This is a genomic window from Herbaspirillum sp. 1130, assembly GCF_017833835.1.
Lineage (GTDB): Bacteria > Pseudomonadota > Gammaproteobacteria > Burkholderiales > Burkholderiaceae_D > Herbaspirillum > Herbaspirillum huttiense.
The window spans coordinates 507,021-622,363 of sequence record NZ_JAFICQ010000004.1; the positions used below are offsets into that span (position 1 = coordinate 507,021).

A 115,343-nucleotide genomic window follows, 5' to 3' on the forward strand; every position below is an offset into this window, starting at 1 on the left:
CGCAGGTGGCCAGGATGGCTTCGATGCCCCGCAACACGACCGGATAATCATCTGCGATCCCGACCCGTATCAATGTCCCCTTGGTCGCCATGTTGGCATTCCCTTTCCGCGCTGCTCAGTTGGTGGCCGCCTGGCCCCGGCGGCGCTGCATCTGCCGGAAGAACTCCGGCATCGCCAGCGGCCTGGCGAAATAATATCCCTGGAAGCGCCGCACCCCCATCCGGCGCAAGCGCTGCCACTGCCCCCGGGTCTCGATGCCTTCGGCGGTGACGGTCGCATCGAACTCGGCGGCCAGGCTGACGATGGTTTCGATGAGGCGACTGTACAGGGAATTGCCCTGCATGGCAGCAACAAACGATCGATCGAGCTTGAGGCAACTGACGCGGCCACAGGCCAGCTGGTGCAGGCGCGCGTCGCCGATGCCGAAATCATCCAGGGCGATGGCGATATCGGCCCGCTCGCACTGGGCGAACAGGCGGCGGCAGCGCTCCGGTCCGAGGTCGGCACCGCGCTCGGGCATCTCGATCATCAGCTGCAACTGCGGCCACGGCAGGCGGCGCAGCAGGGCCTGGCACTGGGCCACCAGCGACTCGCCCCGCAACTGCTCACCACAGGCATTGAAGGACAGCACGAAGGGCTGCCGCAGGCAGGCGGGTGCGCTGCCCCACGATGTGCGCACCTGCTGCAGCATCTGGCGCGTGGTGGCGGCCAGCAGGCCCTCCTCGGACAAGCGCTCCAGAAAAACCGATGGTGCCAGCACACCGGCGTGCGGATGCTGCCAGCGCATCAGGATCTCGGCCCCCTGCCAGTCGCCGTCCTCGCCGACGATAGGCTGCAGGAAGGGCTGGAACTGACGGCGACGCAAGGCCAGCAGCAAGTGCCTGCGATCCATGGGCGGGACGGCGGCAGAGTGGGCGCAATGAGCGGCGGCATGCATGGGAATTTCCTTCATGGCAGGTTGGGCGGCATCAGGGACCTTGCGTGCTCGCTGGATCGCCCGTCGTCATCGATGAGCTGGAAGCTCAGGCGCGGCTGCTGCCACGGCAGGGTGGCATCGTCCACGGGCAGCACGAAGACCTGTTCGCCATAGGGCGGTGCCATCTGGTCGGGAGCCGCGCGCGGCACCAGTTCGCGGCGACCGTCGCTGACCCGCAGGCTGGCAAGGGAAGCAAAATAAGGGCTGTCATTGCGGCAGACCAGGACCCATTGCCCGGCTTGCCATTGCAGCCGGAAGTGCAGCGCATCGCTCCACTGCGGCCCCGGATCGGCAAGGCCGGGGGGACGATGGAACACCTTGATCTGGGTGTTGAGCCCGAGCAGCAAGCGCGGCGCGCTTGCCTGCGGCGCATCCGCCAGCAGGGGGATCTCGTAGAGATTGAGCCAGAACACCGATTCGCGATCGGTCGGCAGCGGCTCGCCGGTGGTCAGCACCCGGACCTGGCCGATGGCCTGCGGCGACAGCCGCTGTACGGCAGGCAGGACGAACAGCGCAGACTGGACCGTGTCCGGTGCCTGGCTGCCCTCGCCCTGGTCCACCCAGCTCTGCAGCACCACCGCATGCGGATTGGTATTGGCCAGGCGCAGGCTGAGTTCGCGCGCTCCCTGGCTGAAGACCAGGCGCGTGCGCTCGGGCATGACCCCGGCCTCGGCACGCATGCAGCAGAGCAGCATGGACAGCAGCAGCCAGCGTGCCAGCCAACCGATCCGGCAGCGGCTCATTGCGGCGCTCCCGGTAGGCGCGGTTGTGCGGCCTCTGCCGGCAGGAACTCGGCACGGCGGGGTGCGGCCACACAGGCCGCTTCCAGCCGGATCAGCTCCTGCGCCAGATCCTGCCCCTGCAGATCGTAGCGCGCGGAACAACGCTCCTGCTGGCCGTCGCCCCAGCGCACCAGCAGCTCGCCCTGCAGCTGGTCGGTGCGCAGATAAGCCTGGCTGCCCTGCCCGACCATGCCGATCACGCCGCCTTGCGCATCGAGCACATCGGCTCCCATCGGCAAGGGCGAGGCGCCGTCGCGTTGCAGGCGAATCAGCAGGGCATGGCCGGTGCGCGTCCTGAAACTCAGCTTGAGCGTGGCACCGGCATACGGGATGACGGTACGCTGGCTTTCCAGCAATTCGGTCTTGTGGCGCTTGCCGCTGGCCGCCAGTTCGACCACGTTGCGATGATAGGGCGAGAGCGAGGGCAGCAAGGCGTAGCCGTGGCTGTCGATTACCGCCCCCTGGCCGTTGAAAAGGCGCGCACCTTCCGCCCCCTTGGCTTCGATCAGGGCAAAGGTATCGCCCAGATAGGGACCGAGGGTGATACCGCCGGCATGCACGGCGAGCGCACCGCGCACGTTGCCGGCCGCCTGCCAGTAGTCGCGCCCGTGCGTGAGATTGAGATTGAGGTTGGCCTTGGGAAAACGCGCGCCGAGGTTGCCGTTGACGCTGTCCTGCTGGCCGCCCGGCACATGGCTGGCCCCCACGCTGTAGCTGAGCTGGCGCTCGCCCGCCAGCATGCCGGACACCTGGGTCTGATAGAGGTCCTGGTCCGCCGCCCGGACCACCGACGTACTGGCGACAGGCCGCTCACCGCCCTCGCGCCCCAGCGGGATCGACAACGACAGCATCAACGAGGAGCCCGGTTGCGCCACCGCTGCCAGCCGCCCGTCCAGATCATTGGCGGTCCGGGCCACACTGCTGACCTGCTGCCGCTGGAAGGCGAGGTTCAGGCTCACGCCGTTGCGCCACAAGGTCGAATACCCGAACTGCAATTGCGTGATGCGGCTGCGGTCATGGTGGAAGGTCTGGGTCAGGCCGGAGAGATAGAGCGAGCCCAGGCTCCCCAGTTGCTGGCTGAGCGAGAGATCGATGCGCGAGTGCTGCTGATAGCTGGTGGAACTGGCCAGCGAAGAGAATCCGGTACGCCGCACCTGGCGCTCGCTGATCACGTCGGCCAGTTCGCGGTAACCGGACGTGGAGTAGCGATAGCTGGCGATGGAGAACTGCGTGCCGGTGACATCGAAGGCCCGTGAATAAGATACGCCCATCATCCAGCCGCCACGCGCACCGCCCCCCGTGTCGGCATGCGAATAGTTCAGCGACAGGCCCAGCGAACCGGCCGGCCCGGCCAGGGTGGTGCCCAGCACCGCCGACTGGTATGCCGGCGCCAGGCGTAGTCCGAGGCTGCCGGTCATGCTGTTGTTCAGCCCGCGCTGGTAGAGCGCATCCACGAACGGCAAGCTGCTGTCGGTATCGCGGGTCCGGCCCAGTGTGACGCTGTAACGCTCACTGCCAGGCCGCATCGATTCCGGCAGCGCCGAGTAAGGCACGCTGAAGCGGGATCGGGTGCCATCGGCCTCGACGACGGTCACATCGAGATCGCCGTTGTAGCTGGTCGGATACAGATCGTCGATCACGAAACTGCCCGGAGCGACGGTGGTGCGGTAGATATCGCGCCCCTTCTGGCTGACGATGACCTGAGCGTTGCTGCGCGCAGTGCCACGAATGACCGGCGCATAGCCGCGCTGCGAATCGGGCAGCATGCGCTCGTCCGAACTCAGTTCCAGTCCCTGGTAGGCCAATCCCGACAGCAGCTTGCCGGAGGTATAGCTCTGGCCCACGGTCAGTTCGCTGGTCCAGTCGGGCAAGGCGCGGCGGGCATAGGTGCGCACCGGATTCCAGCGCAGTCCGCTGCGGCTGTCATAGCCCAGGCTGCCTTGCTGGCGCAAACGCCACAGGCCCAGGTTCACGCCGCTGTTGGTAAAACCGTAGACCGAACTGCTACTGGCCTGGGCGGTATGGGCGTAATACTGGCTGATGCTGTAGTTGAGGAAACCCATGCTGTCACCGGCATCGTAGAGCGCGGGATCGATGTAGCCCCGTGCGACATGGTTGCGTTGCGCCTGCGGCAGGCTGACATCCAGCCGCAGGCGTGAGAGATCGAACACGGCCTGCGCCCCGGGCGCCAGCTCGTCGATGCGGGCGCACTCGCGCTGGCCCAGCTGCGCGACCAGATCCTGCCGCAGGTCGAGCAAGACGGCGTCCTCGGCCTTGAAGCAGGCCGCCGCGCCCATCCCTTCAACCAGGTAGAAGCGCAATGCGCGGCGGTGGCTGTAGCTGCCATTGACAAACACATCCACACTGTAGATGCCGGGCTCGACATTGCCCACGCGATTGAAACGTGACAGGCTGCCCTTGTTGATGGGCGAGGCCATCTCCAGCGATTCCAGAAATCGATAGCTGTTCTCCGCCGGGCCGGCCACGGCCACCGGCCAGGCCAGCAGCCCGGCTCCGAGCGACAGGACAGACCGGGCCACACGCCGCAGAGGCGAGGGATGCACACTCACCGTGATCACCTCACTGCACGGGATAGTCGCGCGGCACTTCCACACCCACATCGTTGAGCAGACGCAGACGCATGCGCATGCCTGCACGGTCGGCCGGCACATGGTCCAGCGGCCAGCGCAGTTCCTGGAAAGGCTGGATCACCGTGGTCCTGGCCAGCGCTTGCGCCTGGTCACCCAAGACCAGATCGGCCTGTTGCACCATCAGGTGATAGCCACTGCCGTTGCGCACCACCATGCTGGCCATCCCGTCGCTGCTGTCGATGGCGAAGGAAAGCGCGGCGGGTGCGCGCGCCGCATCGGCCTCGCTGGCCAGGGCGGGGGGACGATAGAAGACTTTCATGCGGCTGCGCACGGTCAGCACCAGCTGATTGTCGTTGACCGAATCGGCCTTGAGGGCCGGTACCTGCAGGAAATTCAGAAAGAACAGCGACTCGCGGTCCTGCGGCAGCGCTGCGCCGATGTAGGAGAGCCGCACCACCTGGCCGCCATGCGGCTCGATGCGGAATACCGGCGGAATCACCAGGAAGGGCGAGGCCTGCCCATCGGGCCGGCCGGCGTGTCCATCATCCAGCCACAACTGGACCAGATTGGGATGATCGTCAGGGTTGCTGAAGCGCAGCACCTGCTCGCCGGCGTCGGCCGGATAGATGACGCGCGTACCGAGCATGGTCACGCTGGCGCTGGCGTGCGCACTCAGCAGGAAGACCAGCAACATGAGGAGACCTGCGCGCAAGCTTGTTCTGTTCATGGCAAAAACGGGGATGCGCCGCCGGGAGCTATCCCGGCAGCGACAGGGGTGAGACCAACGGGGAAACGGAAGTCCGCGCCCGGACAGGCGCATCAGAAGTAGTCGAGGGCGTACTGCACCGAGCCAATCACGGAGCCCGCTTCGGCCGCGCCGCCTTCGGCGACGTAGCGTACTGCAAAGGTATGAGAAGCACTGGTACCGCCGGCGGCGATCTCCAGCCCCTCGACCGACACGCCGCTGCCCCCCACCAGGCTGATCGGATCGCCGCCGACGCTCTTGCGCAATTGCAGCGCCACGTTCTTGGCGCTGCCCAGGTTGGGAATGTTGTTGCCGCTGGTGGCGGCGCTGGCCAGGAATTGCGTCTTGATCTTCAGTTTATCGGTGGCCGATGCCGTGCAGCCACTGACACTGACCACGAAGGGCGTCTCGCCCGCCGAAGTGCCTGCCGCCGCGAGGTCGCCGGTGGCCACCGTGGGCAGCAGCACCACTGGATTGGCCGCGCCGTCAACCATCACCTGGCAGGTCTGGCTGTTGACCTGGCCACGGAAATTGATGGTACTGCCTGCCGCCAGCACCACCGACGGCGAGACCAGCAACAGAATTGCGAGATGCTTTTTCATTTTTACCCCCAAGGAGAATTCGGTCGATCCACGAAGAATGCCGACGCCAACCGATGCGTCCGGCACCAGACGAATCATAGGCAAGCAGGTGGCGCAGCAGAATCGGCGCTCCCCCAAGCAGCCGTTGGCAATCGCTGATTCAGCAATGGGCAAAATCCCAAACGCGGGCATCGCCGCACAATGGGATTTGGCCCATGAACATTGCAGAGCTGGCCCATGTCGCGCACAGGTGCGCTTGCGCGAACATGCAGGGCTTCCCATCCTTGCCGGAGTTTTCCCTTGTCTGCTCGCCCGCCCGATCACGCCAGGCCCGGCGTACCTTCCCCCCGGGTCCTGCCCTGCCCTTTGCACCTGCTGCTTGCCTTGCTGGCGCTATGCCTGCTGTCGGTCCCGGCAGAGGCCATCTGCAAGCGCAACAATCGCATCGCCTATCCCTTTACGCCCTTGAGCGATGGCGGCTCGGCCCAGTTCTGGTTCGGCCGCATCAATCTCGCCAGTACCGTCCTGCAGCCGGCCGGCACACTGCTGGGAAGTGCGGTGGCGACGGCCGCTGAGGCCTCCGGCATCAGCGGCGATACGCTGCTGTGGACCTGTGATCTGGCCGATGCCGGACAGATATCCGAAGTGTTTTCCACCAATGGCGATGACCGCGTGGGCGGATTTGCCGAGATCGGCACGCAGGATGGCTTGCCGGGCTTCTACCGCACCTGGTTTCCCGGTGTGGCGATCCGGCTCACGCATCTGCGCTCAGGGAAGGTGTTTTCGCGCTATTACCAATCGGCCCGTCTTGAGAACTACGACGTCGATGAAGCCAGCAAGAAGATCCTGATCCGCGCCAGGCATCTCAGTCCGGTCAAGGCAGAGATCGCCCGTGTCTCCGATCTCAGCCCCGGCACCGGCACCAGCAACTGGTGCGGCGATCGCCCGAACAACCGGCTGCAGACGGCCGTTCCCTACCGCTGTCTGCAGCCCAATGGATACCTGATGTTGCGGGGTCCGGGGTACAACCGCGCCAGCGGCGACATGGATGATGATGGTGAAGATCACGCGACGCGCTTCCTCTTCTTCGGTGCCGCCAACGGCATCGCCTTCGGCATGCGCCAGGCGGCCACCCTGAGCGTGCTGCCCTCGTGCGTGGTGCAGAACGTGACGCCGGAAGTGGTCTTTCCGACGATCTCGGAAGAGGAACTCAGACAAGGCGAGACACGGCAAGTGGAATTCACGCTGGCCTTTCGCTGTGACGAGGGCGTCAATACCCGACCGCCGAACACCGCCGGCACTGACGACAACCAGACTGCCTTTGGCATTCAGGTCTCACCGGGCGCACTGGCCGCAGCGCGGCAGCTGGGGTATGTCAATCAGGATCAGGGCGTGCGGTATCTGCTCTCGGACTACTACGGCCTGGATCCTTCTCTGGCCAAGGGTGTGGGCATCAGCCTGAGCGACAGCGACAGCCAGCAGCCGATGCAATTCCTCAGCTCGCCGCTGGCCGGACAAGGACTATCCAGACCGCTGCCAGCGGGTCGCAACGCCGGGTGGTATCGGCTCGACGCCAGCAATGCATCACGCTGCCTGCCGCCGGAACCTGCTGCCCCCGCGTATCAGTTCACGGTGGAAAAGCGGCTGACCGCTACGCTGCAAAGGCTGCCAGGGCAAGCCGTGGCAGCGGGACGGGTGTTTGCAACCGCCTATGTGATCGTCAAGGTGCAGTAAAGAAGGCGAGGAGACGATCTGGATGGACTCAATGCTGCCCCTCCGGACTGGCCGGGCCGCTTTTCTGATCAAGGCTGATGTGTTCGAGTCCCTCGCGTTCTTCATTGGCATTGCCCAGCCATTGCCACAGGAGGTCTTTCTCGCTGATGCCGGGACGCTGACGGATGACATCCGGGAAGGGCATGCCCTTTCTCAGATACACCTGGCGATCCCAGCGGTTGAAACTTTGATGTTTGGGATGATCTTCCGGTAGATAGGGTCGCCAGATGCCGCTGTGCGGACAAGGCGAATGGCTGCGGTAGCGGCGCTCGGTCTGGGGAATCTCTGCGTAACGCGCAACACGTCTTCGTACTCGGGGATCTTCGAGCACCGGCGGCGGCGCGGCGAGGTCGACCGGCATGCCAAGGTAATGAAACTGGATGCGGCCGTCCTCATCCTGCAAACCGGCGCGGCTGCGATCAAACAGTTCTCCCTGTTCATAACGCAAGGGCAGTTGTTCGGCGTTCCATGTGCGGTGGCGCTCCGTGATGGGGCGCATCAGGCGGGCCTGCCAGTACCCTGTTTCCGGAGCTGCGGTAGTTTCGAATTGCGGTGCATTCTGTCTCTGTGGCTGCGTCGGCAATTGCTGGCCATCCGGGATCCGTGCACGGCCGGTGCGCAGCCAAGCTGGATCGGGTATAGGGGGTGTAAGCCCTGCAGGCTTCTGCAAGATTGCCCTGGCAGCCTCAAGCAAAGTCTTGCGATCACCATTCCACATGGGCAGCTTGGCCGGAGGAAGGGGAAGTACCTTGTCGAGATTGGGGAAACGCAGGTCGGGGTTGCGCTGGAGTGCATCGGAGAAAATCCTGTAGCGGTCTTCACGGGCCTTGTCGATACCGATAGCGGACAAGGGTTTTCCATGACGGAAAGCACTAGCCAAAAAGATCGCTGACATATAGCTACCGAGCCTTATGCCTTCCTGAAGAACAATCCGGGCACGATCATTGTCCTGATCAAATTCCACGTTATCGCCAACACTCGCGCCACCAAGATTGAATGCTGCGTCGGCATTGCCTTGATTCAGTCCGCATTCCAGCATCCTGCGCGCGATGGTGCGGTTACCCCAGAATGCTGGCGGGCTGTCATAGAGCGCATCCAGTTTTCCTCCCAAATACGCGAGCGCGCTCGGACTGCCCATCTCTGCAGCCAATTGCCAAAACGCATAGGCACGGCTGGTGTCTTGCCTCACACCTATTCCCTGTTGGTGGTAGGTGCCCATGACATCAAAGGCAGAGGGAAACCCCATCAACATGGCCCGTTCTATCAACAGCACTGCCCGTTCAGTATCTCGTTTCACACCTTGTCCGTGTGTGTAGGCGCTGGCCAGATTCAGCATGGCTTTCCAATGGTTTCGATCAGCGGCCTTTTCCCATAGAACTGCCGCTCCAGCATAGTCACGCTGATTCGGCCACAGAGACGGACTGGTCAGGGCAAGTCCTTCTTGAAACCATTGCTCTGTTTCTTCGTCGATTTGTGGAAGAACGTCATCCTCATAGCGGCAGCTGAAATCGCTGCGGTGAGGATCAAATGCTTTTAAGGACATGTTACGCGGCAAATTTTTCATCGGATAAGCACTCGTGTTGAGAAGAAGCATGCTTAAAACCAGCGTCTTAAAAAGATAGTTCATCATGAAACTTAGGCCAATCGAGTTCTGCTCACGCGCTCATCCCTGAAGGGGAAAAGAAAGCCGATCGGTGGTCCGCCAACATTTCTGTCAAAGGCGTTCGCTTTCATCAGCTCCATCCAATCTTCAAACGTGTCGGCGATCTCCCTCGGACTTCCCCCACCTCCATCCAGCATCCCTGCCGTATGCCTCCCCCAAACATGCCTCCTGACCTCCGCACTCAACACCGGGTCATCACAAGCCACGTTCATCTCCGCATCCACTGCCATCGATCGCAAATTCAGATTCGCGCTGCCCACCGTCAACATCGCGTCGTCAATCACCATCAGCTTGCTGTGGATGTAGATCTCGCGGTACCGGTCCGCCATCGTCGGTGCCACGCCCTCCTTCAGCGGCGCTCGTCCTCGCCAATCATGGTCATAAGTCCATAAGGCGCCGACCAAGGTGCGTATGCCCAAACCATCCAGTTCCCGCGCCACGTCTTCTTTGCTGCCCACGGCAGCGGCACTTTGTCCAAGCGTGCCGCTCTTGTCCTCTTCCACCAGCTTGTCCTGATTCGGCATGGACTCCCCATGACCTAATGAGCGCACCGCGTCATACGTACGCGGCACCATCTGCGGCAGTTCCGGCGTCGGCATCACCACCATCACGTGAAGGTTGGGCAGATCGTCCACGCTCTGCCCCGCACGCTGCCACCATTCCATGAACTTGCGACGATCCTCCTTGATCTGCCGCACCCACGGCTCGTACTGGAAATACTGGTTTTCCACATACAGGTAATGACGTGCAAAGCTGCTGGCTTGCCGATACAGCCGTTGAATGCTCTTGTCATATTCTTCCGGTTGAGTGCGGATGATCTGCGCATTGACGCTGCGTTCACCCTTCAGTGCGGCACATAGTCCCGGCGGTGGCTGGTGTACGTCGTGCGTGCGCGTGAGCGGCTTTCCTTTACCTTTTGCCCGATTCCAGGCATCCGTAAAATTCTTGCTGATGCTGACCAGCGCCTCGCCTTCGATGCGGCAAGCGTAATCCTGATAGGGCTTCAATCCGGGACGGCCATCTTCCGTACGCCCTTCCCATCCTTCGCCACGACGCGGGTCGTGATACAGGTGTGCCTCCGTATCCCAATAATCGGTAACGGCATTGAGGCCCATCACATATCCCACGGCCTGCGCTCCGCCCTCGCATTCGTAATCGATCAGGATGCTCTTCTGATGATCGGTGGCCACCAGCACCATCCCCGCCGTCTCCAGAAAGCTGCGCTTGCCCGCCTCCTTCTCCAGGCTGCCCCAAACTGCACGCATGTCGCCATCGCGCACCCGCAGACTCAGATTCGGAATGGCGCCCGCTTCTGCCGCGCGATACCAGCTTGCGTTGAACACTTCACGCCGATCACGCACGGCCACAGGATCCGGCATGCCGCCCGCATCAGGCCGGATCACGCTGGCTTCGCCACGCATCGGCCCCTGCCTCTGTTCATAGTCGCTCGGCTGCTGATAGCCCGGCATGTTGTGCGCCAGTGCGCTACCGATCACGCCATACCACGACAGCAAGCGCACCTGCACCGGCTTGCCCTCGTTGTAGCGGCCCGCTGCCACATCGCGCAACAAATCACCCCAGGTCTCACCACGTGGCCAGGGTCCCGTGCCCCGTTCCAATTCCATGGCCGGATCGAAGCCCCAGCAGATGATCTCGACGCTGTCTTTTGCGCGGCGGATGTCGTCGCAAATCCGTGCAAACGCCTGCTCCCCGCAATACAGCATCTGCAGCCGGTTGCAGCGATGGATGGGACAGTCCTTGTCCTGTGCGCTTTCCAGCAACCATTGCGCGCTGCCACGGCTGCGAGGATGCGCCCGGCTGAGCGGTACGGTGCTGGCATATTGAGTAGTACTCATGAACTCTCTCTGGTGAAGTGCATCAAGATCGGGAAAGAGAAAACGCGCCGCTCACCCCTCACGCAACTCGCGGTTGCGCTCGCGGTCCCGGGCATCGCCCTCGCGGGCGCGATAACCTCGTGCTGCCAGTTGTGCGTCCATATCGTCCAGCCGCGCCCTGACCGGCAGCTCAAAGACATGGCCGTTGCTGAGCCTGACCTCATAGCTGGCCGTCTCCTCGTCCGTCACCGTAATCAGCACCTGGCCGTAGGCATCGGTCACACCCTCGGCGACCCGGTTGCCAGCTTTGAAGAGCTGATAGGGCTCATGCGCAAAGACCTTGCCCTGCACGGCGTGCGAGGTCAGCACCAAGGCCAGCCGCCGCTGCTGCTTCAATTCGTCCAGGGCGGGAGGATCCGGCAAGACCGGGACCGGCCCGTTGACCGGCCCGTCATGCGCATACCCGGCGGCATGGGCTCGCCATTGGCCCGACGTACTCTGTTCGATACCGCCGGCGTGCCAGCGCATGACGCTGCCGCCGCCATTGATGACGACCTCTTCCTTGGCCTCGATGCTGATGCGATTGGCCGTCTGCGTAATGTTCAGACGCGCAAGAATGTTGACGCTCGCGGCAAGCGCGGAAACGTCGATGTCGCAGGCTGCGGCGACCAGCTTCATGCCCGCCTTGCAAGCGAACAGGCGCACCGCCTCGCGCACGCTGACCAACAGGCTCTTGCCGGCACTCAGGCTGGCATGGCCACCGCTGCTGATGGCCGTGTGCTGCTGGCTCAACAGATGCGTCGACCCTGCGGTGGCGGTCTCGATGCCCGCCGGACTGGCCAGTACCAGATGCGGAGCCAGAAATGCCGGAACACCTTCTTCCAGCACCGCCCCCTTGGTCTGGCCCGCAATCGCAGCGCACTGCTGCTGCAGGATTTGTGCGACGTTCTCCTGCTCGCCCGCCATTTGTGCGCCAGCCTGCACGGCCGCCTGCCCCAGTTCGGCCTGCCATTGGCCGCCTCGTTGCAGATCGGCCGTGGTCTCCTCCATCGCGGTGATCTGCCCCTCCGTTTCTGCGCACGCATGCGTCGTGAGCAACAGACCGCGTTGCGCCCGCAGCGCGCCGTGGCCATCGCTGCGCAATTCAAAGCCCTCGCCACGCGCCTCCTTGCGCCCCGCATGTCCCTCGATGCGCGTCAGATGACCCAAACTGAGCTGGCTGGCCAGATGATCACTGCGGATCTGGACCTGCATGCGCTCGCAGCTGTCATCGAGAATCACGTGATTGCTGCGGCCACCGGCCGCATTGCCGCCCTCCGGCGTCAGCTCACGGCTGCGCAATCCGCTCAAGGCTCGCTGCTGCGGCAATTCCCATGGTGGCATGTTGTCCTGGTTGTGGACGCAGCCGGTGACCAGCGGATGATCCGGATTGCCATCCAGCCACTGCACCACCACCTCCGAGCCCACACGCGGATGCGAACTCCAGCCGCTGTGCGCACCCGCCCAATGGGTGGCCACACGGATCCAGCAACTGCCACTGCGTGCGCGATCCCAATGGAAGCGCACCTGGATGCGTCCATACGCATCGACGTGCAAACTCCCCTGCCCTTCCGGCCCGACCACGGTCGCCGTCTGCAATGCCAGCAGCGTAGTGGATTGGCTGTCAAAGCCCGGGCCCGGCCGCCAGGGCGTGTCCCACGGCAGGCAACGCAGACGGTTCGCGTAGCTCGCCGGCACATCCGCATCCTGCAGGTAATTGTTGCTGGCCTCATGGACCACCTCCAGGATCACGAACTGCGGATCGCCAGCCTTCGCGTGAAAATGCTCCAGCAGCCGAAATCGGCGCCCCGGCGCCACTTGCCGGTGCTTGCCCTGCGCCTCGAAAAGCAGGCTGCCGGCCTCGATCTCCTCCATGCGCCGGCGGGCCAGCCGGTCGCCCTCCAGGAAGGTGCGAAAGCCATCATGACCGGTGTACTGGTGGATCTCCTTGCGTGCGATCTCGCCCTGTTCCACCACCGTCATGATCTCCACATGACGCGGCGATGGCTGCTTGAAATCGAACCCGCTCACCGCCACTTGCGCAGTCGTCCCCTGCTGCACGACCTGCCATTGCGCGATGGCGTCTTCGTCCTCGGCACCCCCTTCGCTGTGGAAGCGAATGTCCGCAGAAGCCCCCTCGATCGCCTCCGCGCGGGTACTGTCATCGCAGATCACCAGCGTATGGCCCTGCGCCGTATGCTCGTACCAGTAGCAATAGCCTTCGGCCTCCCAACGCCGGGCGAGGTAGTTGTGGTCAGTCTCTTCCCACTGCGTGCAGAGTGCGCTCGGAACCTCCTCCTCGCTTACCTCCCAGCGCCAGTGCGCCAAGCCGGCATAGTCCCGCAAGATCGATTCGGTCTGCTGTTCAATGGTCTGGTCATGGAACAGCCGGCAGTTCCGCCGCAGATGCGCGTAATGCAACCATGGCACCAGCACCGCTTCATAGAAGGCAATCCCGCCATCGGTCCTCACGAAGCGAAACGACATGACATGCCCGGTGAAAGGACGCAGGCTCCCGTCGGCCGTCACCAAGGACACGCACAGCAGCTTGCCCAGCAGACAGGTCAACGGAATCGCGGCCTCGTCGCTGAGCAGCTCCAGCACGAAACGAAAATCGCGCGACATCGCCTCGCTGCCCTCGAAGCGGTTGATCACCAGCGCACAGGCAGGCGCATCGTCATGCGGAAAGGAAAGTCGCAGCAGGCGACGGGACTGCGGCTGCCGCAGCAGCGAATCGAAGAGGCTCATGAGCAGGCAGCACCAGCGAGATGAACGAGCGCGCCAGTATCGGCGTGTCGCCATTGGCCGACACGGATCGCCGCGATCTTTGCAGTGACTGCCGAAACTATTCGATGCCAATGACAAGCGCACCATAGGTCGCATGACATCCAGCACAACTGCCTTGCTGCCTGCGAATCAGTACATCGTCACCAGCATCGGCATTGGCCTCGGCTGCATATGCTTATGAGAAAACATTTCTTGGCACCGGATGCAGGCTCGCGCTAGCGTGGCGCTTGGGCTTCCCCCTGCTTTGCGCATTCCATCCAAGACAAAGAGAGACAACATGCCAGACAACCCACAATGGAAATTCGAAACCCTCTCCGTCCACGGCGGCTACGATCCTGACCCGACCACGCGCGCCGTGGCCGTGCCGATCTACCAGACCGTGGCCTTCGCCTTCGACGATACCCAGCACGGTGCCGACCTGTTCGACCTGAAGGTCCAGGGCAACATCTATTCGCGCATCATGAACCCGACCCAGGACGTGCTGGAAAAGCGCCTGGCCGCACTCGAAGGCGGCATCGCCGCGCTGGCCCTGGCCTCCGGGCAGGCCGCCGTGACCTACGCGATCCAGACCATTGCCGAAGCAGGCGACAATATCGTCTCGGCCTCCACCCTGTATGGCGGTACCTACAACCTCTTCGCCCACACGCTGCCGCAGTTCGGCATCCAGACGCGCTTCGCCGATCCGCGCCAGCCGGAGTCCTTTGCCCCGCTGATCGATGAGCGCACCAAGGCCATCTTCATCGAATCCATCGGCAACCCGCTGGGCAACGTCACCGACATCGCTGCCGTGGCCGAGATCGCGCATCGCCATGGCGTCCCGCTGATCGTGGACAACACCGTGGCCACGCCCTATCTGCTGCGTCCCTTCGAGCATGGGGCCGACATCGTGGTCCACTCATTGACCAAATATCTCGGCGGGCACGGCACTACGCTGGGCGGCGCCATCGTGGACTCGGGCAAGTTCCCGTGGGCCAAGCACAAGGAACGCTTCAAGCGCCTCAACGAACCCGACGTCAGCTATCACGGCGTGGTCTATACCGAGGCGCTGGGCGAGGCTGCCTACATCGGCCGTGCGCGCGTGGTCCCGTTGCGCAATACCGGCGCCGCGCTCTCCCCCTTCAACGCCTTCCAGATCCTGCAGGGCATCGAAACCCTGTCACTGCGGCTGGACCGTATCACCTCCAATGCGCTGGCCGTGGCGCAATACCTCAAGCGTCACCCGAAGGTACGCTGGGTCAACTATGCCGGGCTGGAAGATCATCCCGACCATGCGCTGGCGCAGAAGTATTTCAAGGGCCGCGCCTCGGGCGTGCTGACCTTCGGCGTGGCCAATGGCCGCGACGGCGGCGCGCGCTTCCAGGATGCGCTGCAACTGTTCACGCGGCTGGTCAACATCGGTGACGCCAAGTCACTGGCTACACATCCCGCTTCCACCACCCACCGCCAGCTGTCGCCCGCCGAACTGGAGAAGGCGGGCGTCACCGAAGACACGGTGCGCCTGTCCATCGGCATCGAGCATATCGACGATCTGCTGGCTGACCTGGAACAGGCCTTGCAGTCGGCGTGATCTGATCGGTCCTTCAACAAAAAATGGCTCCGCATGCGGAGCCATTTTCGTTTCAGGCAGTGGACAAATCAGGCGGCCTGCTTCTCCGCTGCCCGTTGCTGCAGACGCTGTGCCACCAGCTCACGCGTACGCGGGATCAGTTCACGGCCATAGTCGATGGCATCTTCCAGCGGGTCGAAGCCACGGATGAGGAACGTGGTCACGCCCAGATCGTAGTAATCCAGCAGCGCCTCGGCCACCTGCTCGGGCGTGCCGACCAGTGCGGTGGAGTTGTAGCGCGCACCGGTCTCCCTGGCAATGGCCGTCCACAGGCGCTTGTCGACCCGGTCGCCCTTCTCGGCGGCAGCCAGCAGACGGCGCGCGCCTTCGCTCTCTTGCGGTCCGGTGTAGGCCGGATGGCGCGTGCCATTGCCCGAGCGCAGGCGGCGCGTCTCATCGAGGATGCGTTCGGCACGTGCCCAGGCCTGCTCTTCGGTGGCCGCCAGGATGGGGCGGAAGGACACCGAGAAACTGATCTCGCGTCCATGCCGTGCTGCTTCTGCGCGCACGCGTCCGGTCAGGTCGCGCACCTGCTCCAGCGATTCGCCCCACAGCGCATAGACATCGGCATGGCGGCCGGCCACCGGAATGGCGGCCTCGGAGGCCCCGCCGAAGAAGATCGGGAGTTGCGGCTGCTGCAGCGGCTTGACTTCAGAGAACGCCTGCTCGAAACGATAGTGCGCACCCTGGTGATCGAAGGGCTTGTCGGCAGTCCACACCTGGCGCAGGATCTGCAGGTATTCATCGGTACGGGCATAGCGTTGGTCATGATCGAGGTAGTCGCCGTCACGGCGCTGTTCGATGTCGGAGCCGCCCGAGATGATGTGCACGCCCAGCCGTCCGCCGCTGAAATGGTCCAGTGTCGCCAGTTGGCGTGCCGCCAGCGTGGGCGCGACGAAACCGGGGCGATGCGCCAGCATCAGCTGGATGCGCCGGGTGGCGGCAGCTACTTGCGCGATGGTAAGGATGGCATCCGGGCCGTTGGAATGATACGGCACCAGCACCCGGTCAAAGCCGGCCTCTTCGTGGGCGCGCGCAAAGCGCAGCAGGTAGTCGGTATCGATGGCCGGCCCGACCGAGGGATGGATCTCGGAGTTCTTGTGGGTGGTGACCATGCCGATGAAATTGACGCTCATGTTGGACTCTCTTCAGTAAGGAATTCGGGATCGGATACTGCGGGCATCAGGCCGCAACCTTGTTCGCGCCGGCCTGCCAGCCGGGCTGGGCCGCCACCTCTTGCAGGCCGAAGTGGCCACGCAAGGTATGGGTCTCGTAGTCTTCGCGGAACAGTCCGCGCTGGCGCAGCAGCGGCACCACTTCGCGGGTGAACAATTCGAATTGCTGGCCGATGATGGGCGGCATGACGTTGAAGCCATCGGCCGCACCCGCGTTGAACCAGTCCTCGATCAGGTCCGCCACCTGTTCGGGCGTACCGGCCACGGCCAGGTGGCCACGCGCACCGGCCAGGCGCTTGAGCAGCTGGCGCAGGGTCAGTCCTTCGCGCAGCGTGGTCTCGACATAACCGACGGCGCGACTGCGCGAGGCCTGCACCAGACTTGGGTCGGGAAAGTCATCGGCGGTCAGCTTGCGGTCCAGCGGCAAGGCAGAAAAATCGTGGCCGCCAAAGCGCGCCGACAGACGCGCCAGGCCAGTCTCGATGCTGGTGAGCGCATCCAGTTCTTCCCAGACCTGCTGTGCCTCGGTTTCGGTACTGCCGATGGCGGCGCTGATGCCGGGCAGGATCACGATGTCCTGGGCGGCGCGTCCCAGGCGTGCTGCCTGGCCCTTGATGTCCTGGTAGAACGCCTGCGCAGAGGCGCGATGGCCGTGCGCGGTAAAGATGGCTTCGGCCCAGCGCGCCGCAAACGCACGGCCCGCTTCGGACTGGCCAGCCTGCACGTAGACCGGCCGCCCTTGCGGACTGCCCGGCACATTGAGCGGCCCCCGTGTGCGTACATGCTTGCCCTCGAAGTGCACCGGCTGCACTGCCGCGTGATCGAGGAAGCGGCCACCAGCGCGGTCATCCAGCACGGCCGCCGCCGGAAAGCTGCGCCACAGCGCATCGACGGCGGCCACGAATTCTTCGGCGATTTCATAGCGGCTGCCATGGTCCACGTTCTCGGGCAGGCCATAGTTCTGGCCCGCGCGCGGGGCCCAGGAGGTGACGATGTTCCAGCCGGCACGGCCGCGCGAAATATGGTCCAGCGAGGCAAACTGGCGCGCCAGCGTGTAGGCGTGGTTGTAGGTGGTGGAGGCCGTGCCGATGAGACCGATGCGTTCGGTGCGCAGAGCCAGCGCCGTCAACAGCAGCAACGGATCAAGCAGGCCGGAGGTGGCTTGCTGCCCGCCTTCCGGGCCGACCAGGGTATCGGCCAGAAACACGGCATCGAACCTGGCGGCTTCGGCCAGGCGCGCTGCGTCTGCATAGAGTTCCAGATCGGTCAGCGCCTTGGGATTGGCACCGGGATGGCGCCACGCGCCTTCATGGTGACCGCGGCTCATGAGAAAGAGGTTCAGGTGCAATTGGCGTGGGCGCGACATGGCGGCTCCTTGTAGTGGTCTTCAGGCGAGGGACTCGACACCCAGGCGCTGCAGCAGCACCTGGCGCAGGGCGGCGAAACCGGGATCGTCGGCGTGCCGGGGATGGGACAGGTTCACCGCGTGGTCCTGGGCGATGCGGCCCTGTTCCAGCACCAGGATGCGGTCGGCCAGCAGCAGCGCTTCATCCACATCGTGGGTGACCAGGATCACGGTCGGGCGGGTGCGCTCCACCAGGCGGCGCAGCAAGCCCTGCATGCGCAGGCGGGTCAGGGCATCAAGGGCGCCGAAGGGTTCATCGGCCAGCAGGATATGCGGTGTGCGCAACAGCGAACGGGCCAGGGCGGCGCGCTGCTTCTGCCCGCCCGACAGCGTCGCAGGCCAGGCGCCCGCCTGTTCAGCCAGTCCCACTTCCTGCAGCAACTGCAGTGCCGCCGGTCTGGCGGTAGCGGCCTCCAGGCCAAGCGTCAGGTTCTCCAGCACGCTGAGCCAGGGCAGGAGCCGCGCATCCTGGAACAGCACGCTCACGTTGCCGGTGAGCGCCAGTTTTCCGGTGGCGGCGGCGTCCTGATCCAGTCCGGCCAGCGCACGCAGCAAGGTGGTCTTGCCGGAACCGGATTCGCCCAGCAGGGCCACGAACTGGCCCGGCGCAACGTCCAGGTCGAGCTGGTCCAGCACGGTCTTGCTGCCGAAGCGGCGGCTCAGGTGACGCGCGTGGATGGCGCCCGGCGTGCTCAATACCTGCGGACTCATGCGGTCCTCCGGTAGCGCAGTACGCGCGCCTCAATGGCGCGCACCACCAGGTCCGACAACAGGCCCAGCACGGCATAGATCAGGATGCCAACCACGATCACATCGGTCTGGCCCCAGTCGCGTGCCCGGTTCATCAGGTAGCCGATGCCGGTCTGGGTGTTGATGAGTTCAAGCACCACCAGTGCCGTCCAGCACAGCGAGACTGCCAGCCGCAGCCCGGTGAAGAAGCCCGGCAAGGCCCCCGGCAGCGCTACCTTGCGCAGGAAGGTAGCGCGTGAGAGATGCAACGTGCGCGCCAGCTCCACGTGACCGATGTCGATGCCGCGCAGGGCGGCGTGGGTGTTGATGTAGATGGGGACGAAGACGGCGGTGGCGATCAGGAAAATTTTCATGGTCTCGCCGATGCCCAGCCACAGAATCGCCAGCGGGATCAGGGCCAGCGTGGGAATGGCGCGCTTGACCTGCACCAGCCCGTCGATCAGCGCCTCGCCGCTGCGCGTGAGGCCGGACAACAGCGCCAGCACCACGCCGGTGGACAGCCCGATGAAGAGGCCACTGTAGGCCCGCGCGGCCGAGGCCAGCAAATGCGGCAGCAGGCTGCCATCACGCAGCATCTGCAGGCCGGTCAGCAGCGCCTGCGAGGGCGCGGTCAGCGTTTCCGGCGACAGCCAGCCCAGGCGCGAGGCCGCTTCCCAGATCGCCAGCAGCAGTGCCGGCCCCAACAGCAGCGCACGCGGCGGCAGGCGCGCCGGCATCAGCGATGGCGAAGGCGCGATGGAGGACGCCGCCGCCGGTGCAGCCAGCGGCAAGTCATCAGCGGGCGAATCCAGGCGGGCGTGTGCACTCATGAGGGCCTCAGCGGTTGGCGACGATCAGCTTGTCGTAGGTGGAGACGAAGGAGCCGGCGGCGTCGAAACGCTGCGGCACGGCCTTGGCTTCGTAGAGGATGTCGATGAGTTTCTGGTGATGCGGGATGGCCTCGGCGGCGGTCTGGAATTTCAGCGGCGACTGTCCCGCAAGGATGGCCGCGGTGCCGGCCGCATCGATGCGCTGGAACTGCGTGAAGTAAAAGCGGCCCCACTCTTCCTCATGGGCATTGCTCCACGTGCCGGCGCGCACGAAGGCGGCAATGAAGGCGGCGATGGCCTGCGACTTCTGCGCATCGGCCAGCACCTCGGGACGGGCGTAGAGATAGGACGTCGAGGGCAGCAGCTTGCGTTCTTCCGGATCGGGGACGGTGGTGGCACCGATCTGCTTGGCCAGACGCGTCACATGCGGCTCCAGCAGGACGGCCACATCGACCGCCTTGGCACGCAGCGCATCGTTGAGATCGGCCACGCGCAGGTTGACCAGTTGCACATCGGCCAGCGTGAGGCCACCACGCTTCAAGGCATCGATCAGGAACACCTGGCGTCCCGAGCCTTCCACATAGCTGAGCCGCTTGCCACGCAGGTCGGACAGTTTCTCCACGCCCGCACCGGCGCGCTGCACCAGCCGGTATTGCGAGAGCTCGCGGGTGAAGGTGGCGATGATGGGCAGCTTCACGCCTGCTGCGCGCGCCTGGATGGGCGGCGTATCACCGACATACGCGACATCGAGCGCACCAGCACGGATGGCCTCGAAGATGGCCGGGCCGCCCGCAAAATTGGGCAATTCCAGTGCGACATCAAGCGACTTGCGCTCGCCGCTGGCCTCCAGCAGCTGGCGCAGGAATTCGTTCTGGTCGGCCACGATCAGGCGCGTGCCGGAAGGGGCGGCCATTGCGGCCCGGCTGCCCAGCGCGGCCATGCCCAGGGCGGAAAGACCAGTGAGAAAGTGGCGACGCTTCATGCAGTGAGTCCTCGTGAAATGAATGCGACTGGCACGCTCACACCTTCACGATGTAGTCGCTCACCTGCACCTTCTGCGGCAGGATCTTGCGTGCGGCCAGCCAGTCGGCCGCGCCCTGGAAGGTGGCGATGAACTTGGCGTCGTCGGTGCCGTGGAATTCCCAGCGGCGCGCCAGCTTGATGAGCGAATCGCGCACCGCGTCGGAATAGCCGGCATCCTTCTGCACCAGCGCTTCGGCCTCGCGCGGATTCTTGCTGATCCACTCGCCCTCGGCACGATAGGCGGCGTTGACGGCGCGCACGATGTCGGCATTCTCTTCGGCAAACTTGCGGTGCGTGACGTAGGAGTTGAAGTCGATCAGGAAATCGAGGTCGCGTCCTTCAAAGAACACGTCATGCGCCTTGTACTCCACCCGCGCGATGTCCACGCCCGGGCTCCACATGGACCACGCATCGACCTTGCCCTGCGAAAAAGCAGGGCCCGCATCCGGCGGATTGAGATAGACGAAATTGACCTTGTCGCGCGCGATGCCGTGCTTTTCCAGCGCGGCCACCAGCAGGAATTCTCCGAGCCCGGAGCGATTGACTGCCACCGTCTTGCCCACCAGGTCACTGACCTTGTTGATGCCCGACCCATCCTTGGCGATGATGGCCGTGCTGCGCGGCTCGACCACGGCGAACTGCGTGAATACCAGCGGCGAGCCGGCGATCATCGCCGCCAGTGCGGGGGTGGTGCTGCCACCGAAACCGAAGTCGGCACTGCCACCGGTGACGGCCTGCAACGACGGCGCATGGTTGGGGAAAGGGCCGATCCACTGTACCTTGATGCCATCACGGGCCAGCGTCTTTTCGAACTCGCCGCGCGTGCGGGCGATACCGGGCAAACCACCCTTGCCCCAGGCCAGGCGCACCGTATCGGTAGTGCGCGACTTGCCGGCGGCGCGCGCCAGCAGCGGCAGGCCGCTGGCGCCGAGGGCCGCGCCACCCAGCGCGGCTTGCAACAGTTGACGACGATGGAGATTGGCAGGCTTGGAATCGTGGGACATGAGCATTAAGCAGGATTTAATGAGGAAAAAAACAGCATTCAGGAAAACTTAATGCCGCCGCTACGCAGCCTGGGCAACCACCACGCCCAGTTCTGCCAGCAATTGCGCACGCAGGGCCTGGGCAGCAGGATGGCTGCGGTCACGGGCCGCTTCGGGGGCGACGCGGACATCATTGGCAATGGCCCCTTCGCGCATGACGAGGATGCGATCGGCCAGGACGATGGCTTCATCCACATCGTGCGTCACCAGCAGCACCCCGGGGCGATGCCGTGCCAGCAGTTGGCGCACCAGGGCATGCATGCGGATGCGGGTGAGTGCGTCGAGGGCGGCGAAGGGTTCATCCAGCAGCAACAGGCGCGGCTCGCGCACCAGGGCGCGTGCCAGCGCCACGCGCTGGGCCTGGCCACCGGAGAGATTGCGCGGCCAGTCGTCGAGCCGGTCACCGAGGCCCACCTCTTCCAGGGCGGCGTGCGCCAGCGGCTTGCCCCGGCGGTCATCGAGGCCCAGTGAGACATTGCGCCACAACGGATCCCACGGGATCAGGCGCGGTTCCTGGAAGACCACGGCGGGCTGCGCCGGTCCGTCGATGCGGCCGCCATCGATGGGATCCAGTCCGGCCAGCGCGCGCAGCAAGGTGGTCTTGCCGCAACCGCTCTCGCCCAGCAGGGCCACGAATTCACCGCGCGCAATGCGCAGGTTCAGGCCCTGGATCACGGTGCGTTGTCCGTAGCGGCGCTTCAGGCCGGCCACGCTCACGGCCAGTTCATCGGCCGTGGCGGGGTGCAGGGTATGGCGCTCAAACAAGGTCTCGCTCATCATTTCCCCTTGGCGGCGTAGTTGGGATGCCAGGCCAGCAGACGGCGCTCCAGCAGGCGGGCGATGCCATCGGACACCACGCCGATGCCGGCATAGATGACGATGGTCAGCACGATCACGTCGGTCTGCAGGAATTCACGCGCATCCATGGCCAGCGAGCCGATGCCGGTATTGGCGGCGATGGTCTCGGCGATCACCAGCGCCAGCCACGCGACGGCCAGTGCATAGCGCACCCCGGCCAGGATCGATGGCAGTGCACCGGGCAGGACGATGCGGCGGATCAGGGTCCAGTTGGACAGCCCTGTCACGCGGCCCAGTTCCAGCAGCTTGGGATCGACCTGGCGGATGCCCAGCACGGTATTGATGTAGATGGGGAACAGCACGCCCAGCGAGACCAGGAACACCTTGCCGCCCTCGCCCACGCCGAACCACACGATCACCAGCGGCAGCGCCGCCAGGAAAGGGACGGCGCGTACCATCTGCACGCTGCGGTCCACCAGCGCCTCGGCCAGGCGCGAGAAACCCACCAGCGTACCGAGCACGAAACCGATGCTGCCGCCGATGGCAAACCCGGCAGCGGCGCGCAAGAGGCTGGCACCAAGGTCCGACAGCAGGCGGCCCTGGGCGATCAGGTTCAGTGCCGTCTGCAAGACCTTGCTGGGCGCGGGCAGCACCTGCGGCGAGAGCACGCCGGCACGGGCCAGCGCTTCCCAGGCCAGCAGCAGCACCAGCGGTGCGGTCCATGAAATGAAGAAGAGACTGCGTGCAGTGAGCACGCGCGGGCTGTGCGACGTGTTGTCCGGCGCAGCAGAGGCGGAGTCAGCCCCCGCCGCCGGCAGGGGAAAATGATTGACCGCTTCGGGCATGGCGTTTCCTTCTCGGTGGTAGCGAGGACGCACCCGGCAGGCCGCCGGGTCGTGCAAAGAAGGAAATCGTAATCAGCTTCGCGGCGAGGGAATACGAATGATTTTGTGTTTGGATATCCGGTAAACGGATTAGGGCCTGTTCACGCTTCATCTGCGAGATTGAGCATGAACGGCCCTGTGACTCAGCGCAGCTCGGCCGTGGACACGCCCGGTACACCCTGCCGGATGCGCTTGCTGTAGTCCGGTTCCGGCCCGCTTTGCAGGGCGCGTTCGGTGATGCGCCCGGCCTCGCGCAATTGCGCGAAGCTGTATCCCGGTGTCAGCACGCCATGGTCAAACACGTAATCGGCGAAGTAGCCGGAGAGCAGCAGGCGATAGTCCAGCGGCAGAGAGGGCGAGAGACGGCGCGCCAGTTCAAAGACGATGGTGGTGCAGTTGCTGGTGAGGGTGTTGTAGAAACGCGGACGCTCCCGCAATTGCGCCGCGCGTTCGAGGTAGCCGAGGAAGACGCGGCGCAATTGGTCCGGGCGCAATTGCAGACGATACAGATATACATCCTCCCCGCGTGCATTGGTACGGGTACGGATGATGTCGGCTTCGTCGGCGGCAACGATGACGGTCTCGAACTTGCGGAAGAAGCCGCCCAGGGCCGAGAAGGCTTCATCGCGTTCTCGCCGGATCTCCAGCGAGAACACCAGACGCCGTCCATCGGCAAAACCGAAGGACACCAGCGTGTGCGCAATCGCCGGCCCCATCCAGTAGGACAGCAGCAAGTCGGCCGAGACCAGTTGCGCGAGATCATATTGGCGCGATTCCCAACGGATGTCGACATCAGTCTCGGTGCGCCAGTTGAAGTTGCGCACGTTGTCCAGCGTGACGGTATCGCCTTGCACCTGCGACACCAGCATGCGCGCCACATCATCGGCCCAGTCGCGCGCGTGGCTGGGGCGGATGCTGCTCCACCAGCCGGCCATGGCAATACCGGCCAGCACCAGGGCCACCGGGCCCCAGCGCCAGGAGTGAGGCAGGCCGGGCAGGCCCGGCACCCCGGCCACCAGCGCCAGCGTCGCTGCAGGCGGCAAGCTCCACAGCACGATGGCGGCGATGCGCAGCCAGGCGGCGCCCGGCAGCTGGAACCACAGCGCAAACCCGCCCCATACGGCCAGGCCCAGTGCCAGCAGGCCCAACACCATCATCATCGCAGCATGCACAACAGCCATCGGCAACATCCTCAACTTGTCTCGGTTCGGTCCAGCCGCATTGTAGCGGCCTTGTCCGCATAAGTTCATGCGAAAGCATTCGTGGCCGTCACGGCGGGCGCGTTCCACAATCGACGACCCGCTTTGTCTTCTCCGAGGAATCCGCATGTCACAGCCGCCCAAGCCGCCGCAGCAACTGCACCTGAACGTCAACATCCTGCATTCCGGTTTCATCCCCTCCGCCTGGCGTCTGCCGGGGGCCGATCCGCATGCTTTCGTGAAGGCCTCGCATTACGTCGAGGTGGCGCGCATCGCCGAGGCGGCCAAGTTCGATGCGGTCTTTCTGGCCGACAATGCAGCCATCATCGAGCAGATCGATTTCCGCCCGATCACGGCGCTGGAGCCGACCGTGCTGCTGGCCGCCATCGCTGCCGCCACCACCCGCATCGGCGTGATCGGCACGGCCTCCACCAGCTACAACGAGCCCTACAACATCGCGCGCCGCTTCGCCTCGCTGGATCACGTCAGCGGCGGCCGCGCCGGCTGGAACATCGTCACCACGGCTGACCTGCCCTCGGCGCGCAATTTCGGGCTGGAGCAAGTCCCCGACCATGCGGCCCGCTATGCCCGCGCCGACGAATTCACGCAGGTGGTCAAGGCCTTGTGGAACAGCTGGGAAGAAGATGCCGTCGTCGGCGATGCTGCCAGCGGCCGCTTCATCGACGATACGCGAGTCCATCCGATTGCCCATCGCGGCACCCACTTCCAGGTGCAGGGGCCGCTGAACCTGCCGCGCACGCCGCAAGGCCAGCCGGTGCTGGTGCAGGCCGGCGGCTCCGGCGATGGCCGGGAACTGGCCGCACGCCATGCCGAGGCCGTGTTCTCGGCCGCCCACACCATCGAGGAAGCGCGCGCCTACCGCCTGGCCATCCACGCCCGCGCCGCCGCGTTGGGACGTCGGCCGCAGGCGGTGAAGATCCTGCCGGGACTGGCCACCATCATCGGTGCCACCGAGGCGCAGGCGCTGCAACGGCGTGACGAACTGATCGACATGATTCCCTGGAGCTACAGCCTCAAGCGCCTGGCCGGCATCCTGGGGGTGCCGGTCGCCAGCCTGGACCTGGACCGTCCTCTGCCGGACAAGCTCGCCCTGCCCAATGGCGGCAATGGCAACCACACCTTCTTCCAGGCCACGCTGTCGCTGGTGCGCGGACGCACGCATACCGTGCGCGACGTGATCCGTGCGCTGTGCGGTGGCGGCGGACATCGCGTGCTGGTCGGGACGCCCGAGCAGATTGCCGATGAGATCGAACGCTGGTTCAAGGCGGGTGCCGCCGATGGGTTCAACCTGATGCCCGATGCCCTGCCAGGCGGCTTGCAAGACTTCGTCGATGGCGTGGTACCGCTGCTGCAGCGCCGGGGTTTATTCCGATATGACTATGAAGGCAGCACCTTGCGCGAGCACCTCGGACTGCCGCGTCCACTGGCGTCTGCAGGGGGGGAGCAAACAGTACGGGCAGCATGAGCCCGCCACTGTGAAGACATGGACAAAAAAGCCGGACCGCGCTGCTGACTCCAGCGCGGTCCGGCTCAGGTGCAGGGGTCAGTTCTTGCCGAGTTTGAGCGTGCTGGTGGCGCTGAAATAATCGGGCAAGGTGAAGCCGTCATAGAAGGGTTCCGAACGGATGGCCTTCTGGAAGAATTCGGAACGATAAGCCTGCACGATGTCCTGTGCATAGGTGTCGTCCTGTTTGGCCTTCTTGACGGCCACCACGTTGATGTAGGGCGGCTTCATGTCTTCCAGGATGAAGGCTTCGGAGAGCTTCAACTTGGCGAAGATCGCGAAGTTGCCCTGGATCGCCGCGAAATCCGCATCATCCAGCGCGCGCGGTCCCTGGGCGTTTTCCAGCAGAACCAGTTTCAGGCCGACCTTGTTTTCCACGACATCCAGTTCGGTCACGTCCACCGGCTTGTTCTCGCGGATGCGGATCCAGCCCAGGCGCTGCAGGATCCACAGTGCGCGCTGCAGGTTGACCGGGTCATTGGGCACGGCCACCGTAAAACCCTTCTTGAGATTGTCCAGGTTCTTGTGCTTGCGCGAATAGAGCCCCATCGGCGGCGTGGGCACCTGCACGATGCCGACCAGGTCGGTCTTGTTGCGTTCGTTGTAGGAGGCCAGAAACACCGAGTGCTGCATCACGTTGGCATCGATGTCGCCCTTGAAGACGGCGCTGTTGGCTTCCAGTCCGGTGGAGAATTCGTAGTAGCGGATCTTGTAGCCCTTCTGCTCCAGCTGGGGCTGCACGCCCAGCTTGAATTCATCGATGTAAGGGCCGGGCACGAAGCCGAGCTTGAGTTCGCGCACGGGCGGTGCCGCTTGTGCGCTGCCGATCAGGGCGGTGGCAAGGAGGACGATGTGCGACAAGCGCAGCAGGGGCCGCAGGGACTTCAACATGGCAGGTTCGCTTTCCGGGAGAAGAAGGGTCGCCCGCCAGTGTAGGGATGCGCGGCGCGGAACTGAACGAAGCAATCCGCATGTCGATAGTTGATCGTTGCTTGCCGAGGCAAGCGCAGGAGTCGCTCAGGGCCCGTCCACACCCAGCAGGGCAGCCAGGCGCGGCAGCACCGACTCGGCATCCTCGCGCAGCTTGAAGGCCAGCAAGTCATCGGCACGGGTCACGCCGCGGTTGATCGCCACCACCGGCTTGCCGGCCGCAGCCACCGTGCGCGGGAAGCGGAAGCCCGACAACACCATCAGCGAAGAGCCGATCACCAGCATGGCATCACAGGCCTGGGCCGCCGCTTCGGCCTGGGCCGTGCGCGCGGGCGGTACGCCATCGCCGAAGAACACCACGTCCGGTTGCAGCATGCCGCCACAGGCTACGCAGGACGGCACATGGAAGGCGGCATCGGCCTCCGGTTCCAGGCGGGCATCGCCATCGGGCAAGGCCTCGGCCTGCAGGTTGACCAAGGAGGGATTGCAGCGTGCCAGCTCCTGCTGGATCTCGGCGCGCGGATAGACGGTGTCGCAGGCCAGGCAGCGCACCGCATGGATGCTGCCATGCAGTTCGATCACGTCGCGGCTGCCCGCCTGCTGGTGCAGGCCATCGACGTTCTGGGTCAGGATGCCGCCGAGATGGCCGGCCTGCTGCAATTGCGCCAGCGCGCGGTGCGCCGCATTGGGCGCGGCCTGCGCCAGGCGTGGCCAGCCCAGCATGCTGCGCGCCCAGTAGCGTTTGCGGGCCGCTTCCGACTGCCGGAACTCGGTGCCCTGGATGGGCAGCCGGCCGCGCCGCACACCGCTGTCGTCGCGGTAGTCGGGAATGCCGGACGCGGTACTGATGCCGGCCCCGGTCAGGACCAGCACCTGGCGATGACGCTGCAACAGCTGCGCCAATGCGGGCAGCAGGTCGGCATCGGCATTGCTGCTCACGTCAGTTGCACCAGGGAAAGCGGCATCACGCGGAACGGACAGACTCGGGCTCATGGCAAAGATTGGCGGGAGGATCACACACGGCAGACTACGCGAATTCGGCCGAGCCTGCAGCCGCGAGGACCGCTCCTGCCAGGGGGCGGCGGACGCGATTTGCCGATTCTCCCTATAATTCCCGTGCAACTTTCAAGGCGCACCCGGCTCGCAAGGCCGGGACAGCGCCGACATAAAAATTCTTCCGCCAAAAGTTCGAGGAGCATCAATCATGCGGCTATTACTTCTGCTGCCTTTCATCGGCCTGCTCTGGGTCCCCTTCTACAACGCCGAATTGCCCAGCCTGTTCGGCTTCCCCTTCTTCTACTGGTACCAGTTCGCCTGGGTACCGCTGACCTCGCTCATCATCTGGCTGGTCTATCGTGATGGCCTGAAGAAGGGAGTCGAATGATGGAGACGTCCAACATCCACTGGACCGCGCTCTGGGTCTTCCTGTTCTTCTTTGTCCTGGTCACCGTGATGGGCTTCCTGGCCTCCAAATGGATGGCCGGTCCCAGCAACAAGGGCGCCCATCTCGATGAGTGGGGCCTGGGTGGCCGCAACTTCGGCACCTGGATCACCTGGTTCCTGGTCGGTGGCGATTTCTATACCGCCTATACCGTCATCGCGGTACCGGCGCTGGTGTATGCGGTCGGGGCCTATGGCTTCTTTGCCCTGCCCTATACCATCCTGGTCTACCCGATCGTGTTCGTGATCATGCCAAAGTTGTGGCATGCGGCGCACAAGGCCGGCCACGTGACCGCCGCCGATGTGGTGTGGGGACGCTATCAGTCGCGTCCGCTGGAGTTCGCCATTGCGCTGACCGGCGTGGTCGCCACCATGCCCTACATCGCCCTGCAGCTGATCGGCATGGAAGTGGTCATCAAGGCCCTGGGCCTGACCGGTGAACTGCCGCTGCTGGCGGCCTTCGTGATCCTGGCCCTGTACACCTACTCGGCCGGCCTGCGGGCACCGGCGCTGATCGCCTTCGTCAAGGACATCATGATCTACATCGTGGTGCTGGTGGCGGTGGTGGTGGTGCCGGCCAAGCTGGGCGGCTATGGTGCCGTGTTCAACTCGGCGCGCGAGGCGTTCGCAATCAAGGGCGGCGCTACCGGCCTGACCCTGAAACCCACGCAGTTCCTGCCCTTCGCTTCACTGGCACTGGGTTCGGCACTGGCGGCCTTCATGTATCCGCACACGCTGACCGGCATCTTCGCGGCCAAGGATGCCAATACCATCCGCAAGAACGCCGTGTTCCTGCCGGCCTATACGGTGCTGCTGGGTCTGATTGCGCTGCTGGGCTACATGGCGTATGCGGCGGGCATCAAGGTGCAGGCCAACAACGACGTGGTGCCGGCGCTGTTCAACGGACTGTTCCCGGGCTGGTTCGCGGGCTTCGCGTTTGCGGCCATTGCCATCGGTGCGCTGGTGCCGGCGGCGGTGATGTCCATCGGGGCCTCCAACCTGTTCACCCGCAACTTCTGGAAGCCTTACGTCAATCCTGGCATCAGCCATGAAGGCGAAGCCAAGGTGGCCAAGGTGGTGTCGCTGGTGGTCAAGTTCGGGGCGCTGGTGTTCATCCTGTTCCTGCCGACCAAGTTCGCGCTGGACCTGCAATTGCTGGGCGGCGTGTGGATCCTGCAGACCTTCCCGGCGCTGGTGTTCGGCCTGTTTGTCGGCTGGTTCGGTGCCCGCGCACTGCTGTGCGGCTGGGCCGTGGGCATCGTCGGCGGCAGCTGGCTGGCCTTCAGTGACGGCATCAAGCCGGTCCACAGCTTCCTGATCGGCGGCGAGACCTACACGCTCTATACCGGCCTCATTGCGCTGGCCCTGAACGTGGTGGTGGCCGTCATCGCCAACCTGATCCTGGGCAAGGGCTCGCAGCCTGCATTGAAGCGTTGATGTGATGATGCAAGGATGCATCGGCGTTTGATCAGGCGATGCATCCGCGCATCAGTTCGTCACCGCGCTGCGCCGGCGTTAACCTGAAAGTTGCAGCGCCCGTGCAAGAAAAAATGCTCCTCGATGAGGAGCATTTTTTCTTGCACGGCTTGGTTCGATGAAGCGCGTTCCGGACCTGGGTCAGCTGCCCTGCCCCGCCTCTGCCAGCAGCGCTACCAGCCGCTCCAGCGGTGCCGGTTTGGTCAGGTGGTGATCGAAGCCGGCGGCGGCCGCTTCCTGGCGATCCGAATCGGCACCACGGCCGGTGAGCGCGATGAGCTGCATGCGCGCGCCCGCCTCGGTCGCGCGCAGCTGCGTGGCCAGTGCATAGCCCGACATGTCGGGCAGTCCGATGTCGATGAAGCCGACATCAGGGCTGACCTCCTGCGCCAGCCGCAAGGCCTCGGCCCCGTTGCCGGCCACATGGGTGGCATGGCCGCGATAGTTGAGCAGCATGGCCAGCATGTCGGCATTGTCGAAGTTGTCGTCCACGATCAGGATGTCCAGTCCCTTGCCGCTCTCCGCCTGGGGCAGCTCGCCGGCCGCCTCGCTGCGGTCCTGCGCCGTGGTCTGCGGCAGGCGCACCGCGAAGGTGGCTCCCAGGCCGGGGCCGGGGCTGGTGACCGAGACGCTGCCCTCATGCAGGTCCACCAGCCGCTTGACCAGGTGCAGGCCAATGCCCAGGCCGCCCTGAGCGCGATCCACCTCGGACTGGATCTGGGTGAACATGTCGAATACCGTGCCGATATCCTCGGCGGCCAGTCCCACGCCATTGTCACTGATGCTGATGAGGACATCGTCGCCATCCATGCGCGCCATCACGCGGATGAGGCCGCCCGGGGGCGTGTATTTCGCCGCATTGTTGAGGATGTTGCTGACCACCTGCACCACGCGATGGGTATCGGCTTGCAGGAAGAGGTCGCTTTCCGGGGCTTCCAGTTCCAGCTTGTGGCGATTCTTCTCGATCAGCGGCATGCTGATCTCGACCGCGCTGGCCAGCGCGGACTTGACCGACATGTGCTGCTTCCTCAACTTGATCTTGCCCTCGGTGATGCGGGAGATATCGAGCAGGTCTTCGATCAGGTGCGCCAGATGGCGGATCTGGCGATCCATCATCTGGTGGATGTTGTGCTGGCGCTCGTTGCCGGCCCCCATCAGCTTCATCACTTCCAGCCCGTTGCGGATCGGGGCCAGCGGATTGCGCAACTCGTGCGCCAGCGTCACCAGGAATTCGCGCTGGCGGCGGTTGATGGTGGTCAGGTCCTGCGCCAGCAGTTCCAGGTTGCGCTTGGCTTGGCGTTCCTCATGCACGTCCACGATGGCACCGACGAAACCACCGGGCTGGTCGTCCTCTGTCTGCAAGGGCGTACCTGAATCGATCACCCAGCGATAGCCGCCATCAGCATGGCGCAAGCGATAGACGGCGTGGAAGGCGCTGCGTGTCTGCTGGCAGCGGACGAACTCGGCGAGGGCGGCCTCGCGGTCCTCCGAATGGATGCAGGCGATATGGCCGCCATCGGCGATGGCGCTGGCCGGCAGACCGGTGAAGGCGTGCCAGCGACGGCTGAAATAGTTGGTGCGGCCCTCCGGGCTGGTGGTCCAGATGATGGCCGTGGAGGCATCGACCAGCGAGCGGAAATAGCGCTCGCTGGCCTGCAGCGCCTCGCGCGCAGCTTGCCGGCGGCGTGCCGCTTCCACCTGGCTCTTGACGCGTATCATCAGCTCGGTGGCCGCGAAGGGCTTGACCAGGTAATCATCGGCACCGGCGGCGATGCCCTCGATGCGCGCTTCTTCACCGGCACGTGCCGAGAGCAAGATCACTGGCACCTCGCGCGTACGCGCATCACGCTTGATGCGGGCCAGCAGGCCGAAGCCATCCAGCACCGGCATCATCACGTCGCTCAGGACCAGGTCCGGTGGCGCGGCGCATACGGCTTCCCAGGCGGCCTCGCCGTCGGGACAGGTTTGCACGTCGGCGTAGTCACCGAGCAGGCGCTGCAGGTAGTCGCGCATGTCGCGGTTGTCGTCGGCAATGACGATGCGTACCGGATGCGCCGCGCCGCCTGCCGGAGGCAAGGCCGGGGCCGCCGCGGTGACGGGTTCGGCGGCCGTCGTGGAGAGCAGCGCTGAGGTGGCTGCAGGCAGCCAGGCTTGCGCCTCCTCGACAAAGGCCTGGCCGGGCTGGCGGTCCTGGCTGATCGCCACGGCGTCGGCCCGGATCACGTCATCGGCCTGCAAGTGTGCGGTGCCGAACGGGATCTCGACGAAGAAGGTCGAGCCCGCGCCCGGCACGCTGTGCACGCCGATCTGGCCGTGATGCAGCTTGACCAGTTCCTGGATCAGGGCCAGGCCGATGCCGGTGCCTTCATAGGTGCGGCCGTGCGCGTTGTCGATGCGATGGAAACGCTCGAAGACGCGCGCCTGCTGGTCCAGCGCAATGCCGGAGCCGGTGTCGGTAACCGACAGGCGCACGCTGTGCGCCAGCGGCTCCAGCAGCACCGTGATGCTGCCCTCGAAGGTAAATTTGAAGGCATTGGAGAGCAGGTTGAAGACGATCTTTTCCCACATGTCGCGATCAACGAAGACCGGCTCGGGCAGCGGCGTGGTCTTGACCTCGTAGTGCAGTCCGGCCTTTTCCAGGGTCGAGCGGAATACGCTGGCCAGATCTTCCGTGAGGCTGGCCAGATCGGTGGCGACGAAGCTGGCCTTGGCGCGTCCGGCCTCGATGCGCGAGAAATCCAGCAGCGCATTGACCAGCTTGAGCAGGCGCAGCGAATTGCGGTGCGTGACCTCCAGCCGCTTGCGCTGCGCCGGTCCCAGCGGCTCGGCCTGATCGGCCAGGGCATCATCAAGCGGGCCGACCATCAGCGTAAGCGGGGTGCGGAATTCGTGCGAGATGTTGGAGAAGAAGGCGGTCTTGGCGCGGTCGATCTGGGCCAGCTCCTCGGCCTTGCGCTGTTCATGCAGGTAGACCAGCACGTTGGAGACAGCCGTGCTGAGTGCTCCACCCAGCAGGGCATAGAAATCCTGGTACTCGGCGTCCAGCGCACGGCGCGCACTCACGCCTGCCACCACGAAACCGAAGGGCTGCTCCATCCCGGCCACGGTGACCGGCAGGATCACGGCCTGCACCGGGGCTTCTTCATACGGCCCGGCCACAAAGGGGCCGAAGCGCGCGGCCAGATCGTCGACCTGGACCATGCGCTGTTCGGCCAGAGCCTGAGCGAAAGGCCAGGCTTGCGCATCGTCCAGACGCACGCTGGCCGGGGCCAGCGCACTGTCGGCCGCGATGCCGGCCAAGCCGCGGCGCTGCAGGACATCGCCTTCGAGCTGGTAGAAGAGCGTGAAGGGCAAGTCCAGTTCCATGGCGGCGTGGCGCTGTTCCAGTCCCTGGCACAGATCGTCGATGGAGAGGCATTTGCCGAGTGCGGTCGCCAGTTCGCGCAAGGCGGCGGTGCGGCGCGCGCCCAGCACCTTGTCGGTGGATTCGGAGATCGGGTGGAACACGCCGCCGACCTCGCCCGACTCGACCCGGATCGGGGAGAAGGAGAAGGTCATGAAGGCTTCTTCCAGATAGCCGTAACGATCCAGGAACATGCGCTGGTCGCGGATGTAGGTGCCCTCGCCCTGATGCGCGCGGTCGAAGGCATCGCCCACCACCGGCAAGGCGGTGGCCCAGCAGATGCGGAAATCCTGGCCCATCGACTCGGGATGCTTGGCGCCGCAGATGGGGCGATAAGCGTCGTTGTAGATCTGGATGTCGTGCGGCCCCCAGGCGATCAGGATGGGGAAGGTGGAAGACAGGCACAGGCTGACCGCCGTGCGCAGGCTTTGTGGCCAGCTGTCGAGGGGACCCAGCGGGGTGGACGACCAGTCCATCGCGCGAATCAGTTTCCCCATCTCGCCACCACCGGAGAGCCAGCTGAATTCCGACTGTTGTTCGTCCACTTCGCTGACCTTTATGTGCGTGAAACCTTCAATAGGCGGTGATGCTACTCCCCTATGCTGACAATCGCCGGGTTTTCTACCGCTTTTTGTCATAAAACGTCACTACACCAACGAAAAAAGGGCAGCGGGTACGCGCCCGCTGCCCTTTTGCGCCAGGTCTCGCGTCTGAAGCTTCATATCGCCTCAAACCCGTGCCTCATGGCAACCAGCTCAGAGCTTTTCGGTCTCCCCGCTCTTGGGCTGCCATTTCATGAGCCGTTTCTCGATCCCCCCCACGGCCAGGTCCAGCACCAGCGCAAAGATGGTCAGCACGACGATGCCGGCAAAGACGGTGTTGATGTCGAAGCTGCCCTCGGCCTGCAGGATCAGGTAGCCCACGCCACGCGCCGAGCCCAGGTATTCACCGACCACCGCCCCGACGAAGGCCAGGCCGATGGACGTGTGCAGACTGGAAAACACCCATGAAGTGGCCGAGGGCAGGTAGACCGTACGCAGCAGCTGACGTGCATTGGCGCCCAGCATGCGGGCATTGGCCAGCACCACCGGGCTGACTTCCTTGACGCCCTGGTAGACGTTGAAGAACACGATGAAGAACACCAGCGTCACCGCCAGCGCCACCTTGGACCAGATGCCCAGGCCGAACCACATCGCGAAGATCGGTGCCAGGATCACGCGCGGCATGGAGTTGGCCGCCTTCACATAGGGATCGAGGATGGCCGAGGCGGTCGGAGAGAGCGCCAGCCACAGGCCGATGGCCAGGCCGAAGACGGTGCCGATGAGGAAGGCCAGCACGGTTTCGGTCAGCGTGATCAACAGATGTGAATAGATTTCTGCCGGGAAGCTGAGCGTGAAGAAGGTGGTGTCGCCGATGCCCACTTCCAGCGAGCCGCTGCCGACGGTGAACCATTCCCAGATGCGCTGCGCCACCTTCAGCGGTTCGCCGAAGAAGAAGGCGGTCTGCGGATTGCGCGTGGCCACGTGCCAGACCAGCAGCACCACGGCCAATACCATCAGCTGCCAGAAACGGATGTTCTTGTGATTCGGTTTAAATAATTTCCACATGATGCTGATTCTCTTCCCTGATCTGTTCGGTACGGCTTACGCTGCGCGCTTTTGTTGTTGATAGCCCTTGAGCACTTCATCGCGCAGCACATCCCAGATCTGCTGGTGCAATTCGACGAAACGCGGATGCATGCGGATCTCGGCGACGTCGCGCGGGCGCGGCAGGTCGATCCTGAATTCACCGATGGGATGCGTGCCGGGGCCGGCCGCCAATACGATCACGCGGTCGGACATGGCGATGGCTTCATCCAGATCGTGGGTGATGAAGAGCACGGCTTTCTTCTTGGCGTTCCACAGGTCCAGCACTTCGTTTTCCATCAGCTGGCGGGTCTGGATATCGAGCGCGGAGAAAGGTTCGTCCATGAGGATGATGTCCGGGTCCAGGATCAGCGTCTGCGCCAGCGCCACGCGCTTGCGCATGCCGCCGGAGAGCTGGTGCGGATAGCGGTCGCCGAAGCCTTGCAGGCCCACGCGCGCCAGCCATTGTTCGCCCAGTTCTTGTGCCGCCTTTTCCTCATGGCCGCGATACTGCAGGCCGGCGATCACGTTCTGCAGCGCGCTGCGCCAGGGCATCAGCGCCTCGGCCTGGAACATGTAGCCGGCGCGGCGGTTGATGCCCTTGAGTTCCTCACCGAAGACCTTGACGCTGCCCGAGGACGGTTGCAGCAATCCGGCCCCGACATTGAGCAAGGTGGACTTGCCGCAGCCGGTGGGGCCGACCACGGAAACGAATTCGCCCGGCGCAATCGAGAGGTCGGTATTGGCCACGGCGGTGTAGCGCTGGGAACGGTCGTCCTTGGAGACGAAGGTGCAGGTGATGTTGTCGAACTGGAGTGCTGGCGTCATGGTGGTGCGGGCGGCTGCGGCCCGGTTGGAGGAGACGAAAGAAGCTGAAAAGAAGCTGAGCACTCCCTGCCCAAGATGCGCAAATGCCCGTTGCCGGGCATTTGCGGTGCGTTCGCACGGGACGGGAGCGCCTTGCCTGTGCTTACTTGTACTTGGCGTTGGCCTTCTGTACGAAGGAATTGGTGAAGGTCTTGGACAGATCGATCTGCTTGTCCGCCAGCGAGGGCTCGAAGGCCTTCAGCGTGCGCAGCGCCGTATCCGGACCGCCCGGCGGGAAGTAGCCGTCCGGCGAAATGGCCTGGCGCACCTTCATGAAGGCATCGATGTAGAGCGAACGGTCGCCCAGCAGATAGCTTTCCGGGACGGCCTTGATGATGTCGGAGGGACCGGCCTTCTGGATCCACTTCAGCGCGCGCACCATGGCATTGGTCAGGGCTTGCGTGGTATTGGGATACTTCTGCACGAAGGCCGCCGGTGCATACAGGGTTGCCGCCGGCATCGGGCCACCGAAGACATCATTGGTGTCCTTCAGGGTTCGGGTGTCGGCGATGACCTTGATCTCGTTGTTCTGCTCCAGCATGGAGATGACCGGATCGAGGTTGGCGATCGCGTCGATCTGGCCCGAGCGGATCGCAGAGATGGCACCGGCTGCCGCACCCACGCCGATGAAGGAAACATCGGTGGGCTTCAGGCCCGCCTTGGCCAGCACGTAGCTGGCCATGATGCTGGTGGAAGAACCCGGTGCGGTGACGCCGATCTTCTTGCCCTTCAGGTCGGCCACGGTCTTGTAGTTGGGCATGGTCTTGTTGTTGACCGCCAGCACGATCTGCGGGGCCCGGCCCTGCAGCACGAAGGCGACGATGGGCTGGTTCTTGGCCTGCATGTTGATGGTGTGTTCAAAAGCGCCCGAGACCACGTCGGCGCTACCGCCCACCATGGCCTGCAGCGCCTTGGCACCGCCGGCGAAGTCGGAGATCTCGACCTGCAGGCCTTCATCCTTGAAATAGCCGAGCTGCTCGGCAATGGTCAGCGGCAGGTAGTAGAACAGGTTCTTGCCACCCACGGCGATGGAGACCTTGGGTTTTTCCAGCGCCTGCGCGCCGGCGCTGCCGTTGAATGAAAAATAGCCGGCCAGGAACAGGCCAGCGGCGATCAGCAATTGCTTCCAGCTCAATTTCATTGTGTCTCCTCCGTGTGTGGATGGGGGGTGCTGCTTGTTGTCCAGCTTCTTGCAGGCGACCCCGTGCCGGTGCCTGCCTTTGTCATGCTGCTTCAGACCACGCCTGCGTCCCGCAGCTTCTTGATGTGGGCCTCATCATACCCCAGCGATTGCAGGATTTCATCGCTGTGGGCACCCAGCTCCGGGCCCAGCCATCGGGTCTGGCCGGGCGTTTCCGACATCTTGGGCGTGATGCCCGGCAGCTTGACCGGCGTGCCATCGGCGAACTGGTGCTGCTCGAACATGTCGCGCGCCAGGAATTGGGCATCGTTCATCATGTCCTTGACGGAGTAGATCTTGCCGACCGGGACGTCAGCTGCCTGCACCGTGGCCAGGGCCGAATCGATGGTCTGCGTGCTGCACCACTGCTGGATGGCGGCATCGATTTCTTGGGTGCGCGGCACGCGGCCATCGTTGCGTGCCAGGCCCGGATCATTGGCCATGTCGTCGCGGCCGATGGCACTCATGAGACGTTTGAAGATGGCATCGCCATTGCCAGCGATGACGATGTTCATGCCTTCGCCGGTGGTGTAGGTGTTGGAGGGGACAATGCCGGGCAACGCACCGCCGGTGCGCTCCCGCACCACGCCGGCGAAATCGAACTCGGGCACCATCGATTCCATCATGTTGAAGACCGCTTCGTACAAGGCCACATCGACCATCTGGCCCTGCCCTGCCACGCAGTCCGCACCGGACTTGCCGTTCCAGCGGCCACCGCTGACGTCGCGATGGCGCAGCGCCATCATGGCCCCGATCACACCGTGCAATGCGGCGATGGAGTCACCGATGGAAATGCCAATGCGTACCGGCGGGCGGTCCGGATGGCCGGAAACGTAGCGGATCCCGCCCATCGATTCACCGATGGCACCGAAGCCCGGCAGGTCGCGCAGCGGACCGGTCTGGCCGTAGCCGGACAGGCGCACCATGATGGTGGCGGGATTGAGTTGCTTCAGATCCTCATAGCCGAGCTTCCACTTCTCGAGCACGCCGGGGCGGTAGTTCTCGATGATGACATCGGCGTCCAGCGCGAGCTGGCGGGCGATCTCCTGGGCGCGCTCATCCTTCATGTTCAGGGTGATGCTCTTCTTGTTGCGCGCCTGGACCGACCACCACAGCGAGGTGCCGTCCTTGAGCACGCGCCAGTGACGCAGGGGGTCGCCATCACCGGGCGCTTCGATCTTGATGACCTCGGCCCCGAACTCGGCCAGCATGCGCGAACAGAAAGGACCCGCAATCAGCGTGCCCAGTTCAAGAACCTTGATGCCGGCCAGCGGGCCGGGCTTGGATGTGGCTGTGCTCATCGTGCTTGCACCGGATGCCTGGCAGGCGCGGCCTGCGCGGGCGCTCCGGTGTTCTCCTCTTGGTCGATGCTGCGGACCGGGCTCTTGTGGGGTATTGGCCAGTGTCCTGGAATGCGATGGATTCGGGTGATGCTGCGCGGCGGGCGAAGAGCAGTGCGCAGTATGTGGGTGGGTCACCCCCTTGCGGCTCCTGGCCTGACGTCGTACGTGCACGCCGGCAAGTCCACATTCTATTGCAGCATGCGCGCGATGTCGCGCATTTTGACCTGCATGGGCGACGTCATGCCTGCAAGTTTTTCATCTGAAAACGATCCCGTCCGCGATTCGTGCGGATCTTGCGGTCGCCTCGGGTTCAGGTCGAACGGCGATCCAGCATGGCGCGGGCGATGGTGCCGGCGTCCACGTATTCCAGTTCGCCCCCGACCGGTACGCCGCGCGCCAGGCGGCTCACCTTCAGGCCGCGGGCCTTGAGCGTTTCGCTGATGTAGTGGGCGGTGGCTTCGCCTTCGTTGGTGAAGTTGGTGGCCAGCACCACTTCGCTGACTACGCCATCGGTAGCGCGGGTGATGAGTTTTTCAAGATGGATGTCGCGCGGGCCGATGCCGTCCAGCGGCGAGAGCCGGCCCATGAGCACGAAATAGAGGCCTTTGAAGGTCAGGGTCTGCTCGATCATGACCTGGTCCGAGGGCGACTCCACTACGCACAGCTGGGTGTGGTCGCGCTGGCTGTCCTGGCAGGTCTCGCAGACCACCTGCTCGGTGAAGGTATTGCACAGGGCGCAGTGACGAATGGTTTCCAGCGCCTTGGTGAGCGACTGGCTCAGGCCGGCGGCGGCGTCGCGGTCGTGCTGCAGCAGGTGGAAAGCCATGCGCTGCGCGGTCTTGGGGCCGATGCCGGGCAGCCGGCGCAGCGATTCGGTCAGAAGGGTGAGACTGGAGGGCGTTTTCAATTGCGGTCTACGGAATAGCGGAAGGCTTCGAGTGCCTCGGCCGTCATGGAGGGGACGAATTCGATGATCTCGTATTCGGCCACGCCGCCGATGAAGAAGGGATCGGATTCCATGATGGCTTCGATCTCGGCACGGTCGGCACAGTCGGCAATGATGATGCCGCCGGTACGCGGCACCTTGCGGCCGGACATCAGGAATACGCCTTCGGCATATTGCTGGTTGAGGAATTTCTTGTGCGCGGTCAGCAAGGAATCGATTTCGCTTGCCGGCTTGGTGTACGTGATCGAGACGATGAACATGGTGCCTCCACTAAGCAATCCTGCATTCCATCAGAATCAGACTGTCCTGCGCGATGCTGCCTGCGCCCGGCGGTCGCAGCCACCGGGCCGGCACAGCATCAGAACGGCATCTTGAAGCCCGGGGGCAGCGGCATGCCGGCGGTCACGCCGGACATCTTTTCCTGGGCGGTGGCTTCGGCCTTGCGGACGGCGTCGTTGAAGGCTGCAGCGACCAGGTCTTCCAGCATGTCCTTGTCGTCCGCCAGCAGCGACGGGTCGATGGAGACGCGCTTGACGTCGTTTTTACAGGTCATCACCACCTTCACCAGGCCGGCACCGGACTGGCCCTCGACTTCGATGCTGGCCAGCTGTTCCTGGGCTTTCTTCATGTTGTCCTGCATGGCCTGTGCTTGCTTCATCAGACCTGCCAGTTGACCTTTCATCATGCTCATTGCTCCTTGTTTCAATTCACGGAATTCTATCGCGTTTGGCTCGGCGGCCGGCAATCTCGCCAGCAGCGCCGTGCACGTCTCACAACGCCTGGATCGACCCCGGCACGATGGTGGCGCCGAACTCGCGCATCATGCTCATCACGAAGGGATCGCTCTTCATCTTCTGTTCGGCCTTGCGCTGGCGCTCGGCCCGTTCGGCCTCGGCCACCGCGTTGGCGGTATCGGAGACGGCACCGATCTCGGTCTCGACGCGGATTTCCTTGCCGAAACGCTCGGACAGGGCGGCGATCAGTTTTTCGATACTGCCCGAGGAGCGCAAGGTTTCCAGCGGGATACGCAGATGGAAGCACACATTGCCTCCATTGAGCGCTTCACAGCGTACCAGTTCACTCTGAAATGCCATCTGGTGCGCCACGCCGCGCAGCGTGGTGAGGCTGGCAGCCAGCGTCGGCCAGTGGCCATCCCAGCCCAGTTCGGCGGCGATGCGCGCGGTTTCCTGCTGCTGTGCGGGCGTGGCGGCCGGGCGCTGGGGCGCGGGGGGTTCTGCGGAGGCCGGTGCGGCTGGCGCTGGGGCAGCGGCGGGAGCAGCCTGCATGCGTTGCTCCGCGAACTCCGGCATGGGGGCGGACGGCGGCATGGCGGACGCACCGGTGTCATCTTCCCAGGGCGGGATGGAATCGAACGGCGGCGGTTCCGGCATGTCCGGCGGCATGGCGGAGGCGGCACGGACAGCCTTGGGAGCCGGTGCCGCTGCGGCAGCTGGAGCGGCGGCCGGCGCGCTGGCCATCGGCGCAGCTGCTGCCGGGACCGCTGAGGGTGCCGGGGCTGGCGTAGCCGCGGCGGGTCGGGCAGCGCCCTTGCCGCCCTTGCCACCACGCAAGGCCATCAGTGCAGCTTCACGGGCGGATGTCGGGGCTGCAGGTGCCGCAGGCATCGGTGCTGCTGGTGCGGGCGCCGCTGCGGCCGTCGGGCTTGCGGCAGGCGCTGAGGCCGGTGCGGCCGGCGCAGCAGCGGGTACAGCGGCCGGTTGCGCGCGGCTGACCGGCGCACTGGTCACGGCCGCCTGCGGCGCCAGCAGCGGGGCAGCCTGGCGCGGCGTGGCCGGACGAGCACCACCCGGCGCGGGCGCTGCCGGTACCGGACCGCTCGCGCTGGCACTGACCGGGCGGAAGGCCAGCATGCGCAGGAGCGTCATGCTGAAACCTGCATATTCATCGGGGGCCAGGCCCAGTTCATTGCGGCCGTGGACGGCGATCTGGTAGAACAACTGCACATGTTCCGGACTGAACTGAGCGGACAGGCGCAGGATATCTTCGCGATTGGGCAGGTCATCGGCCAGCGCCGCCGGCACTGCCTGCGCCAGTGCAATCTGGTGCAGCAGCGTGCCCAGGTCCTGCAGGGCGGCGTTGTACGACAGGCTGCGGGTGGCCATGTCATCGGCCACACCCAGCAAGGCGGCACCATCCTGCACCGCCAGCGCATCGAGGACGCGGATCAGGTACGACTGGTCCAGCGCACCCAGCATGCCCTGCACCGCTTCCAGGGTGACCTTGCCGGCGGCATAGGCGATGGCCTGGTCGGTCAGCGACAGCGCATCGCGCATGGAACCCGAAGCCCCTTGCGCCAGCAGGCGCAGCGCGGGCGGATCGAATTCGATGCCCTCCTGGTTCAGGATGTTGTCGAGGTGGCCGATGATGTGGCCGGGCGGCATCTGCTTGAGGTTGAACTGCAGGCAGCGCGACAGCACGGTCACGGGAATCTTTTGCGGATCGGTGGTGGCCAGGATGAACTTGATGTGCTCCGGCGGCTCTTCCAGCGTCTTCAACATGGCGTTGAAGGCGTGGTTGGTGAGCATGTGCACTTCGTCGATCATGTAGACCTTGAAGCGTGCATTCGACGGTGCATAGATGGCCTGCTCCAGCAGCTGCGCCATCTCGTCCACGCCACGGTTGGAGGCGGCATCCATTTCGATGTAGTCGACGAAGCGGCCGGCATCGATGGCCACACAGGCTTCGCATACGCCGCAGGGTGCAGCGGTGATGCCGCCGGTGCCATCAGGGCCGACGCAGTTGAGCGACTTGGCCAGGATGCGCGAGAGCGTGGTCTTGCCCACGCCGCGGGTCCCGGTGAAGAGATAGGCGTGGTGCAGCCGCTGCTGTTCGAGCGCGTGCGTCAGCGCGCGCACGACGTGTTCCTGGCCGACCAGGGTGTCGAAGCTGCGGGGACGGTATTTACGGGCGAGAACTTGATAGGACATGGAGTGGCTGCTGTGGGCTTTTTGGCTCAGGGGGGCATTTTAAGCTATTTCGCCGCCGCCAACGCCTTTGCCTGCATCCACTGCGCTGCCGTCCCTTCAAGCCGGGGCGCTGCGCGCTTTCTTGCGCTGATACATGGCGTGGTCAGCGCTGCCCATCAGGTCCGACAGATCGGCATGGCTGGCCGCATCGTACTGGGCCACGCCGACGCAGTAATCCAGCTGGTACTCGCGCCCACCGTTCTGGTTGAAGGCCTGTACGGCCTTCTGCAGATGTGACAGGACCACCGGCACATCGGTCTCGTCGGTATTGGTCAGGAACACCGCGAATTCATCCCCGCCCAGGCGGCCGACGACATCGGACTCGCGCAAGGTCGTCAGCAGCAGGCCGGCAAAATCGGCCAGCGCCAGGTCGCCGGCGGCATGGCCGAAGCGATCGTTGATCTGCTTGAACTGATTGAGGTCGAATCCCAGCATGCAGGCCGGGCGCCCGGTGCGCTTGCTGGTGGCCATGGCGTGCCGCGCCAGCGCCTCGAAGCCGCGCCGGTTGGACACACCGGTCAGGTCGTCGATGGTGGCCAGTTTCACCGCGGCCAGCTCCTGTTCCACCATGGCGGCCAGATCCTTGAGCAGGGCCTGTTCATCCGCATCGAAGTCGCGCGGCTTGAGATCGACCAGGCACAAGGTACCCAGAGTGAAGCCGCTTTCACTCTTGATGGGGCAGCCCGCGTAGAAACGGATGAAGGGTTCGCCGGTGACCTGTGGATTTTCGGCAAAACGCTCATCCAGCCGGGCATCGGGTACGACCGTCATGCCTTCATGCAGGATGGCATGAGCGCAGAAAGAAATGTCGCGCGAAGTTTCCGAGGCGTCGCCCATGCCCACGCAGGATTTGAACCACTGCCGGTTGACATCGATCAGGGTCACCACCGCCATCGGCACGTCGAACAGTCGCCGCGCCAGGCGCGTCAGCCGGTCGAATCGCTCTTCGCGGGGCGTATCGAGGATGCGCAGCGAATGCAGGGCGTCGATACGGGCGGCTTCATTGGCGGGTAGCTCGGCGATTCTCATGGTCATCAGCGCAGAATCAGAATGGACGTGGTTGCCGACGTTAACGACAGGCTTCGGATGACTTTAACCCCAAATTTTTGCAGAAACAAGAAATAGTTGTTCACAATTGCATATATCAATATGAACCGTGAGGACCGACTTTCGTTGCCGCTTGCACCGCCGGAAACGGCAGGCTCCCCAGCTCCCTGGCCTGCCTTGGCATCACTTGCCGCCGGCCTTGTCCGGGGCCTTGTCAGCGCTCTTGTCAGCGCCCTTCTCTGCCGTCTTGTCGTCGCTCTTGCCGGACTTGGCCGCGCCCTCCTTGCCCTTGTTCTCAGCGCGTGAGGCTTTGCCTTCCTTGGCGGCCGGTGCGGCGGCTCCCGCCTTGGCCTGGCCGTTGACGGTCAGGCCATTGGCGGACAACTTCACGGCCGCCTTGTCCTTGATGCCCTTGACGCGCTTCTCCAGATCGGCCCAGTCCTTGAAGGCACCGCCCTTCTGGCGCTCTTCCAGGATGCGTTTGGACATCGAGGGGCCGATGCCGCGCACCCCATCCAGGGCGGCCTGGTCGGCCTTGTTGACGTCCACCTCGGCCCAGGCCAGGGCGGTGGCGGCGAAGAAGCTGAGGATGAACAGCAGGGTTTTCTTCAACATGATGTGTCCTTTCGACTTTCAACGTTCGGTTGGAGGAAAAAACAAAGGGCAGTCCACCGGAAGATGGACTGCCCTTGCTCAACGAAAACCGAACCCGCCTGTTGACCGAAATTCCGCTAGAAACAGTCGTCAAATCAGACCGCCAGCAACTCCTCGCGCGTGACGGTGGCGGTGCCCAGCTTGCCGACCACGATGCCGCCGGCCCGGTTGGCCATGGTCACCGCATCGACCAGCGAGGCCCCTGCACCCAGCATCACGGCCAGCGTGCCGATGACGGTATCGCCGGCACCGGAGACGTCAAAGACTTCACGCGCCATGGTCGGGAAGTGCGTAACCTCGCCCTCGCGATACAGGCTCATGCCCTCTTCCGAGCGGGTCAGCAGCAGGGCTTCCAGTTTGAGCTCGGCGCGCAGCTTCTGGGCGCGCTCGGTGAGGTCTTCCTCGTTCTTCCATTGGCCGACGATGCGCACCAGTTCCGACTTGTTGGGCGTGAGCACGGAGGCCCCGGCATAGCGCGCGAAATCATCGCCCTTGGGATCGACCAGGATACGCTTGCCGAGCTTGCTGGCCGTCGCGATCATCTCGGCAACGTTGACCAGGCCGCCCTTGGCGTAATCGGAAAAGATGATCACATCGTAATCGGCCACCAGTGAATTGAATTGCGTGAGCTTGTCGCGCAACACCGTATCGGTAGGCGCTTCTTCAAAATCGATGCGCACCAGCTGCTGCTGGCGGCCGATCACGCGCAGCTTGACGATGGTGGAAATGCCAGGATCGCGGTTGAGATGGCTGCGAATGCCCATCTCGCCCAGCATGCTCTCCATCACGCGCGCCGGTTCATCGTCGCCGGTCACGCCCAGCAGCGCCGTCTGCGCACCCAGGCTGGCGGTATTGCGGGCCACGTTGGCGGCACCACCCAGGCGCTCTTCCTTGCGCTCCACGCGCACCACCGGTACCGGGGCTTCCGGCGAGATGCGATTGACTTCGCCGAACCAGTAGCGGTCCAGCATGACGTCGCCCACGATGAGGATGCGGGCGGAATCCCAGGCTGCCGCGATGTTCTTGTCCACGATCTTGTCCGTCTTCAGGTTCAGGGGCGCGGCAGCTTACTGCGCGCGGGCTTGCAGGGAACGGCCGATGCCGTAGTACTCGATGCCGCTGTCGGCCATCAGCTGCGGATCGAACAGGTTGCGGCCGTCGAAGATCACCGGATGGTTCAGCGCCGCCTTGACGCGTTCCAGATCGGGGCTGCGGAAAGCCTTCCATTCGGTGACGATGGCCAGTGCATCCGCACCCTGCAGGGTATCCATCGGGGAAGCCGCAAAGCGGATCTGCTGCAGACGGTCGGACTCATCGGCGAAGTCCAGTTCCAGCACGCGTGCAGCTTCCTTCATGGCGACCGGATCATAGACCGCCACGCTGGCACCACGGCGCACCAGTTCGCCGATCAGCACGCGCGAAGAGGCCTCGCGCATGTCGTCGGTATTGGGCTTGAAGGCCAGCCCCCAGATGGCGAAATGCTTGCCGGCGAGGTCTTCGCCGAAGCGCGTCACGACCTTCTTGCCCAGCACGTGTTTCTGCAGGTCGTTGACCTGCTCCACGGCCCGCAGGATCAGCAGCGACTGGTCATAGTCCCGCGCAGTGCGTTCCAGCGCCTGCACATCCTTGGGGAAGCAGGAGCCGCCATAGCCGCAGCCGGCGTACAGGAAACTGTGGCCGATGCGCGGATCGGAGCCGATGCCGTGGCGCACTGATTCGATGTCGGCACCGACGCGATCGGCCAGGTTGGCCAGTTCATTCATGAAGGAAATGCGCGTGGCCAGCATGGCATTGGCCGCATACTTGGTGAACTCGGCCGAGCGGACGTCCATCCAGTAGGTGCGTTCGTGATTGCGGTTGAAGGGTGCGTAGAGCTTCTTCATGAGGGTCTGCGCACGCAGGCCTTCGGCGGTCTGGTCATGGCCGATGACGATGCGGTCAGGACGCATGAAGTCTTCGACGGCCGCGCCTTCCTTCAGGAATTCCGGATTGGAGACGACCGAGAAGCTCAGTTCAGTCTTGCCACGCCCGGCCAGCTCCTCCCTGATTGCTGCCGTGACGCGGTCGGCAGTTCCGACCGGCACGGTGGACTTGTCGACCACGACCTTGAAACCTTCCATATGGCGGCCGATGTTGCGGGCCGCCGCCAGCACGTATTGCAGGTCGGCCGAACCATCTTCATCCGGCGGCGTGCCGACGGCGATGAACTGAATGTCACCATGGGCCACGCTGGCTGCCACATCGGTAGAGAAGTGCAGACGACCGGCAGCGCGGTTGCGGGCCACCACTTCTTCCAGGCCAGGTTCGTGGATGGGGATGCCGCCGTTGTTGAGGATGTCGACCTTGCGCTGGTCAACGTCCAGGCAGAACACGTCGTTACCCAGTTCGGCCAGGCAGGCGCCGGTCACCAGGCCTACGTAGCCGGTGCCGATGATGGTGATTTTCATGGTAGATCCAGAGTTCAAGTACGGCCCGCGAGGGCCTCAATTCATGACATTCAATTCTTCAGTGCGGCGCGGCGGGTACGTTTCCCACTGGCTGCAGCCCGGGCATTGCCAGTAGAACTGGCGCGCCTTGAAGCCGCAATGGCTGCACTGGTAGCGCGCCAGCTTCTGCGTATAGCCGTGCACCAGGGTCTTGACCACGGCCAGCTCGGGGCGCACGGTCTGGGGCGCGCTCATCATGCGCGCTTCCAGGAACTTGTCCAGGCCCAGCAGGGTCGGCGTACGGCGCAGTTCGTCGCTCACCAGCACATTGGCGGCATCGATGCCGTCGGCGTCCAGCACGGCCTTGAAGACCACTTCCAGCAGATCGATCGACGGGGCTTCCGCCAGGTAGGCGCGCAGCAGGTTGATGCCCTCCTGCGGGCGACCGACGGCGATGTAGCCATCCATCAGGCGCTGCGCCACCAGGGCGGTGTGCGGCACGCTCTGGTGCTCGACCCGACGCCAGGTTTCCAGCGCGCCTTCGATGTCGCCGCGCGCGCGCAGCGCATCGCCGATCAGCATGGTGGCGCGTACGCTCTTGCGGTCGGCGGCCAGGGCCTTGTCCAGCAGGGCCATGGCAGCATCGGTGTTGGTGCGCACCAGTTCATCAGCGGCCAACTCGCAGTAGAACTGGGCGATTTCGCGCTGGCGGCCGCCGGCACCCGTGGCTTGCAGGATTTCGGCGGCGGAGATGGCGCGCTCCCATTCCTTCTCGCGCTGGTAAATCTCCAGCAGGGCGCGGCCGGCCTGGGCGCTGTAAGGGGTGTCGATGAGCTTGTTGAAGGTTTCTTCAGCGCGGTCCAAGAGGCCCGCCTTCAGGTAATCCTGGCCCAGTTCATAGAGCGCATGGCCCTGGTGCTCGGCCGGCAGGTCGGGACGCGCCAGCAGGTTCTGGTGCACGCGGATGGCGCGCTCGGTCTCGCCGCGGCGGCGGAACAGGTTGCCCAGGGCGAAGTGCAGTTCCACCGTCTCGGGATCCAGCTTGACGATCTCGATGAAGGCGTCGATGGCCTTGTCGGGTTGCTCGTTCAGGAGGAAGTTGAGCCCCTTGAAGTAGCCGCGCGGCAGGGTGCGCGACTCGGACAGCAACTGGTTGATATCCACCCGCGCGGCAATCCACCCCAGGCCGAAGAAGACCGGGATGCCGAGCAACCACCAAAATTCAAATTCCATAAACAGTGAGGGGCAATTAGAGGATGTGCTGCGCGGTGATCACGCTGTCAGGCTGCGGCGGCTGGGCCTGCACCTGGGCGATCTCTTCCTGCTGCTTCTGGACTTGCGACAGGGCCTTCCTGTAGCGCGAGGCTTCGCGGCGGTGGCGCATCACCAGCGGCACCATGGCCAGCACGCCCAGGATCGCGCCGATCACGAAGAAGGCCAGCAGCACCAGTACCAGCGGGTCGGTGCGTTCATAACCGAGGAAGAAGTGCATGGTCACTTCCTGGGTATTGCGCAGGGCGAAGAAAAAGAAGAACACGAACAGGATGGCCGCGATCAATCGGGACAGTATTTTCATGGCGTAATCCTTTCTGGCGGGTCGTGGTTAGCCCGGAGGCCCGAAGGCCAAGCTCGCCGGCAAGCGATGCGCAACACCCATGACGATAAAGGCGATGCGCGAGGACGGTGCCGGTCCGCAGCATTATTGCGCTGGCCGGAAAAATCGCGCCGATTTCGCGCGCATTCCCGGTCAATCCAGGGTAAATCGGGATTGTACGTGAAAAAAAACGGCATCCAAAGATGCCGTTCATTTTGTTGATCAGCCTTTACACCCGTTCACCTAGCGGTGCGCGAGTGTGCAGCTTTCAACCATTGTTACTGCTCGCGGGCGCAGAAAACTTCATCTGCGCACCGCAAGAACTGCCTGGTCACAGGCCCAGCCGGGTCAATCCTCGCGAATTGGCTGGCCGACCATCGCATCGACGCGTTCGCGCAATTCCTTGCCCGGCTTGAAGTGGGGGACCCGTTTTTCAGGGACCATCACCTTGTCGCCGGACTTGGGATTGCGGCCGATACGCGGCGGACGGCGGTTGAGCGCGAAGCTGCCAAAGCCACGGATCTCGATGCGCTGGCCGGTCGCGAGCGCGTCGACCATGGCATCGAGGATGGTTTTGACCGCGTAATCCGCATCCTTGGCAACAAGTTGCGGATAACGCTCAGCCAGACGGGCGATCAGCTCCGACTTTGTCATCGTGACCGGAAGATCAGTTCTTGTTGTCGAGCTTGGCCTTCAGCAGCGCGCCCAGGCTGGTGGTGCCCGAAGCAGCGTTGGAGTCAGCCGACATCTTCTGCATGGCTTCCTGGGTCTCGGCGTTGTCCTTGGCCTTGATCGACAGCTGGATGCTGCGAGCCTTGCGGTCGATGTTGATGACCAGAGCTTCGACGGCGTCGCCAACCTTCAGGTGGGTACCGGCATCTTCCACGCGGTCGCGGGAGATTTCGGAAGCGCGCAGGTAGCCTTCGACTTCGTCGGTCAGCTGGATCACGGCGCCCTTGGGCTCAACCGACTTGACGGTACCGGTCACGATCGCACCCTTGTCGTTCAGGGCTGCGAAGTTGTTGAACGGGTCGCCTTCCAGTTGCTTCACGCCCAGGGAGACGCGCTCGCGTTCCACGTCGATGGCCAGCACAACGGCTTCCAGCTCGTCGCCCTTCTTGAACTTGCGCACGGCTTCTTCGCCGGCTTCGGTCCAGGACAGGTCGGACAGGTGCACCAGGCCGTCGATGTTGCCCGGCAGGCCGATGAACACGCCGAAGTCGGTGATCGACTTGATCGAACCCTTGACCTTGTCGCCCTTCTTGTGGCTCATGGCGAAGTCGTCCCACGGGTTCGGCTTGCACTGCTTCATGCCCAGGGAGATACGACGACGCTCTTCGTCGATTTCCAGAACCATGACTTCGACTTCGTCGCCCAGCTGGACAACCTTGTTCGGGGCCACGTTCTTGTTGGTCCAGTCCATTTCGGAGACGTGCACCAGGCCTTCGATGCCTTGTTCGACTTCCACGAATGCACCGTAGTCGGTCAGGTTGGTGACCTTGCCGAACAGGCGGGTGCCTTGCGGGTAGCGACGCGACAGACCGGTCCACGGATCGTCGCCCAGCTGCTTGACGCCCAGGGAGACGCGGTTCTTCTCTTGATCGTACTTGAGGACCTTGGCGGTGATCTCTTGGCCAACCGACAGCACTTCCGACGGGTGACGCACGCGACGCCATGCCAGGTCGGTGATGTGCAGCAGGCCGTCGATGCCACCCAGGTCAACGAACGCACCGTAGTCGGTGATGTTCTTGACGATACCGGTGACGACGGTGCCTTCCTTCAGGGTTTCCATCAGCTTGGCGCGCTCTTCGCCCATCGAGGCTTCGATCACGGCACGGCGCGACAGAACGACGTTGTTGCGCTTGCGGTCCAGCTTGATGACCTTGAATTCCAGGGTCTTGCCTTCGAACGGGGTGGTGTCCTTGACCGGACGGGTGTCGACCAGCGAACCCGGCAGGAAGGCACGGATGCCGTTGGTCAGAACGGTCAGGCCGCCCTTGACCTTGCCATTGACGGTACCGGTGACGATCTCGCCGGACTCCATCGCCTTTTCCAGCGAGAGCCACGATGCCAGACGCTTGGCCTTGTCGCGCGACAGGATGGTGTCGCCGAAACCGTTTTCCAGGGATTCGATCGCAACGGAGATGAAGTCGCCGACGTTGACTTCGACTTCGCCGTTGTCGTTCTTGAATTCTTCAACAGGGATGAATGCTTCGGACTTCAGGCCGGCGTTGACGATCACGAAGTTGTGATCCAGGCGCACGACTTCTGCCGAGATGACTTCACCCGAACGCATGTCCTGACGCGACAGCGATTCTTCGAACAGAGCAGCAAATTCGCTGGAGGTATCAACACCTGCAGCGATAACGGTAGTGGTAGACATAAAAGAAAGTAAGAAAGATTGGCCGGTATCCGTGTGATGCAATCAGACTGACTTGCACTGCCGTCTTCGTTGCCGCCGACGACATGGGTACTGGGTTAGGTTTATCAACACCCGTCAGACTTTGCATCTGCCGGGCACCAATGGCACTACGGGTACAACAAGGACTTGCCCATGATGGGTACTGAACGGGCCGTTTCAAGCGGATTGCAACGGATTTCAGTGCCCCAGGGCAGCGTACCAGCTGAGTACCTGCTGCACCGCTTCGTCAGCGGTCATGTCGGATGTATCCAGGTGATATGCACCCTCCGCAGCCTTCAAGGGGGCCGACGAGCGGTTCATGTCGCGTTCGTCGCGCTCCTTCAAATCTCTGGAGAGGTCTTCGATATTAGCAGAAAAACCCTTGTCAATCAATTGCTTATAGCGTCTTGTAGCGCGTGCTTCCACACTGGCGGTCAAAAACACCTTCAGACGGGCACCGGGGAAGATGACGGTGCCCATGTCGCGGCCGTCGGCCACCAGGCCGGGAGGTTTCCTGAATGACAACTGCAGGCCGTACAAGGCCTGGCGCACGGTGATCAGTGCCGCGATCTTGGAGGCGGTATTGCCGACCTCTTCGGCGCGGATGGCCTGGGTCACGTCTTCATTGGCCAGGAAGATGTGGCCGCCATCGAAATGACAGTGCAGGTGCTCGGCCGCCTTGGCCAGGGCGTGTTCGTCATCCAGGGCTACGCCGCGGCGCAGCACGGACAGCGCCGTCAGGCGGTACAGCGCGCCCGAATCCAGGTAATGGAAACCCAGTTGCCGCGCCACCTTCTGCGCCACGGTGCCCTTGCCGGAGGCGGTCGGGCCATCGATGGTGATGACCGGTATCTTTGCTTTTTCCATGGCCTGAACCCTTTATCTGTGAATAATTTAGTGCTTTTACTTTCAGAGACAGGGTGTATCAGATCAAGGTTTGCTCGGCAATCTTTTTGAAAACGTCAAAATAATCGGGGAAGGTCTTGGCCACGCACTTGGGGTCGTTGATGCGAATACGGTTGCCGCGCCGCAATGCACCATCCAGCGCCGCCAGCGAGAAGCACATGGCCATGCGATGGTCGTCATAGGTATCGATGGCGGCCGTACCGATCTCGGCCGGGGGGATCACCGTGAGGTAATCAGCGCCCTCTTCCACCTGCGCACCCAGCTTGCGCAACTCGGTCGCCATGGCCGAAAGACGGTCGGTTTCCTTGACGCGCCAGCTGGCGATGTTGCGCAGGGTGCTGGGGCCGTCGGCGTAGAGCGCCGCCACGGCGATGGTCATCGCTGCATCCGGAATGTGGTTGAAGTCGGCATCGATGGCCTTGAGCGGGCCATTGGAGGAGGCCTCGATCCAGTTCTCGCCCATGGTGATGGTCGCGCCCATCTGCTCCAGCGCTTCGACGAAGCGCACGTCGCCCTGGATGCTGTCGCGGCCCACGCCCTCGACCCGGATCGGGCCGCCGGTGATGGCACCGGCGGCCAGGAAGTAGGAGGCCGACGACGCATCGCCCTCGACGTGGATGCTGCCGGGGCTGCGGTAATGCTGGCCCGGCTTGACGGTGAACTGTTGCCAGCCGTCGCGCTCGACCTCGACGCCGAAGCGGCGCATCAGGTTCAGGGTGATCTCGATGTAAGGCTTGGAGATGAGTTCACCGACCACCTCGATCTGCATGGCCTCCTCACGCGCCATCAGGGGCGCGGCCATCAGCAAGGCCGTCAGGAACTGGCTGGAGACGTTGCCGCGCACCTTCATGCGCGCCGATGTCAGCTGGCCACGGCGGATATGCAGCGGCGGGTAGCCGGGATTGCCGGTGTACTCGATGCGCATGCCCACGGCATTCAAGGCATCCACCAGGTCGCCAATCGGCCGCTCGTGCATGCGCGGCACGCCATGCAGCGTGTAGTCGCCCCCCAGCACGGCCAGGGCCGCGGTCAGCGGACGGATGGCGGTACCGGCATTGCCCATGAAGAGATCAGCCTGGTGCACCGGCAGCACGCCGTTGACGCCATGGACGATGTAATCCTGGGTACCTTCGATCTGCTCCCACTTCACGCCCAGGGTCTGCAGGGCCATCAGCATGACCAGCGTATCGTCGGAGGCCAGCAGGTCGAAGATGCGGGTGGTGCCGCCCGAGAGCGCCGCCAGCAGCAGGATGCGGTTGGAGATGCTCTTGGAGCCCGGCAGCTTGACCGTGCCTTGCACGTGCGGGACCGGGTTCAGGTCGATATGGCGGGGGTAGGAAGGCTGTTTCATCTTGCTTGCTTTTCTGTGGATGATGCGGTGATGGAATCGGGCCGCCCAGGCGGCTTTGACGATGTGGCCAAGAAAGAATGTTCAGTTGGCCTTGCGCTCGGCCGCCTCGATGGCGGCCGCCCATTGCTGGCGGGCATGCTGGGCGTTGGCATAGATCTTTTCGAGGCCCGCGCCGTCGCTGTCGGCAATCATCGCGCGTATGCCCTGCAATTGCACCAGATAGGCATCGACCTCGGTGAGCAAGGCATCACGGTTGGCCAGCGTGATGTCGCGCCACATCTCGGGCGAGGAGGCAGCAATGCGGGTGAAATCGCGGAAACCGCTGGCGGCATACTGAAACAGGGTCCCGGCATGCGGCTTGGCGGCGATGTCATCCACCAGCGCAAAGGCCAGCACGTGCGGCAAATGGCTCACCGAAGCGAACACCGCATCATGTTCCTGCGGGGATAGGCGATGGATGATCGCACCACAGGCGCGCCAGGCGGCGGCCACGGTTTCGACATCGGACTCGCTGTTCTCGGGCAAGGCGGTGATGACCACTTTCTTGCCTTCATACAATTCGGCCAGCGCGGCTTCCGGACCATGTTTTTCACGGCCCGCAATCGGATGCGCCGGGACGAACTGCGCAATGCGCTCCCCCATCGCCTTGCGGGCGGCGGCCACCACATCGCTCTTGGTACTGCCGGCATCGGTGACGATGGCCCGGGCCTCCAGATGCGGCTTGATGGAAGCGAGGATGGCTTCGGTCTGCGCCACTGGCGCGGCCACCAGGATCAGATCGGCACCGGTAACGGCGGCGGCCGCATCGGTGGCAATGGCATCGATGATGCCCAGCTCGCGCGCACGCTCCAGGCTGGCCAGCGAGCGGCCCACGCCGACGATGTGCGCGGCCTGGCCGGCACGGCGCAGCGCCAGGGCGAACGAGCCGCCGATCAGGCCCACACCGAAGATGACGACTTTCTTGAACACGTTGAACTCAGCCTTGAAGAATGGCGGGACGGCAGGCGCTCACAGGCCCAGCGGATAGGAGCCCAGCAGCTTGAAGAAGGCGGCGTTCTGGCGCAGCTCTTCGAGCGCCTTGGCGACCTTCTCATCCTGCTCGTGGCCTTCGAGGTCGACGTAGAAATAATATTCCCACGCCCCCATGCGGGCCGGGCGCGACTCGAAGCGCGTCATAGACACGCCGTGCCGCGCCAGCGGTGCCAGCAGGTTGTAGACCGCACCGGCCTTGTTGGGCACCGACAGCACGATGGAAGTCTGGTCGCGCCCCGACGGTGCCGTGCGCAGGCGGCCGATCACCGCAAAGCGAGTGCGGTTGTGCGGATCGTCCTGGATGTGGGCGTTGACCGTCTGCAGGTTGTACTTCTGGCCCGCGATTTCACCGGCAATGGCCGCCACGCTCTTGTCTTCACCTGCCATGCGCGCGGCCTCGGCGTTGGAGGCCACCGCCTGGCGTTCGATGGCAGGATAGTTCTGATTGAGCCACGCATTGCACTGGGCGAGGGCCTGCGAATGCGCGCAGATGCGGGTGATGCCTTCCATGTTGCCGCTGGCGGTCATCAGGCTGTGATGCACAGGGATCGCCACTTCGCCGCTGATGGTCAGCGTGGTCTGCAGCAGCAGATCGAGCGTGCGGTTGATCACGCCTTCGGAGGAATTCTCGATGGGCACCACACCGAAATCGGCGGTACCGGCTTCGGCATCGCGGAACACTTCATCGATGGACACGCAGGGCAAGCCCTCGATGGCATGGCCGAACTGCTGGTACACGGCCTGTTCGCTGAAGGTGCCTTCGGGGCCGAGATAGGCCACCACCACACGCTTTTCCAGCGCGCGGCAGGCCGACATCACTTCACGGAAAATGGTCTGGATATCGGTGCCCAGCAAGGGCCCGGGATTGCGGTCGGCGGCGCGGCGCAGGACCTGCGCTTCGCGCTCGGGACGAAACACCGGGGCATTGGTCTCGGCCTTGACGTGGCCCACTTCCTGCGCGACACGGGCGCGCTGGTTCAGCAGGTCGAGGATCTGCGCATCGATGGCATCGATCTTCTGGCGCAGGGGCAGCAACTTGTCGTCACTCATCTTGCTCTTTCAGGTTCTGCACGGCGCACGGGCGCTACGAGCGGCCGGCGGCGCACCGGGCATGGCGTTGGCTTGGCGCACGGCCACGGCCAGCACTGCGCGGGCGATGATACGCCCGGCCAGATGCGGCGTCAGCCGTGCTGCTGTTCGAAGTCTTTCAGATAATCGACGAGAGCCTGTACGCCCTCGATCGGCATCGCGTTGTAAATCGATGCACGCATGCCGCCGACCGACTTGTGGCCTTTCAGCTGCAGCAGGCCGCGCTCTTTGGCGCCGGCCAGGAAAGTGTCATTGAGCGCATCGTCGCGCAGGAAGAACGGCACGTTCATGCGGGAACGGCAGTCCGCTGCGATCCGGTTGCTGTAGAAATCGGTGCTGTCCAGGTAGCCGTAGAGCAGCTCGGCCTTGGCGATGTTGCGCGCTTCCAGCGCGGCCACGCCACCCTGGCGCTTGATCCACTGGAACACCAGGCCGGCGATGTAGATCGCGTAGGTCGGCGGGGTGTTGTACATGGAATCGTTGTCGGCCACGATCTTCCAGTCGAAGGCCGAGGGACAGAACGGCAGCGCGTGACCCAGCAGGTCTTCGCGCACGATGACGATGGTCACGCCCGCCGGGCCGATGTTCTTCTGGGCACCACCATAGATGACGCCGTACTGCGAGACATCCACCTCGCGCGAGAGGATGTGCGAGGACATGTCGCCCACCAGCGGTGCGCCATCGGTATCGGCGGCGACCTCGGGCGTATATTGGTATTCGACGCCGTCGATGGTTTCGTTGCTGCAGATGTGCACGTAGGCGGCATTGCGCGAGAGCTTCCAGTCGGCACGTGCCGGGATGCTGGAAAACTTGTGATCAGCCGAGGAGGCTGCCACGTTCACGCTGCAGTAGCGCCCCGCTTCCTTGATCGACTTGGTCGACCAGGAACCGGTGTTGATGTAGTCGGCCACACCGGCTTCACGCTTGCCTGCCGGCGAACGCAGCGCCGCCAGGTTCATCGGGATGATGGCGTTCTCGGCAATGGCCCCGCCCTGCAGGAACAGTACCTTGTAGTTGGAAGGGATGTTCATCAGCGCGCGCACATCAGCCAGCGCGGCTTCGATGATGGACATGTATTCCTTGCCGCGATGGCTCATCTCCATGACCGACATGCCACTGCCATGCCAGTCCAGCATCTCGTCGGCTGCCTGTTGCAGCACTTCCTTGGGCAATACCGCCGGACCGGCGGAAAAGTTATAAACCATGTCTGCGTTCGCCATCAAAAAAGACGGCAGGCATGCGGCCCGCCGCCCTGGACTTGCTTTACTCGCCTGCGGCTGGTGCTTCGCCGCCGGCCGCCTCTGCGCCTTCGCCTTCGATCACGTCTTCCACATCGGACTCGACCACGCGCTGCAGGCCCGACAGCTTGGTGCCGTCTTCCACTGCGATCAGGGTCACACCCTGGGTCGCGCGGCCCATCTCGCGGATCTCCGAAACACGGGTGCGGATCAGCACGCCGCCGGTGGTGATGAGCATGATCTCATCGCTGGAATCGACCAGCGTGGCGGCCACGACCTTGCCGTTGCGCTCGCTGGTCTGGATGGCGATCATGCCCTTGGTGCCACGGCCGTGACGGGTGTACTCGGTGATCGGGGTACGCTTGCCGAAGCCGTTTTCGGTGGCGGTGAGCACGGACTGCTGTTCGTTCTCGGCCACCAGCAGGGCGATGACCTGCTGGGTTTCTTCCAGGTTCATGCCGCGCACGCCACGGGCGGTACGGCCCATCGGACGCACGTCGTTTTCATCGAAACGCACGGCCTTGCCGCCGTCGGAGAACAGCATCACGTCATGCGCGCCATCGGTCAGGGCGGCACCAATCAGGAAGTCGCCTTCGTCCAGGTCCACGGCGATGATGCCGGCCTTGCGCGGGTTGGAGAAGTCCGACAGCGGGGTCTTCTTGACCGTGCCCAGGCTGGTCGCCATGAAGACATAGCGGTCATCCGGGAAGCTGCGATTGGCACCCGACACCGGCAGGATCACCGTGATCTTCTCGCCATCCTGCAGCGGGAACATGTTGACGATGGGCTTGCCGCGCGAATTGCGCGAACCCTGCGGCACTTCCCAGACCTTCAGCCAGTACAGGCGGCCACGGTTGGAGAAGCACAGGATGTAGTCGTGCGTATTGGCGATGAAGAGCTGGTCGATCCAGTCGTCATCCTTGGTCGCCATGGCCTGCTTGCCGCGGCCGCCGCGCTTCTGCGCGCGGTATTCGGAGACCGGCTGCGACTTCATGTAGCCAGTGTGCGACAGCGTGACCACCATGTCCTGCGGGGTGATCAGGTCTTCGGTGGCCAGGTCGGTGGCGTTGTGCTCGATGGTGGAGCGGCGCTCGTCCTTGGCACCGATGCCGTAGTCGTTGCGGGCGGCGTTGAGTTCGTCGGTGATGATGGCGGTGACGCGGGCCGGCTTGGAGAGGATATCCAGCAGGTCGGCGATCTGCGCCATCACGTCTTTGTATTCATTGACGATCTTGTCCTGCTCCAGACCGGTCAGGCGTTGCAGACGCATCTGCAGGATTTCCTGCGCCTGTTCGTCGGAGAGCTTGTAGAGGCCGTCGGACTGGATGCCGTAATGGGCCGGCAGGCTTTCCGGACGGAAGGCGTCGATGCCGCCCGGATTGCCTTCGCCAGTGCGGGCCAGCATCTCGCGCACCATGGACGAATCCCAGGCGCGCGTCATCAGTTCTGCCTTGGCGATCGGCGGGGTCGGTGCGGCGCGGATGATGGCGATGAAGTCATCGATGTTGGCCAGTGCAACGGCCAGGCCTTCGAGCACGTGGCCGCGTTCGCGCGCCTTGCGCAGTTCGAACACGGTGCGGCGGGTGACCACTTCGCGACGGTGCGACAGGAAGCATTCCAGCAGTTGCTTCAGGTTCAAGAGGCGCGGCTGGCCATCGACCAGCGCCACCATGTTCATGCCGAAGGTGTCTTGCAGCTGGGTCTGCTTGTAGAGGTTGTTGAGCACCACTTCAGGCACTTCGCCGCGCTTGAGTTCGATGACCACGCGCATGCCCGACTTGTCGGATTCGTCGCGCAGGTCGGAGATGCCTTCGAGCTTCTTGTCGCGCACCAGCTCGGCGATGCGTTCCAGCAGTGCCTTCTTGTTGACCTGGTAGGGCAGCTCATCGACGATGATGGCGATACGGCCTTCGCGGCCATACTCTTCGAAGTGGGTCTTGGCGCGCATGACCACGCGGCCACGGCCGGTGCGGTAACCATCGCGCACGCCCGAGACGCCATAGATGATGCCGCCGGTCGGGAAGTCCGGTGCCGGGACCAGTTCGATCAGTTCATCGATGGTGCAGTGTTCATTGGCCAGCAGGTGCAGCGCGCCGTTGATCACTTCGGTGATGTTGTGCGGCGGGATGTTGGTGGCCATGCCCACGGCGATGCCGGAGGAGCCGTTGACCAGCAGGTTGGGGATTCGCGTCGGCAGGACCGAGGGTTCCTTTTCCTTGCCGTCGTAGTTGGGCACGAAATCGACGGTTTCCTTCTCGATATCGGCCAGCAATTCGTTGGAGATCTTGTCCAGGCGGCACTCGGTGTAACGCATCGCAGCAGCGCCGTCGCCGTCGATGGAACCGAAGTTGCCCTGGCCGTCGACCAGGGTGTAGCGCAGCGAGAAGTCCTGGGCCATGCGCACCAGGGTGTCGTAGATGGAGGCGTCGCCGTGCGGGTGGTATTTACCCATGACTTCACCGACCACGCGCGCGCACTTCACGAACGGGCGATTCCAGACGTTGTTCATCTCGTGCATCGCATACAGCACGCGGCGGTGCACCGGCTTCAAGCCATCGCGCACATCCGGCAGTGCCCGACCCACGATCACGCTCATGGCGTAATCGAGGTAACTCTTGCGCATCTCTTCTTCGAGGGAAATGGGGATGGTTTCTTTAGCGAATTGATCCATTGGAGAGTCGAAAGATGTTTCCCGGCCAGAAAATCGTGCCGGGCGGGCGTGGCCCTTGGACTGATCAGAACAGTGCATTCTAGCACGCCAGGAGGGTCAAAAGCCCGTCAAACGCCCTCAATGACCCTGCAACGGCATGCTTCGCCAGGACACCCGGCCCGGTGCAGGCCATCACCGCATGCGCCGCAAAGCTCCTCCCAGCGCCTGGGAGCGACGAAATGCCAGGTCCGAACGCCTATATATATTAGAGCGCCCGAACTCAGCGACCGGCATTGCCGCCCGGCATCGAATGTTTCTCCGCCGTGGATTGCTGTCAAATGACCAATTTGGGAAAATTTTCCGAAACTCACTTTCCCGGTGCACGCCATCAGGAGAATTCGGAGGGCCCGGGAATAGCGATGCTGCGGAGAAAATGGCAACTACTTGCCCGAGTGAAAATGCGCGAACTGTATGAAATATAAGGATTTTCTTTAAAAAATCCGGCTTTTTTCAGCCTTAAAGGAACAAAAACGGCCCGAAAATATCGCGTTGCGAAGAAACAACACAGTCCCAAAAACGTTGTCTGGACCAATTGGCAAGCATCGCTGAAGGTCAATCCGTGTGGCAGAATGGCGGCTAAGTTCATTACTAGCCCCATGGAACAAGGGCCTGTGACGACCTGAACACATGATATTATTCATTTTTTTGATGTCGTAATCTTGTAGCGCAGTTTATCTGCGGATATCTCACCCGAGAGGAGAAACATGAACAAATTAGCAAAACTCGTCTTCGCTGCTGCGTCCGCAGCCATCGCACTGTCTGCCACCGCTCAGGAAACCAAGGACATCAAGGTTCGTCCCGGCAGCCTGTACCTGCAAGATGGCCGTGACGTCGTGACCCGCAGCGGTTACGGTCTGTGCTGGCAAACCGCTTACGTGAACGGTCCGTGCGAAGAACCGCCCGCACCGGCTCCGGTTGCCGCTGCTGCTCCTGCTCCGGCTCCTGCTCCTGTCGCTGCCCCGACCTCGGAAAAGGTCACCTACGCTGCTGACGCCTTCTTCGATTTCGACAAGGCAACCCTGAAGCCGGCTGGCAAGGCCAAGCTGGATGAACTGGTTGGCAACCTGAAGGCGATCAACCTGGAAGTCATCATCGCCGTCGGCCACACCGACTCGATCGGCTCCGTCGCCTACAACCAGAAGCTGTCGGTTCGCCGTGCTGAGTCCGTCAAGGCCTACCTGGTCTCGAAGGGCGTTGAAGCCAACCGCGTCTACACCGAAGGCAAGGGCAAGTCGCAACCGGTCGCTGACAACAAGACCGCTGCTGGCCGCGCCAAGAACCGTCGCGTGGAAATCGAAGTTGTGGGTACCCGCAAGTAATCGATTGCCGCTACAAGGCTGTTATGAAAACCCCGCTTCGGCGGGGTTTTTTTATTCCTGTTTCATTTGCTGGTCATGCAGGCTTTTGCAAGCACTTGCCCCTTCATTGCGCCGCATCTTGACCTGGCGCAGGCTACCCGCTGCGTCGGATTGGGCTATCATTAGGCCCCATGAACACGACCAATGCGACCATGAACGCCGATCCCCAAGAGATCCAGAAATTCAGTGAACTGGCCCATCGCTGGTGGGACCCGGGTTCTGAATTCCGTCCCCTGCACGAAATCAACCCGCTGCGCCTGGAGTGGATCAACGCCCGCGCCCCGCTGGCCGGCAAGAAGGTGATCGACATCGGCTGCGGTGGCGGCATCCTGGCTGAATCGATGGCCAAGAAAGGGGCCGACGTCACCGGTATCGACCTCTCCGACAAGGCCCTGAAAGTGGCCGACCTGCACAGCATGGAATCCGGCGTGCAGGTGCGCTACGAAAAGATCGCCGCCGAAGACATGGCCGCGCGTGAAGCCGGCCAGTACGACGTCGTGACCTGCATGGAGATGCTGGAACACGTCCCCGATCCGGCTGCCATCGTGCGCGCTGCGGCCAGCCTGGCCAAGCCGGGCGGCAAGCTGTTCTTCTCCACGCTGAACCGCAACATGAAGTCCTACGTCATGGCCATCATCGGTGCCGAATACGTGCTGCGGCTGCTGCCCAAGGGCACGCATGACTATGCCAAGTTCATCACCCCGGCCGAGCTGGCGCACTACACGCGCGAAGCCGGTTTGCAGATCGATGGTTTCAAGGGCATGGGCTACAACCCGCTGACCAAGATCTATTCGCTCAACGACGACACCAGCGTGAACTACCTGGTGGCCTGTACCAAGCTGGGCTGAGCGGCCTCGCTCGCGCCTCGCCGGTTCGTTCCCCTCGCCGCAGCTGTCCGCTGCGGCGCTTTTCTTCCTGCCATCCTGAAGCCCATGCCACTCCGCCCTCCCCGCGCGATCCTGTTCGACCTCGACGGCACGCTCGCCGACACTGCTCCCGACCTGGCGGCCGCCGCCAACTACCTGCGCCAGCAAAGGGGCCTGGAAAATGCCCCCTATGAAAGTTTGCGTCCGGTCGCCTCGGCCGGTGCCCGCGGGCTCATCGGTGCAGCGCTGGGCATCCATCCGGGCGATGCGGAATATGAAGACTTGCGCGTACTTTTCCTGGACCGCTACCAGGCCAACATGACGACCCACAGCGGCCTCTTCGACGGCATCCCGGAACTGCTGGCGCAACTGGAAGCGCGCGGCATCGCCTGGGGTATCGTCACCAACAAGGCGGCACGCTTCACCGACGTGCTGGCCCCGCAGATCGGGCTGGGCCATGCCGGATGCATCGTCTCCGGCGACACCACCCCGCATCCCAAGCCGCATCCCACGCCATTGCTGGAAGCTGCCAAGCGCCTGGGACTACCTGCCGAGGATTGCTGGTATGTGGGCGACGACCTGCGCGACATCCAGGCCGGACGCGCCGCCAACATGCCGACCATTGCCGCTGCCTGGGGCTATTGCGGCCATACCGAACCGGCTGCGTGGCAGGCCGATGCGCTGCTGCATGCACCGCTGGACATCCTGACCCTGCTGGACTGATCCGCTTTCCCGCCTTTGCTGGCGCGCGCAAGGAAACTTGAGCGCGCCTTTTCCCTCCTAGCAGTGCCATGTCGCCTCGCATTAGAATGGCGACAACCCGGCGCACGCCGCAGCACCACACACCATCACAACCAGAACCGGCCACCTGCGCAGGCATCGCCCCAGGACGGACCGGCACCGACAAGGGAAACCGTCATGAGCAAGCCGGATCGCGCCTCACTCACCCAGCACCTCGCCTGGCAACGAATGAGACGCCCGCTGCGCTGGGCCGGCTGGACGCTGGCCGTCCTGCTGGTCCTGGCTGCGTTGAGCTGGGCCGCCCTGCCCGCGCTGGTGCGCAAGATCGCCGTCGACCAGACCCAGGCCCAGATCGGCCGCAAGCTGGAAATCGGCGAGATCGCCTTCAACCCCTTCAAGCTGGCCCTGCGCGCCTCCGACATCACACTCTATGAAGCCGATGGCACGCAGCCCTTCTTCAGCGCCAAGGGCTTGCTGGCCGACCTCTCGGCCGCCTCGCTGCTGCGCCTGGCACCGGTGCTGGACGAGATCAGGCTGACTACGCCGCAATTGCACGTGGTGCGGGTAGATGCCGAGGGCAGTGGCCATTACAACTTCTCCGACATCCTTGATCGCCTGGCCGCGCAGCCCAAGAGCGAAGGCCAGGCGCGCTTCTCGCTGGCCAACGTGCAACTGCAGGATGGACAGATCCGCTTCGAGGACAAGGTCAGCGGCAAGAACATCGACATCGCCGCGCTGCAAGTTGGCCTGCCCTTCATCTCCAACCTGCCCGGCAACATCGACAGCTTCGTGCAGCCGCAACTGTCGGCCACCATCAACGGTACACCGCTGCACCTGAAGGGCCGCAGCAAACCCTTCGCTTCGACGCAGGAATCGGCCTTCGCCATCGACATCGACCAGCTCGATCTGGTAGGCTACCTGCCCTTCGTCCCTGCCGAATTGCCGGTGCTGATCCAGAGCGCCAAGCTGAGCACCAAGCTGGATCTGGGTTTTACCCGCAAGGATGACAAGCCGACCGTCACCCTGGCAGGCGATGTGCGCCTGGATGACGTCGCTCTGCAGGACAAGACCCGCGCACCGTTGCTCAAAGCCAAGTCGGTAGCGCTGCAGGTGAAGCAATTTGACGTATTGGCCGCCAGCGGCGAACTGAACCAGCTCACGCTGGAGCAGCCGCAAGTCTGGGCCGGCATGAATGCGCGTGGCGAGATCAACTGGCAGCGTGCGCTGGCCGGTGGCGGCAGTGCCGGCGGCAAGAACAGCGCAGGTACCGCGAAGAAGGATGTCCCCGCTCCTGCGGCCAGCGCACCCCAGCCGGCGCCCCCCATCGTGCTGCAACAACTGACCGTGCGCGGCGGCGAAGTGAACTGGCGCGACGAAGCCAATGCGGCGCCTGCCCAATCGATCAAGCTGAGCAAGATCGACATCAACGCCACCCAGCTCTCTACCGCCGCTGATGCCAAGCCCGCGCACCTGACCCTGTCGGCGGTGGAAAACGGCCATGGCAAGCTGGCCTTCGACGGCCAGCTGCAGCCGCTCAAACCCGGCGTGGCAGGCAAGATCACGCTGGAGAACATCGACCTCGCCGGCTACCAGAATTACCTGTCACGCGCCCCCATCAGCGGCGTAGCCGGCAAACTCTCCGGGCAGACCACACTGCAGCTGCGTGACGGCCATCTCAAGCTCGACGACAGCAAGGTACAACTGGCCGACCTGCGCTTGACGCCCCCGGGCAAGGGCGCACAGCCGCTGGCGCTGGAATCGCTCTCGCTGCAGGCACCCACGCTCACCGATACGCTGGACCACGCCATTCCCTTCAAGCTGCAGGCGCGCTTCGACAAGAATGGCAGCGCCGATCTGGCCGGGCAGGCTGCAGCGCATTTCAGGAGCGTGGCGCTGGATCTGGAGGTGAAGGATCTGCCCATCACGCCCTTCCAGCACTATTTCACCGATGTGCTCAATGTCACCATCAGCAGCGGCCTGGCCAGCGCCAAGGGCAAGCTGGAGCTGACGCCCCCGCTGGACGATCGCAAGCTGGCGCTGGATTACAAGGGCAGCGCCGCCATCACCAACCTGCGCATGCAGGACAAGCAGACCTCCACCGACTTCCTGCGCTGGCGTACGCTGGAACTGGCCGGCATCCAGGCCAAGCTGGGCGGACGTCCGCAAGTGGCGCTGGAGAAGGTGACGCTGTCCAACTTCTACGCCCGCGCCATCCTCTCCGACAAGGGCCGCCTGAACTTGCAGGACATCGTGGTGGCTGATGCGCAGGAACAGGGCTCGATCACGGACGACAGCAAGAAAACCGACAAGCCTGCCAACACGGGAAGCTCGCGCAAGACCGTGTCCGCCACCCCGGTCACGCCGGCGACCGCGCCCGCCGATGCGCCCATCGTGCGAGTCGGCCAGGTGGTGCTGGCAGGCGGCAACATCAACTACACCGACAACTTCGTCAAACCCAACTACACCGCCAACATGACGGGACTGTCCGGCAGCATCGGGCAGATCTCTTCGGAGAAACCGCAACCGGCACCGGTCAACATCAGCGGCAAGATCGACAATGATGCCCCCCTGCAGATCTCGGGCTCGCTCAATCCGCTCTTCAAGCCCATGTACCTGGATCTCAAGGCCAGCGCCAACGGTGTGCAGCTGCCGCGCCTGACGCCCTACTCGGCCAAGTACGCCGGTTATCCGATCACCAAGGGCAAGCTCTCGATGGATGTGCAATACAAGATCGAGAACGACAAGCTGGTGGCCCAGAACGATTTGCGCATTGAACAGCTGAGCTTCGGCGAACGCGTGGACAGCCCGGATGCCACCAATCTGCCGGTGATGCTGGCGGTGTCGCTGCTGAAGGACCGCGATGGCAACATCAACCTGAACCTGCCGATCTCCGGCTCGCTGTCGGATCCGGAGTTTTCGGTCGGCGGCATCATCGTGCGGGTGTTCGTGAACCTGATCGTCAAGGCCGTCACCTCGCCCTTCGCGCTGATCGGGTCGATGTTCCGTGCGGACGAGCATATTGGCGAGCTGCGCTACATCGAGTTCTCGCCGGGCTCCTCGGAAGTCACCGACGAGGTGCGCAAGAAACTGGATGCGCTGGGTTACGCGCTGCATGAGCGTCCGGGCATCAAGCTCGACATCACCGGTCGCGTCGATCCCCAGGTCGATGACCAGGGCCTGCGCCGCGAAGCGCTGGAACGTGCCATGCGCAGCCTCAAGCGTGCCGACCTGATCGCCAAGGAAGGCCAGCCGGACGGCCCGGTGCGCGTGAGCGCGGCCGAGCGCGCCAAGTACCTGGAGCGCGTCTACAAGGATGCCAAGTTCGACAAGCCGCGCAACATGATCGGCTTGAGCAAGAGCCTGCCCGAAGCCGAGATGGAAAAGCTGATCCTCGAGCACACCGAAGTGACCAAGGATGACTTGCGCAACCTGGCCCAGCGCCGGGCCGACCAGGTGCGAAATTATTTGCAGGAACAGAGCGTGATCGATCCGGCGCGCATCTTCCTGATCGCACCCAAGCTGGATGGCGCGGGCATTCCTGAAAAGGAACCGAAGGCGCGGGTCGAGCTGACCATCCAGTGAGCAGGCGATGCGCCAGCGGGCGGCGCGGCTCTTGAAAAGCCATGCGCTGCCCATAGAGTAGGGAGTAGGTTATAATTCACCTCCCGCCGAACAAGCGGGCGCCTCTTGAAGAGACTCGGAGAGAGGCAAGCGTAATACGCAAGTTCACGCGCCCAGCGGGATTTGCGAAGCTTCAACACCACGGGGCCGACTTGGTTTCGACAGGGGTTGCAAAGCGGAACAGGGCATGCCGAGGACTGGTTACCTCGTTAATCCATCCGGAACTGCTTAAATGCAAACGACGAATCTTACGCTCTCGCAGCGTAAATCGCACCTAGAAACCTAAGAAACTTCTAGCTCTACAGCACTTCTTCCCTGGGGTGTGCTGGCAACAGCGGTAGAGTCATTTACAGGGAATCGTGGCGTATGGGGTTACTTCATACGTCATTAAATCCAAGGTAACTCGTCCTGTCGAAGCGTGTGCGTCCGCGTCGCCAGGGTTAAAACCAATTGACTGCACTACGCATGTAGAACTGTCTGTAGAGTGCTTCTGGACGCGGGTTCAATTCCCGCCGGCTCCACCAACATCACGACCATCAGCAATCGGCATCACGCCGGTTCCTGATGGTTTTGTCTTTCTGTCCTCAGCGATTGCATGGACTCGCCGTCTTGACGATGCCGAATCCCGGACGGGTACCCCCTCCTGATCTTGCTGAATGAACAATCTCTTGAACTGTAGCGGCCCAATTTGGATCGAGCATGTCAAAAATTGTTAGAGAATCAGGCACAAAATTCAGCACAGTTTTACCCTGCAGGACGACCGAGCGCGTACCCAAACGACAACGTCCACTCAGTGCATAAGCCCTTGGGCCATGGCTTTCCGCGATTCTTCGTGAAAATTTCGTGTTATTTCAATGAGGTTTTGTCGTACCATTACCCGGTCTTACAAATTGTAACGTTTCAAGACACCGGATAAACGCTGTAAATCAACAAGAAAACAGCGTGTTGACCGCGGGCCGCACCGATGAATGGGGTCCGAACTGGTAGGGGGATCCGGTAAATAACACCGCCAAGCAGAAGCCTAGTGCTTTTCAAGATATGTATTCAGGGGATGTCAGTTTTTCAATCGCGTCGCACGCGCAGTGGGTTCCGGGTATCGAATCCCATGCCGATTGGCAACGCTGGATCAGCGATGATCGCGAGGCCGCTGGTTCGGGGGAACCAGCAGTCAAGTCCATGCCGCCCATGCTGCGTCGACGGACCAGCCCAGTGGGCAAGCTGGCGCTCGAGGCGGCCTATGGCGCACTGAGTGCGGCCTCGCCTGCCATTGCATCCAGCCCCGCCGACGGCGCCAGCAAGGACGCGCAAGACATCCCGGTCGTGTTTGCCTCGCGCCACGGCGAATGCGCTCGTTCGGTGGAATTGCAAATGGCCCTGGCCGCTGCTGCGCCCATGTCGCCCACCGCCTTCAGTCTCTCGGTACACAACGCCAACGCCGGCCTGTTCTCCATCGCCCGTGGCAGCCAGGCCAATACGGTGGCCATCGCAGCCGGCCAGAGTACGGTCGAACATGCCGTCATCGAAGCCTGCGGCCTGCTGGCCGATGGCGCGCGGCAGGTCCTGCTGGTGGTCGCCGATGCACCGCTCCCCACGCTCTTTTCCGATTTCGCCGATGAACACGAAGAGCCCTGCGGCTGGTCCTGGCTGATGCAGGCCGCCGACGAACACGGCGCGCTTCCGACCGTGTCTCTGCAATGGCAACAGATTCAGCCGGGCCACGGCACCCTCCCCTCTGAAAATGCCACCGCTGGCGCGGCCGCGGTGCTGCGCTTCTTCCTCGACGCGTCCACGTCCACCCTGCACCGCCAGGCCGATGGCCGCCGCTGGCACTGGATGCGGCATGCTTGAACGGGCCCTGGCATTGATCGACCGTGGCTGGCGCATCGTGGCCACGGGGATGTGCTTTGCGCTCTTCGGCTTGGGCGGGCTGATGTTGCGGCTGGTGGTTTTCCCCATCCTGCAGTGCCTGGTCCGCGATCCGCAGCAGCGCGTCAAGTGGGCACGCCACATCATCCGCCTGGCATTTCGCGCCTTCGTCGAGGTCATGCACATGAGCGGCGTGATCCGCTATGAAATTACCGGACTCGAACGTCTGGATCGCCATGGTCTCCTGATCCTGGCCAACCATCCCACGCTCATCGATACCGTGCTGCTGATGGCCTTCGTGCGCCATGCCGACTGCATCGTCAAGGGCGCACTGTGGCGCAATCCCTTTACGCGCGGCCCGGTCCGTGCGGCGGGTTACATCAGCAATGCCCAGGGACCTGACCTGATCGAGGACTGCATCCGCTCCCTGCGCAGCGGCGGCAACCTGATCATTTTCCCGGAGGGCACCCGCACGCCCAGCGATGGCCGGATCAGCCTCAAGCGCGGCGCAGCCAATGTGGCCGTACGCGGCGGATGGGCCATCACCCCGGTGCGCATCCGCTGCACGCCCGGCACCCTCGCCAAGGGCGAGAAATGGTGGAAGGTACCTGCTACGCGCGCACATTTCCGGCTGCATATCGGCGAAGACCTCCATCTCGACCACATCATCGCCAGCGAGCAAGCAGCCGGCGCCGACCAACCGACTCTGGCGGCGCGCCAGTTGACGACTTACCTGCAACAGTACTTCACGAAAGAGAACTAGGCGATGCACGATCTGGAACAAGACATCAAGCAACTCATCATCGAGGCCCTCGACCTGGAGGACCTCACTCCCGGCGATATCGACAGCGCCGCGCCCTTGTTCGGGGATGGCCTGGGGCTGGATTCGATCGACGCGCTGGAACTGGGCATGAGCCTGCAGAAACGCTACGGCATCAAGCTCTCGGCCAACTCCGAAGAAACCCGAAAGCACTTCGCCTCGGTTCAGGCGCTGGCTGCGCTGGTAGCCAGCCACCAGGCCACCGCCTGAGCAGCCCTCCACGCTGCACATTTCAATAACGACCCCGCCAAGCCACTTGCAAGAGAAGCAGATCATGACCACTCTCACACCTGACATGACCAAGGACGAAATCACCGTGTGGATCGTCGATATGCTGCACGAGATGTTCGAGCTTGACAAAGCCGCCATCACGCCCCAGTCCAACCTCTACACCGACCTCGACATCGACAGCATTGATGCCGTCGACATCGTCGTCAAACTCAACCAGACTACCGGCAAGCGCATCCAGCCCGACGTCTTCCGTAGCGTGCGTACCGTGCAGGATGTGGTCGAGATCCTGGCGAACCTGATGCGCGAACAAGCGCACGCATAAGGCATGAAGCCTCCTGCGATGTCGCGGCTGGCCAGCCTGGCCGGCCCGCTGTTGATCCTGCTGTATCCCCTGCTGATCTGGTATGCCCACGGCAAGCTTGAACCGCGCCTGCTGGCCCTCTTGCTGGTGCTCATCGCCGCCGTGCGCCTGTTCACCAGCCGCACTGGCCGCCCCCTGCGCTGGATGGGCGTGGCCGCGCTGGCACTGGCCGCACCGGCCTTGCTCTGGAACGCGCTGCTGCCGCTGAAGCTCTATCCGGTGGCCATCAGCGCCGGCATGCTGGCGCTGTTCGGCTACAGCCTCTACAAGCCGCCCACGGTGATCGAACGCATGGCGCGCCTGAGTTCTCCGGACCTGCCCCTGTTCGTCGTCGCCTACACGCGCCGGGTCACCCAGGTCTGGTGCCTGTTCTTCGCGGTCAACGGCAGCATCGCCCTGGGCACCGCCCTGTGGGCCTCCCCTGCGGTGTGGTCGATGTACACCGGAGTCATTTCCTACGTCGCCATGGGCGTGCTGTTCGCCGGCGAATATCTGGTGCGTCTGTATGTACGCCGCCAGCATCATGCGTGAGGTGGCCGCCATGAACACGACCGCGCAGCTGGACCTGCTGCAGCTCCCCTTCCAGGCCTTCGACGGTGAGCGCGTGATCGGGTGGCGCGATGGGGCCGCACTCACGCACACCGCCTGGCGCGCCGAGGTGCTGCGCTGGCGGCATCTGATCATGGCCACGCCCGGCGAGCGTATTGCGCTGTTCCATCCGGATACACTGCATTTCGCCGCCGCCTTGTTTGGTATCTGGCTGGCCGGCAAGACAGCCTACCTGCCCAGCGATACCCTGCCCGAGACCTGCCGCCAGCTGCGTACCGAGGTCGATGCATTCGCGGGAGACTTCGGTGCCCACTGGCCGGCCCTGTGGCCGGCTGCGGATACCATCCCTGACGATGCTCTCGCACCTTGGCCTGCCCTGCGCGCCGATTTCACCGGACTGGTGGTCTACACTTCCGGCAGTACCGGCCAGGCGCAGGCCATCCCCAAGCAGCTCGGCCAGATGGCCAATGAAGTGGCCACGCTGGAGGCGCTCTTCGGCAGCATCGCGGGCCAGGCCGACGTGGTGGCCACGATCTCGCACCAGCACATCTACGGCTTGCTGTTCAAAGTGCTCTGGGCACTCTGTGCGGGACGTCCCATCCATGCCGGCAGCGCCTTCTTCCCGGAGGATCTGCAGCGCATGACGGGTCCGCGTCCCTGGCTGCTGCTGTCCAGCCCGGCGCATCTGACGCGTCTGCCCGAGCAGGTCACGCAGCCGGACGCGCGGCAGTTGCGCGCCATTTTCTCGTCCGGCGGTCCACTGCCGGCACAGGCCGCGCGCGATGCCGCCCGCCTGCTGGGTCACCGTCCGCTGGAAATCTATGGCAGCTCAGAGACCGGTGGCATCGCCTGGCGGCAGCCGGAGAGTGATCTGCTGCAACGCCTCGAACACTGGCAGGCCATGCCCGGCGTGTCGGTACGCATCGGTGCCGAAGGCGCGCTGCAAGTCCGTTCTCCGCATCTGCCCGATGAACAGTGGTTCAGCATGGCTGACCGCGCGATGCTGGTGGATGGCCTGCCGGCGGCTTTCGAACTGCGCGGACGCAGCGACCGCATCGTCAAGCTCGAAGAAAAGCGCATCTCTCTGACCCGCATCGAACAAGGACTGGCCGCCAGCCCGCTGGTGGCAGACGTGCGCGTGATCGTGCACCAGGGCCGCAGGGCGCGCCAGTTCATCGCCGCCTTCGTGGTGCCGACGGCGCAAGGCCAGGCCGTGCTGGATGGCCAGGGCAAACTGGCCCTCAATGCCGCCCTCAAGGCCAGCCTGGCCGATGCCGTCGAAGCCATCGCCCTGCCTCGCCTGTGGCGTTACCTGCCCGCGCTGCCGTTGAACCCGCAGGGCAAGGTCACGCTCTCGGCACTGACGGCACTCCTGGAAAACACGGGCGCGGCAAATACCAGCCCGCCGACCCTGCCCAGGGTGACCGAACTTGAACGCACCGCCGAGCAGGTCCAACTGGCGCTGGAGATCCCCGCCGAGCTGCTCTACTTCCAGGGCCACTTCCCCGGCTCGCCCATCCTGCCCGGCGTGGTGCAGACCGAGTGGTCGCTGATCCTGGGCCGGCGCTATTTCAGCCTGCCGCCAAGGTTCCTGGGCCTGCAGGCCTTGAAATTCCAGCGCGTCATCACGCCCGGCATGCGCGTCGTGCTGGAACTGCAGCACGATGCGGCCAAGTCACAATTGGCCTTCCGTCTGCATTCGGAGGCCGGGCAGCATGCCAGCGGCCGCTTCCTGCTGGGGGCGGCATGAAGACCGGCATCTCACACAGCACCGTCGTGGTGATCCCGGTCTATGACCACGAACACGCCATCGGCGCGGTGGTCGCCGCCGTGCGCGGCCACGGCTTGCCCTGCATCCTGGTTGACGATGGCAGCAGTCCCGCCTGCGCCACCGTGCTGCAGCAGCTGGCCGCAGCCGATCCGCAGCACATCACGCTGCTGGTCCATCCGCACAACCAGGGCAAGGGCGGCGCCGTCATGACCGGCCTGCGCCATGCTGCCGCAGCCGGCTACACCCACGCCTTGCAGATCGATGCCGACGGCCAACATGACAGCGCCGACATCCCGCGCTTTCTGGCGGCCTCGCAGGCAGCGCCGGCCGCCGTCATCAACGGCAAGCCGATCTACGACGAGAGCGTACCCAAGGGCCGGCTCTATGCGCGCTACCTGACCCACGTCTGGGTGTGGATCAACACGCTTTCACTGGAGATTGCCGATTCGATGTGCGGCTTCCGGCTCTATCCGCTGGCTCCGACGCTGCAGCTGATGGACCAGGCTCACATCGGCCGGCGCATGGATTTCGACACCGAGATCCTGGTACGCCTCTACTGGCGCGGTCTGCGCGTGCAGAACCTCGCCACGCGGGTGCGCTATCCGGCCGACGGCGTGTCGCATTTCCAGGTCTGGCTGGACAATGTCCTGATCTCGCGCATGCATGCCCGCCTGTTCTTCGGCATGCTGCTGCGTGCGCCCGTGCTGCTGGCGCGCGGCAGCTGGCGTCGGCTGGGCGGACGCAGCGCATGAGCCAGCCCCACCGCGCGCGCCATTGGGCGCAGATCAACGAAGTCAGCTTCGTGGCCGGCATGCGCTTGCTGTTCGCGGTCCATCGCCTGCTGGGCCGGCTGCCCTTCCGGCTCATGCTCTATCCGGTGCTGTGCTGGTACATCGCCGCCAATGGCCGCGCCCGCCAGGCCTCGCGCAGCTTCCTGGCGCAAGTCCGCAGCTACCGTCCGCAACTGCCGCTGCGGTCCGGACTTTTTGGCGTTTTCCTTCACTTCGCCGCATTCGGCGAAAGCCTGCTGGACAAGATGTTGCTGTGGGGCGGCCTGTTCCCGATCAATAAAGTTCATTTGACCGGTAGCGCCCATATCACCGATGCCATCGCCGCCGGACGCGGCGGACTCATCATCTGCACCCACCTGGGCAACCTCGAATTGTGCCGCGTGATCGGCCGCCAGCATCCGGCTCTGAAGCTCACGGTGCTGGTGCACACGCGGCATGCCCAGGCGTTCAACCAGATGCTGGCCCAGCTCGATCCCGGCAGCCAGCTCAACCTGATGCAGGTCACCGACATGTCCCCGGCCACCGCCATGGTGCTGGCCGAGAAAGTGGCGCAGGGCGAGTTCGTGGTCATCGCCGGTGACCGCGTCCCGGTCTCGCCGCAGCCTCGGGTAGCTCGCGCATCCTTCCTGGGCCGGATCGCGCCTTTCCCGATCGGGCCCTACGTGATGGCGGCACTGCTGCAATGTCCGGTCTACCTGATGTTCTCGCGCCGCAGCGCCGAGGGCGCGGAGGTGAGCTTCGAAGCCTTCCGCGACCGCATCGTCCTGCCGCGCAAGCAGCGCGACGAAGTACTGGCCGAACTGGCGAGCGCCTACGCCGCACGACTGGAAGCGCATTGCCTGCAAGCGCCCTACCAGTGGTTCAATTTCTATGATTTCTGGGCCGACTCGGCCCTGGACGAACACCATGCCTCACACTGACGTTTCCTCTTCCGCCAGCAGCAGCCCCATCCGCTTCGGTGCCGAGCCTCTCTCCATCGAGGATGTCGTGGCACTGGCGCGGCGCGAGCGCACGGCGCAATTGCACGATGCCGACGGCTTCCGTGCGCGCATTGCGCGCGGCGCCGATTTCCTGGACCGCCTGCTGCGCGAGGATGGCACCATCTATGGCGTCACTACCGGCTATGGCGATTCCTGCACGGTGACCGTCCCGCCCGACCTGGTCCCGGAACTGCCGCATCACCTCTACACCTACCACGGCTGCGGCCTGGGCGCGCTGTTCACGCCGGAGCAATCGCGCGCCATCCTGGCCGCCCGCCTCAATTCGCTGTGCCAGGGTTTCTCGGGCGTGAGCGTGGCCCTGCTGGAACAGATCACCGGCCTGCTGCACCACGACCTGCTGCCGCAGATTCCCTGCGAGGGCTCGGTGGGTGCCAGCGGCGACCTGACGCCGTTGTCCTACCTGGCGGCGGTGCTGTGCGGTGAACGCCAGGTCTGGCGCGACGGTGCCACGGTGGCGGCCGCCGAGGCACTGGCGGGAGCGGGGATGACGCCGCTGCGGTTGCGTCCCAAGGAGGGCCTGGCCATCATGAACGGCACGGCCGTCATGACCGCGCTGGCCTGCCTGGCCTTCGACCGCGCCCGCTACCTGTGCCAGCTGGCCACCCGCATCACGGCCATGAGCAGCTTCACGCTGGACGGCAATGCCCACCATTTCGATGCCACCCTGTTCTCGGCCAAGCCGCATCCGGGCCAGCAGCAGGTGGCCGGCTGGCTGCAGCGCGACCTGCCGTGCGGCCAGGCGCACCGTAACGAAAAGCGCCTGCAGGATCGCTATTCGGTGCGCTGCGCGCCGCACGTGATCGGCGTGCTCAATGACGCCCTGCCGTCGCTGCGCCAGTTCATCGAGAACGAACTCAACAGTGCCAACGACAACCCGCTGATCGACCCCGACGGCGAACGCGTGCTGCATGGCGGCCATTTCTATGGCGGCCACATCGCCTTCGCCATGGACAGCATGAAGACCGCCGTGGCCAACATCGCCGACCTGCTCGACCGCCAGATGGCGTTGATGGTAGACCAGCGCTACAACAACGGCCTGCCGGCCAATCTGTCCGGTGCCCAAGGCCCGCGAGCCCCCATCAACCATGGCCTGAAGGCGCTGCAGATCAGCGCCTCGGCCTGGACCGCCGAAGCCCTCAAGCTGACCATGCCGGCCTCGGTCTTCTCGCGTTCCACCGAATGCCACAACCAGGACAAGGTCAGCATGGGCACGATTGCCGCACGCGATTGCCTGCGCGTGCTGGAGCTGACCGAACAGGTCGCCGCCGCCCTGCTGATCACGGTGCGCCAGGGTGTCTGGCTGCGCAGCCAGCGCCAGCAGGCCGGCGACACGCCCTTGCAGGACCTGCCCGCCGGCCGCCTGGCCGCCATGCAGGCTGCGCTGGCCGAAGACATTGCCGTGGTCGATGAAGACCGCATGCTGGAGCCCGACCTGCGCCTGCTGCTGCAGCGTATCCGCGCCCAGGCCTGGAGCCTGTATGAGTGAGACCGTCCTGCCGGCGGGCAAAGTCACCCTGGCCAATTCCCCGTGGCGCGGCGAAGTCGAATTGCAGATCCAGTTCTATGACCTGGATCCGATGGAAATCGTCTGGCATGGCCGCTATGTCGAATACATGGAAGCCGCGCGCTGCGCCCTGCTCGACGGCCTCGGCTACAACTATCCGGCCATGAAGGAATCCGGCTATGGCTGGCCGGTGATCGATCTGCACCTGCGCTATGCCGCACCGGCCCGCTTCGGCCAGCGCATCCGCGTCAGTGCCGCCATCGTCGAGTGGGAAAACCGCCTGCGCATCGGCTACCTCATCAGCGACGCCGCCAGCGGCGCACGCCTGACCCGCGCCTCCACCGTCCAGGTGGCGGTGCAGATGAACAACCACGAGATGTGCTTCGTATCGCCCCCGGTACTGTGGCACAAGCTCGGACTGACGCCTCCTGCCCCATGAACGCAAGAACCTTCCTCGTCTCCCTGGCCTGGCTGGCGGCGCTGCCCGCTCACGCCGCCGCCCCGGTGCAACAGATCCAGGCCACCCTGGCCAAGCCGGCCGTGATGTGCGGACGCTTCGACCAGACCAAGCAACTGACCGGCATCAAGAAGCCGCTGCAGGCCCAGGGCCGCTTCTGCGTGCTCAAGGGCCGGGGCATCCTGTGGCAGACACTGCAGCCCTTCCCCAGCACCCTGCGCATCACGCGCGAGGCCATCGTGCAGATCCAGGATGGCCGCGTGGCCATGAAGCTCGATGCGCAACAGGAGCCGGTGGTCAAGATGATCAACAGCGTGCTGTTCTCCCTGCTGGCAGGCGACCTGAGCCAGCTCGATACGCTCTTCGAACTCGATGGCAGCCTGCGCGAGGGCCACTGGCAGGTCGCGCTCAAGGCGCGCCAGCCGGCACTGGCCAAGGCCATCGGCGACATCAGCCTGGCCGGTGCCGGCTATGTGGAAAAGGTCGACATGAAGGAAGCCAGCGGCGACCGCACCGAGATCCGTTTTTCGGCCATCAAGACCGGCGAGGGTGCCATGACGGCCGACGAAGGAGCCCTGTTTGACTAAGCCCGCGCGCCGCCAGCCGCGCCTGCTGGCGCTGGCCTGGCTGCTGGCGGTGCTGCTGGTGGCCGGCCACAATGCCTGGCTGTGGCTGGGCCAGCGCGCCAGTCCTGATACCGACATCCTGGCCTTGCTGCCGGGCACCGGTGGCCGCGATGCGGTACGCCAGCAAGCCTTCTCGCACATGGTCGATGCGGCCCAGCAGAAGCTGGTGGTGCTGGTGGGCGACCGCGACTGGAGCCGGGCCCAGGCCGGCGCGCAGACTTACCTCACGGTCTTGCGCGCGCACTCCGGCCTGATCGCCCCGATCAGCGGCGACAACGCGCAATGGCAAAACCAATGGCTCGAAAGCCTGGCGGGCAGCCGCAGCCTGCTGCTCAGTGAGGCCCAGCGCGCCCAGCTGGCAAGCGGCACGCCGCAGGCATGGAGCCAGCGCGCCTTGAGCGGCCTGTACGGCGCGTTCGGCGGACCCCGCCTGGGTGCCTGGCAGGATGATCCTTTCGGACTCTTCAGCGACTGGGTGCAGGAACGCGCCAGGGAGACGCCCGTGCGCCCGCGCGACGGCCAGCTCTTCGTCGAGCGCGATGGCGTGAACTACGCCCTGCTGCTGCTGGAACTGAAGGCCCCGGCGTTTTCCATGCAGGCGCAGGAGCAGATCGTGCCGCTGCTGGCGCAGGCGCGCCAGGCGGCACACGGCGAGGCCAGCGAGGTCATCACCGGCGGCGTGATCCTGCATGCGGCCGCTGCCAGCGCCCAGGCCGGCAGCGAAAGCGCCACCATCGGTGCCGGCTCGCTGCTGGGCATCCTGCTGCTGATGTGGCTGAGCTTCCGCTCGCTCAAGCCGATTCTCTACATCGCCCTGTCCATCGCCGTCGGCTGCCTCGGTGCGCTGTCGGTGAGCATGCTGCTGTTCGGGAAGATCCATCTGCTGACGCTGGTATTCGGTGCCAGCCTGATCGGCATCGCCCAGGACTACGGGATCTACTTTCTCTGCGCGCGCCTGGCCGCGCCGGCCACGCAGGACTCGACAACCCTGCTGCGCCGCCTGTTGCCGGGGCTGGCGCTGATGCTGCTGGCGGCACTGATCGGCTATCTCGGCATGGCCCTGACGCCCTTCCCCGGCCTGCAGCAAATGGCCGTGTTCTCGGCCCTGGGACTGGTGTTTGCCTGGCTCACGGTGGCTTGCTGGTTCCCCCGCCTGATCGGTCCGCACAGCCTGCGTGCCAGCCCGCAAGCGCAACGCTTCGGCCGCAGCATCGCCCGCTGGCCTGACCTGCTGGGCGGCGCAGCCTGGCACTTGGTTCTGCCGGCGGCGGTGGCATTGATCGGGCTGGCCCTCGCCGGCATCACCCGCCTGCACAGCAGCGACGACATCCGCGCCTTGCAGAACAGTCCGCCGGCCTTGCTGCAGGACCAGATCCGCATCAGCCAGTTGCTGGACATGGCCGCCCCGGTCCAGTTCTACCTGGTGCGCGGCGCCTCCCCCGAGGCCGTATTGCGGCAGGAAGAAGCCCTGCGCGAGAAGCTGCAACCCCTGGTAAAAGGCAAGCTCATCAGCGGCGTACAGGCCGTGTCCAACTGGGTCCCCTCGCAACAGCGCCAGCAGGACAACCTGACCCTGCTGCGGCGCGCACTGCTGGAGCCCCAAGGTACAGCGCCCGACGCCGTCATCCTCACCGCGCAAGCCATCGATGAGAGCCCGCAATGGGCGCAAGCGTTGCGCCAGCGCATGCTGGACAACGCCCAGCCGCTCACCCCCGCAGAATTCCTGGCCACCCCGGCCGGTGCCGCCTCGCGCCACCTCTGGCTGGGCCAAGTGGAGGGCCAGTACGCCAGCATCGTGGCCCTGCGCGGCCTGAGCGACTATCGCCAGCTGGACCGCCTGGCCGCCGTGGCCGATGGACTGCCGGGCGTGCAATGGGTGGACAAGGTGGGCGACATTTCGGCCGTGCTGCGCCAATACCGCATCACCATGGGCTGGGCGCTGCTGTGTGCCTACGCTGCCATCTTCGCCCTGCTGGCGCTGCGCTATCGCCGCCGCGCCTGGCGCGCGCTGGCCCCGCCGCTGCTGGCCTCGCTGCTGACGCTGGGCCTGTTCGGCTGGCTGGGCCTGCCGCTGCAGCTGTTCCACGTCCTGGCCGGACTGCTGGTGCTGGGGCTGGGCGTGGACTACGGCATCTTCCTGCTGGAAGCCTCCGGCCACCAGGGTCCCCACGCCTGGCTGACCGTGGGCCTGTCGGCAGCCAGCGCATTGCTGTCCTTCGGCTTGCTGGCCCTGAGCCACAGCCCGCCGCTGCACGCTTTCGGCCTGACCATGCTGTGCGGCATGCTGCTGGTATGGCTGCTGGCCCCTCTGTTCACCCATCCCGGCCGCGAACCGCTCCAGGTTCAGCGCGCACAGCCGGACAAGGAATCCGCATGAAGCCCTCCCGCCTGCTGGCCGCCATGAGCGCCGCCATCCTCCTGCTGCTGGGCGGCTGTGCCAGCCCGCTACCCCCGGATACGCGCCCGTCGGCGCGCCTGTCCCTGCGCCTGCCGCCGGCCGCGCTGGGCCAGGACATCAGCCTGCAGCAACACCTGACGGTGGAGCGCGGCAACCGTGTCGACCAGCTCGACACGGCGCTGGAAATCGATGCCGACCATGTCGACCTGGTCGGCCTGGCGTTTGGCCAGCGTGTCATGTCGCTTCACTATGACGGCAAGCAATTGCAGGTCTGGCGCCACCCCATGCTGCCCAGCCAGGTGCAAGGTGAAGATGTACTGCAGGACGTCCAGCTGACACTGTGGCCCGCCGACGCCATCCGCCAGGCTCTTCCCGAGGGCTGGGAGTTGCGCGAAGCCCAGGCTCAACGTACCCTCCTGCTCCACGGCGAAACGATTGCCGTGATCGACTACCCCGACCAGCGCCGCTGGGGAGGCAAAGTGATCCTGAACAATCTGCGTTACCACTACAAGCTGACCATACAGTCGGTGGTGACCTCTGAATGACATCGCCACACGCATGAGCCTTTATCTGAACGCCCTCGGCATGGTCTGTCCGCTCGGCAGCACGCATGAGGCCATCCGCGCGCGCCTGTTGGCCGGCCACAGCGGCCTGCGCGCCGATGCGCGCTACCGCGACGCCCAAGGCGCGCCGCTGGCCCTGGGCGCGGTGACCGATGACACGCTCCTTCCCGCAGACGACCACCTGCCGCTGCGCGAGCGCAGCCGCAACAACCGCCTGGCGCTGGCGGCGCTGGAACGTATCCGTCCTCAGGTCGATGCCGCCATCGCCCGTTACGGTGCAGAACGCATCGGCATCGTGCTGGGCACCAGCACCTCCGGCATCGCCGAGGGCGAAGCCGCCTTTGCGGCGCGTGCCGCCAGCGGCCGCTTCCCGTCCGGCTACCACTACGGCCAGCAGGAGCTGGGGTCGCCGGCCGCCGCGCTGCAACTGACGCTGGGCACCAGCGGTCCGGCCTACGTGCAATCGAGCGCCTGCGCTTCCAGCGGCAAGGCCATCGCCAGCGCCGCGCGCCTGCTCAACATGGGCCTGTGCGATGCCGTCCTCTGCGGCGGGGTCGATACCTTGTGCGAATTCACCATCTCCGGCTTCACGGCGCTGGAATCGGTAAGCAGCGAACGCTGCAATCCGCTCTCGCTGCATCGCTGCGGCATCAACATCGGCGAGGGTGCAGCGCTGTTCCTGCTCACGCGCGAACGCGCACCGGTCCGGCTCAGTGGCTGGGGCGAGTCTTCCGATGCCTATCACGTCTCGGCCCCCGATCCCGAAGGCCGGGGCGCACAACTGGCCATCGGCCAGGCCCTGCGCCGCGCCGGACTCAATGCCGCCCAGATCGATTACATCAACCTGCACGGGACGGCCACGGCGCAGAACGATGCGATGGAGTCACGCGTGGTGCAGGCACTGTTCGGGCTGGAGGTACCGGTGAGTTCGACCAAGCCCTTCACCGGCCATACCCTGGGTGCGGCCAGCGCCATCGAAGCCGGCCTGTGCTGGCTGCTGATGCAGGATGACAACCCGCACGGCCTGCTGCCGCCCCATCTGTGGGATGGCGTTGCCGATCCGGCGCTGCCGCCATTGGCTCCGGTCAAGGTCGGCCAGTGCCTCGGCAGGCCACTGCAGCACGTACTCTCCAATTCATTCGCCTTTGGCGGCAGCAATGTCGCGCTGGTCTTTTCGCGCGAGGAAAACGCATGAGCTCGCTCCCGCACAGCATCCCGCCGGTAGAGCAGTTGTTGCCGCACGCCGCGCCCATGATTCTCATCGACCGCGTGGTCGCAGTGAGTGAAGACCGGCTGCAGGCCGAGCTGGAGATCCGCCCCGAGAGCCTGTTCCACAACGGCACTGGCGTGGGCGCCTGGGTCGGCATCGAATACATGGCCCAGAGCATCGCAGCCTGGGCCGGTTACCAGGAACGGATCAAGGGCGGCCACGCCAAGATCGGTTTCCTGCTGGGGGCACGCCGCTATGGCTGCAGCGTGCCGGAGTTCGCCACCGGCATGCGGCTGGGTGTATCGGTGCAGTTGCTGCTGCAGGCGGAGAACGGACTGGGTTCCTTCGAGTGCCGCATCACCGACCTGGCGACCCAACAAGAACTGGCGCAAGCCACCGTGTCGGTATTCCAGCCGCACGATGCAACACACTATCTTCAAGAAGGCATGGCATGACCACATCGGGAGCACACAGCATTTTCGTTACCGGCTCAAGCCGGGGCATCGGCCGCGCCATCGCGCTGCGCCTGGCACGCGAGGGATATGACATCGTCCTGCATTGCCACGCCCGGCGCGATGCTGCCGACCAGGTCGCCGCCGAGATCGCCGCGCTGGGCCGCCAGACCCGCGTGCTGCAATTCGACGTGGCCCATCGCGAACAGGCCGCGCAGGCCCTGCTGGCCGATGTGGAACAGCACGGCTGTTACTACGGCGTGGTCTGCAATGCCGGCATCACCCGCGACAACGCCTTCCCCGCCATGCCGGGCGAGGACTGGGACAGCGTGCTGCGCACCAACCTCGATGGCTTCTACAACGTGCTCAACCCGCTGGTCATGCCCATGGTGCGGCGGCGGGCGGCCGGCCGCATCGTGACCCTGGCCTCGGTGTCGGGCCTGATCGGCAATCGCGGCCAGGTCAACTACAGCGCCGCCAAGGCCGGTGTCATCGGTGCCACCAAGGCACTGGCGCTGGAACTGGCCAAGCGCGACATCACCGTCAATTGCGTCGCGCCCGGCCTGATCGATACCGACATGACCGAAGACGCCCCCGTCGACGAGATCCTCAAACTGATCCCCGCGCGCCGCGCCGGCAAACCCGAAGAAGTGGCCGCCGCCGTGGCCTTCCTGATGTCGCCCGATGCGGCCTACATCACGCGCCAGGTGATCTCGGTCAACGGAGGCCTGGCATGACGCGCCCTCGCAACGAGCGCCGGGTGGTGGTCACCGGCATGGCCGGCATCAGTCCCATCGGCACCGACTGGAACAGCGCGCTGGCGCATCTGCAGACCCTGCGCAATGCCGTGCAGCGCATGCCCGGATGGGATGAATACATTGGCCTGCACACCCGCCTGGGAGCACCAGCCGTGGAGTTTTCGCTGTCCGAACGCTACAACCGCAAGACCACCCGCAGCATGGGCCGGGTCGCCCTGATGGCTACACGCGCCAGCGAATGGGCTCTGGCCGATGCGGGGCTGCTGGAAGATCCGCTGCTCAAGAGCGGCCAGTTGGGTATCGCCTACGGATCTTCGGCCGGTACGCCCAATGCCATTGCCGACTTCGCCATGATGTTCGCCGAGAAGAACACCCGCGACATCAATGCCAACACCTACCTCAAAATGATGGCGCATACGGCACCGGTGAACATGGGCGTGTTCTTCGGCATCACCGGCCGCATCATCACCACCTCCAGCGCCTGCACCTCCGGCAGCCAGGGCATCGGCTATGCCTATGAAACCATCCGCAGCGCGCGCCAGGTGGCGATGGTGGCCGGCGGTTCGGAAGAGTTGTGCGCCACCGAGGCTGCCGTCTTCGACACCCTCTACGCCACCAGCGTGCGCAACGACACGCCGCAGCTCACCCCCAGCCCCTTCGACCGCGACCGCGACGGCCTGGTGCTGGGCGAAGGGGCAGGCAGCCTGATCCTGGAAGACCTGGAACACGCCCAGGCACGCGGTGCCCGCATTTATGCCGAGATCGTCGGCTTCGGCACCAACAGCGACGGTGCCCACGTCACCAATCCCAATGCGGCCACCATGCAGGCAGCCATCCAGATGGCGCTGGACGACGCCGGCTTGCCGCCCTCGGCCATCGGCTACATCAATGCGCACGGCACCGGTACCCGCCAGGGCGACATGGCCGAAACCCAGGCCACCGCGCGCGTGTTCGGAAACGGTACGCCGATCAGCTCGCTCAAGAGCTACATGGGCCACACCCTCGGGGCCTGCGGAGCGCTGGAAGCCTGGCTGTCCATCGAGATGATGCGCCACGGCTGGTTCGCCCCCACCATCAACCTGCAGCAGCCCGACCCGGAGTGCGGCGACCTGGACTACCTCACCGGCGATGGCCGGGCGCTGCAGTGCGAGTACGTGATGTCGAACAACTTTGCCTTCGGCGGCATCAACACCTCGCTGATCTTCAGGCGCTGGCCCTGACCTCCTCCTGCCCCTCCCTCTGCATCCACTCATGACAAGGAAAACAAGCGATATGAAGACAATTTCCCTCACCCTCGCACTCACCCTGGCGCTGGCCGCCGCCCTGCCGGCCCAGGCGCGCGATACCAAGCACCTGCTGCCGCTGGACAGTACCGCCGACATGAAGGACAAGGAAGGAATCCTGGATGGCTCGGTCAAGTTCTACTTTGCCGGCCAGGCGCACCCGGCAGTGCTGGAGAAGATCGCCACCGACGTCACCAACCAGAAGACCAATGCCGTTGGCAAGAGTGATGAAGAGGCCTGCAAGTGGGTCTTCCTCTCGGCGCTGGTACAGCTGCACAAGAAGGCCCGCGAGCTGGGCGGCAATGGCGTGGTCAACATCGTGAGCTATTACAAGAAGAATGAAATGGCCAGCGCCACCCAGTTCGAATGCCACGCCGGTGCCACCATGGCCGGTGTCGCCCTCAAGGGTGACATCGTCAAGCTGGGCCAGTAAGCCGCCATGCCATCCACCGTGGCCTGGGTCGTGGATGGCCGCGCCTTCGTCGGCGCGGACGCGTGCCCGGCCACGCTGGGCCGGCTGGCTGCGGTCCTGTCTCCGGATGAGCGCACGCGCCTGCAAGGCTTCCTGCGCCCGCAGCGCGCCTGCGAATTCCTGCTGGCGCGGCTGCTGATGCGGCATGCGCTGATGCAGGCCAGCGGTTGCCGCCTGGACGATATCGAAGTGAGCGAACGGCACGGTGCCGCCCCGCTGGTGCGCATCGCCGGCGCGCCCGCTGATGGCATCACACAGCCAGCGGCCAGCCTCTCGCACAGCCGTGGCTGGATCGCCTGCGGCGTGAGCGTAGGCACGCAGATCGGCGTGGACATCGAAGCACCGGCTCCCGCACGCGACCTGTCTTCACTGGCCGATCTAGCCTTCACGCCGCAAGAATTGTCTGGCCTGGCAGAGCTCAGCGGGGATGAACGGGAAGCCGCCTTCTATCGCCTGTGGTGTGGCAAGGAGGCCGATTACAAATTTCGTCACAATGCCGCCCGGCACGAAGGTCCCGTGGCCGCCGATGCCACGCCGTTTCTGCATCACGAGCAAGGGACGCACTATCACCTGTGCGTATGTACTGCAAGGCCGGCGCGGCAGCATCGTACCCAAGACCTTGCGCTGCAGGCGCTGCTGGAGATGGCGGCTAGCAGTACGGCGCTGGGAGCGTAGCCAGAAGCCAGCAATACAGTGGCAATACACAAGCAAGACCAAAGCAATACAGCAGCAAACCGGAGCAATACACCTTCGCATGGCGCGAGCAATACAGTGGCACTCCGGAGCAACACACAAGACCTACAACCAGCAGACACTTCAAGGGGAAATCATGTCCGCATCACGCACCTGGCTGCTCGCAGCCGGCACACTTCTGTTGACCACCGCCTGCTCCACGCCGGAAGAGCGGATGGCAAAGCTGCAGATCAAGCAGCAGCGGTTGGAGATCAAGGCGCAGCAAGCAGCACAGCGCAACGAGGCCCGCAATGAATTGCGCAACAAGGTTCAGGCAAGCGCAGTGACCGACCAGCGCGGACCGTACGAGAACGTGATCAAGGCCCTGGCCAGCTGCGACGCCAGCTTTGCGGCCACCTTGCGCCAGTTCTCCGGCAGCCTGCCGCCGGCCTTCGTAGTCACGCTCAAGGGCCCGGTAGCCAGCATCGATGTGCCGGATCGTCGCACACCCGGCAGCAACCGCATTGCGGCCGCTGGCAGCGCTCAGGCCTACGGCCAGACCCTGAGCGGCTATTACGACGAGCGCACGGAAAGCAACGGCCAGTTGCAGAAGATGAGCTGGGGCTTCTACAGCCCGGCCGCGCCGGAACAGCTGGCCAAGGTGCTGGGCGCGGCCATCCCCAACTTCAAGCGCACCAGCCGCGAACTGGACGGCAACTACGTGCGCATGGAAATCTTCGATCGCGGCGGCTGGCACCGCACGACGCGCTTCGACTATTACCGCGGCCAGTCCAACGTGCTGGGGGAACGGACCCTGGTCATCGAACCCTCGCGCGACCCCGCCTTCCCCGGCAGCCGCATCGGCTGCTCGGTGCGCGGTGCACAAGTGGCGCAGTTCCAGGATGAGTTGCGGCCTGAGGTGGATTGACGTCTGGCATGGAGATGAACGGGCCGGTTCAAGCCGGCCTCCTCTTCATGTACATCTTGTGGCCGGACCGCAAAAAAGCTAGCGTATGCCCTCATCTATTTGGAGCATGGTCATGCGCTACCGCTTATACGCCAACCCCGTCGGCTTTCTCATCGGCCAGCACGGAAGACACCCGGAAGTCCGGGCCTTGTTGCAGATCCTGGCGCAGGGCGACCAAGAGGTCATCACGGGTAAAGTCAGCGGCGTTGGAATGGTCGTCGCCAGACTCTATGCCAAACATTGATGCGTAAATGCATCAATGCCTCACCGCCCCACACAAACAAAACTCCCCGCCTCATTCACGGACCCGCTCCCCCGATACTGCGGCCAAGCCGGATACCGGCACAGCGGCCGGCTGCGGCCCGGTACCACGGTGGTATCCACCACGATCTGATCCACCGGTGCCTTCCCCTGCTCCACCCATTGCTCCAGCGCAGTCAGTGAATCCCAGGACGCATTGAAAGCCGTACCAAACACGTGCCCATAGCCGGGGATCTCGTAATAACGCACGAAGCCCTCAAGCTGCTGTTCCCCTATCGCCTTCTGCAAGCGCCCCAGATACTGCCGCGTGGCCTGCGTGCTGACCAGCGCATCGGCCGTGCCATGCGCGATCAGGATCTTGCCGCCCTTGTTGCGGAAGGCCGAAAGATCGGTCTGATTCACATCCTGCAAGCCGTTCAACGCCACCACCCGCGCCTGATACCCGCCCGGCCGCAGCGGATCCAACGCCAGCGGATTGAAGTTAACATCGCGCGTAACGAAGTAGCGCACCCACTGATCCCAGAAGGTGCTGTGATACGGCGGACTGCCTTTGCTGCTCACGCCCGGCATCGGATTGGCGGGCTGCTCGGTGCCCAGTCCCAGTGTCTGGATGATGGCCTGGAAAGGACTGCCCGTGCCCATGCCCCAATCCGTGCCCCAGGTGTTGAATCCCGGATAGCGCGTCTCGCCGCTGGCCAGTGGATAAGGCAACTCCAGCGGCGTGCTGAAGACCTTGAAGGCAGCAATCTGCGCGTCCGACAGGCAACCGTCGCCGCCCTCGCCTCCGCCTTCGCAACGCAAGGGCTTGCCGTTGAGCGAGGCCGTGGCCGGATCGAAACGCGCATTGCAGGCATCAACGTTGCTGATGACGCCATCGGCCACGCCATCAAGACGGTCACACGCCGCCATGGCGGCATCGAACAGGAGCTTGCGCTTGGCCGCATCGGGGTAAGCCCCCGGCTGCGCCATGGCCTGCGTCATGCGGCCAAACTGCAGGTTCAGTGCGACGGCATTCCAGGCCGGATACAAGGCGATCACCCCATCCACATCAGAGGGCCAGCGACTGGCCATGGCCAGGGCTTCACGTCCGCCCGTGGAGCCGCCGGCGAAATACACCCGTGCAGGCCGCTGTCCATAATGGGCGGTGACGATGGCCAGCGCCGCGTCGCGCGTCTTCTTCAAGGCATCGCCCGCGAAATTGCGCAAGGCTTCGTCGTTGCTGCCAAACGAACCATCGCGCGAGGTGGTGGCATTGGCCTGGTGGCCGGAATCGCTGGCGAAGGTGGCATAGCCGCGCCCCAAGGGACCGGGCTGCGTGGCCGCGCCGGCAGGGACGTTGGCGGCCACGTCCGGAATGGTGCCGTCATAGCCGCCGCCACCGAACATCAGGGCCTTTCCATTCCACTGCGCCGGCAGGTCCACCTGGAAGCGGATCGCCGGTGCAGCGGGATCGACCGGGCTGATCTCGCCACTCACCTTGCAGTAAGCACCAACAGCCTTGGCGCCGTCGCCGCTGGCAACCACGCTCTCGATGGCCGTCACGCGTGCGCCGCGCGTGGGCAGGCCGATGGCTGCGGCCGGAAGGGTGAAGGTACGCAAGGCGGTGCAGCTTTGCGGCGTGCTCACCGGCGTGTCGGTGACAGGCTTCTCGGGCGCGCTGCTGCATGCGGCCAGCAGCGCGATGAGGCAAGGACTCAACAAGGCCGGATACAGCATGGGCCTGCGGGTGGTTCGTGGCATGGCGGTCTCCTGATGGTCTCAACGTTGTCTACGTAACGCTTGCACCGCCACACTATACGTCACTCAGGCGCACGCCCCTGCCAGGCATTCTCCAGCAAGGTCCGCAATGCCGTCCGCGCCAGCGGGCGCGGATTGGCATAGGCATTCTGCAGGGCGATGTCGGTGCAGCGATCCAGCTCCTCATGCGGCATGCCCAGCTCGCGCAGGGACAACGGTGCCTGCAGCCGGGCAGCCAATGCATGCACACCTTGCGCGGCATCGTCGGTCCCCAGGGCGCGCGCGATGCGCTGCATGGCTTCCGGTGCCGCCGGTGCGTTGTAGGCCAGCGCGTGCGGCAGGATCACGGTATGCGTCTCGGCATGCGGCAGGTTGTAGCTGCCGCCCAGCGTGTGGCACAGCTTGTGATGCAGTGACATGCCGACATTGCCCAGCACCGTGCCACACAGCCAGGCCCCATACAGACACTGGCTGCGCGCGGCCAGATCAGCGCTGCGCGCCACCAGCTGCGGCAAGCCCTCCGCCAGTGCGCGCAACCCCTCTTCGGCCAGCAGCGACATGATGGGGTTGGCATCCGGCGCATAGAGGCCTTCGGCTGCATGCGCCATGGCATTGATGCCGCTGGTCACCGACAGCTTCAGCGGCAAACCCGCGCTCAGTTCGGGATCGTAGATGACCGTGCGCGGCAGCACGCGCGCATCGCGCCCGGTCTTCTTGAGGCCGGCTTCGGTGACGCCATAGATGGGCGTCATCTCGCTGCCGGCATAGGTGGTCGGGATGGCCAGGATGGGCAGTTCGGATTCCAGTGCGATCGCCTTGCCCAATCCCATGGTGGAACCGCCGCCGATGGCGATGGCGCAGTCCGCACCGAGTTCGCGTGCGACTTCACGGGCATGGCGCGCGGTCTCGATGGGCACGTGCATGACGGCCTGGTCGAATATCCCGGCACAGCGCTCACCGATCAGGGCGGCGACGCGCTCGGCCTCGGCGCGCTGGCCGGGCGTGCACAGCACGAGGGCGCGACGCGCGCCCAGCAGGTCGGTTTCGCGCACCAGGTGCTGCAGGCTGCCGGCACCGAAGATCACACGGGCGGCGGAACTGGTATAGGTAAAACTGTTGTGGGCAGGCAGGGACATGGCAGGATCAGGTGCGCTGAGGATTGAGGATGAAATCATAGTCCAGCGTGTAGAACGGTTGCTCACAGGTGCTGCCATCGGGCGCGCGTCCGGCCTCATGGCGCGGCCAGTCGGCGATGAGCGTGGAGCGCACGCCGAAGACGGCATCGGACTCCAGATACGCGTCCCCGCGGCGGAAGACATGGGTGATCAGCGTCTCATATCCCTCGGCCTGGATGCGGAAATGCAGGTGCGCCGGCCGCCAAGGATGACGGCCCAGCGTCTCCAGCATCTTGCCGACCGGTCCGTCATGCGGGATCGGATACGAATTGGCGAGGATGCTGCGGAAGTGGTAGCGTCCCTGCGCATCGGTATGCAGCGTGCCGCGCGCCTGCAACTGGTCGAGGTCGGGATACTGGACATCATAGAAACCATCCTCATCGGCTTGCCACACTTCCATCCTGGCATGCGCGACGGGCTGGCCATCGCGCCCGCGCACGCTGCCGCTGACGAAGCAGGGCTGGCCCTTGGCTCCGTTGGAGATATCCGCACCCAGCGGATAGACCGGCGAATTCTCCACGTGGAAGGGACCGAATACGGTCGCCTCGGTGCAGCCGGCGGGCTTGTGATTCTGCTGCGCCATCACCAGCGTCGACAGTCCCAGGGTATCGGACAGGAGGATGAATTCCTGGCGCTTGTCGGAACACAGCTGCCCGGTCTCGGTGAGGAAGCGGATGCCCTCGAACCATTCCTCCTCGGTCAGTTGTACCTCGCGCGCGAAGGCATGCAGGTGCTGCACCAGGCTGGTCATGATCTGGCGCAGCCGTTCATTGGGCATGCCGGCATGGCGCGCCAGCACGGCCTGGGTAATGGTGTCTTCATTGAGATTGAGCATGGTCTCCTCGTCGCTGTTGTGTGTTGTGTGTTGTGTGTTGTGTGTTGTGCGTGTGTGTTGTAATTGGACTGATTTTTCCGCTGAGCGGTAATATAGGTCTTATCTTTTCGCAGATATATGACGAAAGTGGAAAACTGTTTTCCACTTCGGCCCGCTCCCTTCCCCGGAAAGCCCGTCCCATGGACCGCTGGAATCAATTCGAACTCTTCGTGCAGGTGGCCGAGCTGGGCAGCCTCTCGCGCGCCGCCGAGGCGCTGGGGATGTCCAATGCTGCCGCCAGCCGCAGCCTGGCCGCGCTGGAGGAGCGCCTGGGCGCGCGCTTGGTGGAACGCAGCACGCGCCGGCTGGGGCTGAGCCAGGCGGGCGAGGCCTTCTATCGCCACTGCAAGGCGGCGCTCACGCAGATGAAGGAAGCCGAAGCCCTGGTCAATGCCAACAGCGTCGCCCCCGGCGGCCTGCTGCGGGTGACTTCCTCGCTGTCCTTCTGCATGAAGCACATCAGCCCGCTGCTGCCGCGCTTTCATCGTCTCTATCCGGACATCACGCTGGAGGTGGTCGCGGCCAACCGCTACGTCGACCTGCTCGACAGCGGCATCGATGTCGCCATCCGCACCCGCGAGTTCGAGCCGGATTCCAATATCGCCGTGCGCCGGCTGGCCGCCACGCGCCGCATCCTGGCGGCTTCGCCCGGCTATCTCGCCGCTCGCGGCGTGCCGCGCGCGCTCGATGACCTGGCCGCGCACGACCTGCTGGTGTACAGCCACTCCAACCATCCCAACCTGCTGCACTTCACCCATCGCGATGGCCGCGAACGGCAGCTCGACATCACTGCCCTGATGCAGTCCAACGATGGCCAGATCATCCGCGCGGCAGCACTGGAAGGCCTGGGCATCCTGATCCAGCCCAACTACATCATCTATGACGACGTCGTCGCCGGCCGCCTGGTGCCAGTGCTGGACGAATGGGACCTGCCGCGCCTGACCATCAACATCGCCTACCAGGGCCGCAAGCATCTGCCGGCCCGGGTGCGCGTCTTCGTCGACTTCCTGCTGCAGCATTTCGAGGAAATGGACTATGAGCGCAAGTGGACACGATGAGCAGCGCTGCGCAAGCATTTACCGTACATTCCACCGCACCATACCAATTGGTAAATATTAAATACCGATCAGTATCTTTTATCTTATACTGGTAGTAATCTTGTTGCCCGAGGTGTTGCTGACACCTCGACAGTGTATTGCTGATCGCCTTGCAGACTGTATTGCCAAGGCCCTCAGCGTGTACTGAAGAACACCGCCGACTGTATTGGCGGCATGCAGCGCACTGTATTGCTCGCTGACAAGACTGTGATGCCGCTTCTTGCCCATGAGGAGACCCCCGATGCCCGATGCCACCGTTCGCTCCCTCGATCTGCAACAGGGTCTGCGCCAGCAGCACCTGCGTCTGACCTGCTGCGCGCTGTTCCTGATGGCGCTGTTGACCCTCTGGCCCGGCCGCGCCGCACACGCTGCACAACCCTGGCGCGAAGCCTTGCCCGCGCAGATCCAGACCGTGGGCAGCGGCACCATGACCTGGCTGGGTTTCCGCATCTATCAGGCCACGCTGTGGGCAGCGCAGAAGCCGCTGGATGAAAGCCAGCCCTTTGCCCTGCAACTCGACTACAAGGTCAAGATCAGCCGCGACAAGCTGGCCTCCACCTCCATTGAAGAGATCCAGCGCATGAGCCCGGCCCCCATCGCCGGGCCGACGCTGGCGCGCTGGAAAAGCGAACTGAACCGCGCCTTCGTCGACGTCGCCGACGGCGACGAGCTCGTCGGTGTCTACCTGCCCCAGCGCGGCATGCGCCTGTATGACCGCGACAAGATGCTGGCCGAGATCGCCGATCCCGAACTGGCCCGCTCTTTCTTCAACATCTGGCTGGGCCAGCCCAGCCGCGATGAAAGCCTGCGCCGCCGCCTGCTCGGGGAAACGCCTTGAGCACAGCCCCGCAGCCCGCAACGCCCCCCTCCGCGCGCCTGAGCAATGCCGCCTACGGCCTGCTGGGCGCGCCGCTGGCAATGGCCGCGCTGCCGCTGTTCGTGCAGATCCCGGCTTACTACGCCAGCCATGTCGGCGTGGCCCTGGCACCGCTGGGTTGGGTGCTGTTCGCCGCGCGCCTGCTGGACATGCTGCAGGATCCCCTGTTTGGTCACTTGCTGGATCGCTCGGCGCAACGCCAGAAGCGCTGGATGGCGGCTGCCGGGGTGGTGCTTGCAGTTGCCTTCATCTGTCTCTGGAAGCCACCCTCCACGCCGCAGGCGGCCATGGTGTGGCTGGTGGCGATGCTGGTGCTGGCCTATGGCGCGCACAGCATGCTGAGCATCGCCTATCTGTCGTGGGGCTCGCGCCTGCCGGAACAAGGCATGCGCGCCGTCCCCTGGCGTGAAGGTGCGGGGCTGGCCGGCGTGATCCTGGCCAGTGTGGTGCCGGTCGGCATCCTGGCCTCCGATCCGGCGCTCATCGACCAGCGCATCACCTGGTACTGCCTGTTCTTCGGCGCGGTCCTGGGCGTGGCGCTGCTGTTGCTGCTGCGCCAGCCGGCTCCGCCGATGATGGCGCAGGGCGAGCGCTGGGCCGAGTCGCTGCGCGGACTGTGGGCCAACCGGGCGTTTCGTTCGCTGCTGCCGCCTTATCTGCTCAATGCCCTGTCGGCCGCCATCCCGGCTACGCTGGCGCTGTTCTTCATCGAGGATCAATTGCAGGAACGCGCGCTGGCTGGCGGCTTTCTTGCAGCCTACTTCGGCGCCGCCGCAGTGGGACTGCCGCTGTGGAGCGCGCTGGCACGCCGCTTCGGCACCATCGCCTGCTGGCGTCAGGCCATGCTGCTCTCCATTGCCGGCTTTGTCGGTGCGGTCCTGCTGGGGCCGGGCGACCGCTGGGCGTTTCTGCTGGTGTGCCTGGCCACCGGTGCAGCACTGGGTGCCGACCTGCTGCTGCCCCCCGTCCTGCTGGCGCGGGTGGTCACGCAGCGCGCTTCGGTGGGTGCCGCCTTCGGCATCCTGACCATGCTGGGCAAGCTGGCCCTGGCGCTGGCAGGCATCGCCCTGCCACTGCTGTCAGCGCTCGATTACCAACCCGGCCAAGGGCCCAGCAGCAGCCTGCCGCTGGTCTACGCGGCCCTGCCTTGCGTGCTGAAACTGGCGGCGTTCGTGGCGCTGGGGCGCTATGGCCGTCAGCACGCTGCCTGAGCGATTTTCCGTTCGCAGATCATGAAGAAAAAGACCGACACGCACGCCACTCCCGCCTCCACCCTGCGCCTGATCCTGGGCGACCAGTTGAATGCGCAGCATTCCTGGTTCGACCACGCCGATCCTGAGGTGGTCTATCTGCTCATGGAAGTGCGTTCCGAAACCGACTACGTGCTGCATCACGCGCAAAAGATCCTGGCCATCTTCGCGGCCATGCGGGCCTTCGGCGAGCAGTTGCGCGCGGCCGGACACCGGGTGCGCTATGTCCGTCTGGATGATCCCAGCAACCGCCAGTCGCTGGTGGACAATCTCGATGCCCTGGCCGCGCACTACCAGGCCAGCCGCGTTGAATGGCAGGCACCGGATGAATGGCGCGTCGACCAGGCCCTGCAGCAATGGGGCGACACCTGGGCGCAGGCCCATCAGGGCCAGACCGCCGTGGTCGACAGTGAACACTTCCTCACTGCGCGCAATGAATTGCCGCGCCTCTTTGAAGGCCGCAAGCAATGGCTGATGGAGCATTTCTATCGTCAGATGCGCCGCCGCTTCGAACTGCTGCTCGATGCCGACGGCAAGCCCGAAGGCGGCCAATGGAATTTCGACCACGACAATCGCAAGCGCTGGCCCGGCAATCCGCCCGAGCCCCGGGATTGGCGCCAGCCGCACGACCATGGCGTCCTGTGGGAGATGCTGCAGGCACAAGGTGTGCGCAGCTTCGGCGAGCCCCAGGCCACGCAGCTGCGCTGGCCGCTGGACCGTACCGAAGCCCTGCAGCACCTGGATCACTTCATCACCACCGTGCTGCCGCACTTCGGCGACTATGAAGACGCCATGAGCAGCAAGGCCCGGCGCCTGTTTCACTCGCTGCTGTCCTTCGCGCTCAATGTGAAGATGCTGCATCCGCTGGAAGTGGTGCGCCGCGCCGAGGAGGCCTGGCGGGAAGGCAAAGCGCCGCTGGCGGCGGTGGAAGGTTTCATTCGCCAGATCATCGGCTGGCGTGAATATGTGCGTGGCATCTACTGGTCGCAGATGCCCGGCTATAACGAGCGCAACGCACTGGCGCACCGCCTGCCGCTACCAGCCTGGTTCTGGACCGGACAAACCCGCATGAACTGCCTGCGCCACGCCATCGGCCAGTCGCTGGAGACGGCCCATGCGCATCACATCCAGCGCCTGATGGTGATCGGCAATTTCGCCCTGCTGGCCGGGCTCGATCCCAAGGAACTGCACCATTGGTACCTGGGCATCTACATCGATGCCTTCGAGTGGGTGGAACTGCCCAACACCCTCGGCATGAGCCAGTGGGCCGATGGCGGCATCATCGCCACCAAACCGTATGTCAGCAGCGCCGCCTACATCGGCCGCATGAGCGATTATTGCCAGGGCTGCGCCTACGATCCCAAGCAGAAAACCGGCGCCGACGCCTGCCCCTTCAATGCCCTGTACTGGGATTTCTTCCTGCGCCATCAATCCACCTTCGGCAACAACCCGCGCATGGGCATGGCCTATCAGCAGATCAAAAAAATGCAGCCCGACGAGGTCCAGGCCCTGCAACAACGCGCGGCCGACCTGCGCAGCCAGCTCGATACCCTCTGAACCCGCACCGGCAGGCGCTCCCAGCGCGCGATAATTGCTGCCGGCTGCGGAAAACGCAGGCAAAATACACAAAATCTGACGAACTCACGAAATTCTCTGCATAATGGGCCGTCAAAGGCTTGCCCATGGGCAGCACTGTTGCTTTTCGTCGAAAAACGATTATACCGAATTCAAATTCTATCTAATGAATTTGATTTATTTGTGTAAAATACCGATAATGAATTTATGAAAACCGCAAAGACAACCAGCTCCGAGGTGTGCACCACGCAGGAAGCGGCGCACATCCTGGGCATCTCGGTGTCCTCCGTCCAGCAGTTGGTGGAGGCCGGCATCATTGAGGCCTGGAAGACCAAGGGCGGGCACCGCCGCATTCCGCTGGCGGCGGTGCATGCCTACAAGTCCACGCCGGGCTCCTCGTCGTCCGGCGAGACGGCCGAGCACGGACGCAGCAGTCCGGCAGCGCGTCCCGGCAACGGCCGCACCGCCGTGCTGGTGATCGAGGACAACCGCCTGCAGCGCGAGCTGTATGCCGGTGCCCTCGGCTCTTGGGGCCTGCCGCTGGATCTGGTGTATTGCGACAACGGTTACAAGGCGCTGCTGGAGATCGCGCGCAGCAAACCCGACGTGGTGCTGGCCGATATCGTGATGGAAGGCATGGATGGCTACGAAGTGGTCAAGACCATCCTCCACGATCCGGAGCTGCAGGATGTGAGCATTGCCATCGTCAGCAGCCTGGATGCGGAAGAGATGGCCATGCGCGGCGGTATTCCGGCCGGGGTGGTGTTCTTCCCCAAACCGGTCAATTTTGATGAATTGCGCGGTTACATGCGGGCCTGCTGTGCCCGCAGGGAGCGCGAGACCCGCTAAGGGATCAACCAAGAAAGGCCAGCAGTGCCATGGATGACCGGAAACACCCCCCTCTCCCCCTCCGGTTCGCGCGCATCGACCTGCGCCTGGCCCTGGGCCTGTTTTCGCTGTTGCTGATCTGCGGTCTCTGGCTGGGGGCGTTCAAGGAACTCAACGCCAGCCGCGAGAACCATCTGCAGGATGCCCGCCGCGATGCCCAGTCGCTGTCGCGGCTGTTCCTCGAACATGCCTACCGCACCATCGAGGCCGCCGACCAGGCCGCGCTCTATCTGCGCTATCGCTATGCAGAGCGCGGCCAGTCGCTGGACCTGGCTACCGAGATCTCCAACGGCCTGGTGGCCCGCAATGTCTACAACCTCTTCACCATCGTCGATGCCAAGGGTGACGTGGTGCTCTCCAGCAAGCCCTTCACTCCGCTCAACCTGGCCGACCGCGAGCACGTACAGGTGCACATGCAGGGTGGCGAAGACAAGCTGTTCATCAGCAAGCCGGTGCTCGGGCGCGTCTCCAAGAAATGGTCGCTGCAGCTGACCCGCCGCATCAACCGTCCTGACGGCGGCTTTGGCGGCGTGATCGTGGTCTCCATTGATCCCCAGTATTTCACCAGCCTCTACCACCAGATTGATGTGGGCCGCCATGGTGTCATCACTCTCGTCGGCACCGACGGCGTGGCGCGCGTGCGCCGCACCGGCGACCTCGATGCCATGGGCGAGCAGGTCAGCGGCGGCAAGGTCTACAACGCCATGCTGGCGCAGGGCAGCGGCGTGATCGAAGCGGCCAGCCGCATCGATGGCCGCGAGCGCATCTATGCCTTCCACAAGCTGCGCGACTATCCGCTCTATGCCTCTGTCGGCATGGATATCGAGGAACGTCTGGCCCCTTATTACCGTGAGCGCAACCGGACCCTGACGCAGGCGTCGCTGATCACGCTGGCCGTGCTGATCTTCAATACCGCACTGATCTGGATGGCCGGCTCGCTGGTGCGGAGCCGCCAGGAAGCCATGCAGGCCAGCCACGCCAAGTCGCGCTTCCTGTCCAACATGTCGCATGAATTCCGTACCCCGCTCAACGGCGTGCTGGGCTATTCGGATGCGCTGCGTGAGGAACTGGGCGAGTCGCCGCTGGCGCAATACGCCACCGCCATCCATGACAGCGGCAACCGCCTGCTGGAACTGGTCGAGTCCATCCTCGAAGTGACCGCCCTGGAAGACCGCCGCGTGGCCGTGCATCGGGAACCGGAGAACATCCGCGAACTGGTCAGCCAGGCCATCGCCCGCCATTATCAGGCGGCCCAGACCAAGGGCCTGCAGCTGGAATGCCGTATCAGCGACGACGTCCCGCAGATCATCGTATGCGACCAGCGCAAGGTTCTGCGCGTGCTGGAAAACCTGATCGGCAATGCCGTGCGCTATACCGACACCGGGCGCGTGCTGGTCGAAGTTGACCGCAGCAGCGACCAGCTGGCGATCCGCATCAAGGACACCGGCATCGGCATTCCCGCCGGGCAACTCGATACCATCTTCGAGAAGTTCACCCAGGCCGATGACAGTGAGCGCCGCGCCAAGGACGGCGCGGGCCTCGGGCTGACCATCGCGCAACGGCTGGTGACGCTCATGGGGGGCCAACTCATGTTACAGTCCAAACAACATCAAGGATCGACGTTCAGCTTCACATTGCCGCTGCAAGAGCCGAAGTAAATCGGCCGCCAAGCCATGAGAACAGAGGGGATTACCGTGCAACTGGGCCAGTCACTGACCGATTATCACCACATCGACCCGAGCCAACTGCTGGAAGCGGTGGGCGGGGACACCGGCACCGTCGCCTCACTGGCGCGCACCTTCGCCGACAGCGCGCCGGCCATCTTTGCCCGGCTGGAACAGGCTGCCCGGGATGGCAATGCCGAGCGCAGCCGGCACGAAAGCCATAGCCTCAAAGGCATGAGCGCCATGTTCCAGGCCCAGGCGCTGACGATGCTGCTGCAGCAGACCGAGCAGGCCGCCCGCAACGGCCAGACGCCGCGTCCGGAAGAACTGGCGCAATTGCAGGCCAGCTTCGCGCTGGTGCTGGATGAAATCGGGCGCTGCGCGCGCTCCTTTCCCCAGTCCTGACCTGCACGGGCGCATCTTCCCTGCCCGCCCTGCCCATGACGCCATCCACGCCTGCTCCCGGCTCGCCGCCCGCACCGCCGCGCATCCGCAAATCCGCCGTCACGCTCGGTGCCCTGCTGTTGGGGCTGCTGGCGGCGACCGTCTTCATTTCCGGCAGCCTGCTGTACCGCGCCAGCCTCAACGACTGGCGCAACGACCTGGCCACGCTGTCCACGGTGCTGGCCGAAAGCACCGCCCAGACCATCTCCTCGGCCCGGCTGGTACTGGATAGCATCCAGTCCGACATCGAAGCCGCCAACGTCAGCGATGACGCCCAGCTGCGCGAACACGTCAGCACGCCCGAGTACTCCCGGACCATGCGCGAAAAGATCCGCGGCCTGCCCTTCATCTCGGGCATCGGCATCAGCAATGCGCAGGGCCGCATCATCAGCCTGTCCCGCGTATTTCCGCCGCCACCGCTGGACCTCACCGACCGCGACTACTTCTTTCATCACAGCCAGAATGCCTCGACCGAGGATTTCCTGAGCGAACCGGTCAATTCGCGCGCGGCGGGCGTACCCACCTTCTATCTCACCCGCCGCATCAATGATCGCCAGGGCCGCATGCTGGCCATCGTGGTGGTGGCGCTGCCCTGCGCGTTCTTTGAAGATTTCTTCAGTGCGGTGACCAAGGACAAACCCTTTTCCATCCTGCTCGCACGCGAGGACGAGAAACCCCTGATCGCCACCTCCCTGGTGCACGACACCACCGTGCGGCGCGACATCAAGCCGCTGGCCGACCTGCACCTGCCGCGCCCGCCCGGCACCGACGCCAAGCAACCCTATTACTTCATGCAGGCGCACTGGCTGGGCATCCACCGGCCGGTACGCAATGCGCCGATGTACCTGGAAATCGGCGTGACCGACAAGGTCTATTTCAGTGAATGGCTGGAATCGATGTATCCCTTGATGCTGGTGGCGGCCATCAGCCTGGTCGGCCTCATCGGCGGCTTCGGCGTGGCCCTGCGCCAGGTCCGGCGGCGCGAACAGGATGCGCAGCTGGCCCTAGAACTGAAGGAAGAAGCGGACCATGCCAACCAGGCCAAGTCGCGGTTCCTGGCCATGGTCAGCCATGAAATCCGCACCCCGATGAACGGCATCCTGGGCCTGTCCGAACTGCTGATGGAATCGGGCCTGTCGAGCAAACAGCAGCACTATGCCGACAGCATCCACAACGCCACCGGCGGACTGGTGCGCATCATCAACGACATCCTCGATTTTTCCAAGATCGAATCCGGCAAGCTGGATCTGGAGGGCGTGGCCTTCCACCCGGCGCGGCTGGTGCGTGAGGTGGCCGAACTGTACCGGCCCTCGATCCACAACAAGGACGTGCAGCTGGATGTGCGCATCGATTGCGACGACGCGCTCTGTCTGGTCGGCGACCCCTCGCGCCTGAAACAGGTGCTGGGCAACCTGCTGAGCAATGCCATCAAATTCACCCAGGCCGGCTATGTGCGGCTGAGCATGTCGGCGCAACGTGAAGAGGAAAGTCCGGAGCGCTGGCGGCTCTTCTTCGCCATCGCCGACAGCGGCATCGGCATTGCCCCGGAAGCGCTGGCCCAGCTGTTCCAGCCCTTCACCCAGGCCGACACCTCGATTTCGCGCCGCTTCGGCGGCACCGGGCTGGGCCTGGCCATCAGCAAGAATCTGGTGGAACTGATGGGCGGCAAGATCGCCTGCCAGAGCGTGCCGGGGCAGTCCACCAAATTCAGTTTCGACATCCTCTGCCCGGAAGGGGTGGCGGAAGCCCGCCCGGACGCGGCCCCGGAGACGGTAATGAAGAATAAGGCTTCACTTGCACCGGAAGCCCCCGCCAGCGCCGCCTCCTTCCCGCCAGCGCCTCCCGCGCAGATGCCCCCGCTGTCGGCGCTGACGCCGCCGCCTGCACCTGCAGGGGCAGCTTCGCCCCTTACCGGGGCGCGCATCCTCGTGGCCGAAGATACCGAAATCAACCGCCAGTTGCTGCGCATCCTGCTGGCGCGCCGCGGCTGCATCCTGGAAGAGGTGGAAAACGGCCAGATGGCCCTGGATGCCCTCCGCAGTGCCAGCTATGACCTGGTGCTGATGGATTGCATGATGCCCATCATGGACGGCTACCAGGCCACCGCCGAAATCCGCGCCTTTGAACAGGCCAACGGCCGCCCGCGCACGCCCATCATCGCCCTGACCGCCAGCGCCATCGAAGGCGACCGCCAGCGTTGCCTCGACGCCGGCATGGACGACTACCTCAGCAAACCCTTCACCCAGGTCGGGCTGATGAATGCCGTCGAAAAGTGGCTGCAGAAAGCATGAAAACGCCAAATTTCCTCAGGATTCAGGAAAATCCTTAAGGAAATAAAACAACTGCTTAAATTGTTTTATTTGATTTATTTGTTTGGCCGTCCTATGATGGTTCCTGAGCGCACATCACTATTCCAAATACAGCGCATTGATCAGGAGTGTCATCATGAAATGGTTCTACGATCTGAAGATCGCCCACAAGCTCAACGCCGGTTTCCTGGTGGTGTTGGTGTTCATTGTGGGCCTGGGGGGCTTCTCGCTGATCCAGCTTGAGCAAGTCAACAAGAGTTCTGCCGAACTGGCGCGTGACTGGTTGCCCAGCATCGACAGCCTGTCCAAGATCAGCCTGGCGCTGGCTCGTTCGCGCAGCTTCGACATGCAGCAGGTGCTGACCGACGACAAGAAGGAAGAACAGGCGGCGCGCGAACGCGGCAACAAGCAGATGGCGCTCCTCGAAAAGGAAATGGCGCGCTATGCCACTCTGGTCTCGGACCCGCGCGAAAAGGAGCTGCAACCCGAAATCGGGCGCAACATCGCCGCCTACAAGGCCGCCCACGAGCGCATGGAAAAGCTGTTCATTGATGGCCAGAAGCAGGCAGCCTATACCGTCCTCACTGCCGACTCCACGCCCGTCTATCGCAAGCTGCAGGACATGATCAATGAACTGACCGAGGTCAACGCCAAAGGCGCTGCGGCCTCCGAACTGGCAGCCGGCAAGGTGTACGAGCAAGCGCGCATGGCCATCTTCGTACTGATCGCCGCCTGCGTCGTGCTGGCCCTGACCTTGTCCTGGTGGATTGCCCGCCTGGTCTCGCGTCCGCTGACCCAGGCCGTCTCGATTGCCCGCCAGGTGGCCGAAGGCGACCTCACCGCCCGCATCCCCACCGACGGCGGCCGCGACGAAACCGCCCAGTTGATGGCCGCCCTGAAACAGATGAACGACAACCTGCTCAACATCGTGCAGGAAGTCCGCACCGGCACCGACACCATCAGCACCGCCTCGGCCGAAATCGCCACCGGCAACATGGACTTGTCCTCCCGAACCGAACAACAGGCCGGTGCCCTCGAAGAAACCGCGTCGGCCATGGAAGAACTGACTTCCACCGTGCGCCAGAACTCCGACAATGCACGCCAGGCCAACCAGCTGGCGGTCAACGCATCGGAGGTGGCCGAAGCCGGCGGCCAGGTAGTGGGAAAGGTTGTTCACACCATGGATGCCATCAATGAATCGTCGCGCAGAATCGCCGACATCATCGGCGTCATCGACGGGATCGCCTTCCAGACCAACATCCTGGCCCTGAACGCCGCCGTGGAAGCGGCCCGTGCCGGGGAGCAGGGACGCGGCTTCGCGGTGGTCGCCTCGGAAGTGCGGTCGCTGGCCCAGCGCAGCGCTTCGGCCGCCCATGAAATCAAGGCCCTGATCGACGATTCGGTGGCGAAGGTCGATACCGGCACCAAGCTGGTCGGCGAAGCCGGCCAGACCATGAACGAGGTGGTGGCCAGCGTCAAGCGCGTCTCCGACATCGTGGCCGAGATCACCGCCGCCGGGGCCGAGCAGAGCCAGGGCATCGAGCAGATCAACAATGCGGTGGTGCAGATGGATGAAAACACCCAGCAGAACGCCGCCCTGGTGGAACAGGCTGCCGCCGCCGCCAAGGCGCTGCAGGAACAGGCAGCGCGCCTGAGCCAGACGGTGGGTGTGTTCCGCCTTGATGCCAGCGACGTTCCGGCCACGGTGCATGCCAAGCCTGCCAAGCCGGCGATGGCCGCCGCCGCGGCGCGCAACATCACTCCGGCCCGTCCGGCAGTGGCCGCACCGCGTGCCAGAAGCCTGGGCCAGACTGCACCGGCGACACGCCCGGTCACACCGGCCAAAAGCCAACACGACAGCGCCGACAACGGCGACTGGGAACAATTCTGAAGACCCGAGGACGACATGGACGCCTTTCAAAAAGAAATCGACGAACGCACCAACCTGACCTCCAGCAACAAGTTCGAACTGCTGCTGTTCCGCCTCGGCAACCCGGAAGGGACCACCGACAAGCCGGGCGAGCTGTATGGCATCAACGTCTTCAAGATCCGCGAGATCGTCCCGATGATGGACATCACCGCCGCCGCCGGCATGCGCTCCCCGATGCTGGGCATGGTCAACATCCGCGGCCAGGTGATGTCGGTGGTGGACCTGCCGGCAGTGGCCGGCTGCAAGCCGGGCCATGGACTGAACATCCTGCTCATCACCGAGTTCGCCCGGCACACCCAGGCTTTCGCGGTGGAATCGGTGGAAGAGATCGTGCGCCTGGACTGGAGCCAGGTCCTGCCGGCCGACTCCAATGCCTCCGGCAACGTGGTCACCAGCATCGCCCGCCTCGACTCGGCCCAGGATGGTGGCCGCCTGGTGCAGGTGCTGGACGTGGAACAGATCCTCAACATGGTCTCGCCGGTCAAGGAACAGATGCAGCCGCCGACGCCGGGCAGCAACGAGTTGAAGATCAAGCCCGGATCGGTCGTACTGGCCGCCGACGATTCACGCATGGCACGCGCCCTCATCGAGCAGTGCCTGACCGATCTCAAGCTGCCCTACGTGATGACCACCGACGGCCTGCAAGCCTGGAAGAAACTGCAGGAGCTGGCCCGCGAAGCGGAACAGGAACACAAGCCGCTCACCGACAAGGTCGCCATGGTGCTGACCGACCTCGAAATGCCGGAGATGGATGGCTTCACCCTGACCCGCAAGATCAAGGCCTCGGACCTCTACAAACAATTGCCGGTGGTGATCCATTCTTCACTGACCGGTGCCGCCAACGAAGACCATGTGCGTTCGGTGGGCGCCAATGGTTATGTCGCCAAGTTTTCCCCGCCTGAACTGGCAGCAATGCTGCGCAAGGTGCTGCCCCCCTGACGGCACCTACTTGCAGAGCCAGGAACGGCGCTTTTTACAAGCGCACGGCCGACACCCCGTCGGCCGGCAAGACCGGCCCCACGCCACCCCCACGGTGCCGTGGGGCTTTTCTTCATATGGCCGCGGTGCAGCACCCCGCCAATCCGGGCTGGCTTGAGCTATCTCAAATTATTTCGAGGCCAGGCTCCTAGAATCGGCAGTGAACATCCCTCCGGCACGCCCGCGCCCTGCCGGCGATGCGGATGTCTCCGCCCCGACCCGCGTACGGTCGCGCCCTGTATCAGGAGGCTGGCCATGATTCCCACTGCCGATCGTGTCGTTTCCCTCGCCCCGTCTGCCGACAGCAACGGACTGGCCCAGCGCATTCCGGCCCTGCTGGCGGAGATGGATGCCGAGCACCGTGAGGTACTGGAGAGCGTGGCCGCGCTGGCGATCGTGCCGCCAGCCGGTTTTGCCAGCGCTTATGCAGCCCTGGTGGCGCAGATCGAGGCAGGATTCCGGGAAGAAGAAAAGATGATGGATGAGATGGGCTACAGCGATCTGCGTGCCCATCGCCGCGACCATGCGGAACTGCTGGCGCTGCTGCACCGGCTGCGGCCTTATCTGGACGATGGCAACGCGCCGCTGGCCGATATCGTCATGGGCATGATCCCGGCCATGCTGGTACGCCATATGGCGGGAATGGATCAGGCACTGGCGCTGGCCTTGCGCGTGCGTGCCACTGCAGCAGGGCCATGCTGAACTGAGCACGGCCCGGCACGGATCAGGCCGGAAAATTCAGCCTGTGGCGCTCAGGCATTCAAGGGGGTGGACGCAAGGTCCGTGCGGTCGCTGCGAATGCTCTCCGGCCCGGTACCGTAATCGGCCAGCGTGGCCCGGTAGAAATCAATGAACTCGTTTGCCGGCAAGGGCTTGGCGAACAGCCAGCCCTGGGCGAAGTCGACCCCGTGCTGGCCCAGATAGGCGGCCTGCTCCAGGGTTTCCACGCCTTCGGCGACGATGAACAGATTCAGGCTCTTGGCCATGGCGATGATGTGATCGATCACGGCGCTGGTGGCTGCGCCCGTGCCGATGGTGCTGACGAAGGACTTGTCGATCTTGAGCGCGTCCATGGGCAGGCCCTGCAGGTATTGCAGGTTGGAATAGCCGGTCCCGAAGTCATCGAGCGCCATCGAATGCCCCAGTTCGCGCGCGCGTGCCAGCGTCACGCGGGCCGAGGCAATGTCCATGCAGCCGCGTTCGGTGGCTTCCATCCACAACTGCTCGGTGCGGATGTCGGTTCCGGCAAGCGTCTGGCTGACCACGTCGATGATGCGGCCGGTCTTGATATCGTGGGCAGCGACGTTGACCGCCACGTGCAGGGCCCGGTCGGCGCGCAGGGTATCGCCCAGTTCTTGCACCACGGCCGCGATGACCTGATCGGTCATGGGCAGGATCAGTCCGCTCTCCTCGGCCAGCGGCACGAACAGGTCGGGCCGCACGATGCTGCCATCCGGCCGTCGCCAACGGATCAGCGCCTCGGCACCGATGCAGCGGCCGCTGGCCAGCTCGATGATGGGCTGGTAGTAGACAATGAACTCCTTCTTGCGCACCGCCAGCTGCAAATCCGCCAGCGGCGACAGGCGCGCCTGCGATATCCGCAGCACCAGCATCACCAGTCCCAGCGCGAGCAGCACGCCCACCGGCAGGAACCAGCGCTGCTCGCCGGTCATGGTCTCCACCACATGCTGGCCGTCAATGATGGCGGCGGCGGTCCAGCCGTCGCGGCTGACGGTGGAGACAAAGAACCCATCGAAATCCTGGTTGCCCACGCCGCGCAAGGCGCGACCGGCCATGCCGCTGGCGATGGGCATGCCGTACTGCGCGACCAGCCCGAAACCGTTGCGCGCCAGCACCACATGCACGCCATCTTCCAGCACCACGTCGACAAAGCGTTCGCGATGCACCAGCGCCGCATGGGCACCGTACTGGATGGACATCATGCTGGGCCCATCGCTGATGTAGGAAGCCTGTTCCAGCGCCACGCCGACGCCGTCCGCCGTGGTGAACACCGCCTCCGGCTGCGGACGGCGCAGCGCCTGCGCGCGGCGATCCCAGGAGGTGCACTTGAGCTGGCCGTATTCGTAGTAGCCCATTTCCTCGATGGCACCGGAACTGACGGCGATCAGGCGCATCTGCGCGATGTGCTCATCCGAGCAGGGAAACAGCAGCAGCGGCGACATCGACTTCAGCGCCCGCTGGGTATTCTGGAAAGTGGCCTCGGCGCGATCCACGACCGACTCGGCATAGCGCGTCAGGCGCTCGTGCTCGGACTGGACCACCGCCTGGCGCGACAGCCACAGCATGCCGATCACCGGCACCGTGGCCGCCACGATGGTGGCAATGACGGTCAGGACCACCACCTTGTTCTTGTTGTTCACATCGCCCCCTTGTGCTGCCGCTTGCTTCGCGGCCCGTTTGCCCCGGAATTTCTGTCTGATGCTCATCATTAGATCGCGATTAAGCGATTAAATCAATTTAATCATTTTACAAATGAGTGAATCGTCTTTGCATGGCTTGGGAAAAGTCCGTAAACCACGCCTGAATAAACTAATATTATCCTTATAAATCAATGACTAATGAGATATTTCAAGCGCATTGAAAAAGCGTTTTCGCCTTGATAACACAGTGGGGCCGCAACAACGAATTTACCGGTTATTCCCTTAAAGAATCATTTTTTTAGCAATTTCAATGAATTTGTGTTTTAATGATTCCATCAATCAATTTTTCGGGAATCGATCATGCGTCTCAACCTGCCCGTCACTCAACAAGAACGCGAGATCGATGCCCATGCCTCGATCGTCTCCAAGACCGATATCAAAGGCCGCATCACCTACGTCAACCCGACCTTCATCCACATCAGCGGCTTCACGGAAGAAGAGCTGATTGGTGCCCCGCAGAACATCGTGCGCCATCCCGACATGCCGGAGCTGGCCTTCGCCGACCTGTGGAGCACGCTCAAGGCCGGCCTGCCCTGGACCGGACTGGTCAAGAACCGCTGCAAGAATGGCGACTTCTACTGGGTCAAGGCCAACGTCACGCCGATCTGGGAACGCGGCAAATGCACCGGCTACATGTCGGTACGCACCAAGCCCACGCGCGCCGAGATCACCGCCGCCGAGCAGGCCTACAAGGAACTCAAGAAGGAAAGCGCCGGCATCGCCGTGCATCGCGGAGAAGTGGTGCCGACCGGCCTGCGCGGCAAGTTGCGCCAGGTCTCGCAGGTATCGCTGAAGACACGGCTGGATCTGGGCCTGGGCACTGCGGCCGCCGGCATCTGTGCGCTGGCCTTCCTCAACGGGCAGTGTGCCGAACACGCCAGCAGCCTGCCGACCCTGGCCGCTACCGGCGTCGCCCTGGGCAGCCTGGCGCTCCTGCGCATGACCCTGGCTACGCGCATCTTCAACCCCTTGCGGCGTGCCGTGGCGCAGGCGCGCCGGGTCGCGGGCGGCGATCTGTCGGCCGCCGACCTGCAGGCGCGCCGCGATGAAATGGGTTCCCTGCTGCAGGCCATGGAGCAGATGCGGGTCAATCTGGTGGCATCGGTAGGCGACGTGCGCCGCAGCGGCATGCACATTGCCCAGGCCACCGGCGAGATCGCACGCGGCAACATGGACCTGTCCTCGCGTACCGAATCACAAGCGAGCAGCCTCGAAGAAACCGCTGCCAGCATGGAAGAGCTGGCCTCCACCGTGACCCAGAACAGCGAGAACGCCCGTCAGGCCAACCGCCTGGTGGAAGAAGCGCTGACCACCACGCGCGATGGCGAAGCGTCCATCCGTCACATCAACGACACCATGGATGCCATCCACAAGAGTGCCGAGCAGATCAAGCAGATCACCGGACTGATCGACGGTATCGCCTTCCAGACCAATATCCTGGCCTTGAATGCCGCCGTGGAAGCAGCGCGCGCCGGCGAACAGGGACGCGGCTTTGCAGTGGTCGCCGGTGAAGTGCGCAACCTGGCACAACGCTCGGCCCAGGCCACCAAGGAAATCAAACAGCTCATCGACGAATCCTCACAGCGGGTCGGTACCGGTGTGAAGCTGGCCGGCGACATGCGCGACACCATGGGCGGCATCATGCGCGCAGTCACGCAGGCCGCCACCGCCGTGGCCGAGATCACCGCCGCCTCGGGCGAACAGCAGACCGGTATCCAGCAGGTCAACGAAGCCGTGGTCCTGATGGATGAAGTGACCCAGCGCAACGCGGCGCTGGTGGAAGAAGCAGCGGCCGCCGCCGGCAGCCTGGAGGAGTCGACGCAGCAGATGATCCAGGCCATCAGCGTGTTCAACCTGGACGGCATGGCAGCCACGGCCGTGGCCTCGCCCACGCACGAAAACAAGCGTGTGGCCCTGCCCCGCGCTGCCTGACCTGGAGGGCGCGGCTCCAGCCCCTGATCCGGAGCCATCGCTGAGGAGGCGAACATGGGACACAGCGAAGCATTGATGGCCAACGAGTGCGCCAGCCAACGCACCCATGCCGATGACGCGCCCGACACCCGGGCGCTGGTCAAGGCCAATGCACGGTATCGCCACATCATCGGCAACACCCCCGCCATCATCTACAGCAGCGTGCCCTCGGGCGATTTCCAGCTCACGTTCGTGAGCGAAAACGCCTCCCGCGTGCTGGGCTACGAGCCCTGGGAGATGCTGGACGATCCCAACTTCTGGTTCAACCACATCCATCCAGACGACACCGCCGCAATCTTCTCCAGCCTGGCCATGCTGTTCGTGGAAGACCAGAAGATCTACGAATACCGTTTCCGCACCCACGACGGCAGCTACCTGTGGATGCACGACACCCTGCGCTTGATCCGCGATGCCGAGGGCACGCCGCTGGAAGTCATCGGCCTGATGACCGACATCACCGGCCGCAAGCAGATGGAAGACACCCTGCAGCGCCAGGCCGAGGAACAGCGCGCCCTGATCGAACAGCTCAAGATGGCCCAGGCCCAGCTGATGCAGTCCGAGAAGCTGGCCTCCATCGGCCAGCTGGCCGCCGGGGTGGCGCACGAGATCAACAATCCGATCGGCTTCGTCAACGCCAACCTCAACACCCTGGGCAACTACGTGGCCACGCTGCTCGAAGGCATCAAGCTGTACCAGTGCGTCACCAGCGGCAGCCTGCCCTCCAGCGTGGCGCAGTCGGAGGTGCAGGCCTTCGAGGAGCGCGCCGACCTGCAATTCCTCAGCGAAGACGTGACCGAGCTGCTGGCCGAATCCAACGAGGGCCTGCAACGCGTCAAGAACATCGTGCAGTCGCTGAAGGATTTCTCGCGCACCGGCGAGAGCAACTGGCAGATGGCCGACCTGCATCGCGGCCTGGACAGCACGCTCAACATCGCCAACAACGAGCTGAAATACAAGGTCACCATCATCAAGCAATACGGCGAGCTGCCCATGATCAAGTGCCTGGCCTCGGAACTGAACCAGGTCTTCATGAACCTGCTGGTCAATGCCGCCCAGGCCATCCAGGAGCGCGGCAGCGTGACCATCCGCACCGAACGCTGCGGCCAGCGCGTGGCCGTCTGCATCAGCGATACCGGGCACGGCATCGCGCCGGAACACATCAACCGCATCTTCGAACCTTTCTTCACCACCAAGCCGGTCGGTAGCGGGACCGGGCTTGGACTGTCGCTGTCCTACGGCATCATCAAGAAGCATGGCGGCGATATTCATGTCAGCAGTGCACCGGGCAAAGGCACCACCTTCCGGATCGAATTGCCCATCGATCCCGCCAGCGCCCAGCCGCCGAGCAAGGCCTCGGGCGAACCAGGAGACGCATCATGACCGCCATCCACAGCCAGGAACTCCAGACCCTGCAACAAGCCGACCCGTTCGCCCTGCCGCCGCCCTGCGTGCTGCTGGTCGATGATGAACAGAGCATCCTGTCGGCCCTGAAACGTACCTTCCGGCCCCAGGGCTATCGCCTGCTGACGGCCACCAGCGCCGAAGCCGGGCTCGACATCCTGGCCAGCGCCGATGTCGACCTGGTCATTTCCGACATGCGCATGCCCGGCATGAACGGGGCCCAGTTCCTGGCCCAGGTCAAGCAGCAATGGCCGGCCACCATGCGCATCCTGCTGACCGGGTATTCCGAGATCGGCAGCACCATCTCGGCCATCAACGATGGCGGCATCCACCATTACCTGTCCAAACCTTGGGAAGACCGCGAGCTGCTCATGGTCGTGACCCACGCGCTGGAGGAACAGCAGTTGCGCAAGCAGAAGATGGCGCTGGAACGCAAGGTGCGCGAACAGAACCTGCAACTGGCCGATTTCAACCGCCAGCTGGAACGCCAGGTGCAGGCGCGTACGGAAGAATTGCGCCAGACCGTCCTGTTCCTGGAGAACGCCCAGGAAGAGGAACAGAAAGCCTTCCTCTCCATGCTGCACGTGTTCTCCGACATCAGCGAACTGCGCGCCGGCCTGGCCAACGGCCAGTCCGCCCGCATCGCACGCTGGTGCGAACAGCTGGGGCTGCGCATGGGCATGAACAGCCATCACGCCAAGGAGATGATGATGGCCGGCATGCTGCACGGCATCGGCAAGCTGGACTTGTCCGATGAACTGGTGAAGAGGCCCATCGAAAAGATGAGCAGCGATGAATTGCAGCGGTTCCTGTGGCATCCGGTCAAGGGCCAGATGCTGCTGACACCCATCCCGACCCTGGCCGAGACCGGCGAGATCATCCGCCACCAGCATGAGCGCTATGACGGCCGGGGCGTGCCGGAAAGCCTGTCAGGCGACGCCATCCCGCTGGGCTCGCGCATCCTGGCCGTGGTGCGCGACTTCGAAGGTCTGTGCAATGGCGGCATCACCAGCCACAACGTGAGTCCCGAGAAAGCGCTGTCCATGCTGCGCACGCATGCCGGCCATCGCTATGACCCGGTGGTGGTCAACACCTTCATCGCCATGATGGAAGAGCAGCGCATGGCGCTGGAACAGCAGACCCGCCTGCTGTCCCCGGCCGAGCTGAGGGTCGGCATGAAGCTGGCCGAGGACCTGCGCACCAAGTCCGGCGTGCTGCTGCTGAACAAGGAACACGTACTGGACGAAGCCATCCTGGCACGCTTGCGGCGCTTCGAGCAGATCGATGAGATGCCGCTGAAGGCCAGGATCCTGTTGCATTGAGCGATAACCCGAACCCGGCGGCACCTGCCGCCGACCCACTGAACGCAGCCATGCCGGCAACAGGCCAGCTGCATCCACCCGATGCATCACAAAAAAGACCCGACAAGGAAACCGATGAATACCGTAAGCGACCCCCTCCTGACTGACATCCCGGCGCAGGACCAAGAGCACTACCACCAGGCTATCCGCCGCGCACTGGACCGTACCCAGGCCATCATTGAATTCACGCCCACTGGCGAGATCGTCAGGGCCAACCGGCTGTTCCTCGAAGCCGTCGGCTATGAGCTGGAGGAACTGCAAGGTCAGCACCATCGCATCTTCTGCGAGCCCGAGTATGCGAAGTCGCAGGAGTATCGCAGCTTCTGGCGCCGCTTGGCCGACGGACAAGCCGAGCACGGCCAGTTCCTGCGGCAGACCAGGGACGGACATCCGATCTGGCTGCAGGCTTCCTACAATCCGGTGCTGGACCAAAACGGCAAGGTGACCGGCATCATCAAGTTTGCCACCGACATTACCGCGTATCGCCAGCGCAGCATGGAGCAGGCCGGAATGATGGAAGCCATGGCACGCTCCACGGCCATCATCGAATTCGACCTGCGTGGGCAGATTCTGGGGGCCAATCCGAATTTCCTGCGCACCATGGGCTACACGCTCGACGAGATCAAGGGCCAGCATCACAGCATGTTCTGCCAGCCGGCACAGATCCAGTCGCCCGCCTATCGCAACTTCTGGGCCGATCTCGGCGAAGGCCGCTTCCAGGCCGGGCGATTCGAACGCCTGGCCAAGCATGGCGTACCGGTCTGGATCCGGGCCAGCTACAACCCCATCCTCGACGAGTCCGGCAAGATCATCAAGATCGTCAAGTTCGCCTACGACATCACGGCCCAGGTCAGCAAGGAAATTGAAATCAGCGACAGCATCACCGAAATCAAAGGTTCGATGACTGCGCTCACCGCTTCCATCGAGACCATCTCCACCGAGACCGAGACCACCCTCTCGCGCGCCCGCATGGCCATGAGCGCCGCCAGCCAAGGCAAGACCACGCTGGAGCGCACCATCCATTCGATCAGCGAGATCCAGACCTCGGCCAAGCGCATCAATGAAATCGTCGACCTCATCGCCGGCATTGCCGGCCAGAGCAACATCCTGGCCTTCAATGCCGCCATCGAAGCGGCGCGTGCAGGCGAACACGGCATCGGTTTCTCGGTGGTCGCCGACGAGGTCCGCAAGCTGGCCGAACGGTCCACCCACGCCGCGCGCGAGATCTCGGGCATGATCAGCCAGACTTTGCTGCTGATCGACCAGGGCGTGCGCCAGTCGACCCAGGTCACGGACGCCTTTGCCGACATCTCGCAAACCGTGGACGGGACCTCCGCCTCGGTGGATGCCATCCGCGCCTCCAGCGCACAGCAATCGCGTGAGACCCGCAGCGTGCTGGACGTGCTGACGCGGCTGGATGAAATTGCCCACCAGGCCTGACGATGACCGATGACGCTCTCTACCTGCCGGGCGGCGTGGTGTGCACCATGGATGGCGTGGATTTCGCCATGGCGCTGCCCGCCGTCCGCACCGCGCTGCCGCTGTCGGACCTGCCACCGCCCTTGCCGCGCCGTGCCGGTGCCTGCGTCGGCCTGGTCACACTGGAAGGATGCTGCATCCCCTTGCTGGACCTGCGGCGCTGGCTGCAGTGGCCCAGTGCCGAGCGCACCAGCCCGGGCGATCCGCAGGTCGCGCTTGTCCTGGAATCGCAAGGACGCCAGGTGGCCATCAAGATCGATGCCACCAAAGCCGTGCTGCGCGAGCCCCTTGCACTGACGACGCTGGCCCAGCGTTCGACGTCGGGTGAAGAATTGTTCCAGTCTGCAGTCAGCGTTCCCGCCATGGGCGCACTCCCCGTACTGGACGAGCAACGGCTGTTTGCCTTGTGTGAAGTCTGGCAGCAGGCCGACGACGGCGCAAAGCCCGGTGCCACCAGGTCACCGGCACCTGTTCAGCGCAGCCAGGGCACAATGCTCCTGGCGCGGTTACGTATCGGACCGCAGCAGTTCTGCATACCGTCGGACGATGTGGTCGCGGCCGACGTGATGCCCGCCATCTCCAGTATCGCGTTGCAATCGGCACTGCGTGGCTACACCAGCTGGCGCGGCCGCAAACTGCCGGTGCTGCCGCCGGCGCTGCTGGGTGCCGATGGCGAAGCCTGCACGCCCTATCTGGCAGTGGTGCAGCATGCCGGTGCCTGGGCCGGGATACCGGTCAGCGCCACCGAGGGCGTTCATGCAGAGGACATGACGCGCCTGCGCCCCGCTGATGAGGCCGGGCTTTCCGCCTCGGCACTGGTGCGTGGACTGCTGGCCACCCAGCACGGTGGTCACATGGCGCTGCTGGATGCGGCAGCGCTGACCAGTTACTGCCCGCTGGGAAGCGATACCGCCCCTGGCATGCAGGACGCCGCCTCCGGCCAGCCGCGTCCCGTGAGCACGTCGGCACACATGATCGTCAAGGGCCGCCATGACTGGGCCTTGCCGATGGAGGATGTGGTGCGCGTGACCACCCTGCCCGATGATCTCGCCTGGCAGCATGGCGTGAGCGGCGATGGCCAGCCGTGGAGCGTGGCGCACATGGTCCACGACGGCCGCAGCCTTGCCGTCTGGAACATCGACGCTCGCGTGCTGGACAGGCGGGACCGACAATGCGCTGCGCCCGGTAGCGGCGGCGGGCACAGCGTCGTCATTGTCCGTGTCGGCGATAGCGAAGCCGGGGTAGTCTTCGATACGCCCCAGAAGATCGTGGCGGCGACGGCATGCCGGCGTGTCTCGCTCCAGGGCCGGGGGGGAAAGCGCATGCACCTGGTGCTCACCCGCCAGGCCGACAGCGAGGCCGAGCACACCTACGCGCTGTGGGACCACCGGGAGCAGTTGGTCCCGTTGCTGGCCTGTGCCGGGGCGCGTCCCGGACCGCTTTCTGAAGCAAGACGCGCACAATAGGCGGATGCATCCCGATGGGGGCAGCGTTCAGGGGGAAACCAAGCTGCCAGACCGCAATAACAATAATTCGACAACCATGACCAGAATCACCCGAAATACCTGCCTGTTCCTGCTGATCGCCTTCAGCCTCTTGCTGGCCGGCGTGGCCGGCCTGTCGCACCTGAACCAGAAGGAGGTGCGCGACAGCCTGGCGCTGGACAGCCGCTGGATCCGCGACGACATCGAATCCCTGCTGCGCCGTTACGAACACGGCCTGCGTGGTACTCGGGGGGCCATCCTGGCCATCGGTGCGGACGACCTGAGCCGCGAAAAACTGTTGCGCTACATGGACAGCCGCGATCTGGCGCAGGAATTTCCCTGGGCCGGCGGATTCGGCTTCATCCGCCACGTTCCGCTCGCGGCGCTGCCCGCCTACGAGAAGAAGATGCGCGAAGACCGCCTGCTGTTTTCCGGCATCACCCAGCTCGCCGACAACCCCGGCGACCGCTACGTGATCGAATACATTGAGCCCCTCGCCCCCAACCGGCCGGCCCTGGGCCTGGACATCGCCTCGTCGCCGGAACGCCGCTCGGCCGCCGATCACGCCATGCTGACCGGCCGCGCGGAACTGACCACACCGATCAGGCTGGTGCAGAAGGAAGGGGGAACGGCCAATGCCTATCTGTTCCTGCTGCCCATCTATGCCGGCTCGGTCACGCCGCCGACCATGGAGCAGCGTCAGGAAAGAATCCTCGGCTGGGCTTACGCGCCGCTGTCGGTGCACGACATCCTCTCCGAACTGAGCCGGCGCTGGAACATGCATGCGCTGGAGATTCTGGTGGAGGACGTCGCCAGCAATACCGCAGCCGTCGAGCTGTTCCGCAGCAGCGGCTTTGACCAGATCGAGGGTGCCGTCAGTCTGGAAACGGCCGTGCCCCTCTATGGCCGGGCCTGGAAACTGAGTCTCCGCGCCGCCCCCGAATACGCGCAGGCCCACCAGTTCATCAGTGATCGTGCCACGCTGCTTTCCTGCATCACGCTGGCCATGTTGATCCTGGCCAGCGCGCTGGCCTATCAGGTTTTCTCCACCCGTGAACGCAAGCTGCAGGAAGCCCGTGCCCTGCTGGCCGCCGTGGTGGACAGCTCGCCCGACGCCATCGTCACCACCGATGCCCGGGGACTGATCACTTCATGGAACCGGGGGGCCAGCGACACCCTGGGCCTGCCCGAAGGACGTGCACTGGGCACGGCCCTCTCCACGCACGCAGCGCTGCGCGAGCTGGACCAGCAGGGCAGTACACGCTCCACTTCCCCAGGCTTCAGTCCCGGCACCAGCCAGCAGGAGGAGCCCCACGTGATCAGCTTGCAGGGCGAGTCGATACGCTACGCCTCGGCCCTGATGTTCCCGCTGCGCGATGGTGCAGGCCGGCAGATCGGCAAGGCCTTCATGCTGCGCGACATCACCCGCGAGAAGCGCATCGAGCGCCAGCTGCACCGCATCAACGAGGAACTGGAGCTGACCGTGCAGCAGCGCACCCATGCGCTGCACCAGGCCAAAACCATGCTGCAGACCGTGCTCAACGTCATGCCCTCGCTGGTCGGCTACTGGGACAAGCATCTCATCAACCGCTTCGCCAATGCGTCCTACGAGCGTGTCTTCGGGCGTGAGCATGGGGAAATCACCGGCATGTACATGCTGGATCTGGTCGGGACGGAACTGTATGAAAGCGCCCTGCCCCATATTGACGCGGTGCTGGCCGGAGAGAAGCAAACCTTCGAGCGCACCTTCACCGATGCCGTCAACGGCTACAAGCACGTCCTCACCACCTACATCCCCGACGTCAACGAACAAGGTGAAGTCAACGGCTTCTATGTCGTGGCGCACGACGTCACCGAGATCACCCACAACCGCAACCAGCTCAGCGAGGCACTGGCCCAGAACCAGTCGCTGCTGGACCAGGTGCAGCAGTCCAACGCCCTGCTCAACAACGTGCTCAGTTCGGCCACCGGCGTAGCCATCATCGCCACGGCACCGGACGGCGTGATCACGCTGTTCAATCGCGGGGCCGAACGTATGCTGGGCTATCGCGCCGAGGACGTGATCGGGCAGATGAAGGAGGAAGCCTTCTCGGGCCGCCTCAACCATCCCGCCATCCGCGCCCAGGCGACACTGGACGAGAAGGCCGTGAGCGACCTGCGCTACCGCCGCAAGGATGGCGTGACGCTGCCGGTCACGCGTCAGCAGACCTCCATGCTGGATCACCGCCAGCGCCACATCGGCGACCTCTACATCGCCATGGACATGAGCCTGCAGCGCCAGCAGGAAGCCGAACTGGCGGCCGCCCGCGACCAGCTGATGCTGGCCGCCGAAGTGGCCAAGCTGGGCGTGTGGGTCTGGGACCGTACCGGGGACACCTTTGAGTTCAACCGCCAGATCGCCGAGATCTACGGCATCGGCGATGGCCGCAGCGGGCAGGTGACCACCTATGAGGGCTGGCGCAGGCGCGTGCATCCCGACGATGTCGGCTATGTCGAATCGGCCCTGCAGGCGGCGCTGGCCGGTACCGGAGAATTCGAGCCGGTGTTTCGCGTGGTGCGCGCCGACGGCAGCATCCGCTTCGTGCAGGCACGTGCCCACGTCGACCGCAACGGCATGGGCGCGCCGGTGCGCGTGATCGGCATCAACCTGGACATCACCCAGCGCATCGAATTCGAAAACAACCTGGTCGAGGCGCGTCTGAAGGCCGAACAGGCCAACTCCGCCAAGAGCCTGTTCCTGGCCAGCGTCAGTCACGAGATCCGCACCCCCATGAATGGCGTACTGGGCATGATCCAGTTGCTGCAGAGAACGCAACCGCAGCCAGCCCAGCGCGACTACCTGAACAAGGCCGAGATCTCGGCCAAGTCCCTGCTCAACCTGCTTAATGACCTGCTGGATTTCTCCAAGATGGATGCCCGGCAGGTGCAATTGGATATGCAGGCGTTCTCGCTGGAGCATTTCCGCCACGACCTGACCGCGATCCTGGCCGGCAACCCGCCGCAGGAGGGCGTCAGCCTGCACATCGAGCTGGATGGCGACCTGCCGCAGCGCGTGGTGGGCGATGTCTATCGACTGCAGCAAGTGCTGGTGAACCTGATCAGCAATGCGCTCAAGTTCACGCATCTGGGCCGCATTGACGTGGAGCTGCGGCGGCTGGCGGCGGACAGCACCCGGCAAGTGATGCTGCAGGTGGAAGTCAGCGACACCGGCATCGGCATTGCCCCGGAACGGCTGCAGGACATCTTCGATGCCTTCACCCAGGCCGAAGCCTCCACCACCCGCCGCTATGGCGGCACCGGGCTGGGGCTGGCCATCAGCCGCCATCTGGTGCAGCTCATGGGCGGCCAGTTGCAGGTGAGCAGCGAACCGGGACGCGGCAGCCGCTTCTGGTTCGACCTGCCCATGGAGATTGAGGACGCCACGCCGCTGTCGCAGGCATGCGCAGCGGACGAGCAGATGCAGGCCGGGCATGCGCCCGCCGGCGAGACCGCGCGTGAACTGGAAGGGGTGCAGATCCTGCTGGTGGAAGACAATGCCGTCAATCGCCAGGTCGCCACCGGCCTGCTGTCCCTGTATGGCGCGCACATCAGCTGCGCCGAGAACGGCAGCACGGGCGTGGCCATGGCCTGCGATCCCGAGCGCCACTTCGACCTGATCCTGATGGACCTGCAGATGCCGGACATCGACGGTATCGAAGCCACCCGGCGCATCCGCCGCCAGCAGGATCTGCGCCACATCCCGATCCTGGCCATGACCGCCAATGCCTCGCCGGAAGACCGCCGCCGCTGCATCGATGCCGGCATGGCGGGACACATCGCCAAGCCCATCGACGTGAGTACGCTGGTGCCGACACTGCTGTCGCATCTCCAGCATGACCGCAGCATCGCTGCGGAAGAGCCGCTACCCGCCGAGACCACGCGCGTGGACGTACCGCCCGCCGACCGCCAGCAGGTCGACCTCTACGCAGACCTGATGCGCCGCTACCGTCAGGCCAGCGACGTCTATCGCACCACGCTGGATGCCGCCGGGCCGGAACTGGAACGCCTCTTCGCGGACTACGACGCGGCGCTGGCGCAGGCTTCGCCGGGCGGCATCGAGCAGGCCGCCCATGCGCTCAAGGGCTTGTGCGCCACCATCGGGGCCAGCGGCCTGGCGGCGTATTTCGCCGGGATAG

At 64.3% G+C, this 115,343-nt stretch carries 93 protein-coding genes, 1 other RNA gene and 1 pseudogene (2 of these 95 cut by a window edge); 48 read left to right on the plus strand and 47 right to left on the minus strand.

Features of this window, described 5'->3' with window-relative positions:
- From JOD78_RS20170 to JOD78_RS20195, 6 genes and pseudogenes are all read right to left on the minus strand, one after another.
- A pseudogene (locus JOD78_RS20170) lies at window positions 1-91 on the minus strand (response regulator transcription factor) (it extends 569 nt beyond the left edge of the window).
- 24 nt (window positions 92-115) lie between these two features.
- Entirely contained in the window at window positions 116-937 is an 822-nt protein-coding gene (locus JOD78_RS20175; RefSeq protein WP_121043462.1) for an EAL domain-containing protein, read from the minus strand.
- Between the two features lie 11 nt (window positions 938-948).
- Window positions 949-1,719, minus strand: a complete 771-nt coding sequence (locus JOD78_RS20180) for a molecular chaperone (protein ID WP_121043465.1) — start codon at window positions 1,717-1,719, stop codon at window positions 949-951.
- The gene (locus tag JOD78_RS20185) at window positions 1,716-4,328 is read right to left on the minus strand and encodes a fimbria/pilus outer membrane usher protein (protein ID WP_348534275.1); all 2,613 of its coding nucleotides are present in this window, start codon (window positions 4,326-4,328) and stop codon (window positions 1,716-1,718) included. The genes JOD78_RS20180 and JOD78_RS20185 overlap by 4 nt, the downstream gene beginning before the upstream one ends.
- A gap of 10 nt (window positions 4,329-4,338) precedes the next feature.
- The gene (locus JOD78_RS20190; protein ID WP_121043471.1) at window positions 4,339-5,043 is read right to left on the minus strand and encodes a molecular chaperone; all 705 of its coding nucleotides are present in this window, start codon (window positions 5,041-5,043) and stop codon (window positions 4,339-4,341) included.
- 125 nt (window positions 5,044-5,168) lie between these two features.
- The gene (locus JOD78_RS20195) at window positions 5,169-5,696 is read right to left on the minus strand and encodes a fimbrial protein (protein WP_209567475.1); all 528 of its coding nucleotides are present in this window, start codon (window positions 5,694-5,696) and stop codon (window positions 5,169-5,171) included.
- Window positions 5,697-5,975: 279 nt separating this feature from the next.
- Between JOD78_RS20195 and JOD78_RS20200 the strand changes: the two genes are divergently transcribed.
- Complete coding sequence (locus JOD78_RS20200) at window positions 5,976-7,409, plus strand: fimbrial protein (RefSeq protein ID WP_227022746.1); 1,434 nt, start codon at window positions 5,976-5,978, stop codon at window positions 7,407-7,409.
- Window positions 7,410-7,437: 28 nt separating this feature from the next.
- On the opposite strand, the gene JOD78_RS20205 is transcribed toward JOD78_RS20200, so the two are convergent.
- The 3 genes from JOD78_RS20205 to JOD78_RS20215 are packed head-to-tail and all read right to left on the minus strand — an operon-like array spanning window position 7,438 to window position 13,859.
- Window positions 7,438-9,078, minus strand: coding sequence for a tetratricopeptide repeat protein (locus tag JOD78_RS20205; protein ID WP_227022745.1), 1,641 nt, complete (start codon window positions 9,076-9,078; stop codon window positions 7,438-7,440).
- A 5-nt stretch (window positions 9,079-9,083) separates the two neighbouring features.
- Entirely contained in the window at window positions 9,084-10,967 is a 1,884-nt protein-coding gene (locus tag JOD78_RS20210; protein ID WP_134136683.1) for a phospholipase D-like domain-containing protein, read from the minus strand.
- Window positions 10,968-11,018: 51 nt separating this feature from the next.
- Complete coding sequence (locus JOD78_RS20215) at window positions 11,019-13,859, minus strand: type VI secretion system Vgr family protein (RefSeq protein WP_245202216.1); 2,841 nt, start codon at window positions 13,857-13,859, stop codon at window positions 11,019-11,021.
- Between the two features lie 190 nt (window positions 13,860-14,049).
- Between JOD78_RS20215 and JOD78_RS20220 the strand changes: the two genes are divergently transcribed.
- On the plus strand, window positions 14,050-15,339 hold the full coding sequence (locus tag JOD78_RS20220; protein WP_039784211.1) for an O-acetylhomoserine aminocarboxypropyltransferase/cysteine synthase family protein: 1,290 nt from the start codon (window positions 14,050-14,052) through the stop codon (window positions 15,337-15,339).
- A 68-nt stretch (window positions 15,340-15,407) separates the two neighbouring features.
- Here the strand turns inward: JOD78_RS20220 and JOD78_RS20225 are convergent, their stop codons facing one another.
- From JOD78_RS20225 to JOD78_RS20265, 9 genes are all read right to left on the minus strand, one after another.
- Entirely contained in the window at window positions 15,408-16,514 is a 1,107-nt protein-coding gene (locus tag JOD78_RS20225; protein WP_204725913.1) for an LLM class flavin-dependent oxidoreductase, read from the minus strand.
- 46 nt (window positions 16,515-16,560) lie between these two features.
- Window positions 16,561-17,919, minus strand: a complete 1,359-nt coding sequence (locus JOD78_RS20230) for an NtaA/DmoA family FMN-dependent monooxygenase (RefSeq protein ID WP_209567477.1) — start codon at window positions 17,917-17,919, stop codon at window positions 16,561-16,563.
- 21 nt (window positions 17,920-17,940) lie between these two features.
- Window positions 17,941-18,669, minus strand: a complete 729-nt coding sequence (locus JOD78_RS20235) for an ABC transporter ATP-binding protein (RefSeq protein ID WP_121043492.1) — start codon at window positions 18,667-18,669, stop codon at window positions 17,941-17,943.
- Window positions 18,666-19,517, minus strand: coding sequence for an ABC transporter permease (locus JOD78_RS20240; RefSeq protein WP_209567481.1), 852 nt, complete (start codon window positions 19,515-19,517; stop codon window positions 18,666-18,668). The genes JOD78_RS20235 and JOD78_RS20240 overlap by 4 nt, the downstream gene beginning before the upstream one ends.
- Before the next feature lie 7 nt (window positions 19,518-19,524).
- On the minus strand, window positions 19,525-20,499 hold the full coding sequence (locus tag JOD78_RS20245; protein ID WP_209567483.1) for an ABC transporter substrate-binding protein: 975 nt from the start codon (window positions 20,497-20,499) through the stop codon (window positions 19,525-19,527).
- A gap of 37 nt (window positions 20,500-20,536) precedes the next feature.
- Window positions 20,537-21,544 carry an NrtA/SsuA/CpmA family ABC transporter substrate-binding protein gene (locus JOD78_RS20250; RefSeq protein ID WP_121043960.1) on the minus strand — a complete coding sequence of 336 codons (1,008 nt, stop codon included), beginning with the start codon at window positions 21,542-21,544 and terminating at the stop codon, window positions 20,537-20,539.
- A gap of 60 nt (window positions 21,545-21,604) precedes the next feature.
- Window positions 21,605-22,360 carry an ABC transporter ATP-binding protein gene (locus tag JOD78_RS20255; protein ID WP_209567485.1) on the minus strand — a complete coding sequence of 252 codons (756 nt, stop codon included), beginning with the start codon at window positions 22,358-22,360 and terminating at the stop codon, window positions 21,605-21,607.
- Window positions 22,360-23,226 carry an ABC transporter permease subunit gene (locus tag JOD78_RS20260; protein ID WP_083859480.1) on the minus strand — a complete coding sequence of 289 codons (867 nt, stop codon included), beginning with the start codon at window positions 23,224-23,226 and terminating at the stop codon, window positions 22,360-22,362. The genes JOD78_RS20255 and JOD78_RS20260 overlap by 1 nt, the downstream gene beginning before the upstream one ends.
- A 182-nt stretch (window positions 23,227-23,408) precedes the next feature.
- Complete coding sequence (locus JOD78_RS20265; RefSeq protein ID WP_199725101.1) at window positions 23,409-24,446, minus strand: DUF4105 domain-containing protein; 1,038 nt, start codon at window positions 24,444-24,446, stop codon at window positions 23,409-23,411.
- Window positions 24,447-24,591: 145 nt separating this feature from the next.
- Between JOD78_RS20265 and JOD78_RS20270 the strand changes: the two genes are divergently transcribed.
- On the plus strand, window positions 24,592-25,950 hold the full coding sequence (locus JOD78_RS20270) for an LLM class flavin-dependent oxidoreductase (protein WP_121043504.1): 1,359 nt from the start codon (window positions 24,592-24,594) through the stop codon (window positions 25,948-25,950).
- A gap of 78 nt (window positions 25,951-26,028) precedes the next feature.
- On the opposite strand, the gene JOD78_RS20275 is transcribed toward JOD78_RS20270, so the two are convergent.
- Both JOD78_RS20275 and JOD78_RS20280 read right to left on the minus strand, forming a co-directional pair.
- Window positions 26,029-26,880, minus strand: coding sequence for a MetQ/NlpA family ABC transporter substrate-binding protein (locus JOD78_RS20275; RefSeq protein ID WP_121043507.1), 852 nt, complete (start codon window positions 26,878-26,880; stop codon window positions 26,029-26,031).
- A gap of 126 nt (window positions 26,881-27,006) precedes the next feature.
- Window positions 27,007-27,912: an NAD-dependent protein deacetylase gene (locus JOD78_RS20280; protein ID WP_209567487.1), complete on the minus strand. Its 906-nt coding sequence runs from the start codon at window positions 27,910-27,912 to the stop codon at window positions 27,007-27,009.
- Window positions 27,913-28,123: 211 nt separating this feature from the next.
- On the opposite strand from JOD78_RS20280, the gene JOD78_RS20285 reads away from it, so the two are divergent.
- Together JOD78_RS20285 and JOD78_RS20290 are read left to right on the plus strand one after the other, a co-directional pair.
- A complete protein-coding gene (locus JOD78_RS20285; protein ID WP_034332747.1) occupies window positions 28,124-28,303 on the plus strand; it encodes a DUF3311 domain-containing protein in 180 nt (59 codons plus the stop codon).
- A complete protein-coding gene (locus tag JOD78_RS20290; RefSeq protein WP_034332752.1) occupies window positions 28,303-29,796 on the plus strand; it encodes a sodium:solute symporter family protein in 1,494 nt (497 codons plus the stop codon). The genes JOD78_RS20285 and JOD78_RS20290 overlap by 1 nt, the downstream gene beginning before the upstream one ends.
- 180 nt (window positions 29,797-29,976) lie before the next feature.
- Here JOD78_RS20290 and JOD78_RS20295 read toward each other — a convergent pair whose 3' ends face one another.
- The 23 genes from JOD78_RS20295 to gyrA all read right to left on the minus strand — a co-directional run bounded on the left by JOD78_RS20295 (window position 29,977) and on the right by gyrA (window position 58,595).
- Window positions 29,977-33,783, minus strand: a complete 3,807-nt coding sequence (locus JOD78_RS20295; RefSeq protein ID WP_209567489.1) for an ATP-binding protein — start codon at window positions 33,781-33,783, stop codon at window positions 29,977-29,979.
- Window positions 33,784-33,993: 210 nt separating this feature from the next.
- The gene (locus JOD78_RS20300) at window positions 33,994-34,845 is read right to left on the minus strand and encodes an ABC transporter permease (RefSeq protein ID WP_121043516.1); all 852 of its coding nucleotides are present in this window, start codon (window positions 34,843-34,845) and stop codon (window positions 33,994-33,996) included.
- Between the two features lie 36 nt (window positions 34,846-34,881).
- Window positions 34,882-35,691, minus strand: a complete 810-nt coding sequence (locus JOD78_RS20305) for an ABC transporter ATP-binding protein (RefSeq protein WP_034332754.1) — start codon at window positions 35,689-35,691, stop codon at window positions 34,882-34,884.
- Between the two features lie 142 nt (window positions 35,692-35,833).
- A complete protein-coding gene (locus JOD78_RS20310) occupies window positions 35,834-36,871 on the minus strand; it encodes an ABC transporter substrate-binding protein (protein WP_121043519.1) in 1,038 nt (345 codons plus the stop codon).
- A gap of 92 nt (window positions 36,872-36,963) precedes the next feature.
- On the minus strand, window positions 36,964-38,211 hold the full coding sequence (locus tag JOD78_RS20315) for a CaiB/BaiF CoA-transferase family protein (protein ID WP_209567491.1): 1,248 nt from the start codon (window positions 38,209-38,211) through the stop codon (window positions 36,964-36,966).
- A 352-nt stretch (window positions 38,212-38,563) separates the two neighbouring features.
- Window positions 38,564-39,160: a recombination mediator RecR gene (gene recR, locus JOD78_RS20320; protein WP_034332758.1), complete on the minus strand. Its 597-nt coding sequence runs from the start codon at window positions 39,158-39,160 to the stop codon at window positions 38,564-38,566.
- Entirely contained in the window at window positions 39,157-39,459 is a 303-nt protein-coding gene (locus JOD78_RS20325; protein ID WP_034332759.1) for a YciI family protein, read from the minus strand. Before JOD78_RS20325 ends, recR begins: the two co-directional genes overlap by 4 nt.
- Before the next feature lie 98 nt (window positions 39,460-39,557).
- Window positions 39,558-39,884, minus strand: a complete 327-nt coding sequence (locus JOD78_RS20330) for a YbaB/EbfC family nucleoid-associated protein (protein WP_008331542.1) — start codon at window positions 39,882-39,884, stop codon at window positions 39,558-39,560.
- A gap of 85 nt (window positions 39,885-39,969) precedes the next feature.
- Complete coding sequence (locus tag JOD78_RS20335) at window positions 39,970-42,147, minus strand: DNA polymerase III subunit gamma/tau (protein WP_209567493.1); 2,178 nt, start codon at window positions 42,145-42,147, stop codon at window positions 39,970-39,972.
- Window positions 42,148-42,243: 96 nt separating this feature from the next.
- Window positions 42,244-43,215 carry a sensor domain-containing diguanylate cyclase gene (locus JOD78_RS20340; RefSeq protein ID WP_134136853.1) on the minus strand — a complete coding sequence of 324 codons (972 nt, stop codon included), beginning with the start codon at window positions 43,213-43,215 and terminating at the stop codon, window positions 42,244-42,246.
- Window positions 43,216-43,416: 201 nt separating this feature from the next.
- Window positions 43,417-43,848, minus strand: a complete 432-nt coding sequence (locus JOD78_RS20345) for a helix-hairpin-helix domain-containing protein (protein ID WP_134136668.1) — start codon at window positions 43,846-43,848, stop codon at window positions 43,417-43,419.
- A gap of 134 nt (window positions 43,849-43,982) precedes the next feature.
- Window positions 43,983-44,918 carry a D-glycero-beta-D-manno-heptose-7-phosphate kinase gene (rfaE1, locus tag JOD78_RS20350; RefSeq protein WP_134136666.1) on the minus strand — a complete coding sequence of 312 codons (936 nt, stop codon included), beginning with the start codon at window positions 44,916-44,918 and terminating at the stop codon, window positions 43,983-43,985.
- Between the two features lie 36 nt (window positions 44,919-44,954).
- Complete coding sequence (locus JOD78_RS20355; RefSeq protein WP_134136665.1) at window positions 44,955-46,334, minus strand: UDP-glucose/GDP-mannose dehydrogenase family protein; 1,380 nt, start codon at window positions 46,332-46,334, stop codon at window positions 44,955-44,957.
- 36 nt (window positions 46,335-46,370) lie between these two features.
- The gene (lapB, locus tag JOD78_RS20360) at window positions 46,371-47,546 is read right to left on the minus strand and encodes a lipopolysaccharide assembly protein LapB (RefSeq protein WP_034332765.1); all 1,176 of its coding nucleotides are present in this window, start codon (window positions 47,544-47,546) and stop codon (window positions 46,371-46,373) included.
- A 16-nt stretch (window positions 47,547-47,562) separates the two neighbouring features.
- Window positions 47,563-47,889, minus strand: coding sequence for a LapA family protein (locus JOD78_RS20365; RefSeq protein ID WP_034332766.1), 327 nt, complete (start codon window positions 47,887-47,889; stop codon window positions 47,563-47,565).
- Between the two features lie 366 nt (window positions 47,890-48,255).
- Window positions 48,256-48,561 carry an integration host factor subunit beta gene (locus tag JOD78_RS20370; protein ID WP_006462119.1) on the minus strand — a complete coding sequence of 102 codons (306 nt, stop codon included), beginning with the start codon at window positions 48,559-48,561 and terminating at the stop codon, window positions 48,256-48,258.
- Window positions 48,562-48,574: 13 nt separating this feature from the next.
- Window positions 48,575-50,290, minus strand: a complete 1,716-nt coding sequence (gene rpsA / locus JOD78_RS20375; protein WP_008331552.1) for a 30S ribosomal protein S1 — start codon at window positions 50,288-50,290, stop codon at window positions 48,575-48,577.
- A gap of 216 nt (window positions 50,291-50,506) precedes the next feature.
- Window positions 50,507-51,175: a (d)CMP kinase gene (cmk, locus tag JOD78_RS20380; RefSeq protein ID WP_034332767.1), complete on the minus strand. Its 669-nt coding sequence runs from the start codon at window positions 51,173-51,175 to the stop codon at window positions 50,507-50,509.
- Between the two features lie 58 nt (window positions 51,176-51,233).
- Complete coding sequence (aroA, locus tag JOD78_RS28070) at window positions 51,234-52,565, minus strand: 3-phosphoshikimate 1-carboxyvinyltransferase (protein WP_034332768.1); 1,332 nt, start codon at window positions 52,563-52,565, stop codon at window positions 51,234-51,236.
- A gap of 81 nt (window positions 52,566-52,646) precedes the next feature.
- Window positions 52,647-53,534, minus strand: coding sequence for a prephenate dehydrogenase/arogenate dehydrogenase family protein (locus tag JOD78_RS28075; protein WP_134136662.1), 888 nt, complete (start codon window positions 53,532-53,534; stop codon window positions 52,647-52,649).
- Between the two features lie 39 nt (window positions 53,535-53,573).
- On the minus strand, window positions 53,574-54,647 hold the full coding sequence (pheA, locus tag JOD78_RS20390) for a prephenate dehydratase (RefSeq protein WP_121043536.1): 1,074 nt from the start codon (window positions 54,645-54,647) through the stop codon (window positions 53,574-53,576).
- A 131-nt stretch (window positions 54,648-54,778) separates the two neighbouring features.
- The gene (gene serC / locus JOD78_RS20395; protein ID WP_209567495.1) at window positions 54,779-55,891 is read right to left on the minus strand and encodes a 3-phosphoserine/phosphohydroxythreonine transaminase; all 1,113 of its coding nucleotides are present in this window, start codon (window positions 55,889-55,891) and stop codon (window positions 54,779-54,781) included.
- Between the two features lie 58 nt (window positions 55,892-55,949).
- Window positions 55,950-58,595, minus strand: coding sequence for a DNA gyrase subunit A (gyrA, locus tag JOD78_RS20400; RefSeq protein ID WP_121043542.1), 2,646 nt, complete (start codon window positions 58,593-58,595; stop codon window positions 55,950-55,952).
- A gap of 743 nt (window positions 58,596-59,338) precedes the next feature.
- On the opposite strand from gyrA, the gene ompA reads away from it, so the two are divergent.
- The 26 genes from ompA (at window position 59,339) to JOD78_RS20530 (ending at window position 84,216) form a co-directional block, all read left to right on the plus strand.
- Window positions 59,339-59,953, plus strand: coding sequence for an outer membrane protein OmpA (gene ompA / locus JOD78_RS20405; protein WP_006462111.1), 615 nt, complete (start codon window positions 59,339-59,341; stop codon window positions 59,951-59,953).
- 170 nt (window positions 59,954-60,123) lie between these two features.
- On the plus strand, window positions 60,124-60,840 hold the full coding sequence (ubiG, locus tag JOD78_RS20410; protein ID WP_121043546.1) for a bifunctional 2-polyprenyl-6-hydroxyphenol methylase/3-demethylubiquinol 3-O-methyltransferase UbiG: 717 nt from the start codon (window positions 60,124-60,126) through the stop codon (window positions 60,838-60,840).
- Window positions 60,841-60,924: 84 nt separating this feature from the next.
- Complete coding sequence (locus JOD78_RS20415) at window positions 60,925-61,581, plus strand: HAD-IA family hydrolase (protein WP_209567497.1); 657 nt, start codon at window positions 60,925-60,927, stop codon at window positions 61,579-61,581.
- A gap of 195 nt (window positions 61,582-61,776) precedes the next feature.
- Window positions 61,777-65,181, plus strand: a complete 3,405-nt coding sequence (locus JOD78_RS20420) for a DUF748 domain-containing protein (protein WP_209567499.1) — start codon at window positions 61,777-61,779, stop codon at window positions 65,179-65,181.
- A gap of 182 nt (window positions 65,182-65,363) precedes the next feature.
- Window positions 65,364-65,744: a transfer-messenger RNA gene (gene ssrA, locus JOD78_RS20425) on the plus strand.
- A 514-nt stretch (window positions 65,745-66,258) separates the two neighbouring features.
- Window positions 66,259-67,068, plus strand: coding sequence for a beta-ketoacyl synthase chain length factor (locus tag JOD78_RS20430; RefSeq protein ID WP_209567502.1), 810 nt, complete (start codon window positions 66,259-66,261; stop codon window positions 67,066-67,068).
- Window positions 67,061-67,849 carry a lysophospholipid acyltransferase family protein gene (locus JOD78_RS20435; protein ID WP_121043551.1) on the plus strand — a complete coding sequence of 263 codons (789 nt, stop codon included), beginning with the start codon at window positions 67,061-67,063 and terminating at the stop codon, window positions 67,847-67,849. Before JOD78_RS20430 ends, JOD78_RS20435 begins: the two co-directional genes overlap by 8 nt.
- Window positions 67,850-67,852: 3 nt before the next feature.
- Window positions 67,853-68,116, plus strand: a complete 264-nt coding sequence (locus tag JOD78_RS20440) for a phosphopantetheine-binding protein (RefSeq protein ID WP_034333069.1) — start codon at window positions 67,853-67,855, stop codon at window positions 68,114-68,116.
- 64 nt (window positions 68,117-68,180) lie between these two features.
- Complete coding sequence (locus JOD78_RS20445; RefSeq protein ID WP_083859617.1) at window positions 68,181-68,459, plus strand: acyl carrier protein; 279 nt, start codon at window positions 68,181-68,183, stop codon at window positions 68,457-68,459.
- 3 nt (window positions 68,460-68,462) lie between these two features.
- Window positions 68,463-69,029: a hypothetical protein gene (locus JOD78_RS20450; protein WP_121043555.1), complete on the plus strand. Its 567-nt coding sequence runs from the start codon at window positions 68,463-68,465 to the stop codon at window positions 69,027-69,029.
- Window positions 69,004-70,797: an AMP-binding protein gene (locus JOD78_RS20455; protein ID WP_245202217.1), complete on the plus strand. Its 1,794-nt coding sequence runs from the start codon at window positions 69,004-69,006 to the stop codon at window positions 70,795-70,797. Before JOD78_RS20450 ends, JOD78_RS20455 begins: the two co-directional genes overlap by 26 nt.
- Complete coding sequence (locus tag JOD78_RS20460; protein ID WP_134136657.1) at window positions 70,794-71,570, plus strand: glycosyltransferase family 2 protein; 777 nt, start codon at window positions 70,794-70,796, stop codon at window positions 71,568-71,570. The genes JOD78_RS20455 and JOD78_RS20460 overlap by 4 nt, the downstream gene beginning before the upstream one ends.
- The gene (locus JOD78_RS20465; RefSeq protein WP_121043559.1) at window positions 71,567-72,529 is read left to right on the plus strand and encodes an acyltransferase; all 963 of its coding nucleotides are present in this window, start codon (window positions 71,567-71,569) and stop codon (window positions 72,527-72,529) included. Before JOD78_RS20460 ends, JOD78_RS20465 begins: the two co-directional genes overlap by 4 nt.
- Window positions 72,516-74,096 (plus strand): aromatic amino acid ammonia-lyase, encoded by a 1,581-nt coding sequence (locus JOD78_RS20470; RefSeq protein WP_209567503.1) that lies wholly within the window; start codon window positions 72,516-72,518, stop codon window positions 74,094-74,096. The genes JOD78_RS20465 and JOD78_RS20470 overlap by 14 nt, the downstream gene beginning before the upstream one ends.
- Window positions 74,089-74,553, plus strand: a complete 465-nt coding sequence (locus tag JOD78_RS20475) for an acyl-CoA thioesterase (protein ID WP_209567505.1) — start codon at window positions 74,089-74,091, stop codon at window positions 74,551-74,553. Before JOD78_RS20470 ends, JOD78_RS20475 begins: the two co-directional genes overlap by 8 nt.
- The gene (locus tag JOD78_RS20480; protein ID WP_209567507.1) at window positions 74,550-75,158 is read left to right on the plus strand and encodes an outer membrane lipoprotein carrier protein LolA; all 609 of its coding nucleotides are present in this window, start codon (window positions 74,550-74,552) and stop codon (window positions 75,156-75,158) included. Before JOD78_RS20475 ends, JOD78_RS20480 begins: the two co-directional genes overlap by 4 nt.
- Entirely contained in the window at window positions 75,151-77,574 is a 2,424-nt protein-coding gene (locus JOD78_RS20485) for an MMPL family transporter (RefSeq protein ID WP_209567509.1), read from the plus strand. Before JOD78_RS20480 ends, JOD78_RS20485 begins: the two co-directional genes overlap by 8 nt.
- A complete protein-coding gene (locus JOD78_RS20490; protein WP_121043567.1) occupies window positions 77,571-78,140 on the plus strand; it encodes a DUF3261 domain-containing protein in 570 nt (189 codons plus the stop codon). The genes JOD78_RS20485 and JOD78_RS20490 overlap by 4 nt, the downstream gene beginning before the upstream one ends.
- Before the next feature lie 13 nt (window positions 78,141-78,153).
- The gene (locus tag JOD78_RS20495; RefSeq protein WP_134136652.1) at window positions 78,154-79,353 is read left to right on the plus strand and encodes a beta-ketoacyl-[acyl-carrier-protein] synthase family protein; all 1,200 of its coding nucleotides are present in this window, start codon (window positions 78,154-78,156) and stop codon (window positions 79,351-79,353) included.
- Window positions 79,350-79,823: a hotdog family protein gene (locus JOD78_RS20500; RefSeq protein ID WP_121043573.1), complete on the plus strand. Its 474-nt coding sequence runs from the start codon at window positions 79,350-79,352 to the stop codon at window positions 79,821-79,823. The genes JOD78_RS20495 and JOD78_RS20500 overlap by 4 nt, the downstream gene beginning before the upstream one ends.
- Window positions 79,820-80,557: a 3-oxoacyl-ACP reductase FabG gene (gene fabG, locus JOD78_RS20505; protein ID WP_039787283.1), complete on the plus strand. Its 738-nt coding sequence runs from the start codon at window positions 79,820-79,822 to the stop codon at window positions 80,555-80,557. Before JOD78_RS20500 ends, fabG begins: the two co-directional genes overlap by 4 nt.
- Window positions 80,554-81,798 (plus strand): beta-ketoacyl-ACP synthase, encoded by a 1,245-nt coding sequence (locus tag JOD78_RS20510; protein WP_134136650.1) that lies wholly within the window; start codon window positions 80,554-80,556, stop codon window positions 81,796-81,798. Before fabG ends, JOD78_RS20510 begins: the two co-directional genes overlap by 4 nt.
- 52 nt (window positions 81,799-81,850) lie before the next feature.
- The gene (locus JOD78_RS20515) at window positions 81,851-82,294 is read left to right on the plus strand and encodes an excinuclease ATPase subunit (protein ID WP_204725926.1); all 444 of its coding nucleotides are present in this window, start codon (window positions 81,851-81,853) and stop codon (window positions 82,292-82,294) included.
- A gap of 6 nt (window positions 82,295-82,300) precedes the next feature.
- Window positions 82,301-83,008, plus strand: a complete 708-nt coding sequence (locus JOD78_RS20520) for a 4'-phosphopantetheinyl transferase superfamily protein (protein ID WP_121043581.1) — start codon at window positions 82,301-82,303, stop codon at window positions 83,006-83,008.
- A gap of 154 nt (window positions 83,009-83,162) precedes the next feature.
- Window positions 83,163-83,933, plus strand: coding sequence for a hypothetical protein (locus JOD78_RS20525; RefSeq protein ID WP_121043584.1), 771 nt, complete (start codon window positions 83,163-83,165; stop codon window positions 83,931-83,933).
- 112 nt (window positions 83,934-84,045) lie between these two features.
- Window positions 84,046-84,216, plus strand: coding sequence for a hypothetical protein (locus JOD78_RS20530; protein ID WP_158601272.1), 171 nt, complete (start codon window positions 84,046-84,048; stop codon window positions 84,214-84,216).
- Between the two features lie 20 nt (window positions 84,217-84,236).
- Here JOD78_RS20530 and JOD78_RS20535 read toward each other — a convergent pair whose 3' ends face one another.
- From JOD78_RS20535 to JOD78_RS20545, 3 genes are read right to left on the minus strand one after another with little or no spacing between them, the layout of a single operon-like run.
- Window positions 84,237-85,973, minus strand: coding sequence for a tannase/feruloyl esterase family alpha/beta hydrolase (locus JOD78_RS20535; RefSeq protein WP_209567511.1), 1,737 nt, complete (start codon window positions 85,971-85,973; stop codon window positions 84,237-84,239).
- 59 nt (window positions 85,974-86,032) lie between these two features.
- Window positions 86,033-87,106 carry a maleylacetate reductase gene (locus JOD78_RS20540; protein ID WP_209567514.1) on the minus strand — a complete coding sequence of 358 codons (1,074 nt, stop codon included), beginning with the start codon at window positions 87,104-87,106 and terminating at the stop codon, window positions 86,033-86,035.
- Between the two features lie 7 nt (window positions 87,107-87,113).
- A complete protein-coding gene (locus JOD78_RS20545) occupies window positions 87,114-87,980 on the minus strand; it encodes an intradiol ring-cleavage dioxygenase (protein ID WP_209567515.1) in 867 nt (288 codons plus the stop codon).
- 179 nt (window positions 87,981-88,159) lie between these two features.
- Here JOD78_RS20545 and JOD78_RS20550 point away from each other — a divergent pair, with 179 nt between their 5' ends.
- The 11 genes from JOD78_RS20550 to JOD78_RS20600 all read left to right on the plus strand — a co-directional run bounded on the left by JOD78_RS20550 (window position 88,160) and on the right by JOD78_RS20600 (window position 101,733).
- The gene (locus JOD78_RS20550; RefSeq protein ID WP_039787485.1) at window positions 88,160-89,077 is read left to right on the plus strand and encodes a LysR family transcriptional regulator; all 918 of its coding nucleotides are present in this window, start codon (window positions 88,160-88,162) and stop codon (window positions 89,075-89,077) included.
- 280 nt (window positions 89,078-89,357) lie between these two features.
- Window positions 89,358-89,954: a chalcone isomerase family protein gene (locus tag JOD78_RS20555; RefSeq protein ID WP_134136646.1), complete on the plus strand. Its 597-nt coding sequence runs from the start codon at window positions 89,358-89,360 to the stop codon at window positions 89,952-89,954.
- The gene (locus JOD78_RS20560) at window positions 89,951-91,204 is read left to right on the plus strand and encodes an MFS transporter (RefSeq protein ID WP_245202218.1); all 1,254 of its coding nucleotides are present in this window, start codon (window positions 89,951-89,953) and stop codon (window positions 91,202-91,204) included. Before JOD78_RS20555 ends, JOD78_RS20560 begins: the two co-directional genes overlap by 4 nt.
- A gap of 21 nt (window positions 91,205-91,225) precedes the next feature.
- On the plus strand, window positions 91,226-92,800 hold the full coding sequence (locus JOD78_RS20565) for a cryptochrome/photolyase family protein (RefSeq protein WP_209567517.1): 1,575 nt from the start codon (window positions 91,226-91,228) through the stop codon (window positions 92,798-92,800).
- Between the two features lie 225 nt (window positions 92,801-93,025).
- Window positions 93,026-93,667, plus strand: a complete 642-nt coding sequence (locus JOD78_RS20570; protein ID WP_134136643.1) for a response regulator — start codon at window positions 93,026-93,028, stop codon at window positions 93,665-93,667.
- A gap of 29 nt (window positions 93,668-93,696) precedes the next feature.
- Complete coding sequence (locus JOD78_RS20575) at window positions 93,697-95,364, plus strand: ATP-binding protein (protein ID WP_199725103.1); 1,668 nt, start codon at window positions 93,697-93,699, stop codon at window positions 95,362-95,364.
- A 15-nt stretch (window positions 95,365-95,379) separates the two neighbouring features.
- Window positions 95,380-95,775: an Hpt domain-containing protein gene (locus JOD78_RS20580; RefSeq protein WP_121043605.1), complete on the plus strand. Its 396-nt coding sequence runs from the start codon at window positions 95,380-95,382 to the stop codon at window positions 95,773-95,775.
- Window positions 95,776-95,810: 35 nt separating this feature from the next.
- Window positions 95,811-98,105: a response regulator gene (locus JOD78_RS20585; RefSeq protein WP_209567519.1), complete on the plus strand. Its 2,295-nt coding sequence runs from the start codon at window positions 95,811-95,813 to the stop codon at window positions 98,103-98,105.
- 154 nt (window positions 98,106-98,259) lie between these two features.
- On the plus strand, window positions 98,260-100,014 hold the full coding sequence (locus JOD78_RS20590; protein ID WP_209567523.1) for a methyl-accepting chemotaxis protein: 1,755 nt from the start codon (window positions 98,260-98,262) through the stop codon (window positions 100,012-100,014).
- Between the two features lie 15 nt (window positions 100,015-100,029).
- Window positions 100,030-100,992: a chemotaxis protein gene (locus JOD78_RS20595; RefSeq protein WP_121043612.1), complete on the plus strand. Its 963-nt coding sequence runs from the start codon at window positions 100,030-100,032 to the stop codon at window positions 100,990-100,992.
- A gap of 294 nt (window positions 100,993-101,286) precedes the next feature.
- Complete coding sequence (locus JOD78_RS20600; RefSeq protein ID WP_121043615.1) at window positions 101,287-101,733, plus strand: hemerythrin family protein; 447 nt, start codon at window positions 101,287-101,289, stop codon at window positions 101,731-101,733.
- A 50-nt stretch (window positions 101,734-101,783) separates the two neighbouring features.
- On the opposite strand, the gene JOD78_RS20605 is transcribed toward JOD78_RS20600, so the two are convergent.
- A complete protein-coding gene (locus tag JOD78_RS20605) occupies window positions 101,784-103,412 on the minus strand; it encodes an EAL domain-containing protein (RefSeq protein ID WP_121043981.1) in 1,629 nt (542 codons plus the stop codon).
- Between the two features lie 360 nt (window positions 103,413-103,772).
- Here JOD78_RS20605 and JOD78_RS20610 point away from each other — a divergent pair, with 360 nt between their 5' ends.
- From JOD78_RS20610 to JOD78_RS20635, 6 genes are all read left to right on the plus strand, one after another.
- The gene (locus JOD78_RS20610; RefSeq protein WP_209567525.1) at window positions 103,773-105,404 is read left to right on the plus strand and encodes a PAS domain-containing methyl-accepting chemotaxis protein; all 1,632 of its coding nucleotides are present in this window, start codon (window positions 103,773-103,775) and stop codon (window positions 105,402-105,404) included.
- A 54-nt stretch (window positions 105,405-105,458) separates the two neighbouring features.
- A complete protein-coding gene (locus JOD78_RS20615; protein ID WP_199725104.1) occupies window positions 105,459-106,823 on the plus strand; it encodes an ATP-binding protein in 1,365 nt (454 codons plus the stop codon).
- Window positions 106,820-108,166, plus strand: coding sequence for an HD domain-containing phosphohydrolase (locus JOD78_RS20620; protein WP_121043620.1), 1,347 nt, complete (start codon window positions 106,820-106,822; stop codon window positions 108,164-108,166). Before JOD78_RS20615 ends, JOD78_RS20620 begins: the two co-directional genes overlap by 4 nt.
- 114 nt (window positions 108,167-108,280) lie before the next feature.
- A complete protein-coding gene (locus JOD78_RS20625; protein WP_209567527.1) occupies window positions 108,281-109,645 on the plus strand; it encodes a PAS domain-containing methyl-accepting chemotaxis protein in 1,365 nt (454 codons plus the stop codon).
- A gap of 2 nt (window positions 109,646-109,647) precedes the next feature.
- Window positions 109,648-111,150 (plus strand): chemotaxis protein CheW, encoded by a 1,503-nt coding sequence (locus JOD78_RS20630; RefSeq protein WP_209567528.1) that lies wholly within the window; start codon window positions 109,648-109,650, stop codon window positions 111,148-111,150.
- A gap of 76 nt (window positions 111,151-111,226) precedes the next feature.
- Window positions 111,227-115,343 carry the 5' portion of a CHASE domain-containing protein gene (locus JOD78_RS20635; RefSeq protein WP_209567530.1) on the plus strand. Its footprint extends 407 nt past the window's final position, so the window shows 4,117 of its 4,524 coding nt (coding positions 1-4,117); the start codon lies at window positions 111,227-111,229; the stop codon falls past the right edge of the window.

Excerpts from the sequence above, each read along its gene's own strand:
- JOD78_RS20335 (WP_209567493.1), bottom strand. The coding sequence starts at position 42,147 with ATGTCCTATCAAGTTCTCGCCCGTAAATACCGTCCCCGCAGCTTCGAC.
- ompA (WP_006462111.1), top strand. The coding sequence starts at position 59,339 with ATGAACAAATTAGCAAAACTCGTCTTCGCTGCTGCGTCCGCAGCCATC.
- JOD78_RS20525 (WP_121043584.1), top strand. The coding sequence starts at position 83,163 with ATGTCCGCATCACGCACCTGGCTGCTCGCAGCCGGCACACTTCTGTTG.
- JOD78_RS20495 (WP_134136652.1), top strand. The coding sequence starts at position 78,154 with ATGAGCCTTTATCTGAACGCCCTCGGCATGGTCTGTCCGCTCGGCAGC.
- JOD78_RS20630 (WP_209567528.1), top strand. The coding sequence starts at position 109,648 with ATGACCGATGACGCTCTCTACCTGCCGGGCGGCGTGGTGTGCACCATG.
- JOD78_RS20370 (WP_006462119.1), bottom strand. The coding sequence starts at position 48,561 with ATGACAAAGTCGGAGCTGATCGCCCGTCTGGCTGAGCGTTATCCGCAA.
- JOD78_RS20305 (WP_034332754.1), bottom strand. The coding sequence starts at position 35,691 with ATGACGCCAGCACTCCAGTTCGACAACATCACCTGCACCTTCGTCTCC.
- ubiG (WP_121043546.1), top strand. The coding sequence starts at position 60,124 with ATGAACACGACCAATGCGACCATGAACGCCGATCCCCAAGAGATCCAG.
- JOD78_RS20600 (WP_121043615.1), top strand. The coding sequence starts at position 101,287 with ATGATTCCCACTGCCGATCGTGTCGTTTCCCTCGCCCCGTCTGCCGAC.
- JOD78_RS20615 (WP_199725104.1), top strand. The coding sequence starts at position 105,459 with ATGGGACACAGCGAAGCATTGATGGCCAACGAGTGCGCCAGCCAACGC.
- JOD78_RS20445 (WP_083859617.1), top strand. The coding sequence starts at position 68,181 with ATGACCACTCTCACACCTGACATGACCAAGGACGAAATCACCGTGTGG.
- JOD78_RS20530 (WP_158601272.1), top strand. The coding sequence starts at position 84,046 with ATGCGCTACCGCTTATACGCCAACCCCGTCGGCTTTCTCATCGGCCAG.
- JOD78_RS20415 (WP_209567497.1), top strand. The coding sequence starts at position 60,925 with ATGCCACTCCGCCCTCCCCGCGCGATCCTGTTCGACCTCGACGGCACG.
- JOD78_RS20460 (WP_134136657.1), top strand. The coding sequence starts at position 70,794 with ATGAAGACCGGCATCTCACACAGCACCGTCGTGGTGATCCCGGTCTAT.
- JOD78_RS20565 (WP_209567517.1), top strand. The coding sequence starts at position 91,226 with ATGAAGAAAAAGACCGACACGCACGCCACTCCCGCCTCCACCCTGCGC.
- JOD78_RS20490 (WP_121043567.1), top strand. The coding sequence starts at position 77,571 with ATGAAGCCCTCCCGCCTGCTGGCCGCCATGAGCGCCGCCATCCTCCTG.
- JOD78_RS20480 (WP_209567507.1), top strand. The coding sequence starts at position 74,550 with ATGAACGCAAGAACCTTCCTCGTCTCCCTGGCCTGGCTGGCGGCGCTG.
- JOD78_RS20345 (WP_134136668.1), bottom strand. The coding sequence starts at position 43,848 with ATGTTGAAGAAAACCCTGCTGTTCATCCTCAGCTTCTTCGCCGCCACC.
- JOD78_RS20205 (WP_227022745.1), bottom strand. The coding sequence starts at position 9,078 with ATGATGAACTATCTTTTTAAGACGCTGGTTTTAAGCATGCTTCTTCTC.
- JOD78_RS20290 (WP_034332752.1), top strand. The coding sequence starts at position 28,303 with ATGGAGACGTCCAACATCCACTGGACCGCGCTCTGGGTCTTCCTGTTC.
- JOD78_RS20610 (WP_209567525.1), top strand. The coding sequence starts at position 103,773 with ATGCGTCTCAACCTGCCCGTCACTCAACAAGAACGCGAGATCGATGCC.
- JOD78_RS20520 (WP_121043581.1), top strand. The coding sequence starts at position 82,301 with ATGCCATCCACCGTGGCCTGGGTCGTGGATGGCCGCGCCTTCGTCGGC.
- JOD78_RS20280 (WP_209567487.1), bottom strand. The coding sequence starts at position 27,912 with ATGAGCCCGAGTCTGTCCGTTCCGCGTGATGCCGCTTTCCCTGGTGCA.
- JOD78_RS20215 (WP_245202216.1), bottom strand. The coding sequence starts at position 13,859 with ATGGTGCGCTTGTCATTGGCATCGAATAGTTTCGGCAGTCACTGCAAA.
- JOD78_RS20450 (WP_121043555.1), top strand. The coding sequence starts at position 68,463 with ATGAAGCCTCCTGCGATGTCGCGGCTGGCCAGCCTGGCCGGCCCGCTG.
- fabG (WP_039787283.1), top strand. The coding sequence starts at position 79,820 with ATGACCACATCGGGAGCACACAGCATTTTCGTTACCGGCTCAAGCCGG.
- JOD78_RS20175 (WP_121043462.1), bottom strand. The coding sequence starts at position 937 with ATGCATGCCGCCGCTCATTGCGCCCACTCTGCCGCCGTCCCGCCCATG.
- lapB (WP_034332765.1), bottom strand. The coding sequence starts at position 47,546 with ATGGAATTTGAATTTTGGTGGTTGCTCGGCATCCCGGTCTTCTTCGGC.
- JOD78_RS20310 (WP_121043519.1), bottom strand. The coding sequence starts at position 36,871 with ATGAAATTGAGCTGGAAGCAATTGCTGATCGCCGCTGGCCTGTTCCTG.
- JOD78_RS20500 (WP_121043573.1), top strand. The coding sequence starts at position 79,350 with ATGAGCTCGCTCCCGCACAGCATCCCGCCGGTAGAGCAGTTGTTGCCG.
- JOD78_RS20255 (WP_209567485.1), bottom strand. The coding sequence starts at position 22,360 with ATGAGCGAGACCTTGTTTGAGCGCCATACCCTGCACCCCGCCACGGCC.
- JOD78_RS20625 (WP_209567527.1), top strand. The coding sequence starts at position 108,281 with ATGAATACCGTAAGCGACCCCCTCCTGACTGACATCCCGGCGCAGGAC.
- JOD78_RS20430 (WP_209567502.1), top strand. The coding sequence starts at position 66,259 with ATGTATTCAGGGGATGTCAGTTTTTCAATCGCGTCGCACGCGCAGTGG.
- JOD78_RS20570 (WP_134136643.1), top strand. The coding sequence starts at position 93,026 with ATGAAAACCGCAAAGACAACCAGCTCCGAGGTGTGCACCACGCAGGAA.
- JOD78_RS20195 (WP_209567475.1), bottom strand. The coding sequence starts at position 5,696 with ATGAAAAAGCATCTCGCAATTCTGTTGCTGGTCTCGCCGTCGGTGGTG.
- JOD78_RS20270 (WP_121043504.1), top strand. The coding sequence starts at position 24,592 with ATGTCACAGCCGCCCAAGCCGCCGCAGCAACTGCACCTGAACGTCAAC.
- JOD78_RS20455 (WP_245202217.1), top strand. The coding sequence starts at position 69,004 with ATGTACGCCGCCAGCATCATGCGTGAGGTGGCCGCCATGAACACGACC.
- JOD78_RS20475 (WP_209567505.1), top strand. The coding sequence starts at position 74,089 with ATGAGTGAGACCGTCCTGCCGGCGGGCAAAGTCACCCTGGCCAATTCC.
- JOD78_RS20575 (WP_199725103.1), top strand. The coding sequence starts at position 93,697 with ATGGATGACCGGAAACACCCCCCTCTCCCCCTCCGGTTCGCGCGCATC.
- JOD78_RS20340 (WP_134136853.1), bottom strand. The coding sequence starts at position 43,215 with ATGAGAATCGCCGAGCTACCCGCCAATGAAGCCGCCCGTATCGACGCC.
- serC (WP_209567495.1), bottom strand. The coding sequence starts at position 55,891 with ATGGTTTATAACTTTTCCGCCGGTCCGGCGGTATTGCCCAAGGAAGTG.
- JOD78_RS20180 (WP_121043465.1), bottom strand. The coding sequence starts at position 1,719 with ATGAGCCGCTGCCGGATCGGTTGGCTGGCACGCTGGCTGCTGCTGTCC.
- JOD78_RS20470 (WP_209567503.1), top strand. The coding sequence starts at position 72,516 with ATGCCTCACACTGACGTTTCCTCTTCCGCCAGCAGCAGCCCCATCCGC.
- JOD78_RS20220 (WP_039784211.1), top strand. The coding sequence starts at position 14,050 with ATGCCAGACAACCCACAATGGAAATTCGAAACCCTCTCCGTCCACGGC.
- JOD78_RS20355 (WP_134136665.1), bottom strand. The coding sequence starts at position 46,334 with ATGAAAATCACCATCATCGGCACCGGCTACGTAGGCCTGGTGACCGGC.
- JOD78_RS20585 (WP_209567519.1), top strand. The coding sequence starts at position 95,811 with ATGACGCCATCCACGCCTGCTCCCGGCTCGCCGCCCGCACCGCCGCGC.
- JOD78_RS20545 (WP_209567515.1), bottom strand. The coding sequence starts at position 87,980 with ATGCTCAATCTCAATGAAGACACCATTACCCAGGCCGTGCTGGCGCGC.
- JOD78_RS20225 (WP_204725913.1), bottom strand. The coding sequence starts at position 16,514 with ATGAGCGTCAATTTCATCGGCATGGTCACCACCCACAAGAACTCCGAG.
- JOD78_RS20285 (WP_034332747.1), top strand. The coding sequence starts at position 28,124 with ATGCGGCTATTACTTCTGCTGCCTTTCATCGGCCTGCTCTGGGTCCCC.
- JOD78_RS20300 (WP_121043516.1), bottom strand. The coding sequence starts at position 34,845 with ATGTGGAAATTATTTAAACCGAATCACAAGAACATCCGTTTCTGGCAG.
- gyrA (WP_121043542.1), bottom strand. The coding sequence starts at position 58,595 with ATGGATCAATTCGCTAAAGAAACCATCCCCATTTCCCTCGAAGAAGAG.
- JOD78_RS20595 (WP_121043612.1), top strand. The coding sequence starts at position 100,030 with ATGGACGCCTTTCAAAAAGAAATCGACGAACGCACCAACCTGACCTCC.
- JOD78_RS20580 (WP_121043605.1), top strand. The coding sequence starts at position 95,380 with ATGAGAACAGAGGGGATTACCGTGCAACTGGGCCAGTCACTGACCGAT.
- JOD78_RS20275 (WP_121043507.1), bottom strand. The coding sequence starts at position 26,880 with ATGTTGAAGTCCCTGCGGCCCCTGCTGCGCTTGTCGCACATCGTCCTC.
- JOD78_RS20245 (WP_209567483.1), bottom strand. The coding sequence starts at position 20,499 with ATGAAGCGTCGCCACTTTCTCACTGGTCTTTCCGCCCTGGGCATGGCC.
- JOD78_RS20540 (WP_209567514.1), bottom strand. The coding sequence starts at position 87,106 with ATGTCCCTGCCTGCCCACAACAGTTTTACCTATACCAGTTCCGCCGCC.
- JOD78_RS20440 (WP_034333069.1), top strand. The coding sequence starts at position 67,853 with ATGCACGATCTGGAACAAGACATCAAGCAACTCATCATCGAGGCCCTC.
- cmk (WP_034332767.1), bottom strand. The coding sequence starts at position 51,175 with ATGGAAAAAGCAAAGATACCGGTCATCACCATCGATGGCCCGACCGCC.
- JOD78_RS20365 (WP_034332766.1), bottom strand. The coding sequence starts at position 47,889 with ATGAAAATACTGTCCCGATTGATCGCGGCCATCCTGTTCGTGTTCTTC.
- JOD78_RS20535 (WP_209567511.1), bottom strand. The coding sequence starts at position 85,973 with ATGCCACGAACCACCCGCAGGCCCATGCTGTATCCGGCCTTGTTGAGT.
- JOD78_RS20230 (WP_209567477.1), bottom strand. The coding sequence starts at position 17,919 with ATGTCGCGCCCACGCCAATTGCACCTGAACCTCTTTCTCATGAGCCGC.
- rpsA (WP_008331552.1), bottom strand. The coding sequence starts at position 50,290 with ATGTCTACCACTACCGTTATCGCTGCAGGTGTTGATACCTCCAGCGAA.
- JOD78_RS20420 (WP_209567499.1), top strand. The coding sequence starts at position 61,777 with ATGAGCAAGCCGGATCGCGCCTCACTCACCCAGCACCTCGCCTGGCAA.
- JOD78_RS20240 (WP_209567481.1), bottom strand. The coding sequence starts at position 19,517 with ATGAGTGCACACGCCCGCCTGGATTCGCCCGCTGATGACTTGCCGCTG.
- JOD78_RS20465 (WP_121043559.1), top strand. The coding sequence starts at position 71,567 with ATGAGCCAGCCCCACCGCGCGCGCCATTGGGCGCAGATCAACGAAGTC.
- JOD78_RS20555 (WP_134136646.1), top strand. The coding sequence starts at position 89,358 with ATGCCCGATGCCACCGTTCGCTCCCTCGATCTGCAACAGGGTCTGCGC.
- JOD78_RS20210 (WP_134136683.1), bottom strand. The coding sequence starts at position 10,967 with ATGAGTACTACTCAATATGCCAGCACCGTACCGCTCAGCCGGGCGCAT.
- pheA (WP_121043536.1), bottom strand. The coding sequence starts at position 54,647 with ATGAGTGACGACAAGTTGCTGCCCCTGCGCCAGAAGATCGATGCCATC.
- JOD78_RS20515 (WP_204725926.1), top strand. The coding sequence starts at position 81,851 with ATGAAGACAATTTCCCTCACCCTCGCACTCACCCTGGCGCTGGCCGCC.
- JOD78_RS20325 (WP_034332759.1), bottom strand. The coding sequence starts at position 39,459 with ATGTTCATCGTCTCGATCACGTACACCAAGCCGGCAAGCGAAATCGAT.
- JOD78_RS20265 (WP_199725101.1), bottom strand. The coding sequence starts at position 24,446 with ATGGCTGTTGTGCATGCTGCGATGATGATGGTGTTGGGCCTGCTGGCA.
- JOD78_RS20260 (WP_083859480.1), bottom strand. The coding sequence starts at position 23,226 with ATGCCCGAAGCGGTCAATCATTTTCCCCTGCCGGCGGCGGGGGCTGAC.
- JOD78_RS20620 (WP_121043620.1), top strand. The coding sequence starts at position 106,820 with ATGACCGCCATCCACAGCCAGGAACTCCAGACCCTGCAACAAGCCGAC.
- JOD78_RS20235 (WP_121043492.1), bottom strand. The coding sequence starts at position 18,669 with ATGAGTCCGCAGGTATTGAGCACGCCGGGCGCCATCCACGCGCGTCAC.
- JOD78_RS20550 (WP_039787485.1), top strand. The coding sequence starts at position 88,160 with ATGGACCGCTGGAATCAATTCGAACTCTTCGTGCAGGTGGCCGAGCTG.
- JOD78_RS20590 (WP_209567523.1), top strand. The coding sequence starts at position 98,260 with ATGAAATGGTTCTACGATCTGAAGATCGCCCACAAGCTCAACGCCGGT.
- JOD78_RS20510 (WP_134136650.1), top strand. The coding sequence starts at position 80,554 with ATGACGCGCCCTCGCAACGAGCGCCGGGTGGTGGTCACCGGCATGGCC.
- JOD78_RS20435 (WP_121043551.1), top strand. The coding sequence starts at position 67,061 with ATGCTTGAACGGGCCCTGGCATTGATCGACCGTGGCTGGCGCATCGTG.
- JOD78_RS20250 (WP_121043960.1), bottom strand. The coding sequence starts at position 21,544 with ATGTCCCACGATTCCAAGCCTGCCAATCTCCATCGTCGTCAACTGTTG.
- JOD78_RS20330 (WP_008331542.1), bottom strand. The coding sequence starts at position 39,884 with ATGATGAAAGGTCAACTGGCAGGTCTGATGAAGCAAGCACAGGCCATG.
- aroA (WP_034332768.1), bottom strand. The coding sequence starts at position 52,565 with ATGAAACAGCCTTCCTACCCCCGCCATATCGACCTGAACCCGGTCCCG.
- JOD78_RS20190 (WP_121043471.1), bottom strand. The coding sequence starts at position 5,043 with ATGTTGCTGGTCTTCCTGCTGAGTGCGCACGCCAGCGCCAGCGTGACC.
- JOD78_RS20315 (WP_209567491.1), bottom strand. The coding sequence starts at position 38,211 with ATGAGCACAGCCACATCCAAGCCCGGCCCGCTGGCCGGCATCAAGGTT.